The sequence below is a fragment of the Photobacterium proteolyticum genome (genome assembly GCF_001939735.1).
Classification (GTDB): domain Bacteria; phylum Pseudomonadota; class Gammaproteobacteria; order Enterobacterales; family Vibrionaceae; genus Photobacterium; species Photobacterium proteolyticum.
This window is the reverse complement of the sequence record NZ_MJIL01000096.1, coordinates 1-107,604: the sequence shown is the minus strand read 5'-3', so window position 1 is coordinate 107,604 and position 107,604 is coordinate 1. Positions and strand designations below refer to the sequence as shown.

Sequence of the window (107,604 nt, the reverse complement as noted above, 5' to 3'; positions counted from 1 at the left end):
CCCAGAGAAACCAGATATAAACGAGCAGTTGGAACAAGCTGCTTAAACATGATTAGGCGACAACTACCTTGAAAAACGCCGGAACCCATCAATGACGACATAACCTCCTTTACCACCAGCAGCTTCGAAGCACTTATCGTAGTTAGTTGTGAAAATCTTGGTTCTAACTTTACGATTTGCTCTTCTCGCAACTCTGCGTAGGAAGTCTGAGTGAACGTCGAGCATGATGTCTGGAGTGATGAAGTCAACCATTGAATGAATCGTCTTCTCAGCCTTGGCTACGAAACGTTCTACTTTATCTTTTTGGACTTCATCTGATAAGTAGTCAACTGCAAGCTTGCAATGAGAAAGAAGGGTTTCGATATTCTCTTTACCTGCTTCTGGGTGGTAATTGACAATATCAAGTATTTCGTGGATTACAGGGTCTTCTGGAGACTCACGTTTGACAGCCTCTTCCCATAGATTCCACATAGTCGGAGCCAGCCTATTGCCTTGGTCATCAAGAACATGAAGAGATGTACCTAGACCAGTTAAAATGATAAGGTTTTCGCAATTAACCAAGTCAATCAGTGCAGAATCAATCTTATGTTTAATTGCTACAACTGGTTTGTTGTCTCCATCCGTGTCTTTACACCACTCTCTATTATTGTATAAATACATGATAACCCCGCAATTTATAAGTTAATTCGAGATTATCCGAGCTAAATTTGGTACGCAATAGAGTGCTCAAAAAATTGTTACTTGATTGCTTAAAATGTCGCACTGAGCTGCTTAAAGACAACATCTAGGTAGCTGAGGCTAGATGAATCAAGGCTTGTAGGCTACTTACCCGGAGGACTATTGTAAACCTTCCCTAATCAGTTACACACATAATTAGAGTGTTCAGCCTGTGAATTTTTCGTCTGATACTTCCAGGAAGTTAGATCATTCAGTGAATCGTGTGGCCGTTCTTTGTTGTATTATAAAAAATAATGTCGCTTAACTCTCTGTTCAATCTTACTGGGGCAGTTAATTCAACTAGTTCAGTAATCTTATACTTATATAGTTGACAAGCATGCCATTCATCTCGATTCTGAATCAGAACTTCTTTAAAAATTGACGAAAAAATTTTATCACGGCAAGTCTAAAAATTTTACTTTTACTAGAGTTCTTTTCAATAGTTAAAATAGTAATATAATGTGTAATTGAATTATGCTCAGAAAAAAAAAGCTCTCTACTTTCTTCCAATGGAGTTCTAGATTTGGTTTGCATTAGATAGTTTTCTCCTGCTAAGGTACTTGTAAAAATGATTTTCAACACCAAGTAAGTAACGTAGAAAAGCACGTTTTGATTCTGAGTGATCATATATCCTAACAAAGTGTCGACACTCAAGTTTTACTGACTCTGAGAATATACCCTTAGTTTTTGACCACATACGATTATTTGTGTCGTACTTCCCTATTACGTTGAAAATATTTGGATTACTAACAGCTTGTGTGTTTCTCGAGTCAGGCCACCCTCTTAGAAACTCTACTGAGTCTTCATTAATAACGACATTAAATAAGTATTGTATCTTTCCTGTTTCTGAATCAGCCCAGCATGGTGGATGCTCGAGACCGTTACCTATCTTCTTAATCTTTTCTCTTAAGTTTATATTCTGACCTTTATAGTTTTCATTTTGTTGTATAACGGATGCAATCAGTTCACTTGGAGAGCCTTCCCAATTATTAATCTCTATTGCTTCTATTATTTCTTGATACTCTTCAACTAAAGCAATAAGTTCTTCTTGACGTAAATTATCAAGCTTAAGATCTTCTATTTTTTTTACCGTTTTCTCTAACTCAGCTTTTTCACGTAAAGCTGTCTCTAGTTGCTTCTTAGCATCTTCATTGGATGCTACTTTGTGTGTTAACTGTTTCAATTGTTCTTCAAGTTTAGTTTTTTCTTGGAGAGTGGATTCGAGTTGTTGAGTCGCTTTTCTAGCTTCTGCAAGCTCGATAAATAGTGATTCAGGATCATACTCATCAGATAATGCAGCAAACTCAGAAGCTACTTTTAGACTTTCGCTGAGCGACAATACTTCTTGCTTAAGGGTTTCTTGATTTTCATGAGATAATTCTAGCTCTTCGGAAACAGAGTTGATCTGCCAAGCTGATACCATTAGTAAAATAAAGAAAAAAATAAAAGATAACTCAGTCAAAGAAGTATCAATAATTGAATTTGAATTTTCCTCAACGAAAACATTCATTATGAAATCCCCTTCAAGCCTTTTATTTGTAACGCTAATTGCTGGTAAACGGTCGAAATATCTTTAGCAACTTGGCTGCTTGACTCTTCAGTAGCATTAGCAGCGGCACTCAGCCTATTCATAGATTCTTTACTTACAATACCCATTTCCTCGATATTTTGTTTGGCTTCGTTAATAGCTTTTGCCAGATCACTCAACTCATTTCTGGTATCAAGTACATTTGAAGAACTTTGTTTAGTAGCATCAATTAACAAGTTCATTTCACAGGTTAATTTGACAAGTTTGTCCATACCAGTAGAAATATCGGTTTGTTGCTTAGTCAAATTTTCAGTAGATTGTTTTACTGGATCAATAATTTTAGTTAGTTCATCAGCAACGGCATTAATCTGATTTTTGTATTCAGACAGGCTCGATTGAATGGCTTGTTCAGTATCCTGTTTGAGATCTTTGATATCTCCTAAGCTAGATAAAATTGACTTGCTAATCTCAGAAAGTGAGGTTTCATATTTTTGTGCCTGTGATTGGATTGTACCATTTAAAGCTCCTTCTAATTTATCCACATGATCGGATACTAACGTACCTGATTGATTAAATTGAATCGATAGTTGTTCATTAGCTAAAATCATCTGTGAATTGATATTCTCGTAAGCTTTTTGATGGTTTTCTAGTGTCTTAATTATATCTTTTAGAGAGTTTTGTAAAGGCTTCGATATCAAATCAGAAGATACATCAATATTATTGATGCGTTTTGATAAATCTATCATCGCTGAATGCACTACATCACTAGCACTTTCCATTGACTCTTTATAGTTTTCTGTAACTTCTGTTTGTGTTTTATTGTATATTTCTAATGTCTCTTTAAGTGAGACTTCTGTTTCAGCATGGACTTTGGTTACAGAAGCAACGACTTGGGTGGTCAAGCAATCAAGTTGGGCAGAGAACGTGTTTAAAGCTTTCTCAATTTCATTTTCTAGGCGTTCTCTTCTTTTTTGAGCTTGAACTGAAAATGATGTTACTACTAATCTTGCAACCAACCCTACAATAGTAGTAATCAAGGCAGCACCGAAGCTACCAACAACATTGTTCATGTTAACGTCATCATTAACGGATAAGAAAACTAATGATGAGACCAACGCTACGAGAGTAAGAATAAAACCAAGATAATAAAAGCTGTCTCCAACTATTGATATGGGAAGATCATTCTCTGCTCTTATCATGAAAAAGATATAAGAAAGCATTACTAATAATGGAGCACCAACTGAGAGTATAATGGAGTTAAAAGCTAAACCTAAAACAATAAAAATAGCCCCAGACAAGACTGAAATAAGAAACATCTTAGTAACTGATACTAATTCAATTTTGACCAGTTTTCTTCCAGAAATTAACTCATTTTTATCATCTGTCATTTTAATTTACCACCTTTACGTTTGAGATATACCCACCATTATCCATAACAAGTAATTCCCAAAAGTTAATATGACCTCTATTTTGTCTAGTTCTGTCTTTAGTTCTAACCAGATAAAACACCTTAACATCAACACCATCAAGATTAGGTTTTTGCTCTATCGAATATGGTAATCTTTTATATTCATCAAAGTTTGGCTTATTCTTATAATGTGAATATTTAGTAGTATGTTCAAGCATATCAGATATTATAATCATCTCTTTACTATCAGCGTTTGATGAGTAAAGAGTTTGCAATGATGCAAGCTTGATCATCTCTATTATTGGTGAAGTATTGGATGTATGTGTTCCAGCTAGCTCTTTCACAGAATTAATTACACGATCATAGAATGTTTTTTCCCAATTTTCTTTAAGCCTCCGTTTATTGGAGGTTAACTCACTCTTATTACTTCCATCACCAGGGTTACATACATAAAAGGCTTCTTTAAAATCATCAGTATTGTCATCAATAACGTAAAGCGAAAAGCGATCATCAATACTTGCGTTTAATAGGATTTTTTTAACTTCTTTTTCTATTTGAATAGATTGCGAAGAACTAAAACTATCCGTTGCATCGATTAGAAGCACTGTATCCTTACTAATATAGTCATCTGTTCGACACATTGTTTCGCTATCTCTAATGATACTATTTTTACTTATATCCCAATAAATATAACCAAAAGCAAGTATTATTACAAAAGCAAACATTGTAATCAACATACCTTTTTGTTTTGCTACTTTCTTTTTATTACGTCTACTTCTACTCATGACTTATAAATCTTATCAATTTTTGTTTGGTATTCTTCCTTCGATGAAAGCATAGCATTTCTTATACCAGGAAGAAGTACAGCCAATTGTTCTTTATCTTGCCTAATAGACTCTTGCTTATCGGTATATTTAATGTCTAAGTGAATATCTCCAATATGAGGTACCTCTCTAGAAATAAAATAATTAGGAGACGTGGTTTCTCTTTCTGATTCATTCGTATCTCGATAAAGATTTATGACATACTCAATATTATTATTAAGGTGAGATTTGTATCCTTTGAGAATTCTGTTTTGATGATCAAAAGCAGAGCATAGGTTACTTAACTGCTTCTCTTTTATTACAACATTGTCGTATATCTGATCGAGAGACTCAAGATAATCAGAATGAATATCATCAAGTTCATCAAGCATAGATTCTCGGTCATCTAATAGTTCCTCTTCCAGGTTATCTTTACGGCGAGATATTTTACCATAACCTGGATATGCATCATCAAAGCCATAGCCTTTGTAGATGGCAAGAAAGCAAAACATCATACCAATCGTGAACAACAACCACGAATTAATATCGCTTATAGAAAGCATACCTTGTTTAAAGGAAGTTATAGCAATATTATGAGCATTGTCAGGAGCTATTACTAATGCTTCTCTATAATGTCCAATAAGTAAATTAAATATAAATGGTATAATCATTAAGATAGTAAAAGATAATATAGAAGCAAGGGATATAAACTTTGAACAATGATTTTTGTATCTTAGTAACCACCAACCAAAAATGAATCCTATACCTATATTAATTATTGCAATCAATGTCGCATAAATTATACCTCCTACTAATCCTTCATCACTTCCTTTCGAAAAGAACATGCCATTCATGAAAGCTTCAAAGATAAGAGCCATTAGAAGAATTCCAACTGTTAACCAGTGACTTAATGGGTAATCGGCACTTCGTCTTAGTCCATGTTTCTTTTTAAACTGGTTTAGATCATCTTCAGCATAATTTAAATCTTCTTTCTTTTGCTCAAGTTCTTTAACTCTCGACATTAACTTGGATGAAATATCTCTCTCAAACTCTTTGCTCATCTCTTTTGCATGGGAAAGTTCTTTTGAGACACTTAAACTGTTTATTTCATCTTTAAGATTCGATGTAGATTGGTCTACAGAGTTTACAGCTTGTGTTAGCTTTGTTTTTATAATGTTTGTGAAATTGACCTCATTAGCATCTGGCAATGATGCATTAGAACTAGGCAATTCCTTCCGAGCTTGCTGTTTAGCTAGATTTATAACATCTAGGTTTAGAGCAAGATCTTCATGATCTTCAACAGGAAACTCTACAGGCTCATAAACAGATACAACAGTGTCGTTTTTGGGTGTCTTAAACATCTATCTTGCTCTAAAACAATAACAAAACACCAGAGTAGCAAATGAGTTGCTATAACACCATAAGCATATTCACGTGACGAATATTTTAACTGTTTTAGTCAGCTGCATTCCTTGACACGAATATCGACAGTCTTCGCTCTTTACTAGTGCAGCTGTTAAGGTGGACACTTTGCTAAAGCGTCTATCAAGATGAAAGTAGCTCTCCTAAAGTCTTGCTGCGAACGAAATGACAAATTGAAATTACTCTTGACCAAGAGCGCCATTGATATTGCTATATCAGTGTATTGAAAACCTCAACCTTGTCGTCCGAGGCTTAAGGATCCCCAACGCCCGAGGCTCAGGAATCCCCACAAAATCCCCATTTAGATCAATAAGTAGGAGCGTAATTTATCTGAAAATCTCTTGGTTTCATCACAAACATAGAAGATTGAAAACAAAATGCATGATACTCAATTGCAACACTAACCTTCAAACAATCAAAGCGATGGGCCAGAAAAACCAATAGATCTAGTAATCCTAATAGCACGAAAATACTCATGATTTTGTGGGGATTCTCCATCGCCCGAGGTAAACTGAACAGTTCCAGACTGTAAAGCTTCTTCATCCACATAACAGGTGAGTGAGTTTCGATCTCTGAGGGCTTGATTATATTCTTTCCGTCGTGAGTTCAGGAAGTTGCTTACTTCACCTATTCCAGTACTCCCTCCAAGTAGAGATACCTTGAGGCTAAACGAATTTATCATCTAACGCGGTAGAACTATTTTGTTCGAGCTATGGGCTTCAGTTGACTTCCATAGTTGATAGGGTGAGCAGCCTCCATTGGTCTTGATATGAGGGACATGTTCCGTCACTTTTTGTCGTCTAAAAAGCTTTAAAAACAAAAGGCTCTATGAAAATCTATTAGGACTTCGCAGGCACATGTCCCCTATCATTAAACTTGGTGTCTAAGACCTAGCATAGTCAATATACAGTACTTAATCAGTCAGATTAAGTGATACCTGATAGGCATACAAACCATCAAGTATGATTCAGTTCAGATTATCATTGCCCTATTCTTCAATATGCCTTCTGTCGTCACGCTGATGATTACTACAATTAAGTGAGTCTACGTAAACAGTGGTTTTGGGCTAATTTCCATTGATAAAATCAAAGAACTAATCTACGAGCTGAAGAATTTACCGTATTTTTACCGTATACAGAAAAGCCCACACCTAAGTGTGGGCTTTTCTTGAAGAATTCTTGGAGCGGGCAGCGGGAATCGAACCCGCATCATCAGCTTGGAAGGCTGAGGTAATAGCCATTATACGATGCCCGCTTTATTAATATCACTAAGTGTGTAGTGATGTTCTGCATCTAACATGTTCATAATGTCCAGAATGTGCTTTGAAATAAAGCATTGATTTTCAAAATATGACGCACATCACAAAACACCAAGCCAAACGCTTATTAAACAACCACATAGCTTCAATTTCATCTTAAACAAAACGAACAAAAGCTGGCACAGGGCCAGCTTTTGTAAAAGTTTCTCTATCACACTATTTGCTTGATGGGTATTCGCCTTCTTTACCTTTTTGTGCCTTGTTGCTTACTGTCCAGTGCTCATTAGGATCATAACTCTCGTCGCAGATATCCAGAGAGAACCCCATATCAACAATCTCTTTTAATGTCAGGTTATCAGCAAGCTTAGCAATATCTCCTGACTTGTTACGTAGCTCCATAGTCGCCTACCTTCATCAAATGTCCAACGCCCAAGTGACATCTTAAATATAGTGCTGCCTATTACATTTGTCCTGCCGCCAGTCATTCAGGCAAGGCAAATAGCCCTGCATTTGCAGGGCTATCATCGGTTAGTGACTATTTACTTTAGAGATTGGCTTCAGATTTGCTGCCAAACCATGCTTTGATCCGGGCGCTCACCTTTTGTCCACCACTTGGCTTTATATTTCACGCCATTGTAGGTAACAATATCGCCACCAACGTAGACGGCATTAGGATCCCAAGTCGTTGCTGCGTCTACCGTTACTGTCACAGCAATCGTTTTACTTGATTCTGCCTGGCCGTCCGACACAGTCACAACAAGATTAACCACGGTCTCTGCCGATACTGTTGGAGCAACGAAGGTAATATCAGCACCTGTCGCAGTCGTGGCCACTGTGCCACTAGATACCGTATACGACAACGCGTCACCTTCAGCATCATCTGCCGCAACAGAGATCACGACTTGTTGGCCGCTGGCTACTGTAGCCGTTGCTGGTGCCGTCAGTACAGGAGCAGTATTACCACCCACTCCGGTTCCTTTCACATTCACCGCCACATTCTTCGTTACACTCTTGCGGCCGTCTGTCACCTTGACGGCAACAACTTCTTGCAAATCAGTCGCTGTATTCGGAGCCTGATAGGTAACCGTTGCACTGCCATCGCCATTATCGACAACGGTGGCATTGGTTGCGCTGAAGGTCAGCTTGTCACCGACATCCGCATCGGTTGCAGAAACAACGAAGCTGATCACCTGACCGGAGTTAGCCGACTGGGCCGCAGGGACAGTTAGTACAGGCGCATTATTTGGTACCGTACCAGCGCTGAATACACGATCAACAGCCTCGGCAAGTGGCGAGCTTAGCTTGGTACACTCCTTAAGGTTAGCGCCATGGTTAATAAAGGTGCCCTCACACTTAATATCACCATGGACCTGCCAGACAATCACACCACCCAAGTTGTTATCGACAATGTACTGGGCCTTCTTCTCGATAGCAGGTACATCATCATAGCTAAGGAAGTATTTGCCTTTCACCGCATACGGTACTTCGGCATTGGCATCCCACTTATGCTCCCAGCCAGGCTTGTTCATGATGTAGTTATAGTTTGGCTGCCCTTCGAAAGCTTTCCAGTTATCCATGTCTGCCGCTGAATTTGTCGGACCATCGACACTGAAGTTGACGGTACGTTTCTCGGTCGGGGCACCGACATACGCCACTGGCTCGGTCGTTTGTACACCACGGCCATAAAACGCAGCACCAAAGTTAATTTTGTTTGAAGGAACGCCTTTGGCTGCCATCCAGTTTCGCAGATAATCGAGGTTGAATTCAGCGAATTCTTCCTCCGGATATCCGTATAGCGGCGAGTTATGTCCGGCTACATTTGACCATCCACCGTTAAGGTCGTAGGTCATCATGTTGAAATAATCCATGGAGGCAACAAGGCGGGGCCAGTTATAACCCTCAAGTTTATTCGGTGCAGCCGAGAAAGCAGCCGTTAGCAATTTGTTCGGGCCAATTCGCTCGCGAATATCTTCCATCAACTGTTCGAAATCAGCAAAATCTCGCGGACTACCCGGGAAATTCATACCGCCGCTTCCCGGGAATTCCCAGTCAATATCAATCCCGTCAAAGCCTAATGCCATCAGCTTATCGACATCAGCCAGGAAGCGTGCTTTCTTGACTGGGTCTTGCGCCGTTTCAGGGAAGTGTTTCGACATACTCCAGCCACCCAGAGATGCCATGACCTTCACACCTTTAGAATGGGCTAGATCGATAAGGCCTGGTGCACCGCCTGCTTTTTTCAGAGGGATTGGGAACTGTCCTGTGATGCCTGTCGGCTCATGTAACCAGCCATTTCCATGCTGTACAAAACCTTGGTTTTTAACCTTGAGGTATTGCTCCTGATTCCATGGTTCGTTGACCGGGAACTGGTGAACATACTCAAGCTCACCCCAAAGAATATGGAAATCCCAGCTAGAATAAACATCTGGGTGGAGCAGAGGTCCGGGTTCCTGAACAGCCGTCGGTTGATAGATGTTTTTATTTCGTAAATCACCACTATGCAGCGAACCGTCTTTAGCAACACCAAAGAATGAGAAGTTGAGGATAGAGTAAATATCCATATTTACGTTCAGGTGGGTGGCCTCACCTTTGACACTAAATCCTTCGTTCGGCCCCTTCCAGGCTTCCCACTGGGTGAGGTAACCGATCACATTCTTATCATGTGTCGGTGCCGCCTGAGCGGTACTGGCTACCCCTGTTAACAACATAGCGGCAACAGCGCCGGCAACTTTGCTCAGGTTCAATCCCTTTTTCATGTTTTACTCCACGTCATCATTACTAAAATCATCCGGGTACGACTTTTTGTTATCGAGACCCACAAGTGACTCTTTGTTAGCTGCATTCAGGCATGGTTTACGTTTACACAATCAGAAGCTATTTGCCCTACAACAAAGAAACCATCGTCCGAAAGCCTCTCTCCTAAGAGTTCGTAATCATTGTTAGTGAAGTTTTTTTGTTTCGCGAAAATTATTGAAAAATTTTAATAATACTTCTAGGAAATATGTGCAATTTTTGTAAACAAAATGGCATTCGTTCTAATTACATTCCAAGTAGCCAGATATTTAGCTCCATGATCAGACAAAACCAACAAGATGATTCATAAAACCAAATAAGATCCACAAAAAAGTATGACAAATGATAATAAAGTAATTTAAAACACGGCATTCTATAAAGGAATCACCGCTATTTGTTCTGTATTCACTATGCCTCACAGTTCTCATAAATTTACAACAAACTCAATAACATCAATTCCTATTAACGTCATAAAAAGCTACTATAGTGGATTATATATCTGAGTAATTTCTAACGCGCTTACAGGGATTGAAAATGATCAAAACCGCAACGAATCAATCTCAGGGAATGCTGCTTTTTCAATTAACATCGCTCCAGTCTTTTGCTATTGGAACGCTGAAGGTAAAAGAAATTGTCCCTTATACGCCTTTGACGGCTATTCCGCATTCACACCCGACAGTATTAGGGGCTGCCAATTTGCGTGGCGACACATTGCCAGTGATCGACATGGCTAAGGCCGTAGGTTACCCGCCGCTCAGCAAAGAGGAATTGAAAGACTGCTACATTATCATCACTGACTGTCGCCGTATGCTTGTCGGTTTTTTGGTACGCGGCATCAATAAAATTACAGAATGTAACTGGCACAACATTGATGCGCCACCAAGCGCGCTGGGAAGCAATGTATTTGTCACCGGCGTTATGAAAGTCGATAACAAGCTTATTCAGCTGCTTGATGTCGAGTTACTGCTCTCGAAAGTTTTTCCAGATACGCCAGACAGTCTGCATCCAGTACTCACCGATGTTCAGCGCGAGATCCTTCGCCCGCTCAAAATATTGCTGGTTGATGATTCCGCTGTGGCTCGGCGCCAGCTATCTCAGGCGCTTGATAGCATTAGTATTCCCTACTTCATTGCAACCAACGGCAGTGATGCACTTAGCATGCTTGAGCATGCGGCTGATGTTGGCAGTCCGTTCGACATTTTGGTCAGTGATATTGAAATGCCTGGGCTCGACGGCTATGAGCTTGCTTTCGAGGTCCAGAATAGCAGCAAACTCAACCATGCCTACATTATTCTGCATACTTCTCTATCGAGTGAAATCAGTGTTTCCCAGGCTCACCAGGTCGGTGCTCACGAAGCACTCACCAAGTTTGAAGCCAATGAGCTTATTCATGCCATGCTACGCGGGGCAGAAAAAGTCAGCGCGACTGCTTAGTATCGGTTTCACCGGCTCCCTCTTAATTACCAGGGCACACACCGTGCCCTCTTTATCCTTTTGAAATAATCTCTCCCCTGCCCGTTCTTTATACCAACAAACAAAATTCAACTAGGTTTAATGCAGCTATTGAATTTATAGCCAAATTGCATCTCGCTAACTTTAAGCGCGCTCAATCAGTGGATATCGAAAAGGAATACACGTGTACCTGAACCACAGCACTAACAGTAAAGAGGTAAGCTATGGGTGACTTTATTCTACTGAGTATCGATTTTCTCTCCGGCCTGTTCATCTTCACCCTTGGGCTGGGCGGGCTACTTGTTATTTACATGTACATTGTCGACATCCGGCAACACAAGCATGCCATACGACACAACTACCCTGTTATAGGCCGCTTTCGCTATCTGTTTGAAAAGCAAGGAGAGTTCTTCAGACAATATTTCTTTGCCATGGATCGTGAGGAAATGCCCTTCAACCGGGCTGAACGTAGCTGGGTCTATAAAGCCGCAAAGAATGTTGACCGCACCCTTGCTTTTGGCTCTACCCGTAGCCTGGACCCAACAGGTACCATCATGTTCATGAACTGTGCCTTTCCAACTCTGGAAGAAGATGCAGTCAAACCTGCCGCCGTGACAATTGGCGAGTCCTGTCGCATTCCCTATACCACCAGGTCAATCTTCAATATTTCCGGTATGAGCTACGGTGCCATATCCAAGCCAGCGGTCAGGGCGCTGTCAAACGGCGCTCGCCTTGCCGGTTGCTGGATGAACACCGGTGAAGGAGGCCTTAGCCCTTACCACCTAGAGGGTAAAGCCGACATTGTCTTTCAAATTGGTACGGCCAAATACGGTGTTCGAGACGAAAACGGCAACTTAAGCGCAGAGAAGCTTCAGGAAATAGCTTCGCACCCAGAAGTGAAAATGTTCGAAATCAAAATTAGCCAAGGAGCCAAGCCAGGAAAAGGCGGTATGCTACCTGGTAGGAAGGTAACAGCAGAAATCGCCCAAATTCGCGGTATTCCCGAAGGACAAGACTCTATTAGCCCCAATGGCCATAACGATATCCGATCTGTTGGTGAACTTCTGGACAGGATCAATCAGATCCGAGAAATAACCGGCAAGCCCGTCGGTTTCAAGGCTGTTTTCGGCTCACTGAAATGGTTCAACGATCTCCTCGATGAAATAGAGCGAAGGGGAGCGAAAAGTGCCCCTGACTTTATTACCATTGATAGTGCCGACGGTGGTACCGGTGCCGCCCCTCAGCCTTTGTTGGACTATGTCGGTCTGCCGCTCAAGGAAAGCCTCCCTCTTGTTGTCAGTTTACTAGAACAAAGACAGCTCAAAGGTCGGGTCAAAATCATCGCCTCCGGTAAGTTAATTACTCCATCGAAAGTCGCCTGGGCGATAGCACTCGGTGCCGACTTTGTAGTATCTGCCAGAGGCCATATGTTCGCATTGGGCTGTATTCAGGCTCTGCAATGTAATAAAGATACTTGTCCGACGGGGATCACAACCCATAACAAGCGGCTGCAGCAAGGCCTCAACGTCGAAGATAAAACACAGCGGGTGGCTAACTACAACAAATATATCCACTACGGCATCGGGCTAATCGCCCATTCATGTGGCGCTAGCAATGTCAGAAAACTGAATAAATCACATATCAGGATCGTTACGGAAAACGGCCTGTCGGTTGCCCTTGAAAAACTCTACGAAAATCACCGTTAAACATGGACTGTTTGACGGTTCTCTGACATTAAAAAAATCCTGATATGGCAAAGTTGTCCTACAGCCAAGCAACATTTGTAGGTCCAGCATGATAAAGCGCGCTCTCTTTACTCTTCTCCTTCTCGGAGCATCAGCCAGCTCACTGGCTTCCCCTGAGCTACTCTCTCCCTCTGAAGTTGAATTTGGTCAGTTTGAACTGATCGAGACAATAGAAATTCAAGGAGATATCGAAGACAGCTTGTTACGATTGGTGGATTCAAACCTGAAATACAAAGACTCAGATTTTTACGTCATCCAGGACATTTCGGAAGATGCACGCCAGGATACGCTTACTGTCGTCGTTAACTTGTATAACCATAGCGCTAACTATAGCCTTTCCCGGCAAGCAGCATAATATTGCCGGGAGCGATATCCGCTCCCGGCTTAATGCAATCGACTCACGCTGCTAGGTCAGGATGATGACCAGTACTTTTCTAACATTGCTGCCAACATCTGCTGGCTTACAGGCTTCGATACAAAATCATCCATACCCGCGTCATAGCACTTGTCTTTTTCTTCTTTCACCACATTGGCCGTCAGGGCAATAATCGGTATTCGCTTCCCCTCTGGTTCTAATTCACGAATTGTCGCTGTGGCTTTAAACCCGTCAAGTACCGGCATTTGGCAATCCATGAAAATAAGATCAAACTCTTCCTTACTGTATTTCGCAACGGCAATCTGGCCATTATCGGCAATATCAACCTTAGCGCCTAACTTCTCCAACATCATTTGGGCAACTTTCTGATTGACCACCGTATCTTCTACGACTAAGACCCTAACCTGCCTATTTTCATGTTTATCGTCCTGCTCCTGCAACATCATCAGTTCAGACGAGGTGCCGGATGAGACATCTGAATTTCCAGCGGTTTTATAACGAGAGGATTGTTTGCTAGCCCGTAAATAAGCCTCAGGCATTGTTTGCATTGGCTTAAGAAGCTGTTGGTTGTCAGACACAGTCAGCAAATCATTATCAAGTTCTGTCATATCAATGTCATTGCTTCGGACAACCTGCTGGACGGCCCATTTTAAATTGGCTTCTTTGTATGGCCTCGCCAAATATGAACGAATCCCGGATTTTCTGGCTTTTTCTTCGTCTCCGACTTCTGGTCCTGCCGAGATCATCATCATTTTCGGGCAACGAGCTGCAAATTGAATCCTAAGTTGCTTAGCCAATTCAAAACCATTAATTTCCGGCATGATTTTATCAATCACGATCAAGTCATAGGGCTTTTTAGTGCGAATCGCTTGCAACACAAAGTCCGCAGCCTCGGTGGCATTTTCGCAACAAGTCGATTTCGCCCCGAAATTACTCAATTGGGCAGAGGTGATCCTCATATTTAGCATACTGTCATCGACGAGGAGCACCGAAAGATCCGACAGCAACTTGACGTCAGCACTGGAGGCTGTCGGCAAGATATTTTTTTCCAACCTAAGTACGAATGAAAACTTACTGCCTTTACCGGGTTTACTGCTTAGCTCCAGCTCTCCGCCCATCAACCGAATGATCTCGCGACAGATAGCGAGCCCAAGCCCGGTACCACCATATTTTCTGGTAGTACTACCATCGGCTTGCTGGAATTTCTCGAAAATAGCCTCGTGCATCTCAGCCGGGACACCGATACCGCTGTCAGACACTTCAAACCTGACCGAGACGGACTTGTGATCTTCATCTTCACGGTGGATATAGAGGTTAACGAATCCTTTTTCAGTAAACTTGATGGCGTTGCTAACCAAATTATTTAGTACCTGACGAAGCTTGGTCGCATCACCCAGCAGCATCGGGCTGATATTTCGGTCAATCGAGCAGCGGAAAGCCAGACTTTTCTCGGCCGCCCTTACCAAAAAGACAGATTCCACCTCTTTATTCAGCTCGAACAGATTCAGTACATTATGTTCCAGCTCAAGTCGACCAGCTTCTATTTTCGAAAAATCCAAAATATCGTTAATAAGATCCAGCAGCGAGAGTGAAGAGGTATTGAGCATATTCACATACTCTTTTTGCTCCTGTGGCATATCCATTTCTTTCATCAGGCTGGATAGACCAATGATCCCGTTCATTGGTGTGCGAATTTCATGGCTCATATTGGCCAAAAACTCGCTTTTCTTACGGTTGGCTTGTTCCGCATATTCCCGCGCCTCTTCGAGCTGATAATAATGCTCGCGGATCCGTTCTACAGATTGGTTATAGCTGTTCGACAAGATGGACATTTCGTCTTCAAACCAGCGCTCACGCAGATGAATCGCCTTTGGCACCTTGTCAGCATCAAACTCACTCACAGTACGAGACATTTGAGTCAACGGTTGCACGACCAACCGGTACATGATCAGGATAATGAAGACGGCGATAACAAAGATTTGAACCGCCTGGCTTAACAACAGCAGAATAAACTTGTCTATCAATCCCTGATAGACAACATACAAGTCAGACTGAACAGTTAAAGTCGCCAGGTTATACTCTTTGTTACCAAGCTTGTAAACCATGTCCCAAGACTTCTGGTGCATGTATTTAGGCAACTCTGAGCCAATTCGAATAATAGCACCGTCACTGTCAGTGATTTCTAAATAATGCAGGCCGGGTAAATGCATAATGCCTTCAGCCTGGGTGGCCAACTGCTCGCGATCTTCCACCCATAAGCTAGATACCAGGCTTGAAAGGTAACTATCTTCAATTTGGACAAATCTTTCTTCGATAGCCGCCAAGTCCTGCTTGTAATCAATGTATAGATTCAAGCAAGTCGTAAACAAGGTAAAAAGTGAGCTAATTAACAAAATTGAAAAGAGAATTTGCCTAGCTATGCCCATTTTCCGCCTGGGCTTTATTTCCTGATACGTTTTATTCATCCTTAAACTCGCATCTTATCCTTCTTCTACTAACATAATAATAGCTTCTTCAACTGGATAGTTAAGGTAAGGACACAAAATGAATAAATTTTTCCCTATTGCAACCGCATTAACGTTATCTTGCTCAAGCTTTGCAATAAATGCGGAATCTATTAATTATTACGTCATCGCCAAGCAGGCCAGTCCGTTCCAAATTGAGAAAGGAAACGATAATCATAGCGGTATTGTGACGGATATCGTCAGGGCTATCTTTAAAGGCAGCCAATATGACATTAATTATCATACTTACCCTTTTAACCGAATGATTTCGCTACTCGAAGCAGGCGGAAAACCCAACTGGGTCACCTACGGCAGCCCTGGTTGGGGAGGCGTTCAGGCTGAAAACTTGTCCGACATTCCAATTTATAACGTCAAGCACGTACTGGTTAGCAGCAACAAGGATCCATTTGAATTCAACTCAATGCAAGACATGAGTGACAGGGTTGTCGTATTACTGCATGGCTTTGACTATCCACAACTGACGCCTTACTTCGAATCTGGAAACGTCGAAGAGCTAAGAGTTAAAGATTACAGCGCGGCATTTCGTGTGATCAAAAAGCTCCCGGGGGATACGGCGTTTGTCGAAATGGAATCACGAGTAAAATATAACCTGTCACAGCAAAACCAGAACTTATCTCAATATGAGATACAACCCTTCAGCTCTGTCATTCCTGACTATCCAATTTACCTCGCTTTTGATCCAAAAATGGACAAAAACATGCAGAGCTTTATAAATTCAAAACTAAAAGAATTAAAAACCTCAGGAGCTATTGATGATATTGTTAAAAGCTACTTCTGATGATTGGTAGTTAATTACCACGTTCATAATAAATTAAAAAACGCAGCGTACGCTGCGTTTTTATATTCTTTTGTTCGAATATATAACAACTACTTTATAAATTCCTCGTCAAACATATGCCCAAGTTTTGACGCCTTCGTTTTCAAGTAGTTTTCATTGTGAGGATTATTACCTTCCTGCAAAGGAACCCTTTTGTCTATATTAATTCCGGCGCTGGTCAATGCTTTTACTTTTATTGGGTTATTCGTCATCAACTTGACCGATTTAATATTTAGAAAACTCAACATTCCCCGGCAGAAAGAATAATCACGCATATCCGCAGCAAAGCCTAATCGCTCATTAGCTTCTACCGTATCTGCGCCGTCATCCTGGAGATGATAGGCGCGAATTTTATTAATTAAGCCTATACCACGCCCTTCCTGACGCAAATAAAACAAGACGCCACTGCCGGCTGTGACAATATTCTCCATTGCTCTGGATAACTGGAAGCCACAATCACACCGGGCACTAAACAGGGCATCACCGGTCAGGCATTCCGAGTGCAAACGGATCAAAGGCGGCGAATCCGGATCCAGTTCGCCATAGACTAGCGCCAAGTGTTCCTTACCGGTTGCCTGCTCAATAAAGCCGTACATCTGAAAGGTTCCCCACTGCGTTGGAAGCTTAGCACTATCAACAAAGTGGACAAGATTAAACGGCTCCTTCTTCGCAAAATAATCGCGCACATCCATCAGAATCTTACCAAGCTCATTGCGGCCGCTTCCGTCCCCGCCATCTCCCCAGAAGTCATCTTTATGCGAATGCTCTTTAATTACACTGTCGCCCGTACTGACAAGCAAATGCGCCAGACGAGGGTTTTGGCGGAACTTCTCAAATACAATGAACCGCATCACCGCCGTGCGAACGTCCATCCAGTCTTCTTTTACCTTGTCGGCATATTGGCGACTTAAGCTAAATGCCAAGTCTGGTGTTTCCGCCTTTAAAATCTGCTGCTGAATCTCAGGTTCAACAAACTTCTGCGCCTGATAGTAATGCTCACTTGTTGGCCATACAATATCACTTAATGTAATAGGACTAGACGCGAAGTTTGATAAGAATCCGTGGCTTTCATTTGGCTCATAGAACTGTATTTCATCAACCATTCAATGTTACTCCTTAGCATTAGATTAAAGAAACAATTGCAGATCAGCGGAGGCTCTCCTTGCCTTTATTTCCATACTCCCAAGTATAGTTAAATAATCAGGATAGCAAGCAAGACATTGTAATTAAGCGCATATAACCACTTATGGGTATATCCAAAAAGACAGGCAGATTAAGCCTACAGCTTCATATTCAACTAGCATTTATGCAATTAAGAGAGAAAATTGAGTATTAATTGCGGTATTATCTATCCACACCAACCTGATGCGAACCAAAGATCGGAAGAAAATAAATGAAATATAAGTGGATACTCTTTGATGCAGATGAAACCCTTTTTCACTTTGATGCATTTCAAGGACTGAAATTGATGTTTTCGCGTTTAGGTATCGAGTTTACCCAAGACGACTATGCAGAATACCAACGAATCAATAAGCCCCTCTGGGTTGATTACCAAGATGGTGTCATTACAGCTCAGCAACTACAAAACATCCGCTTTCAGACGTGGGCAGAGGAGCTCAAGGTTACAACACAATTTATCAACAGCGCTTTTCTGACCGCAATGGCCGACATTTGTGCCCCGCTGCCCGGCGCCAAAGAATTGCTGCACAGCCTTCAGGATCGGGCAGAGTTAGGGATTATCACCAACGGCTTTACAGAACTTCAGCAAGTTAGGCTCGAGCGCACCGGCTTCCAAGACTACTTCTCGACATTGGTCATCTCGGAACAAGTCGGCATCGCGAAGCCAGATCGCGGTATCTTTGATTTTGCCCTAGCCCAAATGGGGCATCCGGACAAAGATGAGGTCCTGATGGTGGGTGACAACCCGCACTCAGATATTCTGGGTGGAATAAATGCCGGTATCCATACTTGCTGGCTAAATACCCATGGTCATCAGGCTCCTGAAGGGATCAAGCCAAATTACCAAGTTTCCACACTGAACGAACTCAACAAGCTATTAAGCCACAAATCAGCCTAACGCCAGGCAGCAAGCGGCATATTATCCGGATGCCGCTCCCCACTTTCTAGTAATTACTTTAATATCAATCACTTAAATTCAGAACCAAAGCGGGCAGAATAATAGTCTGAGTTACCAGTACATATGCAGTACAAAATAAATCTTTACATCGATCAAAACCCACATTATGTTAATCCCACTTATTCAAACTCCAAGTGTGTAGTATGCGCAACTCAATGATTAATAATCAGTCCGATTGCCCGCAAGTTTTATCTTGTTCAGCTTCCTGCGCACTTGTCTCTGTCGTCGTCGTCATTTCCTGACGCTGACGGCTTTTGTTTTTCGTCAGCCTGGCTGGCGGAAACAGAGCACCTAACCACTCTTTTCTAACCACCCAGCTGACACAAGACTGAAGGTGGTTCCATTGAAAAAAAGAGATATCACGGCCATTGGCTTTACAACCTTTGCACTGTTTCTAGGTGCAGGTAACCTTATATTTCCCCCAATGATGGCCCAGCAAGCCGGCGAGAACTGGCTCAGTGCGATGCTAGGCTTTCTGATCTCGGCTGTCGGCCTGCCTGCACTGACTATTGTCGTTCTGGGGCGGCTCTCTTCTGCCAACAAACTCACCCAGGCTCTCCCACCGTGGTTGGATCGCACATTCTGGCTTATGGTTTTTATCACTTTAGGTCCGGCTTTCGTACTACCCCGCGCGGTTACTGTCGCCTATGAAATGGGACTCAAGCCATTTGTCAGTGAAAGTTACCTTCTGCCCTTCTCCGTCATCTTCTGTGCAATGTGCCTGATACTGGCACTTAAGCCGGGCAGGCTCGTAGACATCATCGGCAAGTTTATGACACCGGCTCTGATTGCCATGCTGGGCATACTGGTTATCACAGCCATTTATAACCCCCAGGGTTCGACGACCCAGGCGATTGCTGCCTATCAGCAGGCTCCGCTGGTCAATGGCCTGCTAGAAGGTTATATGACATTGGATGCGATAGCAGCCGTGGCTTTTGGCTGGGTGATCATCCAGGCTATCAAGGAAAAAGGGATCACAGACCAAGCGGGTATCCAGCGCTACAGTTTTTTCATCGCAGGTATCTATATCGTATTGATGAGTACTTGTTATCTGGCTATGGGCTACCTGGGAGCCAGCTCTTCATCGATTGCCGCCGAGGCCAGCAATGGTGGCGCAATTTTGACTCTCTACTCAGCGGCAATACTCGGCCCTGTCGGCCAGGTACTACTTGCTGTTATTACCCTGACTGCATGCCTGACAACCGTCATCGGGCTGACCAATGCCAATGCCGAGTACTTTAAGAAAACCTACCGGTTGCCATTTGCAAAAACGGCCACTGCCGTTATCGTACTGACCGCTCTTGTGGCCAATGTCGGACTTGAGCAGCTTATTTCGTTCAGTCTGCCTTTGATCCTCGTTCTCTGCCCTATCGCAATAACCCTTGTGCTCGCAGCATCTTTATCACACGCAGCGAACCATCACTTGAAGTACCTGGTGTTTACGGCCTTTCTATTTGGCAGTATCGACACTGCTGCCGTACTCGGTATGGTGAGTGGTTCGCTTGACCAAGCTCTGCTTCAATGGTTGCCTCTCTATAGCAGCCACCTAAGCTGGTTGTTACCTTGTACTTTGCTACTGGGCTACCAGTCTTTCAGTTTGAAATTGACAAAAAGCCAGCAGCCCGCTTTTTGATAGCTCGTCAACGCGACTATCCTTCGAAAATGAAGCATAAAAAACGGCCCCTCTTAACAGAGGGGCCGTCAGTCATTCAGAGTTCCAGTATCGATATTAGCTATCTTCGTCGATAACTCGCTTACCCGTCATGTACTCTTCAAGCAATTCGGGTGTTAGCTCACCGGCTTCTTCCAGGCGCTTCAACGTTTCGACGATGCGCTTTTGCTCTTCGATTGAAGGGATCGCCAATTCTGGCTCTTTTTCGATATCGGTCGGGATATTTAAGTTCTCTAGCATTGCACAGCTCTTTGATGATTCATATAACTGCCACCATTATACCGCAATCCGCTAGCAATAATTAATAGTTATAGTCGTCGTACTCTGTATACTCTTCACGCTGCCTTGCAATACGGCGCTTTTTCTTCTTTGACTGCTGGTTGAAATCTCGAAAATCATCATCCAGATCGAATTTATGTTTGGACTTAGATCCTTTGCTGAATTTTTGATCAAACTTTGCCATGCTCGTTTCCTGACACATATCCAGAGTATAAAAAGTTCGGGGTTGTCACTGGTAACAATCTGCATATCTGTTGCTATCGCCACCAAGATTTACCGAATAGTAATAGTCATTTATGACAGTAATGCTAAAATTTAGCGTCACAGAGAGAAATATTTATCAGCAGTCAACAGCTCGTGATCCGAGACACATTGAGTACTAGCTTCTCCCTGCGCGAAGAGTAGAGAGGATTCTGGCACCTGTACAACAAATAATATTGCACATCATAAACAGCAAAATCGATTAAACGCTTTCGCTCACCTGGTTAAACGGTACGCCAAGCATAGTTTGGAGCAAAGGCAATTTATCGTTATCATCGCGCCAGACCAGAAATAAAGACTGCTCCATTACCGGCGCCCCGGCAACAGGGTGTAGCTTACCCTCTTCAACACTCTGGGCGACGACAGGAGACGGCAAGAAACCAGCCGAACGGCTATTAAGCATATATTCCAATGCCATTCTGCTGGAATGAGTATGCATAACCGGTGTCTTTTGCAACTCGCTAATACGGCTATGTTCTACTGAGAAACGAGTTCCCCAGTCAAGAAACACCAAGGGAAGCGAATTCAGATCATCCATTGTGCAGTCAGGCACCCGAGTTACCAACTGCAGTTGAAAATCCCGCACTTTGGTCACCTGTAAATTATCAATTCTCGGCGGCTCACTGGTAATTGAAACATCAATACTCTTATCGAGCAGACGCTTTGCCATACTCTGACGAGGTACGGACTCCAGTCGCAACGACAAGCCTTCTTCAGCCTCATAAATCCGGTTGATCCAATCAGATATTCCATCAAACTCCCAAAACATCGGTGATGCGCCTATTGTCACCTGTTTCGTCAAGCTATCTGACAGCGCAACGTCCTGCTTTGCCCTACCCCAGGTTTGCAAAATAGCCTCGGCATAGGGCTGCAGGCGCTCGCCGGCTGCCGTTAGCTGAACATTGCCACGCTGCCTCGAAAACAGATCATTACCCAGCTGAGATTCCAGTTGTCGAATACGAAAACTCACCGCCGACTGGGTGAGAAATAAGTTATCTGCCGCCCTGCCGAAATGCCGTGTTTTCGTCACTTCAAGAAACGTCCGGAGTAATTCAGTATCCAAATGAGTTCTCAATCTTTAAAAAAGGAGGAAATGGCGATAGTACACCTTCGCTTCCTTTTATTTTAATCAATTATTTTTATCGTCACGACGAAAATACTTTGTTTTACAACTTTGACCTTGTGCATGACTATCTGCGCAAATCTCATCAGGAAGCAATTTAATGAGAAGTGAAGGCAAATTTTACGACGATAAAAATTTCCCACGCGGCTTCAACCGATCTGGTTTTTTCACTATCAGTGAAGCAACGTTGCTACATAATTATGGCCGCACCATGAAAGGGCTGTCAGAAGGCTCTCTCAAGGCAAGCAGTGAACCCGAACGTCAGTTTCTCGCAGAGATACGTGGCCAACTTGACGTCCGGTCCGACTTTGCCAAATGCTGGCTCAAATATATCCATAAAACGACCCAGAAAGTAAGAAGCTATACCTTGTGTGTTTCTCAACGAAATCGGTCCTATTGCTTCGATGACGATAACGAAAGCGACATCGAGAACGACCTCGATTACTAATGAACGCTTGAAACAACCGGACAACGGTTTCTCACCACTCTGAACGCTAAATACTGATTAGGCCATCCACAACTGTGTGATGGCTTAGTTCTTTATTGCCTGTCATTCGTGACAGCTCTTTTGGTAATACTTGTATGAAAATTTGTTTTGTTATGTATCCGTGGGACAAAGTTGAAGCTGAAACAGACTCAACTCTGCGCCTTATTCACGAAGCGGCTAGCCGTGGTCATACGGTTGCGATCACGACGCCCAATAACCTGACTATGCGCCACAGCACAGCGATTGCATTTTGCAAGGTCTTAAAAAAGGGCGACGTATCAAACAACATTCCGAGTTTTTACCGCCGGGCTGAATTTCGTAAAGCACAGCTGCCACTGGCAGGCTTTGACGTGATCTTCATGCGTGCCAACCCGCCGCTGGACACCATGGCGCTGAACTTTCTCGACTCGGTGCGCGATGACACATTCATCGTAAACGATATCGACGGATTGCGCGTCGCCAACAACAAGCTTTATACCACCTCGCTGCCGGATCCGAATAACGAGTTTATTCCAGTTACTCACGTTTCAAAGAACCGTGAGTACTTGGAACGGGTATTAGACGAAAGCCCTAACGCGCGAATGATCATGAAACCGCTTAACGGCTATGGCGGTAAAGGGGTCATCCTGGTTGAGAAAAGCGCGAAGTCCAGTGTGAAGTCACTGCTCGATTTCTACATCGGCGAAGACAAAAACTACGTCATTCTCCAGGACTATATCGAGGGCGCCGAAGAAGGTGATGTGCGCATCATGATGCTCAATGGCGAGCCAATCGGAGCAATGCGCCGGGTACCGGCAACGGGCGATGTACGCTCAAACATCCATGCTGGCGGCAAAGAGGTTAAGCACACCCTGACCAAGCAAGAGCTTCGACTCTGCAAACATATCGGCCCCAAACTGGTGCGTGACGGCCTGTATTTTGTTGGTCTTGATGTCATCAAGGGCAAGCTGGTCGAGGTGAATGTACTGAGTCCGGGCGGGATCACCCGTATCAACCGCCTGAACCGGACCAAGTTACAGCGCGAGGTGATCGACTTCGTTGAGAGTGTCGTTATCGCTAAAGAAATTGGCATTGCCCGAAAAAATGAATACCGTCAGGTGATTGCTGATGCTGCGACTTACTGAAACAGAAGTGCTGGAGAAAATCCGGCAGCGTGTTCCGTTCGAAGCACAGCTTAGCGACGGCAGCTTGGTTATCCGGATCAGTGAGTATCAGCCTTATGTAGCTACAGCCATTCATCACGGTCAACGCCTTCGCGGTGATCTGGCCGACAAGTGCTACCTGAGCGAAGTGGAGCGGTACTATGAAGAAGACCCCTATACCGGTGACTTTATCTCCTCACTGCCAATTGTCCTGCAGGGAGAAGATTCTCGATACGAGTATGATCTTAACCGCCCGATCGAGAGCTGCATCTATGAAACGGCCTGGGGAAAGTCAGTCTGGTCTGAGGATATAACCGACGATGAGCGTGCCGTGTCGATCAGCAAACACCAGTGCTATTACCGCATATTGGGGTGCTTGGTCGACTCACTCGAGAGTCAGTTTGGCCTGTGTCTACTGTATGACATTCATTCATACAACTACCAGCGCATTGAGCATGCAACACCAGTATTTAACCTTGGCACCAGCCAACTTAACAAGCGTAAGTGGCATAAGGAAATTGAACTCCTGCTTGGGTTTCTTAATGATGTCGAACTACCAAACATTGAAGTGAATGCCGAAGTGAATTCAGTATTCAAAGGCCAAGGCTATCAGGCAGCTTTTATAAAGGAGAATTTTGCCAACACGCTGATCTTGCCCATCGAAATCAAGAAAGTTTTCATGAATGAAATGAGCGGCGACGCTTTCCCGCTGGTTATCGAGAAGCTTAAAGAAGCCATGAAGACGGTGATCACCGAGCATGCGGCTGCAACCATACAGCGTCGTACCAAAGCGAAGCGCCTGACAGGCAGCCATATATTATCATCGCAGCTGCCACGCGAGGTGATCAAACTTGACAGGCAACTGTTTTCATTGGCCCGGGGCATCAATACGCTGAGCTATATCAACCCGACTAACCTTAAACAGGAAAAGCGACGGTTTCTTCATCGGCCGCATGACTACCTGCCAGGGTTTACCTATCGGCAGCTTGATATTGATCCCTATAAGTTCAGGGAGCAATTATATCGGTTGCCAGTTGATGAGATCCGCGATGCCGACATCCAAAAGATGTATCGCCGGGTTATTGACCAGCTGGCGGTCAGGATAGACCTGCTGACCAGCATCGGCCATGAGGAGTTCTTGTATAACTCACTGAAATATTACGGCCAGCCAGATCAGCAGGATATTGCCAATGCGAACTTTATTCTCCATGCCAGGGAGTATCAGGAGCAAGAGACTCCTAGCATCAGCGCGTCTGACGCGATTGGCATGTTCAAAACGGCTGCAGAAGAGTATGGGATCTCGTGCAAGATTGTCGGTTCAAAGCAGCTAATTGCACGAGCTATGGTGAGCGGGCGACACATCAAGGTCAATATGAGCTGCCAGTTCTCACCAACCGATCTCAATGCACTGATCCACCATGAACTCGGTGTGCATATGGTGACCAGCGTCAATGCCGACAAGCAACCGCTGAAGGTGCTCAAACTCGGGCTACCGGGTAACACCCATACGCAGGAGGGACTGGCTATCTTGTGCGAGCATCTGTCGGGCAGCTTCCCGTTGCACCGACTCAAAACACTCGCGTTACGGGTGATAGCCGTTGATAAGATGGTTCGAGGCGAGAGCTTTAACGAAACATACAACAGTCTGGTGACAGAGCACGGCTTAAGTTCGGATGATGCATTTACTATCACAGCAAGAGCCTATCGGGGAGGCGGCTTTACCAAAGATTACCTCTACCTGAAAGGGCTCAGAGATGCACTGATCTATTATCGGCAGGGAGACTTGGCCTCATTATTTGTCGGCAAAACAGGATTTGAGTTCAAGCCTCTGCTGGATGAGCTAATCACCCGGGAGATATTACATAGGCCGGATTATCTTCCCAAGGCACTGACACAGGTTGATAACAGCGATCCAGTCATCAACTTTATGCTCAACAGCATAAAGTGAGTACCCGCAAAATCATACGCAGCTGCGGTTTGGTAATCATTGCTGCGTATACCTGCCTCTCGACAACGACCTATTCAGTCCATACACACTGCACTATGGGTTTCTGCTCCCAACTTGCAGTCAGGCAGTAAAACAAAGAAAATGTGCCTGAATCGAAACTATGGCCAACTTGGACAGTCATAGCTTCATTGCAGCGCAGGGGATCTATATGGGTCGCAAGGTAAGTCGTCACCAAAGTGCTAAGTGGTCATTATGGTTAGTATTACTGGTTGTCTTTGTCTGTTCCGGACAAAACATCGGGATGGTTTCCTCGTGCCCGCTTTATACCCAGACAAGCCTGGACTCGCACCATGATCTGGAGACACCCTCCCACGCCGTAGAAAAGAAGTGTGATTTAACCGACCATCTGCTCCAGCTTCACCAGCAGTCGCTGGATCATGCCCTGATCAGCATCGGAATACTGTTGCTGCTGATAACAATGTCTATCGGTAATCCATTTCACGTTCCGCTGCTAACCGAACCTATAACGCCCTCCCGGCGACGGCACCTTACCCTGTGTGTATTCCGAGAATAACACCGATCACCCGTCGACATTCGTCGCTAAAAATTGGATATCAGGTTTATTTGGAGTACATACATTGAAAAAACAGCTTTCTTCTCTACTGGCGTCTATAGCACTGCTTGCCACGCTAATAGCATCATTACTGCCCCTTTCGGCACAGGCCATCGAATACAACACCGGCTGGCTTTCGAACCCGCAGCACCCGCCCGTAGAAGTCAGATACATGCTAACGGGACAAAGCGACCCACAGGCAAACACCGTCGAGGCCTTGCTTGAAGTCAGGCTCGACACCGGCTGGAAAACCTACTGGCGGAGCCCCGGCGAAGGCGGCGTCGCACCCAGCATCGACTGGGATCTGTCCAACAACCTCGAAAACATAGACTGGCACTGGCCGATGCCAAAACGTTACGAGTTTCTCGGTGTCGAAACGCTCGGTTACAAAGAGCACATCGTGTTTCCAATGACCCTTCATGTCGAGGATATGGGCAAACCTGTCTTTCTGTCAGGCAAGCTCACCATGTCATCATGTACCAACATCTGTGTGCTGACTGATTATGAGATAACGCTGGACTTCACCCCGTCCAAGCTAAGTGCCTCCCAGGAAGCTATGCACCTGTATAATCAGGGCATGAGCCAGGTACCTAAACAATCAAGCGTCATTTCACTGGATCAAATCTCCTGGGATGCAGGCAGCCGGACCCTGTCTGTTGTCGCCACCAACCCTCAGGGATGGCAACAGCCCGACGTATTTATCGACGGTAGCTCGCAGCAGGCCATCGACTCGTCGTTTCGTACCCCTTCAATCCGCATTGACGGCAATCAGCTCATTGCCCAGCTGGAAGTCACCAGCTGGTTTGGTACACCGGATCTGCTCAGTCAGACATTGAATGCGACCATCAGTGACAATGACATCGCCGTAGAGATCCCCGGCCTCGTCACAGATTTGCCGATCCCTGTAAACAGCAGCGCAAGCCTGCTCGAAGTTATTGCCATTGCATTGCTGGGCGGACTTATTCTCAATGTCATGCCTTGTGTACTTCCGGTACTCGGCATGAAACTCAGCACTGTGATTTCAGCCAAGACACTTCAACAGCGTCAAATCCGTACTCAGTTTCTTGCATCGGCAGCCGGTATTCTTGTCTCCTTCTGGCTGCTCGCTGGCTTTCTGATCGTATTAAAACTCTCGGGCCAGGCACTGGGCTGGGGAGTGCAATTCCAGAGTCCCTACTTCATTGCGGCAATGGTACTGATCACCGGCTTGTTTGCGGCCAACATGTTCGGCCTGTTCGAAATCCGCCTGTCCAGCAATACCAATACCTGGCTCGCCTCTCGCGGTGACAGCTCCTATGCCGGTCATTTTATACAAGGCATGTTTGCCACCTTGCTGGCCACGCCCTGCAGCGCCCCGTTCCTGGGTACTGCCGTGGCATTTGCGCTCGGCGCCGATATCATTACGCTGATCGCAATATTTACCGCACTAGCTATCGGTATGGCGGCTCCCTGGCTGATTATTGCCGCTTTCCCGACAGTTGCCAGACTACTGCCTAAACCCGGCCCGTGGATGAACAAACTGAAAACCCTGTTCGGCTTTATGATGCTGGCAACCAGCCTGTGGCTGCTTAGCCTGATGGCTAATTTCTTTAGTCTCTGGCTGGTCTCTGGTGTCGGTGTCGTACTCGTTATTGCTCTGCTATGGCGGCTGGGCAACGTCAAAGGTCGCAAGCCTGTTATTCTGACTCTGGCATTTCTGCTATTTGGTACTGCTGGCAGCTTGCTCCTGGGCAGTGTAACCGCCGACCAGTGGGCCAAGCCTCTTCCAGCAGATCATGCCTGGCAGCAATTAGACACCAAGCAGATTGCGCAGGCGGTCAGTCAGGGGAGAACAGTGTTTGTCGATGTGACCGCCGACTGGTGTATAACCTGTAAAGCCAACAAGATTGGTGTATTGCTGCAAGATCCTGTCTACTCTGAACTCGGAAGAAGTAACATTGTTCTGATGCGTGGTGACTGGACCAGGCCGTCTGAATACGTCACAGGCTACCTTCAGTCCAACGGACGTTTCGGTGTGCCGTTCAATATTGTCTATGGCCCGAATGCACCACAGGGGATCCCGCTACCGGTTATTTTAAGCAGCGAAGAAGTCATGCAGGCGATACAGACAGCTGGCGGGCAGGAATAATTAATGGACGAGCAGTCTACATCATCTCATAAAACAGCGAAGATAAGGCGGAGGACCAGGTACTGGCTAAAAGAAGCTGTGTTGGTCATTATTATGTTTGTCGCCTTCAGCACCTTGATGGACTACTGGCGAAGCCAGGATATGCCGGAAGGACACATTCCTCAGCTTGTTCTCCAAACAACTCAAGGCAAGCACATCGACCTGGTTACCCTAAGCCATGAGAAACCTGTGATGGTCTATTTTTGGGCAACATGGTGCCCGGCGTGTAAGTTTGTCACCCCGACCGTTGACTGGATGAACGATCACTTCGAGGTCGTCACCATTGCCCTGTCATCCGGTGACAACAGACGGCTCAATGCCTTCATTGAAAGTCATGACTATTCGTTCAGGGTAATCAATGACAACCGTAGCGAACTGGGGCGCGAATGGGGAATAGCTGCCACCCCGACAGTCGTCATCATCAAGGAAGGAAAAATAACCTCTGCCACCACCGGTTTCAGCACGCCACCGGGGCTATGGTTCAGAATGTTGCTTAACCAATAAGCTACACAATAAACACCCGCCAGATTGACCAATCTCGCGGGTGTTTTCCTCATCACAACACGTACATTATCTTGTCAGCCAGCTAACAGCTAAATGATTATTCCCAATCCCAGCCTCTTCGGCTCTCCTGCTCTTGAGAAAACATCATCCGATATCCACTGATATTTTCGTGTGGAATATCATGCATCACTTTATGGAACTGCTTGTTATCCAAGTGGATCAAGTTTTCGTGATCCCCTGACTCGATGTAGAGTTCATCTTGCTCAAGCAATAGGTCATCTACCAACATATTTACCTTGTAAGCTTGTCCTAATGAAGGGACAGCCCCAGGATCGCAATCCTGAAAGATCTCTGGTAGTTCGTGCTCGCCGATCAAGAAATACTGTTTACCCATCATCCGGCCAATCTTGTCAATCATCACCCGTCGGTTAGACGGAACAACTGCCATCAGGTATTCACCATTTTGGTCCTTGAGCATGACAGCTTTCGCCACCTGCGAAGTCGGGACATGCGCAGAGATAGCAGAACTGAAAGATGTGTCGGTATGACGGTGCTGGGTAAGGCTAAAGTCCACATTATGACTATTGAGGAATTGCCCTACTGTAATTGCCATGGCCATAATCACCTCCAGGAAATAATTCCTACAGCAAAAGTATGGGAGGCGTTGGCCATTTTTGCGAGAACACGAGCTCACTTTTACGTGTAAAGCCGCAAAAACATCTATTAGTTAGTAGATCGGAACTCTTAGTAGATCGGAACCCTTCGCACCTGCCAAAAAGCACGGCGCCAATAAGGATTAGCCAAACTTGAAATCATCACCCCCTGCGACGTGGAGGCATGAAGAAACTCGGCATTACCGAGATAAATCCCGACATGCCTCAGACGCCGACCTGTTTTAAAAAATACCAAATCGCCCTCTTTAGCGTCGGCTAGCGGGATCCACCGCCCCATTCTCGCCTGTTCCCCTGTCGTTCTCGGCAGTACCTTGTTAAACACATCATAATAACCCACTTGAACAAACGCCGAGCAGTCAATACCGCGCCTACTCTTTCCGCCCAAGCGATAAGGTGTTCCCTTCCAGCTTTCGTAAACCCGATTAAATGTCGGGGCTGGAGGCGCAACCATTACAGGTACTACACGCATCTGAGGGCGATTCAGCGTTTCGGCCTTGGCCGCCTCAGCGAGCTCCCCATCCAGCACAGAATTAGAGCTACAACCGGAGAACACGGCCAGTGACAAAATAACAATCAAAAATTTAGAATAAATATTCACAGCGCAATGTTGTTAGATACTGCCGGAATCTGACGGAAAGCCTGCGAAATATCCCGCAATTTTCCGTTGTAATCAGCATTTATTAGTTTCACTATAGGTTATACCATTCCACAGTTTTGAACAGAGGTACTACCGAATCCTGACATTAATTGTTATAAAAACCGACAACTTGACCTCCAGCCATAACAGGGAAGATGTAGTTCCATGAATATTTATCCACTCAGGGCATTTATCAGTGATGATATCCACGCGGTTGCCAAAATCTATCACCAGGCAGCATCTGTGCTTGGACAGCAACATTATTCCCCTGAACAAGTTTCAATCTGGGCCGACTACCCTCAAGCACACTTTGATGAATTTGAAGCGCTCGTCTCCCAAGGGCATACATTGGTTGCGGTTGACAGCCGCAACCAGCCGATTGCGTTTGGCCAGCTTCACCCTGAAAACCACCTTACATTACTCTATGTCTTGCCGGAGTATTCCCGCCAGGGGTTGGGGAAACAGCTATACACAGCTCTTGAGGCGATAGCCTCGGCAAATGAGCAAACCAGCCTGAGCGTAACAGCAAGCAAAGTATCGTTAGGCCTATTTGAACAACTCGGATTCGAGCTGATAGAAAAAGAAGTGTCACTCAGAAATAACGTGCCTTTCGAGCGCTATAACATGGTTAAAGTACTCAAGCCGTAAACGGCAGACAAAAAAAGAGGCGAAGCTCATGGCTCGCCTCAAAAACTCCACACAACAGAAGAGATTTCGCACAGCAGACCCAGCAATTTCAGACAGGACTGGTCATACCGTGCCAAAACCACGCTCTTTATCTCTTGAATTATAAAGACTTTCCAGCATTTTCTTGACTCATATTATCCCATGCGATTGACTTCACACCTTGTCTGTTTATTTACATCCATTTGTCTGCTTTTATGCGCTTTTAAGTGTTAATTAACGATAAAACTATCAACTGAAATTGCGAACTGAATGTACTTCAGCCAAAAAAATATTCGAAATAAAAATGTTCTCTAAGCATGCCTGAATCATTTATCTTTTGTCTGAATTCCTGTATTTTTTGTAGATCTGTTTCTAAAGCTCCTCTGACCTCTTCTGTGTAATCTCAACAGCGTCAGACAGAGTACTAACAATACAAAGGAGTGATTGTGCTTTCTGTTATCCGCCTGTTTTTAGGGGCGATCTTCATCATTTGTACCACGCTTTTTGCTTTGGTTTACTGCTTGCTGAGTCCACGTGATCCTAAACACGTACACTTTTTTTGCCGCGGGTTCGATCAACTCCATAAACTAGTTGGGGTTGAGCTGATTAAGCGAGGCAAAGAAAATGTCGCTCAAATTGGAAACAGTGTCTATATCTCTAACCACCAGAATATTTTCGACTTTGTTACTTCACCGGGAATGCTTGAGCCACGAACTGTCTCAATTGGCAAAAAAAGCCTGTTGTGGATCCCGTTCTTCGGGCAGCTCTACTGGATCACCGGTAACATACTGCTCGATCGAGAGAACAAATCGAAAGCACGTAGCACAATTCAACAGGTTGCCGAGGCTATCCACAGCCGTAACCTGTCTGTTTGGATGTACCCTGAAGGGACACGAAGCAAAGGTCGCGGACTTTTACCCTTTAAAACTGGTGCTTTCCGCATGGCCATCGAAGCCGGAGTACCTATTGTGCCGATGTGCGTCAGCTCAACCCACAACAAAATTTCACTGAACCGACGTGATAACGGTATCGTCATTACCGAAATGCTTGAGCCCATTGATGTCTCACAATATGAAATGAAAGATGCCCGTAAGCTGGCTGATCACTGTCATCAGATTATGGAGAAGAAGATTGCCGAGCTGGATGCCGAGGTGGCTCGTTTGGAACTCGCCCGCGAGCAGGTAGAAGTAAAACCAAGCTAGCTATCTGTCTATCTAAAAAGAATAAAAAAGAGCATCACAGGTGCTCTTTTTTTATAGGAAGCGAATTAACGCCTCTAGCTAGCCAGTGAGTCAAACGCCTGACGCAACGGATCACTGTTTAGGATCCGCCCATGCCCTAACCCCTCTGTTGCCAGCAACTTCACATGATCATACTGCTCCGCCTGCTTGGAGTGTGCAAACGAAGCAAAACGATCGGCCTTATCATGAACGATCACCGCTGAACCAAGGCGGGCCTTCAGTCTTTCTAGCGGATCTATCGAGTCCAGCGCATATTGGTATGTTTCGGCGATTTCACCGACAACCTCATCAAATAGCTTCATCGAATACCCAGAACGCCTGACGGTACTGACGAGGTTTTCTGTATAGTTGAGCACCGGTGCCACCAGCAGTACAGGCTTTCCCTCCAGCAATGCATGGCGGCTCTCCAGAACCATCGCCCCGCCCATGCTGTGTGCGATAACGCCAGCAATGCTGGCTTGCTGATCCAGCACACTATCAAACGCTTTCACAAAGCCAGGCAGATGCCCGTAACGGCCTTCACTCTCACCATGTGCCGGATTATCGAATGCCAGCGCGGTATACCCCGCCGCGGCAATATGCTCCATCAGAGAGAAAAACTGGCTTGATGAGCCTGACCAACCATGGCCTAGAATCCAGGTCGGCCCTTGCCCCAGTTGATAAGTCATGATCTTACCTTCAGAGGTTTCAATCTGACGTCGAACTAACCCTGCTGGTTCTTCAATCAAGCGCTTGCTCCGATCCGGTGTCAACAGCAAATTCTTCGCAACTTTTCTGGCGTGGCCCGGGGCAATAGTGTGATGCAGCCGTGTTGTCAGGTTAATCATGCCTCGGCGAAGATCAAAACCTTTGCCCTGCCTAAAATATATCTTGCTGCTCATTGAGCCTCCAAAAAGTACGGTCGTGCTTTTTTAATTCAAACAAAAACTAATCGTAACTGTGATTATTACACTCGCCACTCGTTCAGTAACTCTTCAATTCCAAGCCAGAACCGCTGGTGTTCATCGGTTTCCAACGACAAGGAACGAAACAAATGACTGCTTAAATAAACGCCATAGAGACGGTATACAAATTGCCAGGTATCAAGCTCCGGTTTCAGCTCACCGTTTTGCTTTGCTTTTTCAACCTGTTGGCATAAATAGTCCAGCCAACGACGAGTGATAATCGCCAAGGCCTGCCGAACAGGGCTGTCAGCATCACTACTGTCTCTCCAGGCATCCAGAAACATGCAACTGCCCTGAAAAGACTGATTCCATTCAAGCCAGTTTCGCAGCAATAGCCGCAGTTTCTTTTCGATGGTCTCAGGTTCAGCAACCCGTGCCGGCTGAATCACCCGCTCAGTAAAATACTCGCCGGTATATTCCAGTACCGCAATCTGTAGGTTCTCTTTAGAATTAAAATGAGAAAAAAGGCCGCTTTTCGACATCCCTGATGCTTTCGCCAACTGACCTATTGTCAAACTGTCCAGTCCGTCTTTACTGGCCAAGCTAAAAGCGGTTTGTAAAATGTGGTCTCGAGTTACGCGGCCTTTGCTCATTTTCTTCTCAATAACTAGGCGTTTTACCCTTTTTAGCACGATCGTACTTTTTAATGCAATGTATATTTTCTTCTATCCTCGTCCATTTACTGTGTCAGCAAACGTCTGCTGTTAACGTTCAGCAAACCTGAACAGACTGTCAATCATAATAGGGCAGTTCCCTACCTGATGAACGACATCTTCTGCCTGCTTCAATGAGTCATAGCTACACGGAATTCCATAAGTATCTGTTATAGGGTAATCATTCCCCTCAGAGTCTCTGAAGTTAATACTCCAGCCTGCACTTAGAAAATCATGCACTATACGAGCTTCAACGAGCGTATGCTCTGCCATCATTTGGCGACATTCAGAAAGCACCATAACAACACCCTCATGTTTGATGACTCTCTGTAAATATAGATGATATCTCTGCCAGTAAAAATCCCAATCTGTAACTAAATTGCGCTCGCGCAAATACAACAAAGCCGTATCAATAAGATACGGCTTATCAATTATGCGCAGTGTAGCGTAAAGCTACATCACAAATACATTACAGGTATAGCTTGGCTACATCTGAAGGCTCTTGTTCGGCACCTTCCAGCTCGGCATTCCAGTTCAACCCAACCAACACGCCATCTTCCGCCAAAGTGATCATCCAATCTTCGACAAAAACATCCAATGGGATCATTGTGGCAGTAAACTCTTCCCACTCGTCAGCACAATGAAGTTTGGCATCTTCTTCGTTTGACCAAAAAGGCATTACTTCAGAGTCTTCAAACTCACTAGATGCAACAGATAGCCAGTCACCTTCTTCGTTACAAAGCCCCCAAACTACCTGGGTCTCTTTCGTTTCGGTAACAAATAGCGCACAGTTCGCTTGAATATCTGCGGTTAGCTTAGTCATTCTATTCTCTCTTATCATTGGCCTAGTGGCTTACAGTCACGTCAAACGCATAATACAAGATATTATCAAGCGCCTGATGTCCACTAATAATACCAAACTTCTAACCACTCGCGTGATTAAAATCTTATCAATACAGGCATTACGGGCAGCTAGATCATATCCAGTCATCTATATTCTAATAATTGGGCGAATATCGATGCTCACAATCGTTATACTTTACTCGTCAGTGTAATCCGTAGTCGAAGAGGGTATGGGCATGGCAACTATTGATTGGCTGGATTACCTAAGTAACCAAAAGCTCTTACCCCCTCGCGCTCATCTTATCGAAGCTCACCAGTTTTTGGGCAATGCCACCAAAGACAGGATAGCTGTTGACTGCGGCTGCGGGACAGGGCGAGATACGCTTTATCTGCTGGAACAAGATTATCAGGTGTATGCTTTTGATATTAACATAAAGAGCCTTGAAACCCTGTCAGAGCACCCACTGGCCGCTTCGGCTCCTGCCCTGGATGTCCAACTAAGTAGTTTTTCGGACTATGAGTTTCCCCGCACCCACCTGATCAATGCCAGTGCCTGCCTGTTTTTTTGCTCACGTAACGAGTTTTTCCAATTGTGGCCGAACATACAGCAAAGCCTATACAGCGGCGGGGTATTCTGCGGCCATTTTCTCGGCGTTGACGATAACTGCAGCCATGAAGATCTACCGGTGCTGACACACAGCAAAAACGAGCTGGAGCAGCTATTCTCATCTTTCTACGTCGTTTCATGGAAAGAGAAGCAAGAATACTCAGCCCAACTCACCGGCGAGCGGCGAGCTTGGCTTGTCCATACCATTATTGCGATGAAGAAATAATATTACCGCAATCCATTTCATCAAGTTATTTGTCATATAAATTACTTTATTCAACGCAGTTTCGGTGACAAAATAGCCCCTGACTTCTTCTTTTCTCTGTCCTTGATACCGTTGGAACACCTGTATGCGATCTCACCGTGCCGGAAATGCGTTAGCTGCTTTCTCATTTGTGCTCTGGGGCATCTTGCCGCTGTATTACCAATTTCTTCCTCAGGCTAATATCAATGAACTACTTGCCATGAGGATCATTTTCTCGGTACCAGTTATGATGACTGTCATAGCCATTCTGAGACGCCCCTTTCCTTCCCTGCCTACTATATGGGCAGATAAGCGTTCGTTGGTTGCCACGACCATTGCCGCCGCAATCATGTGCATCTCATGGTATGCATTCACCTGGGCCATTACCCATGACCAAGTCCTTGCCGCGAGCCTGGGTTTCTTCATCAATCCTTTGTTTGCCATCGCACTCGGCGTCCTTTTTCTCAAAGAGCGATTGTCACATGCTCAATCGGCCGCCGTCGTCCTGGCTATCGCCGGAATTGGCTACCAAGTCTGGCACTACGGTGAGTTGCCGTGGATCTCATTAATCATGGGAAGCTTTTTTGCCCTTTACGGCTTATGTAAAAAATACATTCGCTATGATGCACTGACTTCCGTTACTCTTGAGGCGGCTATCCTCGCCCCATTCGCCTTGTGCTTCATCATCGCCCAGGGTATATCCGACAATAGCGTGGCCCTGTCATCAGGCTTACCGACACTGCTTCTATATATCGGCTCGGCACCTGTCACGCTGGCGCCACTGATTTTCTTTGCCTTAGCTATCAACCGCACCAGTCTCACGATGGTTGGTTTAATGCAGTATATAGAGCCAACGCTACAGTTTCTGCTTGCCGTGTTCCTGTTCGGAGAGGTTTTTGATGAGGTCAAAGCCATTAGCTTTAGCCTGATTTGGCTCGGTTTGTTTTTGTGCACACTAGAAGCTTTACAGGGAATATATAAAAAAAAGTATGTTCATGCCGAGCAAAGCGGCGTATAACGACTGCGCTAGCCTTATAACATTTGCAGAAGCACGTTAAGCATCAACTAAGGCTCGGTATCTCACCTGAAACCCAAAGAGAACACTATGACGTCAGAGATAAAACAGCTTCAGCAACAGCTGGCAAAGTTTGCGGCAGACCGAAACTGGGAGCAGTTTCACTCGCCCAAAAACCTGGCCATGGCGTTAAGCGGGGAAGTGGGCGAACTAACTGAAATTTTCCAGTGGTTAACCCCCGAGCAAAGCGAACTTCTACCAGAAGCCAAGAAAGCACACCTCGAGAAAGAGATGGCCGATGTAATGATGTATTTGCTTCGATTGGCAGACAAATGCGACATCGACCTTATGGCAGCATGTCAGAACAAGCTGATCAAGAACGAGCAAAAATACCCTGTCGATAAGTGTTTCGGCAGTGCAAAAAAATACAATGAACTCTAGGGCGTGTTGTTCTTTCGCGGTTAAGTTTTGTTCGAATAAATACGTTTGTTGGTCAATTCTACGTAAAATGAGTTGCTTACGTTATTTTAGGAACCATACTCATACTATAGGCTGACTTAAAATATCTATATCAAAGGAGATGGCATGGATATCCACGAAGTTTTTAACGACAGTTATGAAAGATGCAACCAACATCCTCACTTCTTTGATATCTTCTACAATCTCTTTTGCCAGAAAGACGACAGGTTCCGAGAGATGTTTGCCAATGTCGATATGCAAAAGCAGATATCAATGCTTAAAGCCTCGATCGCGATCATTCTACTGGCACCTGTGTCAGAGTCCGCCCGAGAATCCGTTCGTTTTTTTGGCAAACGTCACGGCCCTCAAGGAATAGGTGTTAGCCCGCTGGACTACGAAACCTGGCTTGATTGCCTAATGGAAACCGTTAATCAGTGCGATCCCAGCTATACTTCTGAAGTCGATCTGGCATGGCGAGAATGCTTCAGGCTAGGTCTTGAAATCATGAAGAAAGAGTGCGAAACATGACGGGCATCAGCTATGCCAACCGACTCCGGCTGCTCCTTATCATTGCCATAACACTTGCGATACTTGCCTTATATTTCTCACCCATTACCCAGAGCCGAAACTTTTACAATTATGCCGATCAGCGCACCTTCTTGGGAGTGCCCAATTTTTTCAATATCATTTCCAACCTACCTTTCCTGCTAGTCGGTATTCTTGGCCTCAAACGATTTCACCCTCATCACCTTAATGCAATTGAACCGAGAATCCGTTTGCTGTATCCAGGCTTCTTTGTCGGGTTAATCGCCGCTTTCTTCGGCTCCAGCTACTATCACCTCACCCCTAACGCGTTTACCCTGATGCTGGATCGCATTCCTATCACGATTGCCTTTATCACCCTTTATTGCATTGTTCTGAGTGAATTTATAAAGCCGGCTATCGGGCACCGCCTGATTATTCCAGCCGTACTATACGGATTGCTCTCCGTTGTGTATTGGTATGCGACAGATGTTATCGGTGGGCGGGGGGACTTATCCGCCTATGTACTGGTACAGGTGATCCCCATCATTCACTTACCGCTGATAATAGGCTTGTTTAAATCGCCTTTTAGTCACGGAAGATACTACCTATACGCGCTATTAGCTTATGTGCTTGCTAAGTGGGCGGAGTCAAATGACGAACAGCTGTATGCGCTGTTAGGCGGAGTCAGCGGTCATAGCGTCAAGCACCTGCTGGCCGCGCTCGGAGGATATATGATCTATCTGGGCTGGATTAAACGTATGAAGGGTACAGAATCAGGGAGCTAATGCCTGCTCCCTCAGACTTGCACAAGGTTAACACTGGCGGGACTATTTTTCGCCTATTCCCCGATGCTCTTTTTTAGCCAGGGTAATTTTACCAAAACCCAGCTTCTTAAAATGGTTGTCTCTAAAATCTCTGACCGCCTTCGAGCCAGAAGATACAGCTTCAACTTGCTGCTCCATTTTTAGAAACTCAGTCAGATCAATACCTTCCGCTGCCGCAACGGCCTCATGGATAGAACGGTATTGATCATAAGAGAATGCCAGCTGTTTCTCTTGTTTCTTGTAAGTGTAGATAATGGTGCGTGACATAACGCCTCCAGCAGCAAAAAAATAGGTTGGGAATTTACCTTAACTCACCCGATGATGGAAGAGGAACCGCGATATTCAGCCCGTTTTCAGTATGAATCAGCATCGCTATACCCAAGCCNTTGGGAATTTACCTTAACTCACCCGATGATGGAAGAGGAACCGCGATATTCAGCCCGTTTTCAGTATGAATCAGCATCGCTATACCCAAGCCACCTCAAGATGCAGGATTCAGAGTGAGACCAGCGAGCTCAGTTCAAGGAAAATGACGGTAGGAATGGTAGTCCCTTTCAACGTCATTTGACACAGAAATGGGTTCGCTGGCTCACTCCCAAAGGGCGAGTTCCAGTTCTTTTAAATAGATAGGGGCCACTATGCGTTGTTTCCGATTATTAATTTAGAACCACTAGATCTTCTAATCGGAGCCTAGCCTAGAGGCCAAGTAATTCTCGCTGAAACGAGCATCTTGAGGTAGCTTGGGTATATAACGCCATTATCAAAGATCCATGCACTCCCTTTTCCCAAAGTTATACACAGAAACAGTGGATAACTCACATAGTTCACACCAACTTGATCACAAAAAATTAACAACCAAGCTCATCTGATTGAAAATAGTGAATAACTTGATTAGCACTCCCCCGCCAAAGCAGTGACGGATCATGTTGTTCCTGGACAAACTTCCCGTCGACCAATGCGTCAATCAGAGTTACCACCTTGCGCTGCGCGTCCGTTAACTCATCGAGTACATAGCCAGTCCATAGCCAAATATCTTTGCCTGCACATTCTTGCCGAACGCGCTGAACAAGCTTTAACACCGCTTCAAGATTGGCCGGATGCAATGGATCACCACCGGACAATGACAGCCCGCGGCGCTTGATTCGGGTATCGTTCAAATCCGAGATGATCTGATCTTCCATCTCCTGGGTAAATGGGTGACCACAGTCCAGTCGCCAGGTGTTTTTGTTATAACACCCCCGACATTGATGCTCGCAGCCGGAGACAAACAACGTACAACGTGTCCCCGGACCATTAACAACATCAACAGGATAATAGTTAAGGTAATTCATTATCTTTCTCGCCAAAAAAAGAAGTGCCACTCATGGCACTTCTGCATTCGTCGTCTTGAAACGCTAACCCCGCTCTGTATGCGGTTACATGTGCTTGACGCGACGCTTCACTTCTTCCTGCTTGCCGAAGTTAAACGGACGTGCATCCGGACTTCCCAGGTAGCCACATACACGACGAGTTACGGAAACCTTCGACGGGTTGTGGTTGCCACACTTCGGACAGGTAAAGCCTTTGCTGGTACAGTCAAATTCACCCATAAAGCCACATTCGTAGCATTCATCGATCGGCGTATTGGTGCCATAGTATGGAACGCGGCTGTAGCTGTAATCCCATACGTCTTCCAATGCCTCGACATTGTGCTGAATATTCGGGTATTCGCCGTAGCAGATAAATCCACCGCTGGTGATTTCCGGATACGGCATTTCGAAATCAATCTTGTCGTACGGGTTCACTTTCTTCTCAACATCCAAGTGGAAGCTGTTCGTATAGTAGCCCTTGTCAGTGACGCCTTCTACAACACCAAATTCTTTGGTATCGATGGCACAGAAGCGGCTGCATAGGTTCTCGCTCGGAGTACTATAGAGGCTAAAGCCATAACCCGTTTCTTGTTTCCAGCGGTTCGTTGCCTGCTTCAGATGCTGAACAATTGCGATAGCTTTTTCGCGCAGCTCCTGGCTGTCAAATACGTGCGTTTCCGTTCCGTAAAGGGCATTGATCGCCTCATGAATACCGATGTAACCTAGAGAAATCGATGCACGGCCGTTCTTGAAAATTTCAGCAACATTATCATCTGGCTGCAGTCGTACGCCACATGCCCCTTCCATATATAGAATTGGCGCAACACGTGCCTTCACGCCTTCAAGACGGCTAATACGGGTTTCCAGAGCACGTCGTGCCAACGCCAGTCTGTCGTCTAGCAGGCTGTAGAAGCGCGCTTCGTCACCTTTGGCCATCAGGGCAATACGCGGTAGGTTCAAGCTAACAACCCCAAGATTGTTTCGGCCTTCATGAACAAGCTCACCGTTTTCCTCGTAGGCATCTAGGAAACTACGACAACCCATCGGTGTTTTGAATGACCCAGTGACTTCAACGACTTTGTCATAATTCAGAATATCCGGGTACATGCGTTTTGACGCACACTCAAGCGCTAGCTTCTTGATGTCATAGTTCGCATCACCCGTTTTGTGGTTCAGCCCGTCTTTGATAGCAAACACCAACTTAGGAAAGACCGCTGTTTTGCGGTTCTTGCCCAGACCCTCAATACGGTTTTTCAGAATAGACTGCTGAATCATGCGAGATTCCCATGACGTACCCAAGCCAAACCCAAAGGTCACAAACGGCGTCTGACCGTTAGCAGTATGCAGTGTATTTACTTCATATTCCAAAGACTGGAACGCATCGAAACACTCTTTCTCGGTACGGGCCTTGGCAAAAGCTTCTGGCTCGGCAATGCCCCACTCCTGAGCGATCTCAAGGTGCTTGTTAAAACTGACTGTCACATAAGGAGCAAGCACTTCGTCGATACGGTTGATGGTGGTACCGCCATAGATATGGCTGGCTACCTGGGCAATGATCTGCGCAGTAACCGCAGTGGCCGTCGAAATAGATTTCGGCGTATCAATCTCGGCATTCCCCATCTTGAAACCGTGCGTCAGCATACCGTTCAGATCAATAAGCATGCAGTTGAACATCGGAAAGAATGGCGAATAATCCAGATCATGGAAGTGGATATCACCCACTTCGTGCGCCTTAACAATATCACGAGGCAACAAATGCTGCTTCGCATAGTGCTTAGCCACAATCCCGGCCAGAAGATCGCGCTGAGTCGGGATCACCTTGCTGTCTTTATTTGCATTTTCGTTTAGCAGAGAAGCATTGCTTTGCTCAATCAAGCCTCGGATTTCGCCATTAAGCAGACTTTTTTTCTCACGGGCAATATCGCGATCATGACGATATTCAATATAAGCACGTGCGACCGCCTTGTGCGGACCTACCATCAGGTGATTTTCAACCGCATCCTGAATGACGTGAATGTCGACTTCTTCAACAGACATAAACTGAGAAAGCACACCGTCAGCCACCGACGCTGCATACGCCTCGTTCATCGCTTCTACTGATTCGGCTGCGCTTAGCACCGCTTCTTTAATACGCTTGGTATTAAACGGTACACGGCATCCATCACGCTTAATCACAACAGGGTTCACACGGGGCTCCTACGAAAATGACACTGTCACTTAAACACAAAATATAGGGTCTAGTGATTGGGCTAATACAAGATGTGGTGTATTAGGCGAGAAATCCGCAAAACAAACATTGATCTAAATCAGTTTTATTAAAGGACAGTACAGGGAACAACCGATGATTTTGAGCTAGTGCCAAAAAATGAATGTAAGCTTTTTTCTCAGCCTTTTTGTCAACAAATTTATTGCTTTCAATGCCTCTTTTTTTAAAAAATAGTCCTTGCAAATCGACAAATTTGGCGGGCTGATTTTCTGCCTAACTGGATTGTCTCGTTACCCATTTCTGATCACCGTGTAACTAACAAGTATGACAACGCCCTCTTCTTTATCGCTGCCTTCCAACATCACTAAAAATGCCAAAATATACCTCGCTTGTTACCACCGCTGCCCCTCTAATCTTCATATCCGATATTGACCCAGGTAAAACTCTTGCAGCGACGACTAATCAATACCGCCCTGACCGTGATCTTAATGCTGCCTTCAGTGGTCTACAGTGATGCACCCGATCACCAGGTCAACCCGTTTCCCCCTCTCAGTATCGTCAGCTGGAATATGCAGTGGCTAAGCACAGGTAGTAATAAAACGATAATCAACCGGACAGCTCCCGACTATCGTCAGCTTGCCGGAATTGTCAGAGCGCTTTCTCCCGATATCCTTGCCTTTCAGGAAGTGGACAGCGTTGATGCCATAGAAGCTATACTGCCTCCGTCCGGCTATAAGATCTTTCTCTCGGACAGACGTCACTCCCCGACGGAAATATTCCCCGATATCAATCAGTACACCGGATTTGCCATCAGAAGTACGATTCCAGTTGATAACCCACAGGACCTCAGCTCGCTCAATGTCGGGAGCTATATCAAGGGCAAGACGAAACACGGGCACAGGGCAACCACCGGGAAACTCAGATACGGTAGCTACATCGTTATCCACAAAGGAACCGATGCTGAACTGCACTTACTGAATATTCACCTGAAATCAGGTTGCTTTACAGGAAAGTCGAAGAAAACCAGCAAGGCATGTCGTACCTTAAGACGTCAAGCTTCTATCCTTGCTAGTTGGGTACAGCAACGTCAGGACAACAACGAACATTACATTGTGGTAGGGGATTTCAATCATCGACTAAACAGCCGGCATCAATGGCTGTTAACAGCATTGAATCAGGCACTATCATCCCCTGTCTATAATCTCACTAAACATGTCGATGCTGCGTGTTTAGTCTCGTACCGCAAGCGTAACGGAAGCCGAACAAAACGCCTGTACCGTTCTCTTGTTGATCATGCCATCAGCTCTAAAGCGATCGCCAGGGCTATCACCACCAACGGGGTGGTCTATCAGCACTACTTTACCGCAGCTGAGGTAGAAAAATACCAATTGTCTGATCACTGCCCATTAGTCATCTCGTTTTATAAAGCCGGGTGATTTTTGAACAATCTGATATCGTTCATGAGATCATGATCGCTCTTTCATAAGAATGTCATTTAATCTTTGTAACGTTAGCTCTATAGATAGAGACCAACGACACATAAAATGTGAGATAGATAATAGGACTAATATGGACGCGTTAAACCAGTATACGTTTGTTGCGCCAACCGAAGATGAGCTCATGGTTGAGCAACCTGATACGCTATATCTCTCAGTTGACTGCGATGACGAGCAGGCCAATGACATAATTGTACTAGGCGAGTAGCTTGATATAGTGCAATAGACTTGAACAAACCATAAAAAAAGCCCGATTTCTCGGGCTTTTTTTATGGTACTTACTCTCGCGCATAACCATTATTGTAGTGCCTGACATCCGGCACTATGTTGTGCTTATTGAGCAATCGATACATAGTTGCGCGTGACACGCCAAGGTCCTTCGCGGCTGATGCTACCTGCCCCCTGTGCGTTTCCAGCACAGCGACCAAAACATCCTTCTCCGCCTCATCCTTAATGTTTCTCAAGCTTTGCTTAAGGTTCGCCTTACTGGGCAAATCAAAGTGCTCAGCCCGAACTTCATTGCCTTCCGCCAACAAGGCAGCACGCTTGACCTGGTTAATAAGCTCACGTACGTTGCCAGGCCAGCTGTAACGTAACAGTAATTGCTTGGAATCTTCGGAAAACGATGCCGCCATCGTACTGTATTCCCTTGCAAACTTGGTCAAAAAGGTTTCAGCCAGCAGGAAGATATCCGAACCACGCTCTCTCAGGGTCGGCACTTTGATGTGAAAAACATTCAGGCGATAGAATAGTTCCTTACTAAAGTCTCCGTTAGCAACGGCAGCCTCTAAGTCCGCGCTAGAGGACGCAATGATGCGGGCATCGGAAGATGCGTCATCATCAAGCGACTCCCCTGCCGGGATCTGGAGGTACGTGAGGAGTTCATCTTGAAGCTCTTTGGACAGCTCTTCGACATTGTCCAACAAAATAGTACCGTTGAACTGGGAACCATCTTCGTTGGTATAGCTGCCGTCAAGAAAGGCCATCTTCTCGTCGTCTCTGGTTAGCGAACCGCAATTGACAATCACAAAAGGGGCATTTTTTCGCTTAGACAGATTATGGATTGATTTTGCTATCAGCTCTTTGCCGGTGCCGTTTTCGCCAGTCAAAAAAACGTTAACTTCTGTTAAAGCCACACGGCGCACCATATCCCTTAACTGCTTGATAGACTTAGAATCACCAAATAGTCCCATATCATGTTGAGACGTTATCTCGACCCACGAACTTGATTCAATTTCGAGCATACCCAGTTGATGGCCAACGGTATCAAGTAAGTGGCTGCCCGGAATAGGTACTGAGAAATAGTCGACACAAAAATTATTAATAAACTGACAAATCGCATCAGTTTTTAATTGCTCTTTTTTGATAATCGCAATCCATTTCACTTGCTTGGTTTTATTTGCCCTCAAAGAAATGCTGTTTAAGCTAAAGTCATTATTGCTTAAGTCAACAATACAAATGCATGGGCTGAACTCATCCAGGATTGAGTCAGCCGTACGTAGGTCATAGCAGCAATGGGTTTTCCAACCAGATTGTTCAAGAAGCGCAATCCAAGGTTCATAGTTACATCCAATTGCAACCAGTCGACCATTAATTGATTTATTTTGACATTGAGCCACCATCGAAGTCACCTTCTATCAATGTGCATATTATTATTGATGTCTTAAAAATATAGGCAATAAACGACAGTTTTGCAGGGTATCAGTTGTAAGAAATGTATTGAAAAGTTATTACTTCATAGTATTGCGAAAAAGAGTCAATATTAATCAACAAGTTATTAATAATAAAAACGGCACTTAAGTATAAGTTTCCGTATTCATATCAACAAATGAACAACAAAAAAGGTACAGCTTTTATACTGTACCTTCCTAAATGACAAATTATTACTATGAAATTGGTTTAATAACCATTATGGAGAATAGAGTTTTCAAGCCTATTCCTATAAATGGATTGCTGAATAAACCCGTTAACATCTGCTTCGACATCCATAATCATTTGAGTGTTTATTCTCGTCCCGTCATCTGAGTTCTGAATAATAAAACCTGTACTAGAAGGGTTTGGATTAGCCGTATTAATATTATTATCACCTATGTCAATTACATGTAGGGGATCTTGAAAATCTATAGGCTCCCCACCAGACGGGTTAACTAACTTGCCATTGTTAATGGTAAAGTCTGCAATACGTGTCGTCAGCACTTCTTCCCCATTAATTGCCGTACTCATCGTTAAACCAATATTTATAATATTGTCATTTATAGAGACAAAACCACCTCGTATAGATGACATATCACTATCAGATAATGATGTTAGCCCTAGTTCATCAATAGAAGGAAAGCTGATAGAAGCATTAGCCATAATAGCTGCACCTCCTATCGTCGATGCGACGAATATACGAGTGAATTTATTCATACTAGCCTCTAATAATCGTTTGCACCAGGTAGTGTAATACTAAACGTTGCAAGTGAGTCTCTAGCAATCGCCTCTGAAGACGGCGACGGCGTATAGACGTTATAGTTTTCAGCAGTTATAAAGCTCTCTCGGCCCTTTACTGCTTGGTTTTTAACCAGCAAGACTGACCCTTTATAATAGGTCTTAAAGTCATCGATTGGCATTACAACAGTACCCCGTGATGGATCGCCAAGGATAACTTGACTGCTATTCATTCCTTTAATAACGACAAAGTGCATATAGCCATCGAAGTTAACGATAGTAATTGCAGGAATCCTTATTTTACTGAACTTATCGAGGGGAATATTATAGCCATTAGCATCTAGCCCTATCGAAATAAGATAATTTTTCATATCTAACATAGAAAAGCCCTGCTTCTCTATTTTTTCTTTATTTCCATGTTTAAACATATACTTGAAAACATCATTTTCTGATGTTTCAAGATCATAGTGGTAAGTAACCAAAGATGCGACAGCAGCAGATCCACAACTAAAATCATATTGCTGCCTGAAAACATCACCAAATAACTGCTCTTGGTAGCTTTTCACCTCAACATTATACGCCCCCCGATTAGGGAAGTAATCCAGCGCATAAATACTACTACTCGCAAGTAGGCCAGTGGTAAACAATATTGATCTAATCATAAGCTATACCGTTTTGGTTTCTTAGCCTTGATATCGCTGCGTCTATATTCTGACATGAATAAAAGATAGTACTTTTGACAAACCAACAATTATCAAAACTAATAATTGCTGGTTAACAAGCAATATTAAAGAAAGGGCCCAAAAGGCCCTTTATCCAGCCTAGTAATCACCACCAGGGCTTACTATGCCTCCACCTGTGCCAACAAGCGCTGCATTTGTAGCTGTTGTTTGCTGTACCATAGAGTTGTTGCCGACGTTCTGACCAGCAATACTAATACCCGAGGCATCACCAAACGCTCTGTTCATGTTGTTAGTCTGCATCACCGTCACGTCAGATGAATTAGACTTACCCTTACAACATGCACCACCATAGGTCACTTCCGCATCCATAATGTGGCCATATAACTTAGAATCCGCCAGATAGGTATTGATTTCAACATCAAGATCTTTCTCTAACGAGTTGTCAACATCTTGGTTTATTTCAGTAATATTCTTATAAACATTACCAACACCTTTAAGCTCGAGAACATCTTTGTCCTTATTGCCGACATTGCTAATGTAAATATCTTTTTCTAAAGTAAACTCTTTATTCTTTAGCACATCTACATTACCACTATCTTCAATGGTGATATCACCATCATGATTGTAGTATCCGTAACCATAATCATGGTCATCAGCAAGGGCCATAGGTGAAGCCACAAGTGCCGCAATCAGCATAATATTATTTTTACGCATGATATTACTCCAAAAATTATCAGTTCTTATTTTAATATCCGTGCATTTTGGTTATACCATCGCCTCTATTATAATCCTAGTATTAAGCGATGGCACAATCATATAACAAAAGAAGTATTGTTCTTTATCCTGCGAAACTAAACATTATTCCATTTTAGTTTTATGGGTCGCTGACATATTTTCAATATGTCAGCATAGATAGACTAACAATTTACTTCAATGTCAGGTTAACCACGGTCGCATTCTGAATTAACACATTGTTACCAGAGTTCTGGACTACATTCAATACACCTGATGCATTACTAAATGATCCTGAGTCAATAATATTGTCACCCGTTGTATTATTGTAAGCCCCATTACCTGCAACATCGCCATACATATCTGAACTTGCGTGAATATTATCAATCTTCAGCTCGTATTGACCGCCGCGAGACTGCGTCATCATATCCTCACTCAATATTTCAGAGTTTGCTAGAATATCCAACTCATCTGCAATACCCCCACTAGAAAAAAGAGCAACTGCTATCAGTGTTAAATATCTCATGACTTCCTCCTGAGGGTTGATACACAACCCTCAGTTATGTGTTATTGACTGGTTAACATTGCATTTGTGCTAGCACTTTGCTGAACCAACGAGTTATTACCCGCATTCTGACCAGCGATATTGATACCGGATGCGCCTGTAAATGCATCCTGCATGGTATTACTTTGAGTGACATTCAATGTATGCTGAGCTGGGTCACCATAACCGTCACCGTAGTAACCATGGCCATCACAACAAGCACCACCGTAAGTAACTTCACTATATGTTACTGCACCATCTAGGTATGATGTTGCCATATAGTAGTTTTCTTCAATATCGATTGTGATATCTTTGCTATTATCATAATCACTATTATCAGTGAACTTATAAATATCTTTATTATTCACATCATACAGTAACATGTAATCACTGTCGTCGTTGTAACTGTCTTTAATAGAGACATCTTTCTCAAGAGTAACCGTTAGGTTCTTTTCAACATCAGTATTGAATGAGTCTGTAATGGTTTTATCATTACCATCATGGTCTGAATCGTATCCAGAATCATAGCTGGAACCACCGTAAGGATCATGACCGTAATCATATGGGTCATGGTCATTTGCTAATGCTAAAGGCGAGCTAACAACTGCTACTAATAGTGCGATATTTGTTTTACGCATGATCCTACTCCAAATATAATGAGTTGTTATTTTTTATAATCACTCGCGTTAGTTCGCGAGATAACTTAATCATAGTTTTCGCCACTCGTACTTTTGTATTATTTTTAATAAACACACTGCCATTTAAATATAAATCTTTTGCTTTAATCACCTTACTTTATAACGCCTTAAAGATAATAAATCGTCTCAACTTTAGAATGACACGTTTGATTTTTTGAGAAATTTTCTTATCTTTAATGAAAATAATATAGTCACGTGAATATCTCAGTGATAAGACACTTATTTAAGATTCTCAGGTGACAACTTTTTCTCACTTATACTACCCTTTTCTTATTAGCTTGTATGAGTATAAACATACAACTTCATATGATTTTTAGGGGCATACACTTGTTATATAAGTGAGGGAATCGTGAGTATTTTCAATAAAATAAGCTATATTGCGCTTCTTGCTTTATTTCCAATATCCGCTTCGGCGGAAGAATCAAAGGCGTCCAAGGAAAGTGAAAAGCCCAAGCGAGTACAAACCGTTGCCGATATTCTCGAGCAACCTGGTGTTTTGACACCTAAAGGCTCTTTTGTTCTTGATACTTCTTTGTCATATACCCAGAACTCATCTAACTCGGTATCTGTTGTCGGCTATACCGTTCTTCCTTCACTTATTGTCGGGCTAATACGAGCCAGTGATATTGATCGGACGACATTGACCTTCGGGCTAACCGGACGTTACGGCATCACTAACCGGCTAGAGGTTGAGGCGCGTATCCCCTGGGTCTACCGTACAGATTCCATTTCTGAGCGGGACCTGAACAGCGGTTCTAATGCAGCAACCCTGCGTACTGTAGATGGCAACGATATTGGCGATATCGAAGCTGCCTTCAAATACCAGATAAACATGAAAGAGGCCCCCTACTGGATAGGTAGCCTCCGCTTCAAGAGCACCACGGGCAAGTCACCCTATGATGTGCCTATTAATAGCCTGAATGACTTTGAAGAGCTGCCTACAGGTTCCGGCTTCCCCAGCATCGAGCCCGGTATCACCATGATAATGCCTATCGATCCAGCCGTTATTTTCATGAACTTCAGCTATATCTGGAATATCAAAGATGATGTAGAAGTCGATATCAATATAACGGACGATGATGACAACACTGAAAACATCCGTGTAGATACCATCGACTTAGGCGATACCATTGCATTTAGTGCAGGAATGGGGTTTGCCGTGAATCCCAAATTCTCGTTCAGTCTCGGCCTAAGCCACAAAACTATCCTAAAATCAAAAATCAATGGAACAACAGCCAGTGATGCCAAGTTGTTGCAACTTGACTCACTCTCGTTTGGTGCAAACTATGCCATCGACAGAGATACAACCATCAACGTCGGCGCGACAGCCGGTATCACCGCAGATGCCCCAGACTTCCAACTGTCCGTTCGTATCCCATATACCCTGAAATAACGCCCTCTCCTATTCACCCCGGCTTATAAAGCCGGGGGACCACTTTCAATGACTAAAGTCTAATTTTCCTCTATGCTATAACGCTTAAAATAAGCAGTAACAGGAATGAATACATGTCCAACCCATTAGACTCATCCCAGATCACGGCCATCCAGGCCTACGATGCGGAGAAGCGTTATAAGTACCTGGTGAAAGAAGTAGTTTCTAACCGCCAGATCTGGATTCTGACTGATGAACATGGCTGTGTCATGTTAAATACGGACGACGAAGATTGTGTACCCGTATGGCCGAACAAGGAATTTGCTGAGTCATGGGCAACTGGAGAGTGGGAGTATTGTAAGGCCGAAGCTATTTCTCTGAACAAATGGCACAGTCGCTGGACTCACGGCCTGGAAGATGACGAGCTGGCTGTGGTGATATTCCCGAATCAGGATGAAGATGGATTAGTTGTTTATCCTGATGAGCTTGATTACGAGTTAAAGCAGCAAGCACGAAAACATAATCAGCGCTAGTCGACTGACAGTTCGTCTTGATTGCCTAGTGAACGGCGAATAGAGAAAGGGCTGTGACAGCCCTTTTATTAGCGAGCGTTCCTGCAGTGTAGTCCGTACTCGTCTATTATCAATTTCTGACTTTACCAACTGATGGAGATGTACCGCCATGGAAGCGCTACTCAACAAGATCAAACAGTCCCCTGAGCAGATTGGCTTTGACACTGTCATCGACCTTATCCAGCGACACTACCTATACACACCTACAGCTTTCTCCAATGGACTTGGCAATGAAACGCTGGTCAACACGGCTGGCAGCAACGAGGGATCATGCCGTATCTTTGCCTTTGCTCAACTGCACCAACTCTCAGAAGCTGAAACATTAGCGTGTTTCGGAGATTTCTACCGTGAAGACGTCCTTCAGAACCCTGATGGGGACGATCACAAGAACATCCGAAATTTCATGAAGTACGGTTGGCAGGGTATCCAATTCTCTGGCCGGGCTTTGTCAGAGAAGTAGCATGGGATCTTATCTCTATATACTGTCAGGTGAGGGGCAAACGCCCCTCGGCATCATCTGGGCTAGTCGCTAAGCGGTTTCTGGCAGTGTGAGCATTTCTCGGCCGGTTTCATGAAAAACGGGACGCGAGTCGCTCTTCCACATGCTGTGCAAAACTTGGTTGCGCGGATAGTTAGCCATGTTAACGGCACCATAAAGGCCAACAGCCCCAGCATCATCTGCATTGGCGGCTGTGCATACACGATAACCGCCCCAATAACGACATTACTAAAGATGGTATACACAGGCCATAATCTTCGTTTGCGCTCGACGTCAGATCCTCGTTGGAACAGCATATAGCTGCCAACAGACAACCCCAGCCATACAATGGCAAATGTCACTAATAGTTCTTGCTGCACAATCAACACTCACTCAATAAAACTTAACGCCGTCAGTCTACCACTCCTGATGTCCTATCAACCAACTTCTCCACCTTTTGTTACAAATCGAATGAATTTCATCCTAGCTCAAAAACGGATTTTGCTCAGTTTGGGAAGCCAATCACAACCTGAAAAAACGAAGCCTTATTTTTGCGGCCAGCGTCCTTGAAAACCGGGCCTCCGGACAGATATCTTAACTGAGCGGATAAAAAGACGATCCGTAACCACTTTCGTTTAGTGGTGATACAAGGAGTTTTAATGGTTGCAAAATCTTTATTGAGAACATGTTTTGTTCTGATGTTTGTTCTTGGCCGAAGCCCGGTTGCTTCAGCCGCGTTACCTGAATATAACAATGCTGATATTGAAAACCCCTCCCCTGTCCAAGGCTCCAAAGAAACATTCCAACGCTCTCTTAGTGGCCTTTACTCAATCCCTAGTTACCGTTCTCCAACCCTGATTCAGCCTCATTCTGACTTCGATGCTCTGTATCAACAAGCAGCCTCTGCCCAAAGCGAGCTTGAAAATGTACTCAGTCAAGTCAGCCTACTAACAGCCGCCCAACCGGTATTACCCGGCCTGAAATCAGAAGCAAGGGCGCAACAAAAAATCGCAACGGAACTAGAAGGCCAAACTGAGCTGCTGACCGATTTAGCACGAGGCTCACTGGTAACCAACAACATTGGTAGCCTTGTTCAGTCGTTTGAACTATTGAACAAGGAAGTCACCGTCGTCGAGGTCAAGAACCGCTTCAAGACCCCTGCGCCGTCAGGCTACCGCGATCTGAAGCTACTCGTGCGTCTACCTAAAACCCAGCACATTGCTGAAATTCAACTTCACCTTGAGGAAATTTCTGTAATCAAAAATGGTGCCGAGCACGAGATATATGAACAAATTCAGACCATCGAGCGCAAGGCCACGACAGAGCAGCGAGACCTAAACGATATCGAATTAGCCAAACTCGCGTCACTGCGACAGCAGTCCCGGGCGATGTACCAGACTGCATGGCATCAATACCTACAACCAGAGGCTATTGCCAGCTAATTAAACCTCATCATTCAGCCCGAACAGCATTTATGTCGGGCTGAAATATCTAAAGCTCACCCCTTCAGCAAATTCATCTTCCGTTCAGATTACTTTGTTATTCTACAGACCAACAAAGAGAAGCTCTTAACAGCCTGATACGTCACTTTTACCAAACCTTCGGTTTGAAGGTCACCGTTTAACGTATATTGCTGAAGCCGAAAGGCAGTACTCAGCATACCAGGAGTTGCTTGATGGATATGAAATCTGTACTTCGTACCTGCTTTATTCTTCTATTTGTTCTTGGTCGTGGCCCGGCAATGGCTGCACCGATGACAAGCTATTCTGAATCAGACCATGAGCTGCCTTCCAATCGCTCAGAAGCCAGTAAGAAATCATTCCAGCGCAGCCTAAGTGGCCTCTACAGCATTGATAGCTGGAAAGATGAGGGGATCGCTCAACCTTACTCAGATTTCGACCAGCTATACCTTGCTGCGGCTCATGCCCAACAAGAACTTGATACTGTTATTCGTGAGATAAGCCTTGTTACCAGCACGCAGGCTATTTTACCGGGTGTTAAGTCCCAGCATCGTGCCAAAACCAAAGTAGATACTGAACTTCAAGGAAATACAAACCAGATCACCGACCTGGCCCGAGGTTCACTGGTTGCAGAAGATATCCCTAGTCTGGTTCAGGCATTCGAACTGCTTAACAAGGAAGTGACTGTTGTTGCGGTCAAGAACCGCTTTAAATCGCCGACAGATTCAGGTTATCGCGACCTTAAATTGCTGGTTCAGTTACCTGAAAGCCAGATTATCGCCGAAGTTCAACTACACCTCGATGCGATATCGACAGTAAAAAACGGTGCTGAGCATGAAATCTATGAACAGATCCAAAAAATTGAACGGGTAGGATTACAGCAGAAACGCCCTCTTTCTGAATTCGAACTGGCACAAATTGCTCAGTTGCGAACTGTCTCGAGTAATCTTTACCAGGAAGCCTGGCAGCAGTACCTTCAGCCTGAGGTGTTAGCAAGTTAACAATAACGATGCACTATATTCAGGGCCGCCTGGCGGCCTCTCCTTCAACATACTATACTGCGGCGTTGCTCAATACTAAGACAACAGTGTTAATGTTGACTATCCTTTATCAAACTACGTTCAATGTGCACGGCTTAGCGTAAACCTGCACCTTCTTGTAGCTTGGGTATAGTATGAACACGTCGCTAGGAGGATCCACGATGACCCATCGTTATCAACCTATCGACTGTACCCTTCACGACTATTTCGAAATGGCTTGTGTTTACCACTATCAGGTAAAGCTTGATTTACGTGACGAGAGTTCAGTCGAAGGAAAGTGTATAACCACGGAAACCCACCCAGACAAATCTGAATGGCTAGTTTTCAAAACTGAATATCAGTATACGAAGATTCGTATGGATTGTATTAAGCGGATGTCTGCCCTTTCACCAGACGCGCAATTCTCGGTCATTAACTGCTGACGAGTAAAAACACAAAGAGCGCCTAAAGGCGCTCTTTGAACCAAGATAGCTTGTAATCAAGAAACAATGGCTTACTTATGAACCATGATATCCAGGATCTGGACATCAGTCTGAGTCATCGCACCATTGGCAAGGGCCGACATATTGCGGATAGACGCATCAACATCATCAGCGACGATACCTTCATTACCCGTTACCCGGATACCATCCAGTGCCATTAACGCAGCCTTTACAGCAGCACTGGCCGATGATGAGACTTTCATCGCACAGCTTGTTTTGGCTCCATCACAAATGATCCCGGTAATATCGCCAATCATGCTGTTAATCGCTGCACTGATTTGCTCAAAACGTCCGCCAAGCAACCAGGTCATTCCCGCAACAGCTCCCATAGAAGCCGTTGTCGCACCACAAAGCGCAGACAGTTTATTCTGATAGCTCTTGATATAAATCGCCATCAAATGAGACATCATCAATGCTCGGGCCATGGTTTCCTGATCAGCGTTCACATGCTCGGCAACAACAGCTACCGGCATCGTCGCAGCAATACCCTGGTTGCCAGAACCAGAATTGCTCATCGCAGGCTTCATTGCACCATCCATCCGGGCATCTGAAGCGGCGGAAGTACGGCAGAGTACATTCGTCAGCAGCCCGCCAGAAAGCAGCCCTCGCTCAACATTTCGCTGGAACGTTGCACCTATCTGCAAGCCATAGTTACCGGTCAACCCTTCTTTGGACAGGGCATCATTGAGCTCCAGTGATTCAGTAATAAACTGGATATCTTCAACGGGAACATTGAGTGCAAACTCATAGATATCGTGTGCATTCGCGTGGGCAAAAATGTTCTCGGACTGAGTATCAGCCGTTGTAGCCGGCTGCGGGTCAATAATAAAGACCGCATCGCCGTTAACATCAATCGAAACAACGTTAGTATGACCGTCAGCAATAATCACAGTCGCCTGATCGGTACCATCACTAACTGTCACTTTGGCAAACAAGATATTAGACACTTGGGCGACACCCACACTAACCTGCTGTTCCAGCATCAGTTTGGCTGCCTCGACATCACCCTTGGTGATATTTTTTAAAACTTCCAGCCCTGCATCAGGTTCACCCGCCAATGCGCCCACAGCTGCCGCTATCGGCAGACCAACCATTCCGGTTCCAGGTACACCAACGCCCATGCCATTCTTCATTAGGTTGGGAGAGACATATGCTTCAACCTGGGTTGGCTTTCCCTTAAGGTGACGAGCGGCAATCGCAGCGGCCAACGCAACTGAAACCGGTTCAGTACAGCCTAATGCAGGAACCACTTCTTTCTTAACTGTTTCAATAAAACCGTTCCAGAGGTGCTTTTTCATTGTTATTACCTTCAGATAAACAGGTGGATGGTAGGGTACTGTTTTATCCCCCTTGTCTTAATATGGTTAATTTACACCTACCTGAAGGGAATTGTTTTGCCAAAAATCCTCTAAAATCAAAATCCGGGAGAAAGTTTTTCTATAGCGGCCAACTCCAGGAAACTAGCAACCTCCGCAACTGCCACAACGCCAGTCTTCCGCATTCACAGCCTGATAAAAATACCGGAAATTGTCCTCATCAATCGGAATATTCTGGGTATCAAAAAGATCCGCCAGCCAATCTATATTGGAAACAATCCATTGATCTTCTTCCTCCCCTTCGGCGTAGAGGGGATCATCCGGATCCATGAAGTTATAAATGCCAAAGGTACCCATATCCTTTTCAAGCTTTTCTTCCGGAATCTCTAAAAGGCTTCCCTGATATGTAATTTCCCAATGGCCCAGACACAAGGTGTTCCCTACCGATGTCCAGCGTGCTTTGAACGGATTGCCCATAGTGCTTGCTCAGGTATTAACGAAGTGGCACATAATAACCACCGCGTTAATATGGTCAATACCTCCAGAGGCTTAAACAGCCAGCACTGTGACTAGGCGTAGCGACAAGGCGCAATAACTAGGCGTAGTAACTAGGCATAGTAGTTAGCACCAACGGCGTACTTGCTCGCAGTATTGTCGATACTCTTCACCAAAAATGGCTTCCAACACATCTTCTTCCGGGCCGATTTGGAAGTTATTCATATAGAAGATAAACAGCGGGATCATCACTAAAGCAGAGAGTGCGGATAAATAAAAAAAGGCAGCGATAAGAAACAATACTAACCCGAGGTACATCGGATTACGTGAAAATCGATAGATACCCGAAGTGACCAGACTTGATGCCTTATGCGGATTACGCGGATCGACGGTTGTTCGCTCTTTAGCAAATGACATAACTCCAGCCAAGCCAACCAAGGTCCCAGCAAGGCAAAACATCAGCACCAGCATAAACTGGCCCCAAAACGAAAATATCCATAACGGCCAATACTGTGAAAGCAAATACATACCACCAAGCGTTATCAGCAATAACACTGGTGGAGGCAATTTCAAATCCATATCCCCATTTCCTCCATAAAAGCGCAAGAGCAATGTAACCACTTCACTGTCGTCATCTCCTTTAATAATCAGTTTAATATATACCTATGTTACAGATGGACTGAATTGAATCACTGAATGGACAATAATAGGTGATTGCTAAGCTGTCATCGGCTCTATAAGATTACCCGACCAATAACTTCTCTCAATAAATTGCCAACAACCTCTACTATGCAAAAGCTCAAGTACCTGCAAGGCTATCCCTCTTCAATTACCGATCAGGTGGCCAACCTGATTGATTCCAACCAGCTTGAAGCTTTCTTGCTAAAGAAATATCCCCGTTGCCATGAGCTAACAACAGAGAAAGCCTTGTATGACTATGTACAAGAGATCAAGTCGCAATACCTGAAGAAATCGCCACCGGTGAGTAAAGTGGTCTATGACAAGAAAATACATGTCATCAACCATGCGCTAGGGCTCCACTCGTTTGTCTCTCGCGTGCAGGGCAACAAGCTCAAGGCAAAGCATGAAATTCGTATCTCATCGATTTTCAAACATGCGCCGCTGCCTTTTTTACGTATGATTATTGTCCACGAGCTTGCCCACCTGAGAGAAAAAGAGCACAACAAAGCATTCTATCAACTTTGTTGCCATATGGAGCCTGACTACCACCAGCTCGAATTCGACATGCGGTTATTTCTCACTCAGCAGGAACTGAGCGGCCCGATCTACTCCTAGTAACGTTTTGACGTTACCAGCTATAAAGATCTGACATCAGCCAAACTTTTGCCTACAATATAGCGCTAATTAGAAATTTAGGTGTTTACATGAAAATTTGTGCTGTTGAGTTAAAAAGCAACGAGGCGATTGTTTGCCTGCTTTCACAAGACAATGGATTATTTGACATCCCTCAATGCCGAACTCAAAAGTTCATTATGAAAGACTCTCTCGACAATACTGAAATGAGAGACTTCCAGTTCGCATTCAAAAAGCTACTAGAAGACTACCAAGTTGACGCTGTTGTGATCCGTACCCGCGAGACACGCGGTAAATTTGCCGGCAGTGCAGTAGGCTTCAAGCTAGAAGCAGCAATCCAGCTTCTCGACGGTGTTCAGGTTGATTTCATGTCAAACAACGACATCAAGCAAAAGCTGAAACGCAATCCGCTGGCTATCGATTTCCGCGATACAGGTCTGCGCCAGTTCCAGGAAGCTGCGTTCACCACAGGCTACGCTTATCTGAGTAAGTAAGCGCCTGCTGATCATTGAAAATGGGGCTATCAGCCCCATTTTTCTATCTGAGATCCACCAATGGTGTATTACTACCTAGAGCAAATCAGCGGTAAATCGTGCCAGTCTGGCCTCAGCAATAGAGCAGTTAGTCATCGCCATAAGCTCCGCCAACGTAATGTTAGGATTCTCGAACACCAGTTTCTTTAGCTGCTCTTCCCGTGATTCACTGTTTTCATTAATGATCACAAGCCGCTCATCAATCTTACGTATCAAATATTGAAAAGCCTCAGGCTCTGAGAAGTTCAGGCTATCAGAGAGCTTGCGCTGCGCACAGGGTTCTCCGCTCACCTGCCAGTTTCTGGAACGGCGAACTCTTTTTAGCTCGCACCCATTTTCCTTGGCAATTAGCTTGGCCTTTTTGACATTATCACCACCTATACGGTGAATTAGTGACGGTAAGTGGATGATATGTTTATCTTCACTCTGGCCTTTCATTAGTCGCGCTTCAGCGGCCTGATCACCGACTCCAGCCCTTCAATTTTAAACTCAAGCGTCAAAGCCATCAGCGTGCCCAACTCTCCTTCCGGGAAGCCTTTTTTCTGGAACCACAGTAAATATTCTTCTGGCAAATCGATAAGTGCCCTGCCACTGTACTTTCCAAACGGCATTTTGACATTGGCAACCTTGATTAAGTGTTCTTTTTGAAACATAGCAATCTCCTTGTCCTTAAGCTTCGTTGATTGCATTGTCATATTCAAGCATTTACCAACACGCTATTTTACCAACCATTGCTGACTGACTACTTCCTGACCATTGCATACCAAAGCACCGATAAACTCGGCTCCCTGGCGTATTTTTCCGACCCCCGCAGGTGTGCCAGTCATTACAATGTCACCATCTTCCAGCTGCATAAAAGTCTGTACTTCCTCAAGGATCTGCGCTGGTTTGTACATCATCAACGATGTATCGCCCTGCTGGATCAGCTCTCCGTCAATATGCAGGCTCAACCCAAGCGCGGCATCACTACCTGAAATGGGAACAAACGCGCTGAATACAGCCGAACCATCGAACGCTTTACTTCTCTCCCAGGGCAGCGACTTGGCCTTCAACTCGCTCTGGACACGCCGTTTGGTCAAATCCATTCCGAGCGCTGCCGCGACAAAGCGTCCATCCTGGTATAAATAAGCAATCTCACTTTCATAATGCAACTCATCGCCACGGTGCGTAGCAGATAAAACAGTACCAATCGCTGAGTTGGGCTTTATAAATATCACCATTTCATCCGGGATTTCGTTTCCTAGCTCATGAACATGATCAACGTAGTTTCGACCGATGCAGACGACTTTGCTGGGAGAAATCAAGGAATTGTTGAAGCTTACAGTGTTCATACTTAGTCCTTTAAGCAGTATTAAGTGATAACCCAAGATACACCCAAACTACCTCAAGATGCTCGATTCGGCGAGAATTACTTACGACTATGGCTTGGCTATACCACATTGAGAGAGGAACGATAAAACTGGCTGTTGCCAGCTTTACCGTTTATGGAACCTTACTGAATAAAAACAAGCTGCGCCGTGACAGGCACGCTAAGTAAAATGGAGTTTAACTTGGCAATATTCCTTAAGATCTCAATCCCTTTGTCCAAGCCAAAAAGTGCAGATTTAACTTCAATCGGCCACGTGGTTGAAACGAGCACTCCACCGTTTTCCAACCCTGTTACCTGAAGTTTCGCCGCCAGTGTTTGCTTTAATCCATGAAGATCTAGCGAAAACTCAATATCCGCAGGCTGAGTTTTGCCGGGGATCAATTCACTCAGCATCACAGGATCAACCTTGGCCGTCAGTGTTGCGAGTGGAAACCCCTCGACTTCAAACAGCTCCTTCTTCATGCGCTCATCCCGAATCGAGATCTGGGTGTCAACACTCGCAAGATCAATAACCACCTTAACCTCGCCTTCTTTTGACACCGAGCCGCTGATATTTCGAAAATGGTGCTGCTCTATTACCGAGTCATTCTTCACAGAAATAAAGTTTACATTGGAGCTATTGCTATCCAACTTCCAGTCAGCCAACACATTGGCATTGAGCCCCAGCAGCAATAATCCGGCTAACAACACTTTCAAACACACGCGCATTATGATGTCCTATTGTTGATGTTCTTATCACATCACTATAGGCCACTGATTCCTATCAACCGTATTATTATTGAGCTAGCCTATCTTAAAGCGGTTAATCATCCTCATAAGATCCACTGAGACCTGGCTCAACTCTTCACTGGCGCTAGCCATCTGTGTTGATTCCTGGGAAACAGACATCGACATATCTTTCAGGCTGACGACATTACGATTGATGTCGTTCACCGTCAGGTTTTGCTCTTCTGTCGCCGTCGCGATGTGCTGACTCATATCCTGAATAACCTGCACCTCATCATTAATGGTATTAAGCGCTTCACCGGCAGATGCAGAAATCTTTGAGGCGTTCTCCGCTTTTTCGGCCCCTTTGCTCATTACTTTGACCGCATTTTCCGCCCCACTCTGAAGCTTTTCGACGATATTCTGAATTTCCAGTGTCGACTCCTGAGTCCGCTGGGATAAGGTTCGGACTTCATCGGCAACAACCGCAAAACCCCGACCGGCTTCACCCGCACGGGCAGCCTCAATCGCAGCATTCAATGCTAATAAGTTAGTTTGCTCGGCAATACCGCGAATCACTTCTAGAACAGTATCGACATTTCGACTATCAGCAGCCAACTGATCAACCACTTCACTGGCTCTGCCGATATCTTCAGCCAACAAGTTAGCCTCGGAAATATTATTATTAATGATTTCCATACTACCCTGAGTCTCTTTAGCCGCCGAAATACTCGAATCATTGGCCTCAACTGTTCTCCGGCTTACCTCCTCGACGGTAGCCAGCATTTCTGTCATTGCCGCAGCAAGTTGCTCCACATCGTTCTGCTGCTGATTCAAATTATCATCGACGGTATTAATCGACGAAGACATCTGGTGTGCCGACGCTGAGACCTGCTCACCGACTACACTAATATTTTGCATAATGCTCTGAATGGAGCAGACAAACTGGTTAAAGTGACGAGCGAGATCGATCAGTTCTCGGGTCCCCTCTTCTTCCAGCCTCTGCGTTAAGTCCCCTTCACCCTTCGAGAGTGCCTCCATTGCATTTACGGTTCGCTTAAGCGGAGAAGTAATAGAGCGAATAAAGAAAGTCACGATCAACGACAACACAGCAAGAATAATCGCAGCATTGATCATAGAAACAACTTCAGAGCGATGAATATCGGCCTGCAATGCTTCCATGTTCATTCCGCTACCAACTAACCATTGCCAAGGGCCAAACTCTACAGCGTAACTGGTTTTCGGCTCCAACACCTCTTTGTCATGGCTATTCGTCCAGACATAATCAACAAAACCGCCACCATTTCGTCCCTGAACATAGAGCTCCCGGACAAAACTGAACCCATTCGGGTCCTTGAGCCCCAAAGTATTCTTGCCTACTAGTGAAGGAACACCACTGGTCAGTTGGACACCCTGGTTATCACCGACAAAAATATAATTCCCGTTATCGAAGCGCATCGCTGCTATCGCTTCCAATGCGGCTTCTTTGGCCTGCGGCTCCGTAAGCGCTCCAGATACACTAAGCCCATGATAGTGCTCTACTATACCCACGGCACTTTCTACCAGCGTTGCAACGCCTCGCTCATAGTTCTCTCGCATATGCTCACGCGTCTTCGCTGCATTGATCAATGTGCTGGTCACCAGACCGATGGCAAATAATGCGAGGATCACCCAAACACGCGTTGCGATAGTCACACTTGATAACTTGTTCTTCATAACACTATTCCTTATGGTCATCCCTAACGCTCATTAGGACCGGACACATGCTTATCACCGAAACATCGGTGATGATGGCGATGCAATTCCTGCAGTTTCCTCTTACACGCATCGACATCCTCTTCCTCGGATAAATGGTTGATAACCTCATCAAACCTAAGCATTAATTGCTCCGAATGCTGGCGAGACTTCTCACAAATGACATCCTCGGTCGAATTCTGCTTATGCTTCAGCCGTTTGTGTTGTGCACGCTTAAATACATTACTCATCCTGATACCTCTGCCAATTTCTTGCTCTTATCAAAGTGGTAAACATTGATTCGGTTCAAGGCGCAGTCCGGTAGGTACACCTTGCTGTTATTAACATGCAGCAGATACGGCATCCACAGTTGGCCTTTGCCCGGATCGGCACCAAACCCACTGAAGCTATCGACAAAATTTCCCTCAAGATCAAACACCTTTATCGAGCGATTCACCAAATCGGAGATAAACAAATGACCCGAGTCATAGTCGATACTGGTCGGCAGCAAGAAATTGTCGTTGCTGGCACCGTATCCTTCCTGACCAAAACTCCATTTCCACTGGTTATCAGCGTCATACACTTCGATGCGGTTATTGAATTGATCAGTGATGTAGATAAGGCCATTTGGAGTAGCGGCAATATCAGACGGAGTATGAAACTCACCATGTTCGGCCCCGAGCTTACCGAATACGCCGACTAAACCCGGCTCACCCTCACTGTCGATTCGCCAGCGAGAAATTCGGTGGTTACCCGAATCGGCAATGAGAATGTCATTCGTTGACGGATCTATCGTAATTCCCTGTGGTTTATTGAGCTGCCAGGGCTCGGCCCCCAACCCGCCAAAAAAGGTGTATGGCACCAGCTCGCCGATGCGGCTGTCATATTGAAGTAGAGAGACAATGCCGCTTAAATAGTTGCCCACAACTATCATCGGGACCTCATGGTCGACCTGTCCCGGTAAGGGCACCTTAGGCTTATAGGCAGCAATTCCCAGCGAGCCGGGTAACATAGGGAGGCTGACTGGCGATGCCGAGTCGGCATGGCCGTTATCACTGGCCTGAAGCTGATAATTTCCGGCATCGACCATCCAAAGCAATGTCTTCGGGTCTTCGAACCTGTCATTCATAATCACCCTTAGCCACGTCTGCTGCCAGCGCTGAACCCACTCTGACTGGGCGGTCACCGCCAGGTTCAACCACGACGGCATACCGGCAGGCTGCATCGCTTTAAAAAACTGCTCCTGTAGGGAAAACTGGTGGGAAAGCCAATTCTCAATCAACGGATACTTTTGTCGGTAGTGCTTATGATTAGACTGAGTGATCCCCCCAGCCACTGCAGTAACAAAATGAAACTGACCGGGACTTCCCCTATCATCACCAACCGTTTTAACAACCTTGCTTTCACCGATATAGCTCTTACCGGCGAACTGCTCACTGAAAGAAGGCAAGCTAACGTGATGGAGCTGAAGCGAGGCCAAAATGGGCTCGGTAATTAACAGCTGGTCCCTGTTGTTCATTTGAGTGATCTGAATAGGCGCAAAGAAGCCATCAAGCATACCTTGCAACTCACCGTCTATATCGTATATCGATATGGCATTAGCCTTAGCCCCCGGTATCAAAATCCGGTTTTGAATCACTGAAACATCTCGCGCCAGCTCAAGACCGTCGAGATAGCATTTACCATTGCCAGCAAAAGGTCGCCCTTTACCATGCCAATCACAACGGACGACCGTATCAAATCCGGTATTGGCGACATATAGGAATCCGTCATCATCCATACTCAGCCCCTGTGGCCACAGAAGATGAATAGGCTCCTTACCGCCTTCAATCTCATGAATGGATCTTAAGTACTGACCCGCTTCAGAGAAAATAGCCAACCGACTGGCACCACCAGCCCCCTCATAAAACTCATCTGCCACACAGAGCTCGCCCTGATAGAACGCCAGACCATTGGGGCCTTTTAAGCCGACTTCCACTTCATTGCCAAATTGATGAATAGACTGAACAGAGAGATTGGCATCGTAGTGTAAGATGTGGATCCGCTGATTACCTATATCACTGACATAGATCCAATTTTTAGCCGGGTGAGCAAGCAAGCGAAATGGCATGTTGAACTGCTGAGGCCCCTCACCCGTCGAACCAAACTGGGCCAGGACATGGTTCAGCTCGCTATCAAAAACAAGAATACGATTATGGGCAGTATCGGCAAGCCAGACATTACCAAAGTGATCCAGACAACTTCCTACTGGAGTATTTAGCGATACATTGCCTTCTACCGGGCAAGGAAGTTTTGGCAGCTGTGCACCCACACTGCCAATATATGACTGAAATTCTATTCCCATCTTCTAACCTACTGACTCTTTTATTAAAAGAATACTTCTTATGTGTTTAGTTACATAATAGGTAGCAATGGGTAGGCAGACCCTTATTTGAAATAACAATATTTATAAAGTTTGAACCAGCTCAACAATTGAACAGCTTTGACTGAAAAGGAGATCATCCATTTCACACCATGCCCTATGCGAATACAGGGAGTTTGCTGAACGGTTTAACAATAGGAGAGAAGCAGCGTAGGCAAGCGCCAGACATGACGAGGAAAAATAAAGAGATAGGAAGAATAAAAGAGGCTCCTATACCCTTTATGCGCTACACCAACATAACCACTCAAACCTGTTACTAGACAGGTACTGACTATGTCAGTGTAACGGTGAAGAAACGTAAGGCAAACGCTCTTCGTTAGGCAATTTGACGCTGTGGTTCAGGGAGCAATTCCGCAGCAATACGCTTGAGCAAGAATGTCTCTCGCTCTATCGACATCCCTTTCTTATCACTGTTGGCAATGGTCTCTTCATTATGAGCTATCGCATCAAAGATATTCAGCCACACTGGTTTCATACCGTTGTTAACTTCATAGTCTTCCAACTGAGTATCACCCAGCTCAGCATCTATTGTACAAACGAAGCAATATGATTCCATGTGCATTATGTCATGCTCTGGCTTGTACCATGGTCGGTATTCTTCATACATACCAAATGCCGAGATATTGCGGATATTGCGAGCCCCCGTCTCTTCCTCAAGTTCACGGATCAAGCCTTGAATGGCGTCCTCACCTTCGTCGATACCACCGCCAGGCAACGTATAGTCATGATAACGCGCGGTGTAGAGCATAAGGATATTCTCACCATCGAGAATGATGCCTCGGGCCGCCTTACGGTGGAAAATACGGCCTTCAAGCTTCTCAATTTCAGGATGAACGGTTGACTTCAATAATCGCATAGCTCTGTCTATCTACTTCTGTACAATAACAAGCCGTGCATTCTAGCCCAATACCTAACCCCAAGCTACTTATACCAATCTGCTTGTCACCAGTTAAAGACACGTTTAAAGAAGGTTTCGACATTCTTTATACAGCTTCTTTTCAACGTACCATTCGGATCCCACACCGGCAGCTTTGTCGAGCCGATGCAGCTTTGCTCCAACCTCCCCGTTTTCGCCTGGTGATAGGTAAAGTCGGACACCTGCGGCGGAACTCGAAGCACCAGCGGCTCTGGATCGCGCCGCTGAATATAATCGGCGTAAAGTCGAAGCGGCCCTGAAGAACCTGTCAGCTTGGCGCTTTTATTATCGTCACGCCCCATCCAGATAGTAACCACTTCTCTGCCGTCTACCCCTACATACCAGCTGTCTCGGCCCTTATCTGAGGTGCCGGTTTTCCCGGCTAGGCGTGATGAAGGCAAAATGGAGTTCAGGTAACGCCCGGTCCCAACTGTCACCACCTTCTGCATCCCGTACAGGGTCAACCAGGACGCCTGCTCGGAGACAACCTGCTCCCCGGATGCGCGCTTTTGATACAACACATTACCGCTGGCATCAACAACTGCACTCAATGCGGTCAGTTCGCTTTTTCGACCACCACTGGCAATGGTCTGATACATCTGGGTGACATCGACCGGCGTCAGGGTAAAGGCTCCCAGCAACATCGATGGCAGCTTAGGTATTTCATTGCGATCAATCCCTAACCTTTCCATGGTATCGATAACTTCATCCAGGCCCACGGCCATTCCGAGATTCACTGTCGGAATATTGTATGACTTCGCCAGCGAAAGATATAAAGGCACCGATCCCCGGTATTGACGGTCATAGTTACGTGGTGACCACTTTTCACCATTCTGCCCTCTTAGCGTCAAGGCACGATCATCAAGATTGGTGGCAAGCGAAAAACGCCCCGGCTGCTCGAGGGCTGCCAGGTAAATTGCCGGTTTGACGACCGAGCCAATAGGGCGCTTGGCATCAATAGCCCGGTTAAAGCCGTCGTAACCCGGACGACTTCCGCCAACCATAGCGCGGATTTCACCGTTCATGCGATCGGCAATAACCACCGCGGTTTCAAGCTCGTTGCCAGCACGCTTTTCCAACTGGGGAATCGTATGACGGACAGCCTGCTCAGCCTTGGCCTGAGAGTCCGGATCCAGGGTCGTAAATAACCGCAGCCCCTGACCGGGTTGGTAATCATCGACATACTTTTTCAGCTCACGCTGCAACTGACCAAAATAGGCTGGCTGCCGGTTGGCGATCTGTCCCTTCTCTTGCAAATCCAATGGTTTGTCAGCGGCCAGCTTATAGTCCTCTTCTTCGAGAACGCCATTTTCGACCATTAAACGCAATACCAGATCCCGTCGGCGCTTTGCACGCTCCGGATATCGCCATGGATTATAGTAAGAAGGGCCTTTCACCAACCCGACAAGTAACGCCTGCTGATCGAGGCGTAGTTCTGATAATGGCAAGCCAAAATAGAATCGCGAACCAAGCGCAAACCCGTGAACCGCATCAGCCCCATTTTGAGCCAGATAAACCTGATTCAGATAGGCATCAAGGATCTGGTCTTTGCTATATCGATAATCGATGATCAAGGCCATATAGGCTTCTTTGAATTTACGCCACAGGCTACGCTCGCTGCTAAGAAACAGATTCTTGGCCAACTGCTGAGTAAGCGTACTGCCGCCCTGCACAGTTCGCCCTGCTTTGAGGTTTGCTACAAATGCCCGGGCAATCGCTGTGGGAGATACTCCGTCATGCTGGTAAAACTCCTTGTCTTCGGTTGCTATCAGCGCCTCAATCAAAGGCTGTGGCATTTCGGCTTTTGGCCGATAGATCCGTTGCTCGTCTGTCTTAGCCTCCAACATACCAAGTAGTTTTGGCTCTACACTAAAAGTTCCCAGCTCACGTCCGGATTCGACCTCTGAAATCCGTCTGACCTTCGAGTAGTCAAATTCAACAACCACATGCCGCGGCGGCTGCTCCCCGTCTCTAAATTCAAACGGGCGCCGAATAAACTCTACCTTGAGTCGGCTGGTTGAATACTCACCGCTTTTCGTCGGGGTCGTAACTTTACGATACTTCAGCACTTCCAACTCGTTGACCAAGTCTTCATACCGGATCACAGCTCCTGGCTGAAGGGTTAACTCACGAGCGTAAACGACAGAGGGCAACTGCCATAGCTGCCCTTCGAACTTATCCGTTACCCTATAGTTAAGGGTATTACCCATCCACACCATGCCAGCAACAATCAACACCATGCCAACCAGACAGCCATGTTTGAGCCGTTTGCTTCTTGTAGAAGCACGATGTGTAAACCTTTCTGAAGACGGGGAAAAAGAAGAAGTGGTCGATTGTGCCTGTTGATTTGATTTCTTGGATGACAGGTGTTGTTCTGTCTCTTGTCGCGGTTGTTTGTCTGATGTAGCCATTACGTTCTGTACAGTCAATTACTGAGTAATTGGTTGTCCTAGGAGGTGAGTTCGGTGCCGACAATACCCGAAGCTGATGGCAAGGATGTCATCCGACTGTCAAAGAAGCATCTCCGATCCATCCCCAGAAATGGAAATGATCTGGAGTTTCGCGGCAAAATCGCTCAGAATACGTGCCCTGTTTTAGCTTACTGCCGAGAAAGAAAATGGAACGCGATTACAAACTTGATTGCCTGCTGACAATGCCACGCCACGAGCTGGAAGAGTTCAGCGTAAGAGTAATTGGCCGTATGGTTCCTGAAGAGATGATGCAGGAGCTATTTACCTTCGACCAGGAAGAGGTTGATAGCGAAGACCGCCTGAAGTCGGCACAGTTTGATGCCATGCTTCGAATGACTGCGATTGCCCTCGGTGAAGTCAAGATGGCTTTCTCCGAGTCTGACAACGCGCAGCAAAATTCCGAACGCATGATCCGCCTGATCTTGTGGCATTTCTATGCTATGTCCTTCAATCTTGAAGAAGCAGTTACTCTTGAACAACACTGCGAGCAGGTGGAGAAAATTCTAAGTAAAGCTCCTGAGGATGCCTTCGGCTGGGTCAAGGTACTTACCGAGCTCCTGCACACATATGCCGAGCTGAGCGAAAAGTAAGCATTAAAGCCGCCGAACACTGTCCTGCCCGGCGGCTTGAGTCTTAAACTGTCAGCAATCACGCTGTCAGCGAAGCTTGATGTTGACTGATTAACTCAGCCATTGTGGCCTCTGCACGCTGCTGTGCATGCTCAAGCGTATCTTCATGGCTCATCGCCTCAACCACTTCATAGTAGCATTTCAGCTTAGGCTCTGTTCCTGAAGGGCGGACCACGACTCTCGAATCATCATCGAGGTAATAGATCAGCACATCACTGGACGGCAGATCAATCGGTTCAATCTTGCCATCAGTATAAATGGTCTGTGATTTTTTCAAATCATCCGTCTTCACAATGTGGCGGCCTGAAATGGTCTCCGGCGGATTGGCTCTCAGGCTATCACCAATTGGCGGCGACCCCGGCTGTAGCGCAATACTCTTCTGGACATTCAGATACAGGCCATGTTCACGGTAGATAGCTTCCAATTGATCCCAGACAGTCTTGCCATTAACAGCCAATTCAGCCGTCAGCTGAGCAAAGGCAACCAATGCAGATAACCCATCCTTATCCCATACCTCGCTACCGACGGTATAACCAAGAGCTTCTTCGTAAGCGAACAAGAATCGGCTCTCATCCGTCTGCTGCTGCATAGCAACATTCGTTAGCCACTTGAAACCTGTCAGGGTCTTGTAGTAATTGGCTTCGACCGACTTGGCAACCTGCTTTAACAGACTTGAGGAAACGATTGTTGCACCTACTAGGTTTTGTCCCGGCTCGGCATGTGTCAGCAGGTAATGCCCAAGCAGCACACCAACCTGATCGCCCGTCAGCATCTGGTATTCGCCCTCTTCTGTTCTGGCTGCAACCGCAAACCGGTCGGCATCAGGATCGTTGGCACACGCCAGGGTGGCACCATGCTTCTTGGCTTCGGCGATTACCATGTCCATCGCTCCCGGCTCTTCGGGGTTCGGGAAATTCACGGTAGGAAAACGGCCGTCTGGCTCACGCTGCTCGGCTACGCTGTAGACTTGAGTAAAGCCAGCATCAGCCAGTAATGCTTCGGCCATGTTGGCACCTACACCATGCATGGCGGTGTAGGCCAGGCTGATCCCGGCTGGCTGAGTGTGGTTCGACAGCAACTTGCTCTTATTCACCGTCTGACGGTACGTATCGTAAAATGACTCACTCAGCCAGAACAACAAACCTTGCTGTTTAGCCAGCTCCAAATCAAGCAACTCAATCTCTTGCTGGGTTGCAATATCAATCTGTTCGGCAATGCCCGAATCATGAGGCGGAATAATCTGGGCACCGTTCCCCCAGTAAACCTTAAAACCGTTATATTCCGGCGGATTATGGCTGGCCGTCACTACAACACCGGCAGCAGTTTCAAAGTGTTTCACTCCAAAAGCCACCATTGGTGTAGGTGCTTCATGGGTGGTCATATACACTTTTATCCCTTGAGCGGTCAGTGCCGAGGCAGTCTCGTGAGCAAAGCGCTTTGAATCAGGGCGACCATCAAAGCCGATAATTACGCCACGCTCGGCCGCATCTTGCTCTGTTGCCAGCAGATATTTGCCAAGCCCCATCGCCGTTTCTTGAATTACCAGGCGGTTCATTCGGTTTGATCCGGCGCCGACAATCCCCCTTAGCCCGGCAGTACCAAATACCAACCGTCCGGAGAATCGATCTGCCAGCTCGGCTTCTGCGTTTGAGTCAATAAGCTGTTGTAGCTCATCACGTGTTTTAGGGTCAGGGTCTCGCGCTATCCAACGAGAAATTTCAGTCTTCATTATTGATGTTCCTACGACGCTGATTACATTCACAACCTACTACAAATGATATTCATTCGCATTAACTTATTCGTATATCCTATATCTGAAAGTACCAAACGCTCAAACTATCGCCTGTTTTAGCCTCACAGGTCATAATTCATGCTTGGTAAAAAGCAAAATCAATGAATGAAGTATAGAGGGAATAGCGTTCTCTACCATTTTGTCGCTGAGACAGAAACATTAACTGCTTACAAACCATTGGCTAACGCTAGTGCGCTGGTAAACAGAACTGTTTTGTTATGCAGAAGGGGAATTAGGGAGGTGTAACAAGAAAGGTAAGACGGGGTACCAGGCGGTACCCCGAATGAATCTGTGCAATTACCACATTAAATCATCAGGGATCTTGAAGTCCGCGTACGGATCATCCTCATCCATTTCCTGCTCATCGGCAGTATTATTAACGATGATTGACTCTTCATCACGCTGGCTAATTTTGTCCGCAACCACACCCGGTACAATCGCGTAAGTATCAAGGTAGCGGGCAATTGCCAATCGGCCGCTTACCAACTGGTCCTGAATTGATTTATCGACATAGATTTTCTTGACCAGGGTACCATCAGTAAAGTTATAACCGATTTCGCCGTCTTTACAGTCGATCCTGTTCATCTCAATCAGCTGTTTCACCTGCGAGGCAATCGCCTTCTTCTCGGCTTCCGCCTGCTTCTGGCGGTTTAGCTCTTGGTCCTGAGCAAGCTGAGCAACTCGGTTAGCTTCAACGGCCGCTTTGGCTTCTTTCGCCTGAGTTCTCGATTTCTTGGATGATTTTCCGGCTTTTTTTAGTTTCTTCTTATCAATAAGACCAGCTTTCAGCATCTGCTCTTGTAACGTTAGCTTTGCCATTTTGACTCCGTCGCGGGCACAGTTTCATTAAACAGTGATAACAACCGGCGTTAACGATGAAAGCTTCGCCGATTGCTTAATTTCATCGTTATATTATCACTGGGCAGGGAGAAACAGGTCAAGCCTAGGTGCCCTTAACAGGCAACAAAACGACCTCGATAGGTCGCTAAGTTGCCTTAATATCAGTCCCACTTCCAAAAACCTTTACCGATCCCTTTAATTTTGGATTCCGAAGGCAGGGTATACCAAGAGGTATTTTGTGTACCCGAGCTAGAGACATACCCTAAAAATGAACTGTATGCTTCGCCTAGGTCGACATGCTCGAGTGGTGGTTCCCAGTCTTCGGGAATAATCACCGCAAAAGGGTAGCCCTGTTCATTTTTAAAACCACCGACACCTTCTGCACTGTTTACCGAGTTCCCTAACCTCGAGGCGAACTGCGGCAAATGAATTTCATAGCCGGTATTGGTCACATACAAATAAGGATCATAGGGAGGGAGCGCAACATCCTCAAGGTTCAGTGGCGTATCAAAGTCAAACGAGACACTGAATTTTTGCCCCTGAATAAGTGAGATCTGAGCCTCTGTATTGGCAAATTCAAGGCCCGGTATCTGCATCAGGGACTTCGTTCCCTGAAGCAAGCGCTGATCAAAGCTGCCGGACTGCGAAATGGATTTCGGATACCCGCTCTCCTGCTCGCTCGAACCGGCCTTGAACAAGTTTACCGTGCCACTTCCCGAGGCTTCATCAGGCAAACCAATATGCAGATACCAATCGTGAGTGAAACCTGAGCCACGGGCAATAATGTAACCATATACAATCAAGGAGCTGACTTTGTCATCTGCCATACCAAGGCCGACTCGGTAACCAACAACAAGATCGTTGAAATCATAGTCACTTTTTGCCGGATAGTTATCCTCATAAGCGGCAATGTAATACTCAACAGCAGATGGATAATAGACCCATGAATCAATCGGGTTGAGCACTTGCCCCTGAGTGATCACCAATGGCGCCTCGCTTTGACCCGGTGCCAGACCAGCCAAAAACGTAGAGTCTTCCACGCTAACAAGAGCAAGATCCTCAAAGCCTGCCGTGTAATCATAAAACGCCTCGGGATCCCCCAAGGAGGTATTCGTCTCCAACAAGGTGATATCTAGCGTTGCCGAAGTCGCACTATCAAGGGCCATGTTTACCGGCATAGTGATCAGCGCATCATACGAACTTCCGTTTAATTCACTGTTACTGCTGGGTGTGATCAATGATGAGCCGGTCTGGCCTATCAAGGTATAGTAAAGCTTTCGCTCGCTAGAGCCGACTTTAGCCAACATCGATTCGGTTGGTGTCGAAAAGCTGCTAAATGAAGAGCTATTACCGCCAACAACAACAGTGAGTACCGCAGATTCAATCGCCACACCTTGACTGGATGCTTTCTCCGATCCGTTGGCAGCTTCATTGACATCAACAGCAAAAATCAATGAGCCGCCGTGCTCGGTTCTCATGGCCTCCAAATCTGCAGCAGAAAGATTATTCTTTTGCTGTTTGGCACGAAATAGATCGATACTCCCGCTTCCTTGCTTTATCGTATCTTTCAACTGAACAGATACTGTTGCTGCTTGTGCCTGTGGCATTGCCAACATTGCGGCCAACAAGAATCCCCAGAAATATCGGCTCATAGCTGCTTCTCCCTTGAAATACTATTGTCGCCATCTAAGTCGCTAAACAGATCAAACTTTATGCCCCCCTCACTATTTGGCAGTGAAAGCGGGAGCGAAACAGGTTTCTGCTTATCTATCTGGCCTAAAAAAAGTACATTGCCTGTAGATGAATAGACTTTAAGAAACACCCTATTTCCCGCTAGCGCGAATTGGCTAGGATCCAGCTCAAACGCACTGATCCGATATTGCTCAAACCGAGCATTAGGCGGTGCAATATTATCACTAAGACGGGTACTTTCTGTTGAGCCAGATATGGACGGTGAAGATTCCGAACCACAGCCAGCCAATATGATACCGAGAGTTGCCACAAGTGCTTTTTTCATTCCCTACCTCCAAATTCACAATCAGGAACAGGAAATCAGAACTCGTGCCAACCTATATTTTTAATAAAATCAAAAGTTTAAGATTGGTATTATATCAGGATTGCAATACACGATTGATTTTGCAATAAAAATAGCAACCTGGCAGATCTCTTAATTGAGATATTGCTTTTTTTATCAGATAGTAAGACATCAGTGTATTGGCAATAAAGACACCGATATTGGTTAAGTCTAAGCGGTACATGTGTACCGCTTATTTGGGATAGGTTATCGCTGAAATGGATAAACGGCACCAAGCGAGAGGATTTGCGTTAGTTCGTCTAGTGCGGTACGGGATTCATCAAGTAGTTGCGGATCAGCGAGATCTGCTTCAACCAGGCTATCGCGGTAATGTGTCTCTACCCACTGGTTGAGGCGGTTGAACAAGGTCTCATTCATCAAGGTAGACGGATTCACTGCCTGTAGTTCTTGCTCGTTCAGCACGACACGCAAACGCAAGCATGCCGGACCGCCGCCGTTGGCCATACTTTGTTTCAAATCGAAAATCTGAACCCTGTCGATACCACGTTTTTGCGCCAACATCTGCTCAATGTACGCCCAGACATTGGGGTTATTGCGACACTCTTCAGGGAGTACCAGCAGGGTTTCGCCTGATGGCAAGGCAAGTAACTGCGAATTAAACAGATAGCTGGTTACGGCATCATCTACTGACACGGCACTGGTCGGCACTTCAATGATATTAAAGTTGCCTGACATTTTCTGGGTAAGCTCGTCATATACCGCTTGCTGATTCAAAAAAGCCTGCTCATGACAAAACAAAATATCCTTGTTGCCTACCGCAATAACATCGTTATGAAAAACGCCCTGATCAATCACAGCCGGATTTTGCTGGGCAATCACCACGTCATCACCCTCAAGCTGGTGCAGTCGTGCTACTGCCTCGCAGGCTTCAAAAGTGTGTCGTGCCGGGAACTTCACCGGTGCTGGGTGGCGGCTGTCAAAGGCGTGGCGGCCATATACAAAAAACTCAACACCCCGCTCGTTGTACTGATGACAAAAGCGAGTATGGTTCGCTGCACCTTCATCGCCAAAATGCTCGACTGCAGGCAAGGCAGAATGGTGGACAAAATGCTCAGGCGAGGAAAATGTTGCTTTCAAGATCCGTCCAGTCACTTCATGTTCAATAGAACGGTGAAACTTATTGGTTAAGTTGGCTGGCGTAAAATGAATCTTGCCGTCTGCCGTATCCGCCGAGGGCGATACCGTTGCCGCATTGGCCGTCCACATACTTGAAGCCGAACAACAGGCAGCAAGCACCTTCGGTGCCTGTTTCGCCGCCTGCTCAATCACCGCTTTATCACTACCGGTAAAGCCAAGCTGACGTAGAGTCTTTACGTCCGGGCGTTCCTGTGGTGCCAGCACCCCTTGAATCATCCCCATGTCAGACAGGGCTTTCATTTTTTCCAGCCCCTGTTTAGCGGCCTGTTTGGGGTTCGACGGTGCAGCCTGGTTTTTAGCCGAAGCGACATTACCAAACGACAACCCGCTGTAGTTATGGGTTGGCCCTACCAACCCATCGAAATTTGCTTCAAGTGCTTTCATAGACATTCCATGTTTGTGTACCACCCCTTAAAGATAACAAAGCATTTACAATCACAACAAGTGTGGTACAAACCGCCAGCTATAATAGAATCATTAGATATAAACACCAAAACTGAGCATGACTATTCAATTCGCTTGATTCCACGGCTTCAGCGTCAATATCCAGGCCACGACTACAAGTACCAGCACTCAGGCGGTTTAATCCTATTTGCCACTTATTCTGGCCCTGTTAAGCCTCGGTAATCCAAACTCAAACTACATAATTACTCAGGCCATAAACTGAAAAAGTCAGCCAATAAATAGCTGACTTTTTTTCATTCTGTGTGCCAGATCAGGCTTCTTGCCTATGATTCACTCTTTTCGCGATTGAGAAAAGCTACATATCCCACTCAACAATGTGCCCTTCATCATAAACCCCATCGCTATAGGCTGGTGTAAAGTTAATGAAAATGTTGTTTTTAGCGATTGGAACCTGCTCGGCTATGGTATGTGCGATCAGTTCAAGCATCGATGCTATCTGCTTTTCGGTGTTAAAATTAGGCGCAATCAAATCAATCAGCAAAGGGTGTGTATTAATCGGCTGGTTGGCTGCAACTTGCCCATGGTGGGAATAATGTGATTGGGCAAGGTACTCCCAAGTCACCATGATATGCTGCTGCTCAATGTTGGCTGCATCAGAAATTGCCTGGGACAGCGCACTAATAACCTGTGGCACAGGAACTTCATGATCAAACGGCAATGATTTGATTCTTACTAATGGCATAACCTACCCTCATCGAAACCGACATCCTCCCCCGAAACTCTCAGGTGAGAAATTGATAAGTAACTAAGTTAAAAGCCTAGTGAAGGTCAGCGTTAGGACGCTATCTCAAAGTTGAGACAATCATAAAAAAATACTATTGGCCCAATAAAAAAACACCTGCTGGTTGCAGGTGTTTATCTCTGTACGTATCTTCGCTCCTCGAGACGGGAGCTGCCGGTTTAATCACATTGCTTGTCTTCACAGCAGGGATTAATCACCCGCTCAGCACAGGTATAAGGCTCGATATGAATAATCACATCAACAACCTCATCGATTTGCTTGAGGATATGTGACTTGAAGTTCTCGCTAATCGTATGAGCATGATCAACACTCATGGATGGATCCACCAACAGGTGAAAATCCAGCAAAATCGTACTTCCCGTACGACGGCTTCGAATCGCATGCACTTCACGAATATCGGGATCAGACTCGGCATAACTCTGAATCTTATCTTCTAGCTCGTTATCGGCTTCAGCCTCAGTCAGTTCCAGCAATGCCGGCCAAAGTATCTCAAAGGCTGCTTTCAAGATCATCGCTGTCACAATCAGTGCCGCCACCTGATCCAGATAATGCAGATCCGGGAAAAAAAGATTAGCAATTACAGCCACAGCAACCGGCAGCGAACTAAGTGCATCGGAGCGATGGTGCCATGCATTGGCGTGCAAGGCCCGGCTATTAATTCTTTTGGCTTGGATGAGCGTCCAGCGATACAGAACTTCTTTGACCAAGATGGAAGTCAACGCGGCAACAAATGCCAGCATTCCCGGCTTGGTGGTTGAATCATGGCCCAATGAGCTAATCGAATCCCAGCCTATTCCCAGGCCGACAAAAGCCAGTAGAACACCAATAAAAATATTTGTTAACGTTTCAAAGCGGCCATGTCCATACGGATGGCCTTTATCCGCCGGAGCCGTCCAGTATCGGGAACCGATAAGGATAGCGGTGTCGGTAACCAGATCCGAAAAACTATGGACACCATCCGCCACCAGCGCCTGACTACCTGTTAACTTACCCACCGTTATTTTCAATACGGCCAAGCCAACGTTAGCAATCGAGCCAACCCATGTGGCCTTCTGAATAACTTTTACCGGAGTCTCTGACATGACTTTATCTCGTTTTGAAACAGCCAATTATGATACCTGAATTTTGATCGAATCATGAACAATATTGGCAGCTGGCATCAAGGCATTGGCTTTGGGTACGCAACCCAGTCCTTATCAGCATTTTATTCTGTCAGTTACACTTAACTTAACGTAACTGGCACTACCTGCATCTAAGTCCTTCCAGCCGTTCCGGCTAATCTGGCGATTTTCTTGTCTGATAGCGCTAATTCAATGAGTTTCAGCTATGTGTAAATCATTGGTCACTGTAATTATGGTTTTATATCTAACTGGTTGCACAACCACATCAACTATCCCCGCTTACGACGACGATTCAGCCCGACAATTTCGTCAACAGCATATGGAGTTATATCGGACGATGGATATGATGCCTAGTCCTCAGCCAATTATTATTTTAAGACCGAATAAAGCATAAAAATAGTCGAATAATTGACGCAATTATATTCAGCGTCAAATTTCCCACCAATTATTGTTAATTCACTTTTATATTTCATTAATGACAAATTATCTCCTAATATAACTGGCAACAAATTGCATACCAAACTAATAAGCACTTAGTTTAATAGCGCAAAAGATTAATATCTAAAAGCGATCTTTTGATATTAATAAATATATTTAAATGATAGATCTTAATACTTAATCACAATTTATCTATATTGCTATTTGGTATATTTGTGTATTGTTTTATTTGTGGTTCGTCACTGAAGGTAGGAAATGGAATATTTGTGCTTAGTCGTTTTCATTTAAAACACTACAAAGATCACATTACTCGAATAAAGCTACTGAATTCAAATTGAAAAATCCTGTCTTCCTCCCATAATAGACACATCAATACAAAGATATTGATATTGACAAAAAGGACTTTTATGAGACATATCGCCGATTTTATCGAGCAACTTGAAAGGGGCGATGACCCTTTCAATATCTGGGTATATTCCAGTAAAGGTCATTATAGTCAGTTTGGCAATCAAGGTAATAAGCAACATAAACCAAACCTCTACAAAGCACTGGATCAGCATCTTCAAATCGTTGTTAAAATGAATAATGATGCAAATGATGATGCATACTTGCTGCTTCCAGAGGTTCATGCGGTTGTTCCTGTCGCATTCCGTGAAGGCCAAGTACACTCACTGACAAGACCTACTGCTGCGCAAGCATCAGTTGCATAATATAAATATCGGTATCAACAATGATTAAGAAAAAAATCAGGCTAGGTTTATTTCTTCATTTCCGATAGTAATATTGAGCAGAATAAAAACAGACCTTAGGGTCTGTTTTTTTCTTTATTCTCAGCTAAGAATAGCGCCGCCCAAAATTAGTAAGTAATCTCTGCCGGTACCCCTGAGAGCTTCGACGTTGGCATTATTCTTCGGACACCATCCTTACAAGCCGCGTTACCATCATCCCAACCTTCGTTAAACCGCGTATCGCTGTTACCTAGCGTAATGTCTTTCAGGTAATCCATGTCAGGCTGACCTTTTAAATTCAATGCACTCTCGCAGCCTTGGTTATAACCGTAATGATAAATACTGTCATACTCGACATTACTGACATACTCATCAGGAAACAGCTGGTAATTCTCAACCTCCGAACTGCTACACCCCATTACGCCAAGTGCCACTATTGCGATTACCGTCAGTTTATAGTTCATGGTGATTCTGGCTCCTTACATCCGCCTAATACAAAAGCAACCCCAAGATGCTGGTCTCACTCTGAATCTGCATGTTGAAGTAGTTTGGGTATAACATTAGTCTAGACAAAGACTTGAGCTCGTATTGAATCATTTAAGGTTATCGCTGTGACTGAACTACAACTCGAACAATTCGAACACCAACTAAGAGACTTTGTTGTACAACAAATGACCACTGATCCGGCCCATGATCTCAGCCATATTGAACGTGTTGTAGCGGCAGCAAAGTCTTTCGCCATCGCCGAAAATGCCAAACCAGAAGTGGTTATCCCGGCAGCCTGGCTTCATGATTGCATATCTCTGCCCAAAAACCACCCTGAGCGCCACAACAGCTCTAAACTTGCCGGCATTGGAGCAATCCGAGTCTTGGCGGAGATAAACTATCCGGATATCTTCTTTGATGAAATCACACATGCCATTGAAGCCCATAGCTACAGCGCCAATATCGTCCCCCGAACAATAGAAGCAGCGATCGTTCAGGATGCCGATCGCATTGATGCCCTCGGTGCCATTGGCATCGCACGCTGTATCCAGGTTAGCAACACATTCAATGCCCGCCTTTACTCCGATGACGACCCGTTTTGTCAGCAGCGCGAGTACAATGACCGGGCATTCTGTGTCGACCATTTCTATAACAAGCTATTCAAGCTGGAAAATACAATGAACACGGAAGCAGGAAGAAAAGAAGCGCACAAACGAACGGCTTACATGAAAGGGTTTTTAGCCCAGCTTCAAAATGAAATCGAACAATAAAACGCCCCTTTTCTAAACACAAACAGGCCGCAAAAACGGCCTGTCTGATATACCTTAGTTACCCGAACAGCATTAGCTGTTCAGCACGGCATTGAAGCGCTCAAACCCTTTTTCCAAGTCACGAATTAGATCGCCACAGTCTTCCAGGCCGATATGCAGGCGTAACATTGGACCGGCAAAGTCTTTTTTCTTGGCGGTACGGATCGTGTTGATATTCTCATTGGCTAAAATCAGACTTTCAAATCCGCCCCAGGAGTACCCCATGCTAAAGTGCTCCATCCCGTCCAGAAGTGCTGTTAGCGCCTCGGTATTTCCGCGGTTCAGCACCAACGAAAAGAGCCCGTTACAACCTTTGAAGTCACGTTGGTAGAATTCGTGACCTTCACAGCTTTCCAAGGCAGGGTGGCGGACATGATCGACTTCTTCACGCTCTGCCAGCCATTTGGCAATTTTCAGGCTATTCTGCTCATGCTGTTTCAGGCGGACACCTAGCGTACGCAATCCGCGCATTGCAAGGTAGACATCATCAGGAGACGTACACTGGCCCATCAGGTAGCTACTCTCGCGTAGCTGATCCCAGCAGCGTTCATTAGCCGTAGCCGTACCGAGCATAACATCAGAGTGGCCGACAATGTACTTAGTTGCGGCCTGAATCGAAATATCAACACCGTGCTCAAAAGGCTGGAAGTTAATGGGAGAGGCCCAGGTGTTATCCAGCATCACGACAAGATCATGCTCATGGGCAATGCGTGCCAAGGTCGGCACATCCTGTACTTCCATGGTGATTGAGCACGGAGACTCAAGAAATAGTACAGTGGTGTTTGGGCGGATCAAATCCCGGATTCCCTCACCAATCATAGGATCATAATAGGTTGTCTCAACACCCATTTTATCCAGCATCTTATCGCAGAAATCTCGAGTTGGCTCATACACCCCATCAACCATCAAGATATGGTCGCCCGCTTTAACAAAGGACAGGATTGCATTTGATATTGCTGCAGTACCACATGGATACAGTGCACAACCTACTCCACCCTCCAACTCAACCATGGCTTCTTGAAAGGCAAAGTGGGTATTGGTTCCACGGCGGCCGTAAAACAGTTCTTTATTGGCCCGGTTTGCCGTCGCATGCTTCATCTCTGCAACAGAATCGAAAACAATGGTCGAAGCTCGGCTCACTGGCGGATTAACCAAATGCTGAGTCCACTTCTTGGCGCGCCCAGCCGTTACGATTTTTGTATCTAACTCTTTCTTTCCCATGATCTACCCAAATTTCCTTTTCAAAAGCATTCTATACCCAAACTACCTCAAGATAGCCGTTTCAGCGAGAAATACTTGGGTATATGAAATTAACACAATTGATGAAGGCTTGGGTAGCCGTCGGGTTTCTTTACCTTGCCGCCGCATAACGGGGAACGACGCCCATTTCACGCGTGTGATTCTGTGGGGAGTCTGCTGCAATAAACTCAACAGTGCGGGGATCAATCATTTCCAGGTGAGCACGATAGTTCAGGCATGCGCGCATGATTTCTACGTTACTGGAAACTTTGGCCGTCAATACCGTTAGCAAAATCGCCTTATAGGCAAAGTGACGGTGCAGATCGATGGCAACATCCACTGAGCAGGGCTTACCGCCAGTGGGACGCAGCACCTGTAGGGCCTGCTTTTTCGGATAAAGCTGGAAAACATTGTGGTTGATGTTTTTAGCTCGCTTGATCATATTGCGAATTTCACAGCGTGAGACGGGGCTATAACAGCCATGGCACTCATCACCCGCAGCACTCTTCAGGTACTCATGATGCAAAGGTGAAACTTCACCATCCTGGCTTGGCAGGCTGAGGAAAATGATATCTTCATAATCATCACCCAAGGTATGGAAAATACCCCGAGTCTGGGCGACGAAACCTTTGCCCAACAGACAGTTGATGGCTTTGAGCCCGGACAGGTACTGGGCCAGTATAGATAGCATTACGGCCTGCATATTCTCGTGATTCTGTACTGCTGGTACCTGGTCTGCTTCAGGTGACAACAACTCATGCAATTGCGTTTCTACAAATTGAACAATCTGATGGTTTAGCTTCATTTCTGTATCATACATAATGTCGCCCTTGTCATTTATCAGTGTATTAAGTAGGACTCTTCATGCTCACTATTGATAAATGCAATATTAATACCGGTTAATATCTACCTTTATCACTGCCATTTTGAGGATATCTGTGACAGGAACCTCACTTTGCAAACAAATATTAAAATTATTATCGACAAGTTATTCGCATTTTGCCTGCATAAAAATGAAAAAAAGACAAATTTATTCAAAGCGTCTCTACTTTAAAACACTTTCATGACCAGAAAACTAGACAAGGCCGCGAGCTGCGGCCTTGATGTATCGTGAGCCATAAAGGCTATTATCAGGCCTGTTACGGCTCATCCGTCAACGGTTTAGGCATGTAGTGCTCAGCACGCAAACCACACAGTTCTGGCAGTGAGGTACCGACCGAGATCGACGACCAGGTACCTGTAATAATTCCGATAAACAATGCGACTGCAAACCCTTCCAGCGGCCCGCCACCCAGCAACCACAGGGCACCGACAGTCATCAAGGTGGTACCGGATGTCACAAGGGTGCGCGAGAATGTCGCAGCAATCGCTTCGTTGTTAATCGCCTGTATCGGCTTGTCCGGTTCTGCGATAAGCAACTCACGGATCCGGTCTGCAATGATGATCGAGTCATTGAGTGAGTAGCCTAAAATGGCCATAACAGCTGCAAGAACAGTCAGGTTGAACTCCATCTGTGTCGCGGCAAAAAAGCCAAGCACGAAAATCACATCATGGGCTAACGCAAACAGCGAGCCCGAGGCCAGTCGCCATTCAAAGCGGTAGCTGAGATAGCCCAGGATACACAATACCGCCACCAACAGCGCCAACCCTCCTTGCTCAGCCAGTTCCTGACCCACTTGCGGTCCAACAATACTGGTATTCAATACACTGACCTCTGTCGCCAGCGGTGCAAGAAGCTGATCGATGGATGGCGCTTGTTCATAGGCTTCCGGAACGGCGTAGCGCAGCACCCAACGCCCCTGCTCGCCGGCAGACACAACACTCACCTCCTGGTTCAGGCCAGCTTGCAGCAATGGCTCAATTTCACTGCTGGTGATTGCCGGATCAAGCTGGATCTCGCTAACAACACCACCGGTAAAATCCAACCCCCAATTTAATCCCCGGCTTGCAACCATAAATATCGAAATAACCATCAGCAGAACAGACACGATGCTGGTGAAATGTCGCCACTTGGTTGCATTTTTTATCATAAGACTCATCACTTAAACCCTCACTTCGCGGCTAGCATCACGTCCCCACACCAAGTTGATAATGGCGCGGGAAGCAAAAATTCCAGTAAACATACTGGTCAACAGTCCTAGCCCCAGTGTCAGGGCAAAACCCTGAATCGGGCCGTTTCCGATGGCATACAGCACGACGGCTGTGATCATCGTGGTAAAGTTGGCATCAAATATCGTGCTAAATGCACTACTAAAGCCACGATCTATCGCCTGGGCAAAACTGCGCCCTTCCTTCAGTTTGTCCTTGATCCGCTCAAAAATAAGCACGTTGGTATCAACAGCCATACCGACAGTAAGCACCAAGCCCGCAATCCCCGGCAATGTCAGCACTGCCCCCGGGATCAACGCCATCAACCCAAACAGCATCACCATGTTTGCCACCAGGGCGACGTTGGCCACCCAGCCAAGTCGACGGTACCAAACCGCCATAAACAGCAGGGTCATCCCTAGCCCCAGAGCAAGTGCCGCAAACCCATTTTCGATGTTTTCCGCCCCCAGCGTCGGACCAATTGTCCGCTCTTCGACAATCGTCACCGGGGCTGTCAGCGAGCCGGCTCGCAACAGCAGGGCCAATTCCTGGGCATCCTGAATAGACCCCGCCCCAGTGATCCGGAAGCGATTTCCGAGCTGACTCTGAATGGTCGCCACACTAATAATGCTGCTGGTTTGTTTGGCATTCCCCTCACTATCTCGACTGTATTCACTGAATGCCGTTGCCATCGGCTTACCGATGTTGTCGCGTGAAAAATCAGACATCATTTTCCCGCCGGCATGGTCAAGAGTAATGTTCACCTCTGCCGTCCCCATCTCACCAAAGCTGGCACGGGCATCGACTATATGATCTCCGCCCAGCACAGGTTTGCGTGCAACTCTCACCGGCCTGCCGTCTTTATCCTTCATTTCCATAGTGCTACCGGTTCCCGGTTCTTTGACCGCATAGAAAGCCAGGCTAGCCGTTGCCCCAATGACACTTTTGGCTGCCGCGGGATCCTGTACGCCAGGCAGTTCAATTCGAATGCGGTTCTCTCCCTGCCGTTGCACCAAGGCTTCAGTTATACCGAGCTCCTCTATACGGCTTCGCATGGTTTGCAGGTTTTGCTGAACCGTGAGATTTCGCAGTGCGGTTTTCTCATCGTCTTTCAGAACCAGCTTTACGCCCGCTCCGCTGGCATTGGTGAGCTGCCAGTGCGGATAGCTTTGGCGAATAAACTGGCGTACCGCACTATTTGCTTTGGCATCTGGCAGTCGGACTATCAACGTATCCATGCCTGAAGCCTCGACGCGTGCGCCTCGGATCCCGTCCTGACGAAATAGCTGACGAAGCTCCTCACTTAGCTGTTCACCCTGGGCCTTGAAGACTTGATCAACATCTACATCCAGTAAAAACTGGACGCCACCACGTAAGTCCAATCCCAGTTTAATCGGGGCAAATCCCATACTCTGCAGCCACTGCGGGGCAGCAGGTTCCAATGCCAATGTCAGAACTGACTTGTCGTTGGCCTTATCATTGATCAGATCAGCCAGCACCGTTCTTGCCGCAGTCTGCTGACTGTCATTGTCTAGAACAACAGTAGTTTTGCCATCTCGCTGTTCAATACGTTTGACAGCTATTCCTTCATTAGTAAGCTGTTGCTGAAGTACCAGAACCGACGGGAGCTTTGAATTTGACGCGGCAATCTGCACGGCTGCATCCTCCCCATACCAGGTTGGAATTGCGCTGAGCAGCATGATCATAACGGTAACGACCAGCACCACGTATTTCCAAGCCGGATAGTGGTTAAGCAGCCGCTGTTGATTGGTTTTTCTCATTAGTAATGCACCATCTTTTTCACCAGCGATAGAACTAGTGAAATAACAATCTGTCCTGAGTACACGACAATAGATTGCGGCAAGGCATAAGCTCGCAGCAACTTACTCGACGTAAACTCAGTAGGAGCCAGTCATTCTTGACATCAAACGGCCTTGGCCGACAGTGCCGAACGCTGGTTTAGGATCAGACAAGTCAGGTTTCTTGCTATAGCCAGCAAGACCCATCAGCAACTTGCGCTGATCAATATTTCTCAGGTGCGGAGAAAAGGAGGTTGGTAGATGGTGTAGGTGAGATTAGTCTCTTTCCAGCCCGATATTCGGCATGAGGGCGGATTAGTATTCAACATCCAATTAAGGCTTTCACTGAAGTTAACACAATAACCCACAACCAGAGACGGTGCCGGTTCGACCGGTAATTCTATCGCCAGTTGATAAAAGGGCTGCACTTCTTCCGGGTCATGGTGTACCAAACTGGCCATACGTGAAGAGTTGACCAATGCCGGGTCATAGTCGCGATGTTCAGTGGAGTGTTGTTTGTGAGGCTGCGAACTGCCCTGCTGGGACTTGGACTCGGACTTAGAACTATGGTGCTGGGAAAAATCCCAGACAAGCGAACCTTGTTCCGTCACCGCCTGACGGCTGTCGGTATCCGAGTGAGCATCGGCATCTATCAGAACAAGCTTGGAAGATTCGGTAACATGCTGACTGACACTGGCAGGCAATGCCAAGCGAATAGCCGCTTGATTGGTTTCAGCATGAGCAAACGAAGCAACGCCCAGACAGAACACCAACATTATTGCTCTAAAAAAAGTCGTCAGCATATATTCAACATCATAAATAAGAACCGAAACATCATAGGATGCCAACCGTAATTGCACAAGGAATTATTTGCCCGTGATCACACTTTCTATTTCTAGCCGCCGCTAAATAGCCATTGAATGTTAATAGTTTGATCGTTATATTTCATCAACATACTGCATCACAGGGAAGCTAACACATGACAACCAAACACATCGCATTTATCGGGCTCGGCACTATGGGCTTCCCAATGGCCGGGCATCTGGCTAATGCCGGCCACCAGGTCACTGTCTATAACCGTACAACATCCACAGCAGAAAAATGGGCAGCGCAATATGGCGGTAACATCGCCCTAACGCCGGCGGAAGCGGCGAAAGATGCCGAGTTTATTTTCACCTGCGTGGGTAATGATGAAGACGTCCGCCAGGTCTATAAGGCAGCCGATGGGATTCTGTCCACTGCCAAACAAGGAGCAATCCTTATCGACAACACAACAGCATCGGCCGAAGTTGCGCGCGAAATTGCCCAGGCAGCCTCGGAAATCAATACCGCTTTTCTTGATGCCCCGGTATCGGGTGGCGAGGCCGGTGCGGTCAATGGCTGTCTGACAGTTATGGTCGGTGGTAACGAGGAAGTTTTTGCAGAGGCAAAACCAATCATTGACTGCTTTGCAAAAGCGACCACTTTGATGGGAGATGTCGGCTACGGCCAAATCACCAAAATGGCCAACCAAATTTGTATCGCCGGAGTGCTACAAGGGCTGTCAGAGGCCATTACGCTTGCCAAGTCAGCAGGCCTCGATATCGAGAAGATGACAGATGTGCTCAAGCATGGCGCTGCCGGATCCTGGCAGCTGGAAAACCGCGCTGTCACCATGGCCGAGGACAAGTTTGACTTTGGGTTCGCGATTGACTGGATGCGCAAAGATCTTGGCATTTGCTTTGAGGCTGCAGAAAAGCTGGGCGTCGACCTCCCCCTCGCCAAACAGGTAGATGAGAAATACGGCAAACTTCAAGAACGAGGGTTTAACCGTGCAGATACCTCGGTCTTAATTAAGCAGTTCGATGAATAATCGTCACTAAGCGACAGTCATGCAGGCTGGTTTCTGCAACTATTAGGAAGCAGATACCAGCCTTAACTCAAATCAATGTGTACTTGGCAGCCTCTTTCCTGACCTTCACCGGGGCGGGTTGCATGGTTAGCTCCATAGTCAGAACAAGCTAAAAATCGCTTCCCATAGACGATCATTCGCTTCACGTTTCTCCTCGACATCACGCATCACTTCATGAGTCGGTGTAAATTCTTGATATCGTGGTATCTGGTTATCCTTTGCTGAAGAAAGCTCTGTCTGAAAACTGAAAGCAGCATCTTCTTGCTTCTCTCGCGTTTTCGTCGCGGTATCAGGCGCGAGCCCCTCACTGAACTCTGGTTGCTGGCTAAGCAATGCAGCGTCATTCAAAAAGGTTTCTGCATAGCTCTGGGTTGATAATAACCAGAGGCTAGCTGCTAGTAGGATGACAATATACCCAAGCTACCTCAAGATGCTCGTTTCAGCGAGAATTACTTGGCTTGTAGGCTAGGCACCGATTAGAAAATCTAGTGGCTCTAAATTAATAATCGGTAACAACGCATAGAAGCCAAGTAAACTCGCCCTTCGGGAGTGAGCCAGCAAACACATTTCTGTGTCAAATAACGTTGAAAGGGAAAAGCCATTCCTACCGTCATTTTCCTTGAACTGAGCTCGCTGGTCTCACTCTGAACCCTGCATCTTGAGGTAGCTTGGGTATAAACCGCATTGAAATAACCTGCCTATTATATATCTCTGTCAATGACACCACAATAAAACATTGTATTATATTTTTCCAAGATATAAAAAAACCGCCATCTGTATGGCGGTTTTCCAAGAAAATGATTTGTTACAGGCTAACAAAAATTCCAGCCAGCGCCGCACTCATCAGGTTTGCCAGTGTAGCAGCAAGCACAGCCTTAAAGCCCAGGCTCGCTACATCCCCGCGACGCTCTGGCGCCATTACACCGATAGAGCCAATCTGAATGGCAATCGAACCGATGTTTGCAAAACCACACAGGGCAAAGGTAATGATGACCTGGCTCTGAGAAGACAGCGTTTCTTTAACATTAACGAAATCAAGGAAAGCAACAAATTCATTCAGGATCATCTTCTGGCCAATGAATGCACCAGCCTGAAGCATTTCGCTCGCAGGTACACCAATGATGAATGCCAGCGGCGAGAAGATATAACCCAGGATGGCCTGCATCGTCAGGTTCTGGACACCGACCCATTCACCCACCATCTCAAGACCGGCATTGGCCATGGCGATAACACTCACAAAAGCAATCAGCATCGTACCGATAGCCACTGCGACCTTCATACCGTTCATCGCACCAGCTGCCAGTGCATCGATCGCGTTGCTGTGATCGCTTTTAGCCATTTCAATGTCAGCTTGCTCCAGTGCCTTGCCCTGCTCCGGAACAAGAATCTTAGCCATCAGCAAACTACCCGGAGCCGCCATAAAACTAGCTGCAATCAAGTATTTCAGATCGACACCCAACCCAGCATATCCGCCTAAAACACTACCTGCGACAGATGCCATACCACCGGTCATCACGGCAAATAGCTCAGAACGTGACATTTTTGGAAGGAAAGGCTTAACCAGTAACGGTGATTCACCCTGAGAAAGAAAAATATTACCCGTTGCAACCAGAGACTCTGCACGGCTTGTACCCAGCGCCTTTTGAATACCACCACCGATCACTTTAATGACCCATTGCATGGCACCAAGATAATAAAGAAGGGAAATCAGAGCACTGATGAAAATAACGAGAGGAAGGACACGGACTGCAAATATAAAACCGGAAGTAGCTAGGTCACCAAACAGGAATTTAATTCCTTCATCGGCAAAGCCCAATACGCTGGCGATGCCACTGCTCATGGCTCCCAACATCATTTGCCCTACCGGTACATACAATACCAAAGCGGCAAAACTTGCCTGTAAAAACAACGCTCCACCGACGGTACGCCAGTTGATTGCCTTACGGTTTTCAGATAACGCCCAAGCGCATACTACCAGCACAAAAATACCGGCCAAACTAATTAACAACTGCATTATTTCGTCCTGTTGCTTCTAATAAATGGGATGCCGAAATATGAAGGTGTTACTGCCTGCTGCAATAGAGGAGCCACTGCTTTCAGGGAGAAAGCAAAATAGGAGGGTTCTGAACAAGAATGTTCAGAAAATGGTGTGTCCGCCCATATATACAACATACAAGTCACCTTGATAACAAGCTAAAATAACGCCGGTCCAACTCCGTGGGTCGTTCACATATCCATGGTGACAGCTTGTAACTAAGGTGGCTGAACTCGATGGTTCTGGCCGGAAGCGGAGTATATAGAGATACAGATCACATTAACAACCCAAAAGCGGCTTTTTTTTGTGATCTAGATTTGATTGCGCATGAAATAGGCAATTGTTGCGGAATATGGTCTTATTTCTGCCAGGCAGGGAGCCGCGTGATTCTGTATACGCAAAAACAACAAAAGGGGTATTACTCCCCTCTTGCTGCTTTAATCATCTGTACAAGAAATTAGAACTTGTAATCGACAGAAAGGACAACTTGTTGAGAGTAATCAATCTTGGTGTTGTTCTCGCTGTAGTCCTGATCAAGGTAGCGATAAGTCAGGTCAGTTGACCAGTTATCATTGATTTCGTACATCGCACCCAATTGTCCACCCCAAACAAAATCCGACGAGCTTTCACCGGCAATCTTGCTGTCCGCAACACCTGCCGATACACCCGCAAATAAGTTAATCTGCTGGGCAACAGGAACCAGGTAATCATAAGATGCCAGGAACATATTCTGTGACGACTTATCCATATAACTGTAAGTACCCATCACACGGTGATGATCATTTATGATAGCACCACCACGTAGCTGATAAGTCGCATCTTCACCGTTTTGGGCAGATTCGCCTTTGATATTATCTTCCTGATAACCAACACCCGCACCTACGAACCAGTCAGTGTCGGCAGCGAAAGCCGGCATTGCCACAACAGAAGCCAAAGTAATGGTTGAGATAACGGCTAATTTTTTCATCAGTAATACTCCTAAATGTCTTTATGCAAGGGCGAAACTTTTTCTCATGGCCCTTCGTTTTGTTGATGCCTAATCTACACCGCTTTACTGAACCCAACCTTAAAATAGAAAACAATGTTTTATTTCTGAACTATTGCTGAATGCCGACTGTTTCTTGAGGTTAATTATTGTTACTTCAAGTTTCATACAGCATTGAAGGAGCAGTTATATTGCAGGATGTCTTTAGGAAAACTGTGGTTTGAATCCAATGCCTAGAATTGACTATCTGTTCGAGCAAGGCATAATTCGCTAATAAGAAATAGCAGGCGGCTCTCGATGGCAAACGCACGAATTCAGACGTTAGTAACTTCCCCTTGTCAGGCTTGGATAGCCACGATTGCCATTGTCTTTTTCGCGGTACTCTTTTCTGGCCAGTCACAGGCCAATCAGTATGTCTCCGAGCTAAAGCTTCTAAACTACACAGACAGTTACGGTAATGTATCTCTGCGAAAAGCAAAAAAGCTGACCTTGCCAGATCCCATGACAGTCAATGGTAATCTAAACCTTGAATACAGCGACATAGAGCAACTGCCGCGGAAACTGAAAGTAAAAGGAAATCTGAATCTCGCGTATAGTGCCGTCAAACAACTACCAAGGCAGTTAGTGGTATTTGGTTATATTAATCTTGCCCATTCTCAGGTCACATATCTAAATACAGGTCTTCAGGTAAGAGGGGATCTAAGTTTGATGGGCACAAAAATAGAACAGCTTCCTCCATACCTTTACGTTGGTGGAGATCTTTATCTTGCCAACTCGGCAATTACAGCCCTGCCAAAGTTCCTGGTTGTGAAAGGTGATATTTATCTCGGTGGTGTTCAACTTAGCGAAATACCTGATGATATAACCGTTGAAGGGAAAATCTATCAGTAGCGAGTTTTGATTTCTTACATCGATTTGCTATATAGAATCAACGCACTGTCATCCCCTGCAAATAGCAAACGATTGCTTTAATAAAGCAACGAACTATATTTCAGCTAAATCGAAATAAAAGCTAGGAAATAAAACTTTATAGGGGGGATATTGCCAGAAACACGCTTACAACTTCTTGTGCTTCTGGCGCGCTTTAAAACAAAGGTGTTAAGAATCAAAGCATTAGTGCTAATGCACTCAAACGATTACTTCGACTTTCCTTTTACATTTGTTGTTTGCGATTGATGATAGAACCATTGTCTGCGGTTTCTATTAGTCATAATTTACCTCTCATTTTTTCCAAAAACGAGTAAGGTTGATATCTCTCTTATTTAATACCGTCTTACTCATCTAATCAGCTTTACTATACCCAACGATACATTACATCCTTATGACAGTTAGGTTAGCATTTAGCTTCACTACACCCTGGCAAATCAACTTTTTAAAATAGAAAAGCTAGCTATAGCTAGATTCAATAAAAAGCTCAGGGAGTTAAAGAACTGCGTGATATCATGTAGGTGTGATTCCAGAAGCGACCTTATTTAACGGATTAAGGCTTTCCATAGTCTTCAGTAAAATTTCACCATCTAATTCATATCAACTTTTCCAATATAAGAGCCAATGAGTTGTTTTGCAACTATTATCGTGCACTATTTTTGTGACTGTTGTCTTTTTTCTTTAACAGACTCGCTTCAATACCGTCCTAACTAATTAAATATCAAGCTGTTAATTATCATACTGCCGCATATTGAATACCAAGCCTGCCAGTGGCTTTTTCATCGTCAAGACCGTTTAATTGATCGATCCAATAAGCATTGACACAAAGATACTTTTTGTTAACATCGATATTACATCTTGACAAGAGGTCAAAAACATGGGTATACACACCATCACTTTAGAGCAAACTGCTGATGTGCCCAAGAAAGTGCTCTTTCAGTTACTTTCTGACCATGAAAACCTTGGACGCTTCTTTGACGCCAAGTATTCACTCGTTAAGCATGGAAAGCCTGAAATCAACGGAATTGGTGCCATCAGGAAAGTGATTGCCGGGCCGTTCACCTTTCGGGAGCAAATCATCGACTACAAAGAAAATGAACACCTCCACTACAAGATCATCGAAGGCGGTCCTGTCGATGAGCACGGTGGCTGGATCCGTTTTCAAAGTATCAATGCCAACCAAAGCCTAATCCATTACCGGATCAAGTTTTCCCCTCGTATTCGGGGGACAGGGTGGCTCATCAAACTGTTGCTGGAAAAAGACATTAAAAGAGCACTGTCCAATATCGCCGAATACGGCAAGTTAGAATGGAAAAAGCATTAACTAAGTCTTCGAAATGAATCAAGCCTCCCTAGGCCCAGGCAGTACCTACGGCAGTTATCTGCAGTCATGATACCTGCCTCGTCTGCTGTTATAAAAGCCGAAGCATTCAGTGCACCTGTTAGTCCCCTCGTTACTGCCACCTCTTCATGACATCAGTATGTCAATACTCCCGGTTACCCTCTCATGCGTAATCATAATTTCAATGTCTTGGCATAGATTCCATTCTTTGATCTAATCGATTGCATATAGTGTATGAACACGATTTAATAATTCCATTTTAACATGCTGTACTTTGCGTTAGGACGGAACGATGAGACACCAACCTCTATTAACAACAGAAAGGCTCATACTCAGACCTTTCCAGCTTTCTGATGCAACCAAGGTACAAAAGCTTGCTGGTGATGAGCTTGTTGCAAACGGGGCAATTAACATCCCGCACCCCTACTCCGATGGTTTTGCGGGTCAGTGGATCGGCAAAGTACTCGCCGGATGGCAAAGTCAGCTATCAGCCATTTATGCCATAACGTTAAAATCAAACTATCAGCTTGTAGGGTGCGTCGGATTACACAACATCGATAGCGGGAAAGCCCAGCTAGGTTACTGGATCGGTGTGCCTTATTGGGGCCAAGGGTATTGCACGGAAGCTGCGAAACGGGTGACTGAATTTGGATTTAAACGCCTGGAGCTAGACATAATTTATGGTCAACACCTAAGCCGGGATCCGTCTCCGGGCAAAATCATGCAAAAAATTGGTATGGAACATGTTATGACAAAAAGTGACGCGGCCAGAGTCAATATGATCACTGAGGATCTTGAATATTATGAGATCAAAGCAATGGCAGAGGCTTGATCCTCTGCCTATCCCCTACCCGTCGTCATGAATTGCCATCCCAAACTGTGCCACATGCTTGCGCCTTGGCCATGTACTCACTTCCATTCCAGCTTGCACAAAAATCTGACCATTGCTGTCATCCAGTAAACATGCAAAGAATTGTTATATTGTGTCCCCAAAAAACCACTCAGAAAAATACCCTCTAGGGTGAGTCCATATTGAAACCTGACTCGATAAGAAAAGACTACAATTTCCTTAGCATTATTACTGCAAGCATGAATAAGCGTCCAAACCCTTGAGCTATATATAAACAGAACATTAACAGAATATAGCAGTAAAGCAGCAACATAGACTTATAATATGGGCAATTTAACAAACAGTACTAAATTTAATTTATAAAATAACAGCAGAAAGCATCCTATTTATAACTCGCAAAAAAGATATTGATATAAATACATTTTTTATCATTAATAAAACACCAGGAATACACAGATCATATATAACAAATGTCTATAACAAATTACATTCAAAGAAACAAAGTGTTGAACACTCTGCTATTCAAAATTCCAATGTGATTTTTTTTGTTAGGGCTATACTAAAACTGATAAGCAATAAAGAGGTAGTTTGCTTTATCGAACTGCAAGTTGTGACTTATTTTACAGCACAGCTTCAATCAGACTAAAAATTTAAGCCGTAACCTACTGTAATAAAAATAAAAATAACTTTTTAGAATTTTATTGAAATATAGTTGTTGGTGGCAGGTCTTATATTTTGAATGTGGACACTATGCACATATAACAAAAGGCTGATGCCACAGACTAATGAGGTGAAGATTATGTCTAGCTTGAAAGTACTAACTGTTACAGCTGTAATCGCAATGTCAACTTCAGCATTTGCAGATATCCGCGTTGCTGATACTCACAATGGCGCATGGGTTACAGTTACGGAAAACGGACAACCTGCAGCGAATGCTTCAGTGTCAGTCGCGAATGTTCCACAGCAGAAAAAGTCTTATACAACAGACGATAAAGGTCGGGTTTTCATTCCACTAACTCTGGAAAATTCTCGCTCTATCAAATACAAAGCGAAAACTGAAAGCGGCCGTGAATCATCACGCTTTGCTTTCCACTCTACTAACAAGTAGTCACTATACCAAAGGCCCTGACCCTACATCAGGGCCTTTAACTTTCACACTTCTAATATTCACGCCGATTCAAATCTCGCGCCAATACCAACGCCAGCCCTATAACTTGCAGAAATAAAGCCAAATTTCGTAGTCGTGATATTGATTTCATTTTATCATCATGTATTTCAAGCAACTCTAAATTTTCCAAATATAATTGATTGATTTTTTCCCTCTGGTTATGTTGAATGCCATCTATTGCAATCATCAGTGCCGGAATATCTTCAAGCACCAAACGTTCTATTTTTTTATCCAGCCAATAGTTCAGTTCACTTATTACTTGATCCGTGACTTCTTTAGCAACAGGTTGCTTATGAAGTTGACTAGCTGATAATAACTGCAAAACAAACTCTCTTTTTCTTTCAACGGTTTCAACTTGCTGCCAAGTAAGGCTTATAAGCTCTTCATTATTTTGCTGTCTTTGAATGATTTCATTGGTCTGACGGGTTATATCATCAATAAAAAAATTGGTCATAAGAGCAGATATCACATTAAGCAGCAACCCTGTGGCCACTAATATCCAAGTTGGCACTGTCCACTTTCTCATATAACCCTATGTCCTCGTGAAGTTATCCGCAATAACGCCTCTAACCAGTATGGCAAAAATCTTATCGATGTTTTGGTGAACCATTTCCTCACTGACTACGTTTAAAGATACTGTTTAAGAAGGGAAATGCTAAATGGATAACAAACTGACTACAGCCACGCGTACCCTGTTACTGTCTGGTGACGACGAAAACTCAAAGCGTCAGGAACTAAAACAAGCGTTCAATCAAACATGGGCTTTGTACGAATCTCTCTTCGAAGTGATCAATAACGACAGTGCCTACTTCAGCAAGCCTGAGCCGCTGCGCCACCCTCTGATCTTCTACTTCGGCCACACTGCCGTCTTTTACATCAACAAACTAAAGCTCGGTAAGTACATTGATCATCGTGTAAACAAACACTTTGAGTCGATGTTTGCCATCGGTGTCGACGAAATGTCATGGGATGATCTCGATGAAAACCATTACGACTGGCCCTCTGTCAGTGAAGTCAGAGCCTACCGAAGCCAAGTCTGCCAACAGGTAAACGCAGTTATCGACGAGATGCCGATCGGCCTGCCGATAGCCCAGAACGATCCCGCCTGGGTGATCCTGATGGGAATCGAACATGAGCGCATCCACCTTGAAACCTCATCCGTTATCATTCGCCAGCTACCACTTTGTGATGTGACACCACACCACAACTGGCCAGCCTGCCGGGACACAGGTACAGCGCCTTCCAATCAGCTGCTCTCTGTCGGCGGCAACACGATTACACTAGGAAAGCATGATAACGACAATACCTACGGCTGGGACAACGAATACGGCCAGCAGACATTCAAGGTCGATGATTTTAAGGCATCCAAATACCTGGTATCCAATCAGGAGTTTATGGCTTTTGTTAATGATGATGGCTACCGCAAACAGCGTTACTGGAACGACGAGGGAAAGGCATGGCTTTCGTATACCCAGGCCACCATGCCACGCTTCTGGCGCAAGCAGGGCGACCGATGGCTGCAGCGCAACCTAACCGAAGAAGTTCCGTTGCCACTGAACTGGCCAGTGGAAGTTAACCAGCTGGAAGCCAAAGCATTTTGTAACTGGAAGGCTGAACAGCTTCAGGCCAACATCCGGCTGCTGACAGAAGCAGAATGGTATCTGCTGCGCAGTAACATCGAAGAGGATTCACCGACCTGGCATGAAGCCCCCGGCAATATCGAATTGGCCTACTTCGCGTCCTCTTGTCCGGTAGACCGATTTGACCATGAGGGGTTTTGCGATATTTTAGGCAATGCCTGGCAGTGGACGGAAACCAGCATCGACGGCTTCCAGGGATTTCAAGTTCACCCGCTGTATGATGACTTTTCGACCCCGACCTTTGACGGCAAGCACAACTTGATCAAAGGCGGCTCTTGGATTTCAACCGGAAACGAGTCAATCAGCTCTTCACGCTATGCATTCCGCAGGCACTTCTACCAGCACGCCGGGTTCCGCTACGTCGAATCGAACCAGGATCCGGCCAGTATGACCTCGTTGAATGTCTATGAAACGAATGAGCTTATCTCCCAATACCTGGAATTTCACTACGGTGACGAGTACTTCTCGGTACCTAATTTCTGCGTCAACGGCGTCAGGCAGTGCCTGAGCGAAATTCAGCTTAGCCACACGGCCAAGGCATTAGACATCGGCTGCTCTGTTGGACGCGCCTCTTTTGAGCTCGCTAAGACATTCGATCATGTCGACGGTATTGATTTCTCTGCCCGCTTCATCCAGCAGGCCTATAACCTGAGCGAGCAGGGCGAGAAACGCTATACCATTCGCACAGAAGGAGACTTGGTAGAGTTCAAGAGCACTACATTGGCCCAATTAAATTACAGTGAAGAGGTCAAAAAAGTGAATTTTGTCCAGGGTGATGCCTGCAACCTCAAGCCGCAGTTCAGCGGTTATGACCTCGTCTATGCCTCAAACCTTATAGACCGGCTCGGCGATCCCAAGGCCTTTCTGACAACCATCCACCAGCGGATCAATGAAGGCGGTTATCTGGTGATAGCCTCTCCCTATACCTGGCTGGAAGAGTACACGACGAAGGCAAACTGGTTGGGTGGCATCAAAGTGCATGGCGAGAACTTCACGACGCTCGACGGGCTGACCGAAACTCTCATCCCCCATTTCGAGCTTATTGCAGTCAAGGAGATCCCCTTCGTGATCCGCGAAACTAAGAGAAAGTTCCAGCATAGCCTGTCAGAAATGACCATCTGGCGAAAACGCTAGATTGTCTCGCGGGCTTGGTGTTACTGTACTGCTCCCGAAACGAGCAGTACAGAGCATAACGCGTGAAAACACCCTGTGTCGCAAAATGTAAGAACCACGAAGGGATCTGTAGCGGTTGCTTTCGCACCATGACAGAAATTACCGGATGGCGCCTGATGAATGATGAAAAACAAACCAAGACCATAGATGAAATAAAAGGCAAACGTTCAACGCATACCTGCAGCTCGTGCGGTAAACCAGCCTACTGTGATATCAGTGCCGGCAAATCATCCTGCTGGTGTTTCGAGCTGGCCAAGAGAGACACTTCGGGAATAGAGTCGCCAGACTGCCTGTGCCGAGAGTGCCTGACAAAACTCCCTTTGCGCGAGGTATGACACCCATTCCATATCTGTATGATATTTAAGTCATCTATTCGTTCTTTTGTAGTTGAAAGTTGAGTATTTATACTAAGCACATATAATCACCGACTCCTATCCACTGAAAGAAATGTCTGATGCCAAATTTTCGCTGTACTATTCCTCTTCTTCTCGCGCTATCAGGCTTTACTCAGGCGCAAGTTACTCACGCTCTGCCCGAGAACGAGGAAATCTGCAGGGAAAGCGTCGGTAAACTGCTTATCGAGCAGCACGCTATTTTCAGCAACAATCAAATCGCCCCAGATATCCGTCGTGCTGCCGAACGGGCTATCGATACCACCCGCGAAGCATACAGCAAAAACGAAAGTTACTGTCAGGCACAAGAGGCCCTTCAGGCTTACAAGACAAAAAACAAAGAAGATTTTCATTATCGCGATGGTGAAGTGAACTATTTCGGCCGAGGAAATATCTAACTATTTCTTTATTCCCCGAAACGAGTTACCCCAGTCAAATGGGTATACTATTATTAGCAAACGGGGCCATTATCGTGGTAATGAGGTAATTTTTATGAAAAAGTTGCTGAAGGCAGGGATACTGAGCGCTTTTTTCCTGGTTGGCTGTGAGCAAGCAGTACAGACGGGTTTCTCAAAAGACAACCTGAAAGATAACTGGGTTCTGACAAAAATTGATGGCAAAGATGTCAATATATCGGAACCGAGAACCCCTCCCGGCATGGCAATTGGTACGGACTGGAAAGTTGCCGGATTCAGTGGTTGTAACCGCTTTTTTGGCCAGGTCGAAGTAACAGAAGAGAGCAAACTCCGAATCACAGCCATGGGGTCGACCAAAATGGCGTGCATTCAGGATGATCAGGCGACGGTAGAGTCCATCATGACCAAGTCGCTACAGAAGTGGAACAGCATCGCGCTAGAAAACAACATTCTGACTCTGACCTCAGAGCAACATATTCTGACATTCATGCCGGAAGCCATCTCGGGATCGGAACCTCCCCAGTAAATCGGGACGGTATTATTAAAAAAGGCGCTAATTAGCGCCTTTTTGATTAACGGAAAGTGCCAAGCCAAGTATGAAAGTAAGCAAACAAAAAGCAAAAGTGCTCAACTCAGCCATCACCCACTGGGAGCAGGAGCAACTGATTTCTGACGAACAAGCCAGACAGCTTCGAGGCAGCTATCAAGTGGTTGGCTTTGACTGGAAACTATTAGCTGTTTACTCATTCTGGATAGCCATCACCTGCTTCATCATTTCCATTGGCGTCTTGTTGGCCGATGACTACCTCATGGAGCTACTGGCAACGATTATCGACACCCCGGCCAGCATCCTTTCGGTTATCAGCGGCGGCATTGCCGTGCTCTTTTATCGCTCAGGCGTACAGCGTCGCAAAAAGCACCCGCAGAAGAATATCAGCAATGAGGCAACCTTCTTCTTTGGCGTATTGATGACGGCGGTCTCCATCGGCTTTCTCAGCGAAACGGCACTCTTCGATACCACCCATGACGCTATTATGCTCTTGGTACTGACTGGTATCTATGCCGTACTGGGCATTCGCTTGTCATCGGTACTGATCTGGCTTTTTGCACTATTCGGCTTCGGGGCCTGGGTGCTTTCACAAACCAGTTATCTGGCGGGCTCAAGCGGCTACTTCCTGGGTATGAACCTGCCGCTGCGGTTTGTCTTTGTCGGACTGTTCGTGATCGCCCTGAGCTTACTCACAGGCAGACAAGAGCGATATCACCATTTACAGGAGCCCACCCTGTTTATCGGTTTGCTCTATTTCCTGACAGCGTTATGGCTGCTCTCTATTTTCGGTAACTACGAAGATGTCGCCAGTTGGAGCAAGGTCAAGCAAATTGAGCTACTGCATTGGTCGTTCATTGCCGGTGGCAGCTGTCTCGCTATTCTCTACCTGGGTATAAAATCAGACAACACCTTATGCCGCAGCTTTGGTATCACCTTCTTGCTGCTCAACCTCTACACCCGCTATTTCGAGTACTTCTGGGAGTCTTTCCATAAGACGGTATTCTTTGCCATTCTGGCCCTGACTTTCTGGCTTATCGGCTCACATGCCGAAAAACTGTGGCAGATAGGGAACCGAACATCGAGATAGTTGGGTGTTTTCATTGGTAAATCTGATGAAATTGGTATCATTGGCTAATATCCGGCAGCACTGACCCCCGGCCCAAATACTTCGCATGGAGAAGAAGAATGAAAAAAATGCCGTTAATTGCAGGTTTACTTGCAGCAACAACCTTGTTAGCAGGCTGCTCTGACAATGAGGTTGGTGATGTTAGCCTTGGTGTTTTCACCATGAAAGACATCAAAATTGAAAATCTGAAAGACGATGAGGTTACTGGTGTGACGTGTCACATTGCCTCTATCGAAGCCGATTTTAGCCTGGCCGATCCGAGTGACAGTTCGATTTCTTGCCGCCAGACAGGCGAAATTACACCGGAGATGATCGCTAACATCGACAAGAGCAAATCAGGCGAAGTGGTATTTAAAAAGTCGAAAAGCATCTTTTTCAAATCGATGAAGGTAAGACGCATCTATGATGCTGATAACCAAACCCTGCTCTACTTGTCTTACACAACCAAAGAAACTGACGGAAGTTTCAAGCATAGCCTTTCTACGGTTCCACTTTGGGGAACCAAAGCTTATGTCGAGCCTAGCGCAGATATAAAGCAATAAGTTGTTAAGAAAAAAGGGAAGTCTAACTTCCCTTTTTTAATCAAGTTTATTGTGTGCCGCGATTACGATGCATCAACAACAGGGCAATTCCGCCGTAAGCCGCCACCAGCAGCCACAGCTGGCCCCACAAATGAACGATCTGCTCAAAGTCTGCCCCCATCTGATTCAACCTCAAGAAAGCATGTATTGCCGGTGTGGCCGGTACCAGTTGAACCAATGCAGTAATAGGGGCCGGGATCGCTGACACCGGCCAGATGAATCCTGCCGAAAAGATCAGTGGTATCGAGCTAAGCAATACCACCACTGTCGCCAGTTCCCGCCTTGGGATCAGCTGTCCGATGATCATCCCCATGAAAATCACCGCCAGCAAAAATGGCACCGTGACGGCCAGCAAATCCGGGATCGTCGCCAACTGGTTGATCTGATAGAAAGAAAAACTAAAACCAAAATAGTACATAACCAGCGGCAGATAAATCAGCACAAACAGGCAGGCTCTAACCAGTGCCACCTTCAAGACCGGATACTGCCGCCAGTAACCGTTCTTTCCCTGTCTGGCATACTCATTTTGGCCGCCGCCCAGCAGAGCTACCGCAATAAGTAGTGTCTGGTGCAGGATCAGGACAAAAACAGCCGGAACGACATAATTGATATAACCCATCGTCGGGTTAAACACCGGCTGCATAGATAGCTTGATTGGCGAATACTGCTCTGAAGCCAGCGCAATATTCTCTCCCGACATCACCATCCTCGATACTTTGGCCTTGGCACCCAGCGTTCCCCCCGCCGTTGCCAGCCCTTCAACAACCGAGCCGTAAACGAGGAAGTAGGCCGCATCACCGGCATAGGCCAGAGTCGGACTCTTGCCGAGCAACAGATCACGCGAAAAGTGCTCTGGGATCACTAACAGCCCCTCTACCGTACCGGCATTGAGCATGTCTTTGGCCTGTTCAATACCTTGGGCACGCGCTGCAAGCTGTATCTGCGGTGTCGCATCCACCATACGCTCCAGCTCACGGCTAACCTGACTGTTGTCCAAGTTGACCACAACAACCTGTTGCTCACGCGGAAGCTGCTGAGAATATGGCAACGGGTACAAAAAAGAGTAAATCAGCACGCCGCCAAATACCGTAAAGAGGATCGACGGGTTGGTAAAAATGGCGTTTAGCTCAAACTTACACAAGGCTCGCCAGCTCATGATGTCACTCCTTTCAGACTGTCTCTGTCATTGCCTTGATTAGCCAATCCCCTCACCCTCAACAGTGCAACGACAAGCGCCAGGGCAAAGACCGACAATGCCCCGAGAGCAGGTAGCGCCTCGATAATATTCTGGCCATGGTTGACCTGATGTACCTGAACTTCGAGATAGTGAGTCACAGGCAGCATTGCCCGCCAGACCTGAGCAAACATGGGCATGTCCGTGGCCGGAAAAGTCACCCCGACAAACGCAAAAGCCGGAGCAGTAAAGCCTGCAGCCAGGCTCATGGCCTTGGTGGCATCAAGCGGTAACAGAAAGAACAATGCCGCTACGCCCTGGCAGGCAATCACCATAAGCAGTTGTGCCAGCAGGAGAATGCTCCAGCTACCGTGCATTGGCCAGCCAAGCAACACATACAGCGCCCAGAGGAACAATATTCCATGCAGCCAGAACAAGAAGGTATAGGGAAGTAATTTGGCGAACAGGTTGCAAGCAGGTGCTGGTTGCAACCACGACTTGATACCCTGCTGGCGGCACTCAGCAGCAAGGGCCAATATTGTTGTCACGACTATCATCACCTGCCACAGGGCCGGAATTGTCGCGGACACTAAAAAATGGCCGTAGTGGTTGTTACTGTTGTACAGCGGTGTCACCTGCGAACGAATTGGTACGGCCTGTCCCAGCGCCCTGACCGGAACCGCTTCGCCACCCGCCATATTACGTAACGTATCCACCTGGGCATTCAGTGTCCCCTGGGCCTGAACGATAGCCGAGTTCACCAGCTTGGCGATCAGAATAAACTGGCTGTTATAAAAGGTCGTAATATCGGGTGCCTGCCCCAGCAATGTTTTCTTTTCCAGTTCATAGGGAATAATCACCAAGGCATATATTTCACCCGCCCTAAGCGCGGTACTCCCCTGCTCGACAGTCATGAAATGCCGAGATACGGCGATAGCCGGACTGGCATCATAGTGACGTACCACTTGGCGGGAGAGTCGGCTATGGTCGAGATCGACCACCCCAACCGGCAGATCCCTTGCTATACCTGCCGAGAAAATAGCCCAGAGGGTGACAAAAAGCAGCACGGGAAGCCACAAACTCATTGCCCTGAGCCAACCGTCAGCTTTCAGCAACCGCCACTCGCGGCATAATTGTGAAGTAAACATCATGGTGCTCACTCAACAATGACGCTCATGCCCACACGCAATCCGTCAATCGGCTGAGTCGGACGCGCTTCCACCTCGAAAGTTCGCATATCAAAGCCCTGCGCCGGATCAGTCGTGCGCCAGGTAGCAAAATCTCCCATCACAGCAACATGGCTGACCTTGAAGCTGTACTTCAGCTCGCCAAGCGCCGGGATCCTCACCTTGAACTCGGCACCCTGGTTATACTTTTTAAGCTTGTCTTCGCGAACATGAAAAACAGCCCAGGCATCGTTCATATCGACAACGCTAACAACAGGAAAGCCCTGCGGCGCAAGCTCGCCCTCGTGCAACAAAATCTGGGTCACTTCACCATCATGCCAACTCTCGATTTGCGTATCCGCGGCATAGGCTTCTACTTCGGCCACGGCACCGGCCGCCATCCGGGCTTTCTCGATCGCCGCACGTTTGGTTTCGTCACGTGCCCCTTCTTTGGCCATTTCAAACATTTGATAGGCAGCCCGCTCGGTATAGCGCGCCGCCTGCCACTGCGTATAGGCTTCATCGCGTTTTTGCTCGGCAACCACGCCGTCTTTATACAGGTTATCGACCCGCTGATAAGTTTTGCCCATCAGCGCCGACGCCGCCTTGGCCTTCTGCCACTGATCCCGGGCAGCGGCAATTTCCTGGCTTCGGGCCCCTTTCTCGGCTTGGGCCGCCATCGCACCGGCAGCTTCCTGACCGGCCTTGGCCTGCTCAAGCTTGGCATCAAGCTCCGGACTCAGGAGGGTAAAAATCAGATCGCCACGTTCAACTTTATCTCCCTTGCGAACCAGAACTTGTTCGATACGGCCAGGCACCTTTGACGACACATTGTACTGCTGCGCCTCAATCTGCCCCTGCATACGCTCCGGCTGTGGCTGATAAGCCTCCCAGAAGGTATAGCCAATCCAGCCTACCAATGCCGCTGCCGGAACGACTGCCGCCAAAGCCTTAAACTTACTCATGACTGAACCTCTACACCTTGATATTGCTGATACTGGTAAAAACTACTGATCTCGCCGCTGACGGCCAGAAGGCGTGACAATGAAATCACATACTGAAACGCCGCCGCAGAACGCTGCGTACGGACGCTGGCCTGATAGAGCTCGGCGTCAACCACATCCAGGGACGTCGACAGCCCCTGACTAAAAGCCTTCTCGCGCAATCGTACGTTTTCGCGGGCAAGCTGAAGGCTGGATGACAGGCCGTTGTACTCTTCCAGTGCCTGCAGGGCCTCGCGGTAGGTTTTCTCTACCAATACAGACAAATCCCGCTCCGCCTGTGCTCGCAGATAATTGACCTGGGTTACCGCGCTGTGAGCGGCCTTGACCTTTCCTGAACGGCCGGAATTATCCATAAGAGGAATATTCACCCCGACACCGACAGCCCAGTCCGGCGCCGTCTTTGCCGCCAGGGTGTCATCTTCATGCAGGCTGTAATTACCGTAAAGATACACTTCCGGGTAATACTTGCCTTTCTCGGCATCAATCAGGCCGCTAGCCTGCTTCTTCTTGGCATCCAGCATCTTCAACCCTGGGTACGCATCAAGTGTCTTGTCGATGAATGCGCTCATTGGTGGCAATGATGTATTGGTAAATAAAGGCGTCGACGGAGTAGCAGGCACATCCAGTTTCAGCAACTTGGTAAGTGCTACCTGTGCAATTTCCATATCCCGGGCTGCTTTTTGGCGCTCAACCCGCGCCTTGTCGTAAGACGCTTCTGCCTGCAGCCGTTCTACCTTGGCAATTTGGCCTTGCTGCTCAAGCTTTAAGGCGTGCTCAAAATGCTTTTTCAGTCCCTGCTCAACATCAATACGGGTCTGCAGCACATGTTGGGTCATGGCGACACCAAAATAAAACTTGGCCAGATCTTCAAACTTGGCCTGCTGCTTCATGGCCAGCAAATAACGGGCTTCTTCCGTTCGGCCTCTGGCAATATCCTGCGCAGCAGTAATCCGGCCGCCGGTGAAAATTGGCCAGACAGCCCGAATAGAAGAGGTAAAGACATCGCGCTCTGTGAGCTGTGAGGTAAACAGCTGATCCAGCATCGCAGGATTGATGTGAAACTGTTGCCCCAGGGCAGCGACAATCCCGCCAGCCTCATCGGACATACTCTCAATTAAGTCCGATGGCTTAACCTCAACAGGCTTATCCAGTCGAGTATATTTAGCTGTCGCTGAAATTTGGGGAAAATACAAATCGCTCGCCGCATCCTGGAGATGTCTGGCACGATCGACATTCGCCCTTTCAGCAGCCAGACCATCATTAGTGGTAACCACAGCTTGCCAGGCGTCGGTAAAGCTCACCGCCTGCTGGTCGGCCCGGGCAACACTGTCAGTCATCGGTACTGATACATAACTACCGGCAAAAACACGACCAAAAGGCATCGTCAACAAAGCGGCGCAACACGTCATCGCCACAATAGGCTTTATTCTCATTATTTTTTCCATTAAGCCTTGGTACTTATCAGGGGTGACAATTCTAGAGCAATAACTCTAAAACTCAACCTAAGGGTAGACGCTAACTTTCCACTTCACAAAATGTAAAAGCTCGGGGCTAAGTGATAGGCTGCATTTTCTTCTGACGACATAATATTTCGCAGTTGTTTTAACCCTCTGTTTTAACTTGCTGTTTTGGCTATTTTTGAAAACAATAGATAGAAGAGAATAATTGTTAACGAATACTGGCAGGGAAATAAGAAGGGCTGAAAAAAAGAGAGAAAAAAGCCCGGATGCATGCATCACGGGCCAGAGGGTCATAACGTTGTTTAGTGCTTCAACACCAACCTTAGTTCCAAGCCTGTGACAGAGGGGCAAACGCAGTTGGTATGACGTTGTTAGTATTTCGCTTTCTACTGACGCTGCAAAAATGGCTCTAGAGCCGTAAATAGCTGGTCAATTTCTTCCTCGGTATTGTAATGCATCAATCCGATGCGAATTACACCACCATCATCCAGAATTCCAAGTTGCTTACACAACCCAAGCGCATAAAAGTGCCCGTTCCAGACGCACATATGTTGCTTACCCAGATGAACGGCAACATCACCCGGTGTCACGCCGTCAATGCGAATAGCAAATGTTGGTGTTCGCTCTCTAAGTCGCTGTTGATCATTAATACCGTATAACGTGATATTGCTGTACTGCGATAGACGCTGCAAGAAGTGCTCACTTAGGGATACTTCGTACTGCTGATATAACGCATAACTTTGTTGCAAACGCTGGCGCAGACTTGCTCCCACATCTCCCCACTGAGCCAGATAATCAACGGCAGCCACTAAACCAGCCAACGCTTCAAAGCTCTGGGTCCCGGTTTCAAACCGTCCGGGTCCCTCATCAGTCGCAGGTTCGACCTTGTAAGGACGAAGTGTCTGTAACCATTGCGGGGCGATATAGGCAATGCCCACATGTGGGCCGAAAAACTTATAGGCCGAGCAAGCCAGGAAGTCACAACCTAACGACTGGACATCCACCAAAGCATGTGGCGCATAATGAACCGCATCGACATAAACCTGTGCCCCAACCTGATGTGCCGCCTCAACAATACGTTTTACATCCACCAGCGATCCGGTGGTGTTCGAAGCGTAAGTCACTGCGACCAGACGCGTTTTAGCATTAAGCAATGACAGGAGGTGATCAATATCAAGGGTACAATCTGCCTCATTCACCTTTACCTGATGAACAATAGCCCCTTTGTCTTCGGCTGCCTGCTGCCAGCTAGATACATTCGAGTAATGATCCAATGCCGTAACGATGATTTCATCGCCTTCCTGCCAGTCCCGGCTAATTGCCCGGCTGAGCTGAAAAGTCAACGAGGTCATATTGGCCCCGAAGACAATGTTGCTTGCAGAAGGAGCGCCCAGCAATGCCTGCGCTGATGCCCGTGCTTTTTCAACTACAGAAACTGTTTCGGCACTGGAGAAAAACGCGCCGCCCAAATTCGAGTTGAAGCGTCCCAGGTAGTCAGTCATTGCGTCTAGTACCGTCGAGGGCACCTGCGATCCACCCGGGCCGTCAAAAAAGAACACCGGCTGGTTTTCAACGGTTTGGTTCAAGGCCGGAAAACTCCGGCGAATGGCTTCAGGCGTGAACGACATGCGTTGGCTCCTTTGCGGTCAGAACAAATAGATCCAGGAATCCCTGCTCATCTTTCTTAACTGCCTTAATCGGACGCGCATTGTGCCAGAGCTGACTATCGGCCAGGATGGCAACCTCACCCTGCTTCAGTGCCATACTCAAAAATGGCAGCTCATGTTGCTCCCTGTACACCAGAAACTCTCCACCTTCGATATTATGGCGACCAATCCCAATCACGGCCAGGTGATCAAAGCCGTCCTGATGAACCCCTTCAGGTGCCACAAGGGTTTCTTCCTCAATCGCTGAAATACGGATCTGATGGATTTCAATTTCCTGCTCGTCATCCAGGGCATTGGCTTGCTTGAAGACTTCGCACATTTCACGCAAACCATCACTACGCAGAATAGATTCTTCCAGTGTCTCGAAGCTACGGCTGACATTCCCCTGAAACGTATTGATATCCCCGGACTGAACAAAATGCCGCGCAGCCAGATGCTCAACGTTACCCTGCTTTAGCTTTACCACCGAATAGCGTCGTAGGCGGTATTGACCATCAGCGTGATCGGTTTGCGGCAAGAAATCAAATGAAGGCGAAAGATCGTTAACAGCCTGTCCGCTTAGTTGAGTCAGCTGAAGTGTACGCTCTAACGAAGTGTGCATCGGTTTGCTCCTAATCCCTGTTTCTGAGTTCCTGTTTCCAGCTCCTGTCCAGAACCTTATCCAAAGTCCAGTCCAGCGCCATGCTCAGTGTGGTTGTTCAAAATCACTGGTCGAAGCCTTGCAGCACCCTATGGCGCATCACAACAGGCCCCCAACACTGTTAACAATTAAATTACATTTAGGATTAAACAAAAATCTGGCATTGCCAATAGCTATCAATTTAAATTTCGCAAAAGGCAACAAATACAAAACATATAACCACATACAACAAAATAACCAGTTCATAGCACCAAGCTAGAAAGATGGAGATGCAAAAAAGCAGTCAAGTCTTCTAGTGATGAAATTAAGTTATTGATATTTTTATATTTATTATCCTTTTTTATCACTTTTGTCGCGCTTCAATAGCAGCATAAAATGCTGTTTGTGATTCGAAGCTCAAATTTGAAAATTGTATTTATAATCTCAAGCGGATAAAAATACCAAGGCAGGCAACAGCATTTCTCGCCATTTCCTGTATAGGGCTTTATCGATATGCGGGCGGCTCAACCGAACGATACTCATGGCCGAATTTCTTGTAGAACGTATTGTTAATGATGGCGTATGAAACCCCGGCGATCACAGCAAAAGTCGCAATTTCCGGCAGTCGGGACTCATGGTACGAGTGGTGGTGTTCGTTGACGACGATAACATCACGATGGTGACCATGGTGATGATGCCCACCATGATGGCAGTGTTTGCGGTGTTTGTGATGATGCTTATGGTGATGTTTATGATGGTGCTTTTTGGCCAAAGCTGCTGAAGGAAGTAATGCTACACAAAGCGCAAGAAAGCATGGAGTTAGGTGTTTCATATATTCACTGTAATTATAAATTTATTTCTCCCCAGCATACGTTTATCATCTACCGAAATGTCAGCGCAGAGTTAGCCTTCTGTAAAAAACACACTGTTTTATAGAACACCCTAAATGCCAGAATCTGTCGGATTAGGCTGCCCGCAATTTGCTATCGCAGCTTATATAGAAAATCATCCAAACATGTTGAACTACCAATCACTGGATCAGCTAACAACTGCCGGAGCCGGCGAGATCCATGCCATCGGCCAAGCTTGTGGCAATGGCTGGCGCAAGGTTTTCAACGTGTATGCCAAGCTCATCTTCGAACTGGATACCACCTACTTCCCGTATGCCAAGTCAGCCTCCACCTGGCAGGCTTATCGCGACCATTACCTTCTGCAATCCGATAGCCACACCTCGCTAATGTTTAGCCCGCCAATACTGTCGGCACAAAGAGACCTTCAGCACCAACCACATGCCACCATCCATATCATTATGGGAAGAACCTATGCCAAGCAGTTAATCAAGGAAGGTAAACTTAACTGCCCGATGCAATGGCTCGATAACGAGTTTGCGATTAATACAGAGCATAGGGTGATAGTGTGCCCTTACTTTGACTATCGTCAATTATCCAATATCAAGATTCAATATCTCGCCAAGCTGATGAAATCTCTTGTCGCTTAACGCACCCTTTGAGCCTGCTAGCCAGAAAGAACCCAATGCATAGCTACTGGTTGCTAATGAGGATCAAGCCAGATGTATTATCCTTATTACAATTCCATTGATTGCTATAAATGCTAACGGAATAATATACCCAAGCTACCTCAAGATGCAGGATTCAGAGTGAGACCAGCGTGCTCAGTTCAAGGAAAATGACGGTAGGAATGGTA

107 protein-coding genes and 1 tRNA gene are annotated in these 107,604 nt (G+C 45.9%); 44 read left to right on the top strand and 64 right to left on the bottom strand.

Features of this window, described 5'->3' with window-relative positions; genetic code table 11:
* Positions 1–63 precede the first annotated feature (63 nt).
* The 8 genes from BIT28_RS25380 to BIT28_RS25345 all read right to left on the bottom strand — a co-directional run bounded on the left by BIT28_RS25380 (position 64) and on the right by BIT28_RS25345 (position 9,892).
* Entirely contained in the window at positions 64–660 is a 597-nt protein-coding gene (locus tag BIT28_RS25380) for a hypothetical protein (protein ID WP_075767748.1), read from the bottom strand.
* Between the two features lie 574 nt (positions 661–1,234).
* The gene (locus BIT28_RS25375; protein ID WP_075767747.1) at positions 1,235–2,227 is read right to left on the bottom strand and encodes a hypothetical protein; all 993 of its coding nucleotides are present in this window, start codon (positions 2,225–2,227) and stop codon (positions 1,235–1,237) included.
* Entirely contained in the window at positions 2,227–3,633 is a 1,407-nt protein-coding gene (locus BIT28_RS25370) for a hypothetical protein (RefSeq protein WP_075767746.1), read from the bottom strand. The genes BIT28_RS25375 and BIT28_RS25370 overlap by 1 nt, the downstream gene beginning before the upstream one ends.
* Before the next feature lies 1 nt (position 3,634).
* Positions 3,635–4,438: a hypothetical protein gene (locus BIT28_RS25365; RefSeq protein WP_075767745.1), complete on the bottom strand. Its 804-nt coding sequence runs from the start codon at positions 4,436–4,438 to the stop codon at positions 3,635–3,637.
* A complete protein-coding gene (locus tag BIT28_RS25360; RefSeq protein ID WP_075767744.1) occupies positions 4,435–5,817 on the bottom strand; it encodes a hypothetical protein in 1,383 nt (460 codons plus the stop codon). Before BIT28_RS25360 ends, BIT28_RS25365 begins: the two co-directional genes overlap by 4 nt.
* 1,240 nt (positions 5,818–7,057) lie before the next feature.
* A tRNA-Gly gene (locus BIT28_RS25355) sits at positions 7,058–7,132 on the bottom strand.
* A 220-nt stretch (positions 7,133–7,352) separates the two neighbouring features.
* Positions 7,353–7,535, bottom strand: a complete 183-nt coding sequence (locus tag BIT28_RS25350) for a hypothetical protein (protein WP_075767743.1) — start codon at positions 7,533–7,535, stop codon at positions 7,353–7,355.
* 158 nt (positions 7,536–7,693) lie between these two features.
* Positions 7,694–9,892 carry a glycosyl hydrolase family 18 protein gene (locus BIT28_RS25345; RefSeq protein ID WP_083652153.1) on the bottom strand — a complete coding sequence of 733 codons (2,199 nt, stop codon included), beginning with the start codon at positions 9,890–9,892 and terminating at the stop codon, positions 7,694–7,696.
* Positions 9,893–10,463: 571 nt separating this feature from the next.
* On the opposite strand from BIT28_RS25345, the gene BIT28_RS25340 reads away from it, so the two are divergent.
* The 3 genes from BIT28_RS25340 to BIT28_RS25330 all read left to right on the top strand — a co-directional run bounded on the left by BIT28_RS25340 (position 10,464) and on the right by BIT28_RS25330 (position 13,481).
* Positions 10,464–11,363: a chemotaxis protein gene (locus BIT28_RS25340; RefSeq protein ID WP_089153720.1), complete on the top strand. Its 900-nt coding sequence runs from the start codon at positions 10,464–10,466 to the stop codon at positions 11,361–11,363.
* A 242-nt stretch (positions 11,364–11,605) separates the two neighbouring features.
* On the top strand, positions 11,606–13,087 hold the full coding sequence (locus tag BIT28_RS25335; RefSeq protein ID WP_075767742.1) for an FMN-binding glutamate synthase family protein: 1,482 nt from the start codon (positions 11,606–11,608) through the stop codon (positions 13,085–13,087).
* A gap of 88 nt (positions 13,088–13,175) precedes the next feature.
* Entirely contained in the window at positions 13,176–13,481 is a 306-nt protein-coding gene (locus BIT28_RS25330; RefSeq protein WP_075767741.1) for a hypothetical protein, read from the top strand.
* A gap of 56 nt (positions 13,482–13,537) precedes the next feature.
* Here BIT28_RS25330 and BIT28_RS25325 read toward each other — a convergent pair whose 3' ends face one another.
* On the bottom strand, positions 13,538–15,967 hold the full coding sequence (locus BIT28_RS25325) for a response regulator (RefSeq protein ID WP_075767740.1): 2,430 nt from the start codon (positions 15,965–15,967) through the stop codon (positions 13,538–13,540).
* A gap of 79 nt (positions 15,968–16,046) precedes the next feature.
* Between BIT28_RS25325 and BIT28_RS25320 the strand changes: the two genes are divergently transcribed.
* Complete coding sequence (locus BIT28_RS25320) at positions 16,047–16,805, top strand: substrate-binding periplasmic protein (RefSeq protein ID WP_075767739.1); 759 nt, start codon at positions 16,047–16,049, stop codon at positions 16,803–16,805.
* An 89-nt stretch (positions 16,806–16,894) separates the two neighbouring features.
* On the opposite strand, the gene ribA is transcribed toward BIT28_RS25320, so the two are convergent.
* A complete protein-coding gene (ribA, locus tag BIT28_RS25315) occupies positions 16,895–17,947 on the bottom strand; it encodes a GTP cyclohydrolase II (RefSeq protein WP_075767738.1) in 1,053 nt (350 codons plus the stop codon).
* Positions 17,948–18,237: 290 nt separating this feature from the next.
* Here ribA and yjjG point away from each other — a divergent pair, with 290 nt between their 5' ends.
* Positions 18,238–18,921, top strand: a complete 684-nt coding sequence (yjjG, locus tag BIT28_RS25310; protein ID WP_075767737.1) for a pyrimidine 5'-nucleotidase — start codon at positions 18,238–18,240, stop codon at positions 18,919–18,921.
* Positions 18,922–19,324: 403 nt separating this feature from the next.
* Positions 19,325–20,614, top strand: coding sequence for a branched-chain amino acid transport system II carrier protein (gene brnQ / locus BIT28_RS25305; RefSeq protein ID WP_075767736.1), 1,290 nt, complete (start codon positions 19,325–19,327; stop codon positions 20,612–20,614).
* 96 nt (positions 20,615–20,710) lie between these two features.
* On the opposite strand, the gene BIT28_RS25300 is transcribed toward brnQ, so the two are convergent.
* The 3 genes from BIT28_RS25300 to hdfR form a co-directional block, all read right to left on the bottom strand.
* Positions 20,711–20,893 (bottom strand): restriction endonuclease subunit S domain-containing protein, encoded by a 183-nt coding sequence (locus tag BIT28_RS25300; protein WP_075767735.1) that lies wholly within the window; start codon positions 20,891–20,893, stop codon positions 20,711–20,713.
* Between the two features lie 61 nt (positions 20,894–20,954).
* Positions 20,955–21,116 (bottom strand): hypothetical protein, encoded by a 162-nt coding sequence (locus tag BIT28_RS29740; protein ID WP_175577612.1) that lies wholly within the window; start codon positions 21,114–21,116, stop codon positions 20,955–20,957.
* Positions 21,117–21,395: 279 nt separating this feature from the next.
* A complete protein-coding gene (gene hdfR / locus BIT28_RS25295) occupies positions 21,396–22,256 on the bottom strand; it encodes an HTH-type transcriptional regulator HdfR (protein ID WP_075767734.1) in 861 nt (286 codons plus the stop codon).
* Positions 22,257–22,416: 160 nt separating this feature from the next.
* Between hdfR and BIT28_RS25290 the strand changes: the two genes are divergently transcribed.
* The 6 genes from BIT28_RS25290 to BIT28_RS25265 all read left to right on the top strand — a co-directional run bounded on the left by BIT28_RS25290 (position 22,417) and on the right by BIT28_RS25265 (position 29,177).
* The gene (locus BIT28_RS25290) at positions 22,417–22,764 is read left to right on the top strand and encodes a MaoP family protein (protein WP_075767733.1); all 348 of its coding nucleotides are present in this window, start codon (positions 22,417–22,419) and stop codon (positions 22,762–22,764) included.
* 134 nt (positions 22,765–22,898) lie between these two features.
* A complete protein-coding gene (gene gshB, locus BIT28_RS25285) occupies positions 22,899–23,927 on the top strand; it encodes a glutathione synthase (RefSeq protein ID WP_075767732.1) in 1,029 nt (342 codons plus the stop codon).
* On the top strand, positions 23,911–25,893 hold the full coding sequence (locus BIT28_RS25280) for a flavohemoglobin expression-modulating QEGLA motif protein (protein ID WP_075767731.1): 1,983 nt from the start codon (positions 23,911–23,913) through the stop codon (positions 25,891–25,893). The genes gshB and BIT28_RS25280 overlap by 17 nt, the downstream gene beginning before the upstream one ends.
* Before the next feature lie 160 nt (positions 25,894–26,053).
* Positions 26,054–26,467, top strand: a complete 414-nt coding sequence (locus BIT28_RS25275; protein ID WP_083652151.1) for a hypothetical protein — start codon at positions 26,054–26,056, stop codon at positions 26,465–26,467.
* 64 nt (positions 26,468–26,531) lie between these two features.
* On the top strand, positions 26,532–28,634 hold the full coding sequence (locus tag BIT28_RS25270) for a protein-disulfide reductase DsbD family protein (RefSeq protein ID WP_075767730.1): 2,103 nt from the start codon (positions 26,532–26,534) through the stop codon (positions 28,632–28,634).
* 3 nt (positions 28,635–28,637) lie between these two features.
* Positions 28,638–29,177 carry a protein disulfide oxidoreductase gene (locus BIT28_RS25265; RefSeq protein ID WP_075767729.1) on the top strand — a complete coding sequence of 180 codons (540 nt, stop codon included), beginning with the start codon at positions 28,638–28,640 and terminating at the stop codon, positions 29,175–29,177.
* 97 nt (positions 29,178–29,274) lie between these two features.
* On the opposite strand, the gene BIT28_RS25260 is transcribed toward BIT28_RS25265, so the two are convergent.
* Together BIT28_RS25260 and BIT28_RS25255 are read right to left on the bottom strand one after the other, a co-directional pair.
* Positions 29,275–29,790, bottom strand: coding sequence for an aminoacyl-tRNA deacylase (locus tag BIT28_RS25260; protein WP_245823880.1), 516 nt, complete (start codon positions 29,788–29,790; stop codon positions 29,275–29,277).
* A gap of 131 nt (positions 29,791–29,921) precedes the next feature.
* A complete protein-coding gene (locus BIT28_RS25255) occupies positions 29,922–30,320 on the bottom strand; it encodes an NlpC/P60 family protein (RefSeq protein ID WP_083652158.1) in 399 nt (132 codons plus the stop codon).
* Positions 30,321–30,653: 333 nt separating this feature from the next.
* Here BIT28_RS25255 and BIT28_RS25250 point away from each other — a divergent pair, with 333 nt between their 5' ends.
* On the top strand, positions 30,654–31,136 hold the full coding sequence (locus BIT28_RS25250) for a GNAT family N-acetyltransferase (protein WP_075767726.1): 483 nt from the start codon (positions 30,654–30,656) through the stop codon (positions 31,134–31,136).
* A gap of 464 nt (positions 31,137–31,600) precedes the next feature.
* The gene (locus tag BIT28_RS25245) at positions 31,601–32,356 is read left to right on the top strand and encodes a 1-acylglycerol-3-phosphate O-acyltransferase (RefSeq protein ID WP_075767725.1); all 756 of its coding nucleotides are present in this window, start codon (positions 31,601–31,603) and stop codon (positions 32,354–32,356) included.
* 74 nt (positions 32,357–32,430) lie between these two features.
* On the opposite strand, the gene BIT28_RS25240 is transcribed toward BIT28_RS25245, so the two are convergent.
* The 3 genes from BIT28_RS25240 to BIT28_RS25225 all read right to left on the bottom strand — a co-directional run bounded on the left by BIT28_RS25240 (position 32,431) and on the right by BIT28_RS25225 (position 34,815).
* Positions 32,431–33,276, bottom strand: coding sequence for an alpha/beta hydrolase (locus BIT28_RS25240; RefSeq protein WP_075767724.1), 846 nt, complete (start codon positions 33,274–33,276; stop codon positions 32,431–32,433).
* Between the two features lie 65 nt (positions 33,277–33,341).
* Positions 33,342–33,932: a TetR/AcrR family transcriptional regulator gene (locus BIT28_RS25235; RefSeq protein WP_075767723.1), complete on the bottom strand. Its 591-nt coding sequence runs from the start codon at positions 33,930–33,932 to the stop codon at positions 33,342–33,344.
* 529 nt (positions 33,933–34,461) lie between these two features.
* Positions 34,462–34,815 carry a DUF2750 domain-containing protein gene (locus tag BIT28_RS25225; RefSeq protein ID WP_075767721.1) on the bottom strand — a complete coding sequence of 118 codons (354 nt, stop codon included), beginning with the start codon at positions 34,813–34,815 and terminating at the stop codon, positions 34,462–34,464.
* 256 nt (positions 34,816–35,071) lie between these two features.
* Between BIT28_RS25225 and BIT28_RS25220 the strand changes: the two genes are divergently transcribed.
* The 5 genes from BIT28_RS25220 (at position 35,072) to BIT28_RS25200 (ending at position 38,470) form a co-directional block, all read left to right on the top strand.
* Complete coding sequence (locus BIT28_RS25220; protein ID WP_075767720.1) at positions 35,072–35,668, top strand: class I SAM-dependent methyltransferase; 597 nt, start codon at positions 35,072–35,074, stop codon at positions 35,666–35,668.
* Between the two features lie 124 nt (positions 35,669–35,792).
* Positions 35,793–36,704 carry an EamA family transporter RarD gene (gene rarD / locus BIT28_RS25215; protein WP_075767719.1) on the top strand — a complete coding sequence of 304 codons (912 nt, stop codon included), beginning with the start codon at positions 35,793–35,795 and terminating at the stop codon, positions 36,702–36,704.
* 87 nt (positions 36,705–36,791) lie between these two features.
* The gene (locus BIT28_RS25210; protein WP_075767718.1) at positions 36,792–37,142 is read left to right on the top strand and encodes a nucleotide pyrophosphohydrolase; all 351 of its coding nucleotides are present in this window, start codon (positions 36,792–36,794) and stop codon (positions 37,140–37,142) included.
* Between the two features lie 144 nt (positions 37,143–37,286).
* A complete protein-coding gene (locus tag BIT28_RS25205; protein ID WP_075767717.1) occupies positions 37,287–37,688 on the top strand; it encodes a globin in 402 nt (133 codons plus the stop codon).
* Positions 37,685–38,470, top strand: a complete 786-nt coding sequence (locus tag BIT28_RS25200) for a ceramidase domain-containing protein (protein ID WP_075767716.1) — start codon at positions 37,685–37,687, stop codon at positions 38,468–38,470. The genes BIT28_RS25205 and BIT28_RS25200 overlap by 4 nt, the downstream gene beginning before the upstream one ends.
* 42 nt (positions 38,471–38,512) lie before the next feature.
* Here BIT28_RS25200 and BIT28_RS25195 read toward each other — a convergent pair whose 3' ends face one another.
* From BIT28_RS25195 to nrdD, 3 genes are all read right to left on the bottom strand, one after another.
* Positions 38,513–38,776 carry a DUF2960 domain-containing protein gene (locus BIT28_RS25195; protein ID WP_075767715.1) on the bottom strand — a complete coding sequence of 88 codons (264 nt, stop codon included), beginning with the start codon at positions 38,774–38,776 and terminating at the stop codon, positions 38,513–38,515.
* Between the two features lie 581 nt (positions 38,777–39,357).
* Positions 39,358–39,840 carry an anaerobic ribonucleoside-triphosphate reductase-activating protein gene (nrdG, locus tag BIT28_RS25190; protein WP_075767714.1) on the bottom strand — a complete coding sequence of 161 codons (483 nt, stop codon included), beginning with the start codon at positions 39,838–39,840 and terminating at the stop codon, positions 39,358–39,360.
* Positions 39,841–39,924: 84 nt separating this feature from the next.
* The gene (gene nrdD, locus BIT28_RS25185) at positions 39,925–42,045 is read right to left on the bottom strand and encodes an anaerobic ribonucleoside-triphosphate reductase (RefSeq protein WP_075767713.1); all 2,121 of its coding nucleotides are present in this window, start codon (positions 42,043–42,045) and stop codon (positions 39,925–39,927) included.
* Positions 42,046–42,510: 465 nt separating this feature from the next.
* Here nrdD and BIT28_RS25180 point away from each other — a divergent pair, with 465 nt between their 5' ends.
* Complete coding sequence (locus tag BIT28_RS25180; RefSeq protein ID WP_075767712.1) at positions 42,511–43,500, top strand: endonuclease/exonuclease/phosphatase family protein; 990 nt, start codon at positions 42,511–42,513, stop codon at positions 43,498–43,500.
* A gap of 133 nt (positions 43,501–43,633) precedes the next feature.
* Complete coding sequence (locus tag BIT28_RS30240; protein WP_275690375.1) at positions 43,634–43,768, top strand: hypothetical protein; 135 nt, start codon at positions 43,634–43,636, stop codon at positions 43,766–43,768.
* Between the two features lie 70 nt (positions 43,769–43,838).
* On the opposite strand, the gene BIT28_RS25175 is transcribed toward BIT28_RS30240, so the two are convergent.
* The 6 genes from BIT28_RS25175 to BIT28_RS25150 all read right to left on the bottom strand — a co-directional run bounded on the left by BIT28_RS25175 (position 43,839) and on the right by BIT28_RS25150 (position 48,587).
* Positions 43,839–45,182: a sigma-54-dependent transcriptional regulator gene (locus BIT28_RS25175; RefSeq protein ID WP_075767711.1), complete on the bottom strand. Its 1,344-nt coding sequence runs from the start codon at positions 45,180–45,182 to the stop codon at positions 43,839–43,841.
* 277 nt (positions 45,183–45,459) lie between these two features.
* A complete protein-coding gene (locus BIT28_RS25170) occupies positions 45,460–45,915 on the bottom strand; it encodes a hypothetical protein (RefSeq protein WP_245823878.1) in 456 nt (151 codons plus the stop codon).
* A gap of 62 nt (positions 45,916–45,977) precedes the next feature.
* Positions 45,978–46,652: a C39 family peptidase gene (locus BIT28_RS25165; protein ID WP_075767709.1), complete on the bottom strand. Its 675-nt coding sequence runs from the start codon at positions 46,650–46,652 to the stop codon at positions 45,978–45,980.
* A gap of 159 nt (positions 46,653–46,811) precedes the next feature.
* A complete protein-coding gene (locus BIT28_RS25160; RefSeq protein ID WP_075767708.1) occupies positions 46,812–47,387 on the bottom strand; it encodes a hypothetical protein in 576 nt (191 codons plus the stop codon).
* A gap of 211 nt (positions 47,388–47,598) precedes the next feature.
* Positions 47,599–47,931, bottom strand: coding sequence for a carbon storage regulator (locus tag BIT28_RS25155; RefSeq protein WP_075767707.1), 333 nt, complete (start codon positions 47,929–47,931; stop codon positions 47,599–47,601).
* 41 nt (positions 47,932–47,972) lie between these two features.
* Positions 47,973–48,587, bottom strand: coding sequence for a hypothetical protein (locus BIT28_RS25150; RefSeq protein WP_075767706.1), 615 nt, complete (start codon positions 48,585–48,587; stop codon positions 47,973–47,975).
* Between the two features lie 415 nt (positions 48,588–49,002).
* On the opposite strand from BIT28_RS25150, the gene BIT28_RS25145 reads away from it, so the two are divergent.
* The 3 genes from BIT28_RS25145 to BIT28_RS25135 all read left to right on the top strand — a co-directional run bounded on the left by BIT28_RS25145 (position 49,003) and on the right by BIT28_RS25135 (position 51,051).
* Positions 49,003–50,040: a transporter gene (locus BIT28_RS25145; RefSeq protein WP_089153724.1), complete on the top strand. Its 1,038-nt coding sequence runs from the start codon at positions 49,003–49,005 to the stop codon at positions 50,038–50,040.
* 113 nt (positions 50,041–50,153) lie between these two features.
* Positions 50,154–50,552: a DUF2750 domain-containing protein gene (locus BIT28_RS25140; RefSeq protein ID WP_075767705.1), complete on the top strand. Its 399-nt coding sequence runs from the start codon at positions 50,154–50,156 to the stop codon at positions 50,550–50,552.
* Positions 50,553–50,700: 148 nt separating this feature from the next.
* Positions 50,701–51,051: a HopJ type III effector protein gene (locus BIT28_RS25135; protein WP_075767704.1), complete on the top strand. Its 351-nt coding sequence runs from the start codon at positions 50,701–50,703 to the stop codon at positions 51,049–51,051.
* Positions 51,052–51,113: 62 nt separating this feature from the next.
* Here BIT28_RS25135 and BIT28_RS25130 read toward each other — a convergent pair whose 3' ends face one another.
* Complete coding sequence (locus tag BIT28_RS25130; RefSeq protein WP_075767753.1) at positions 51,114–51,449, bottom strand: C1 domain-containing protein; 336 nt, start codon at positions 51,447–51,449, stop codon at positions 51,114–51,116.
* A 279-nt stretch (positions 51,450–51,728) separates the two neighbouring features.
* On the opposite strand from BIT28_RS25130, the gene BIT28_RS25125 reads away from it, so the two are divergent.
* The 3 genes from BIT28_RS25125 (at position 51,729) to BIT28_RS25115 (ending at position 53,991) form a co-directional block, all read left to right on the top strand.
* Complete coding sequence (locus BIT28_RS25125) at positions 51,729–52,511, top strand: RelA/SpoT domain-containing protein (protein WP_075767703.1); 783 nt, start codon at positions 51,729–51,731, stop codon at positions 52,509–52,511.
* Between the two features lie 239 nt (positions 52,512–52,750).
* Positions 52,751–53,530, top strand: a complete 780-nt coding sequence (locus BIT28_RS25120; protein ID WP_075767752.1) for a nucleotidyltransferase family protein — start codon at positions 52,751–52,753, stop codon at positions 53,528–53,530.
* A 200-nt stretch (positions 53,531–53,730) separates the two neighbouring features.
* Positions 53,731–53,991 carry a Rho-binding antiterminator gene (locus BIT28_RS25115; RefSeq protein ID WP_160653549.1) on the top strand — a complete coding sequence of 87 codons (261 nt, stop codon included), beginning with the start codon at positions 53,731–53,733 and terminating at the stop codon, positions 53,989–53,991.
* A gap of 71 nt (positions 53,992–54,062) precedes the next feature.
* Here BIT28_RS25115 and BIT28_RS25110 read toward each other — a convergent pair whose 3' ends face one another.
* The 3 genes from BIT28_RS25110 to BIT28_RS25100 all read right to left on the bottom strand — a co-directional run bounded on the left by BIT28_RS25110 (position 54,063) and on the right by BIT28_RS25100 (position 56,441).
* Complete coding sequence (locus BIT28_RS25110; RefSeq protein ID WP_075767701.1) at positions 54,063–55,349, bottom strand: L-cysteine desulfidase family protein; 1,287 nt, start codon at positions 55,347–55,349, stop codon at positions 54,063–54,065.
* Between the two features lie 162 nt (positions 55,350–55,511).
* On the bottom strand, positions 55,512–55,844 hold the full coding sequence (locus tag BIT28_RS25105) for a hypothetical protein (protein WP_075767700.1): 333 nt from the start codon (positions 55,842–55,844) through the stop codon (positions 55,512–55,514).
* A 144-nt stretch (positions 55,845–55,988) separates the two neighbouring features.
* Positions 55,989–56,441, bottom strand: a complete 453-nt coding sequence (locus BIT28_RS25100; RefSeq protein ID WP_075767699.1) for a methyltransferase family protein — start codon at positions 56,439–56,441, stop codon at positions 55,989–55,991.
* Positions 56,442–56,651: 210 nt separating this feature from the next.
* Between BIT28_RS25100 and BIT28_RS25095 the strand changes: the two genes are divergently transcribed.
* Both BIT28_RS25095 and BIT28_RS25090 read left to right on the top strand, forming a co-directional pair.
* Positions 56,652–57,158, top strand: a complete 507-nt coding sequence (locus tag BIT28_RS25095; RefSeq protein ID WP_075767698.1) for a M48 family metallopeptidase — start codon at positions 56,652–56,654, stop codon at positions 57,156–57,158.
* An 89-nt stretch (positions 57,159–57,247) separates the two neighbouring features.
* Positions 57,248–57,670 carry a DUF3010 family protein gene (locus tag BIT28_RS25090; protein ID WP_075767697.1) on the top strand — a complete coding sequence of 141 codons (423 nt, stop codon included), beginning with the start codon at positions 57,248–57,250 and terminating at the stop codon, positions 57,668–57,670.
* Between the two features lie 75 nt (positions 57,671–57,745).
* On the opposite strand, the gene BIT28_RS25085 is transcribed toward BIT28_RS25090, so the two are convergent.
* The 9 genes from BIT28_RS25085 to mrcB form a co-directional block, all read right to left on the bottom strand.
* The gene (locus BIT28_RS25085) at positions 57,746–58,147 is read right to left on the bottom strand and encodes a ribosome recycling factor family protein (protein ID WP_075767696.1); all 402 of its coding nucleotides are present in this window, start codon (positions 58,145–58,147) and stop codon (positions 57,746–57,748) included.
* Positions 58,147–58,362 (bottom strand): DUF3820 family protein, encoded by a 216-nt coding sequence (locus BIT28_RS25080; protein ID WP_075767695.1) that lies wholly within the window; start codon positions 58,360–58,362, stop codon positions 58,147–58,149. Before BIT28_RS25080 ends, BIT28_RS25085 begins: the two co-directional genes overlap by 1 nt.
* Positions 58,363–58,425: 63 nt before the next feature.
* Positions 58,426–59,040 carry a fumarylacetoacetate hydrolase family protein gene (locus BIT28_RS25075; RefSeq protein WP_075767694.1) on the bottom strand — a complete coding sequence of 205 codons (615 nt, stop codon included), beginning with the start codon at positions 59,038–59,040 and terminating at the stop codon, positions 58,426–58,428.
* A 161-nt stretch (positions 59,041–59,201) separates the two neighbouring features.
* Positions 59,202–59,786 (bottom strand): YceI family protein, encoded by a 585-nt coding sequence (locus BIT28_RS25070; RefSeq protein ID WP_075767693.1) that lies wholly within the window; start codon positions 59,784–59,786, stop codon positions 59,202–59,204.
* Positions 59,787–59,861: 75 nt separating this feature from the next.
* A complete protein-coding gene (locus BIT28_RS25065) occupies positions 59,862–61,499 on the bottom strand; it encodes a methyl-accepting chemotaxis protein (protein WP_083652147.1) in 1,638 nt (545 codons plus the stop codon).
* A gap of 23 nt (positions 61,500–61,522) precedes the next feature.
* On the bottom strand, positions 61,523–61,768 hold the full coding sequence (locus tag BIT28_RS25060; RefSeq protein WP_075767691.1) for a hypothetical protein: 246 nt from the start codon (positions 61,766–61,768) through the stop codon (positions 61,523–61,525).
* Positions 61,765–63,861, bottom strand: a complete 2,097-nt coding sequence (locus tag BIT28_RS25055; RefSeq protein ID WP_075767690.1) for an NHL repeat-containing protein — start codon at positions 63,859–63,861, stop codon at positions 61,765–61,767. Before BIT28_RS25055 ends, BIT28_RS25060 begins: the two co-directional genes overlap by 4 nt.
* Positions 63,862–64,255: 394 nt before the next feature.
* Positions 64,256–64,795: an NUDIX hydrolase gene (locus BIT28_RS25050; protein ID WP_075767689.1), complete on the bottom strand. Its 540-nt coding sequence runs from the start codon at positions 64,793–64,795 to the stop codon at positions 64,256–64,258.
* A gap of 86 nt (positions 64,796–64,881) precedes the next feature.
* Positions 64,882–67,266, bottom strand: coding sequence for a penicillin-binding protein 1B (gene mrcB / locus BIT28_RS25045; RefSeq protein WP_075767688.1), 2,385 nt, complete (start codon positions 67,264–67,266; stop codon positions 64,882–64,884).
* Between the two features lie 206 nt (positions 67,267–67,472).
* Between mrcB and BIT28_RS25040 the strand changes: the two genes are divergently transcribed.
* Entirely contained in the window at positions 67,473–67,916 is a 444-nt protein-coding gene (locus BIT28_RS25040; protein ID WP_075767687.1) for an exoribonuclease R, read from the top strand.
* 58 nt (positions 67,917–67,974) lie between these two features.
* Here BIT28_RS25040 and BIT28_RS25035 read toward each other — a convergent pair whose 3' ends face one another.
* The 7 genes from BIT28_RS25035 to BIT28_RS25005 all read right to left on the bottom strand — a co-directional run bounded on the left by BIT28_RS25035 (position 67,975) and on the right by BIT28_RS25005 (position 76,108).
* Positions 67,975–69,684, bottom strand: a complete 1,710-nt coding sequence (locus BIT28_RS25035) for a phospho-sugar mutase (RefSeq protein WP_075767686.1) — start codon at positions 69,682–69,684, stop codon at positions 67,975–67,977.
* 360 nt (positions 69,685–70,044) lie between these two features.
* A complete protein-coding gene (locus BIT28_RS25030) occupies positions 70,045–70,566 on the bottom strand; it encodes a DUF2058 domain-containing protein (RefSeq protein ID WP_075767685.1) in 522 nt (173 codons plus the stop codon).
* A 182-nt stretch (positions 70,567–70,748) separates the two neighbouring features.
* Positions 70,749–72,239, bottom strand: a complete 1,491-nt coding sequence (locus BIT28_RS25025; RefSeq protein ID WP_175577611.1) for an LruC domain-containing protein — start codon at positions 72,237–72,239, stop codon at positions 70,749–70,751.
* Entirely contained in the window at positions 72,236–72,604 is a 369-nt protein-coding gene (locus BIT28_RS25020; protein ID WP_075767684.1) for a hypothetical protein, read from the bottom strand. Before BIT28_RS25020 ends, BIT28_RS25025 begins: the two co-directional genes overlap by 4 nt.
* Before the next feature lie 264 nt (positions 72,605–72,868).
* The gene (gene astB / locus BIT28_RS25015) at positions 72,869–74,203 is read right to left on the bottom strand and encodes an N-succinylarginine dihydrolase (RefSeq protein WP_075767683.1); all 1,335 of its coding nucleotides are present in this window, start codon (positions 74,201–74,203) and stop codon (positions 72,869–72,871) included.
* A gap of 376 nt (positions 74,204–74,579) precedes the next feature.
* On the bottom strand, positions 74,580–74,966 hold the full coding sequence (locus BIT28_RS25010) for a hypothetical protein (protein ID WP_075767682.1): 387 nt from the start codon (positions 74,964–74,966) through the stop codon (positions 74,580–74,582).
* A 218-nt stretch (positions 74,967–75,184) separates the two neighbouring features.
* Positions 75,185–76,108 carry a cation diffusion facilitator family transporter gene (locus BIT28_RS25005; protein WP_083652146.1) on the bottom strand — a complete coding sequence of 308 codons (924 nt, stop codon included), beginning with the start codon at positions 76,106–76,108 and terminating at the stop codon, positions 75,185–75,187.
* A gap of 884 nt (positions 76,109–76,992) precedes the next feature.
* Here BIT28_RS25005 and BIT28_RS25000 point away from each other — a divergent pair.
* Complete coding sequence (locus BIT28_RS25000) at positions 76,993–77,295, top strand: hypothetical protein (RefSeq protein WP_075767681.1); 303 nt, start codon at positions 76,993–76,995, stop codon at positions 77,293–77,295.
* A gap of 146 nt (positions 77,296–77,441) precedes the next feature.
* On the opposite strand, the gene BIT28_RS24995 is transcribed toward BIT28_RS25000, so the two are convergent.
* Positions 77,442–77,777, bottom strand: coding sequence for a hypothetical protein (locus BIT28_RS24995; protein WP_075767680.1), 336 nt, complete (start codon positions 77,775–77,777; stop codon positions 77,442–77,444).
* A 207-nt stretch (positions 77,778–77,984) separates the two neighbouring features.
* Between BIT28_RS24995 and BIT28_RS24990 the strand changes: the two genes are divergently transcribed.
* A complete protein-coding gene (locus BIT28_RS24990) occupies positions 77,985–78,569 on the top strand; it encodes an HD domain-containing protein (protein WP_075767679.1) in 585 nt (194 codons plus the stop codon).
* A 72-nt stretch (positions 78,570–78,641) separates the two neighbouring features.
* Here BIT28_RS24990 and BIT28_RS24985 read toward each other — a convergent pair whose 3' ends face one another.
* From BIT28_RS24985 to BIT28_RS24965, 5 genes are all read right to left on the bottom strand, one after another.
* Entirely contained in the window at positions 78,642–79,829 is a 1,188-nt protein-coding gene (locus tag BIT28_RS24985) for a cystathionine beta-lyase (protein WP_075767678.1), read from the bottom strand.
* Between the two features lie 130 nt (positions 79,830–79,959).
* Complete coding sequence (locus BIT28_RS24980) at positions 79,960–80,667, bottom strand: hypothetical protein (protein ID WP_075767677.1); 708 nt, start codon at positions 80,665–80,667, stop codon at positions 79,960–79,962.
* A gap of 319 nt (positions 80,668–80,986) precedes the next feature.
* Positions 80,987–81,886, bottom strand: a complete 900-nt coding sequence (gene secF / locus BIT28_RS24975; RefSeq protein ID WP_075767676.1) for a protein translocase subunit SecF — start codon at positions 81,884–81,886, stop codon at positions 80,987–80,989.
* Positions 81,887–81,889: 3 nt separating this feature from the next.
* Positions 81,890–83,716, bottom strand: a complete 1,827-nt coding sequence (secD, locus tag BIT28_RS24970; protein WP_075767675.1) for a protein translocase subunit SecD — start codon at positions 83,714–83,716, stop codon at positions 81,890–81,892.
* A 251-nt stretch (positions 83,717–83,967) separates the two neighbouring features.
* On the bottom strand, positions 83,968–84,510 hold the full coding sequence (locus tag BIT28_RS24965) for a hypothetical protein (RefSeq protein ID WP_245823876.1): 543 nt from the start codon (positions 84,508–84,510) through the stop codon (positions 83,968–83,970).
* 203 nt (positions 84,511–84,713) lie between these two features.
* Here BIT28_RS24965 and BIT28_RS24960 point away from each other — a divergent pair, with 203 nt between their 5' ends.
* The gene (locus BIT28_RS24960; RefSeq protein WP_075767674.1) at positions 84,714–85,586 is read left to right on the top strand and encodes an NAD(P)-dependent oxidoreductase; all 873 of its coding nucleotides are present in this window, start codon (positions 84,714–84,716) and stop codon (positions 85,584–85,586) included.
* 138 nt (positions 85,587–85,724) lie between these two features.
* Here BIT28_RS24960 and BIT28_RS24955 read toward each other — a convergent pair whose 3' ends face one another.
* From BIT28_RS24955 to BIT28_RS24940, 3 genes are all read right to left on the bottom strand, one after another.
* Positions 85,725–85,973: a hypothetical protein gene (locus tag BIT28_RS24955; RefSeq protein ID WP_075767673.1), complete on the bottom strand. Its 249-nt coding sequence runs from the start codon at positions 85,971–85,973 to the stop codon at positions 85,725–85,727.
* 457 nt (positions 85,974–86,430) lie between these two features.
* Positions 86,431–87,639, bottom strand: coding sequence for a NupC/NupG family nucleoside CNT transporter (locus BIT28_RS24950; protein ID WP_075767672.1), 1,209 nt, complete (start codon positions 87,637–87,639; stop codon positions 86,431–86,433).
* 478 nt (positions 87,640–88,117) lie between these two features.
* Positions 88,118–88,627: a porin family protein gene (locus tag BIT28_RS24940; RefSeq protein ID WP_075767670.1), complete on the bottom strand. Its 510-nt coding sequence runs from the start codon at positions 88,625–88,627 to the stop codon at positions 88,118–88,120.
* Positions 88,628–88,942: 315 nt separating this feature from the next.
* Between BIT28_RS24940 and BIT28_RS24935 the strand changes: the two genes are divergently transcribed.
* The 4 genes from BIT28_RS24935 to BIT28_RS24920 all read left to right on the top strand — a co-directional run bounded on the left by BIT28_RS24935 (position 88,943) and on the right by BIT28_RS24920 (position 92,872).
* Positions 88,943–89,536: a hypothetical protein gene (locus BIT28_RS24935; RefSeq protein ID WP_075767669.1), complete on the top strand. Its 594-nt coding sequence runs from the start codon at positions 88,943–88,945 to the stop codon at positions 89,534–89,536.
* Between the two features lie 913 nt (positions 89,537–90,449).
* Positions 90,450–90,896, top strand: a complete 447-nt coding sequence (locus BIT28_RS24930; RefSeq protein WP_075767668.1) for an SRPBCC family protein — start codon at positions 90,450–90,452, stop codon at positions 90,894–90,896.
* Positions 90,897–91,206: 310 nt separating this feature from the next.
* Positions 91,207–91,746 (top strand): GNAT family N-acetyltransferase, encoded by a 540-nt coding sequence (locus tag BIT28_RS24925; protein WP_075767667.1) that lies wholly within the window; start codon positions 91,207–91,209, stop codon positions 91,744–91,746.
* An 817-nt stretch (positions 91,747–92,563) separates the two neighbouring features.
* Entirely contained in the window at positions 92,564–92,872 is a 309-nt protein-coding gene (locus tag BIT28_RS24920) for a hypothetical protein (protein WP_075767666.1), read from the top strand.
* A 52-nt stretch (positions 92,873–92,924) separates the two neighbouring features.
* On the opposite strand, the gene BIT28_RS24915 is transcribed toward BIT28_RS24920, so the two are convergent.
* The gene (locus BIT28_RS24915; protein ID WP_075767665.1) at positions 92,925–93,458 is read right to left on the bottom strand and encodes a hypothetical protein; all 534 of its coding nucleotides are present in this window, start codon (positions 93,456–93,458) and stop codon (positions 92,925–92,927) included.
* Positions 93,459–93,591: 133 nt separating this feature from the next.
* On the opposite strand from BIT28_RS24915, the gene ovoA reads away from it, so the two are divergent.
* From ovoA to BIT28_RS24885, 6 genes are all read left to right on the top strand, one after another.
* Complete coding sequence (gene ovoA / locus BIT28_RS24910) at positions 93,592–95,706, top strand: 5-histidylcysteine sulfoxide synthase (protein WP_075767664.1); 2,115 nt, start codon at positions 93,592–93,594, stop codon at positions 95,704–95,706.
* 62 nt (positions 95,707–95,768) lie between these two features.
* Positions 95,769–96,080, top strand: a complete 312-nt coding sequence (locus BIT28_RS24905) for a cysteine-rich CWC family protein (protein WP_075767663.1) — start codon at positions 95,769–95,771, stop codon at positions 96,078–96,080.
* 119 nt (positions 96,081–96,199) lie between these two features.
* Complete coding sequence (locus BIT28_RS24900; RefSeq protein ID WP_075767662.1) at positions 96,200–96,535, top strand: hypothetical protein; 336 nt, start codon at positions 96,200–96,202, stop codon at positions 96,533–96,535.
* 94 nt (positions 96,536–96,629) lie between these two features.
* The gene (locus BIT28_RS24895) at positions 96,630–97,079 is read left to right on the top strand and encodes an META domain-containing protein (RefSeq protein ID WP_075767661.1); all 450 of its coding nucleotides are present in this window, start codon (positions 96,630–96,632) and stop codon (positions 97,077–97,079) included.
* Between the two features lie 70 nt (positions 97,080–97,149).
* Complete coding sequence (locus BIT28_RS24890) at positions 97,150–98,190, top strand: hypothetical protein (protein WP_075767660.1); 1,041 nt, start codon at positions 97,150–97,152, stop codon at positions 98,188–98,190.
* A gap of 98 nt (positions 98,191–98,288) precedes the next feature.
* Complete coding sequence (locus BIT28_RS24885) at positions 98,289–98,771, top strand: CreA family protein (protein ID WP_075767659.1); 483 nt, start codon at positions 98,289–98,291, stop codon at positions 98,769–98,771.
* Positions 98,772–98,817: 46 nt separating this feature from the next.
* Here BIT28_RS24885 and BIT28_RS24880 read toward each other — a convergent pair whose 3' ends face one another.
* From BIT28_RS24880 to BIT28_RS24850, 7 genes are all read right to left on the bottom strand, one after another.
* A complete protein-coding gene (locus BIT28_RS24880; protein WP_075767658.1) occupies positions 98,818–99,966 on the bottom strand; it encodes an ABC transporter permease in 1,149 nt (382 codons plus the stop codon).
* A complete protein-coding gene (locus BIT28_RS24875) occupies positions 99,963–101,135 on the bottom strand; it encodes an ABC transporter permease (RefSeq protein ID WP_075767657.1) in 1,173 nt (390 codons plus the stop codon). Before BIT28_RS24875 ends, BIT28_RS24880 begins: the two co-directional genes overlap by 4 nt.
* A 5-nt stretch (positions 101,136–101,140) precedes the next feature.
* On the bottom strand, positions 101,141–102,115 hold the full coding sequence (locus BIT28_RS24870; protein ID WP_075767656.1) for an HlyD family secretion protein: 975 nt from the start codon (positions 102,113–102,115) through the stop codon (positions 101,141–101,143).
* Entirely contained in the window at positions 102,112–103,587 is a 1,476-nt protein-coding gene (locus BIT28_RS24865) for a TolC family protein (RefSeq protein WP_083652144.1), read from the bottom strand. The genes BIT28_RS24870 and BIT28_RS24865 overlap by 4 nt, the downstream gene beginning before the upstream one ends.
* Before the next feature lie 413 nt (positions 103,588–104,000).
* Positions 104,001–105,242, bottom strand: a complete 1,242-nt coding sequence (locus BIT28_RS24860; RefSeq protein WP_075767655.1) for a cysteine desulfurase-like protein — start codon at positions 105,240–105,242, stop codon at positions 104,001–104,003.
* Positions 105,226–105,882, bottom strand: coding sequence for a 2OG-Fe dioxygenase family protein (locus BIT28_RS24855; RefSeq protein ID WP_075767654.1), 657 nt, complete (start codon positions 105,880–105,882; stop codon positions 105,226–105,228). The genes BIT28_RS24860 and BIT28_RS24855 overlap by 17 nt, the downstream gene beginning before the upstream one ends.
* Before the next feature lie 523 nt (positions 105,883–106,405).
* Entirely contained in the window at positions 106,406–106,732 is a 327-nt protein-coding gene (locus BIT28_RS24850; protein ID WP_075767653.1) for a hypothetical protein, read from the bottom strand.
* Between the two features lie 114 nt (positions 106,733–106,846).
* Here BIT28_RS24850 and BIT28_RS24845 point away from each other — a divergent pair, with 114 nt between their 5' ends.
* The gene (locus BIT28_RS24845; protein ID WP_075767652.1) at positions 106,847–107,398 is read left to right on the top strand and encodes a DUF6942 family protein; all 552 of its coding nucleotides are present in this window, start codon (positions 106,847–106,849) and stop codon (positions 107,396–107,398) included.
* The last annotated feature ends 206 nt before the right edge of the window (positions 107,399–107,604 follow it).

Bases quoted from the DNA above. Each gene is read 5' to 3' on its own strand.
- BIT28_RS25380 (WP_075767748.1), bottom strand. From the start codon at position 660: ATGTATTTATACAATAATAGAGAGTGGTGTAAAGACACGGATGGAGAC.
- BIT28_RS25375 (WP_075767747.1), bottom strand. From the start codon at position 2,227: ATGAATGTTTTCGTTGAGGAAAATTCAAATTCAATTATTGATACTTCT.
- BIT28_RS25370 (WP_075767746.1), bottom strand. From the start codon at position 3,633: ATGACAGATGATAAAAATGAGTTAATTTCTGGAAGAAAACTGGTCAAA.
- BIT28_RS25365 (WP_075767745.1), bottom strand. From the start codon at position 4,438: ATGAGTAGAAGTAGACGTAATAAAAAGAAAGTAGCAAAACAAAAAGGT.
- BIT28_RS25360 (WP_075767744.1), bottom strand. From the start codon at position 5,817: ATGTTTAAGACACCCAAAAACGACACTGTTGTATCTGTTTATGAGCCT.
- BIT28_RS25350 (WP_075767743.1), bottom strand. From the start codon at position 7,535: ATGGAGCTACGTAACAAGTCAGGAGATATTGCTAAGCTTGCTGATAAC.
- BIT28_RS25345 (WP_083652153.1), bottom strand. From the start codon at position 9,892: ATGAAAAAGGGATTGAACCTGAGCAAAGTTGCCGGCGCTGTTGCCGCT.
- BIT28_RS25340 (WP_089153720.1), top strand. From the start codon at position 10,464: ATGATCAAAACCGCAACGAATCAATCTCAGGGAATGCTGCTTTTTCAA.
- BIT28_RS25335 (WP_075767742.1), top strand. From the start codon at position 11,606: ATGGGTGACTTTATTCTACTGAGTATCGATTTTCTCTCCGGCCTGTTC.
- BIT28_RS25330 (WP_075767741.1), top strand. From the start codon at position 13,176: ATGATAAAGCGCGCTCTCTTTACTCTTCTCCTTCTCGGAGCATCAGCC.
- BIT28_RS25325 (WP_075767740.1), bottom strand. From the start codon at position 15,967: ATGAATAAAACGTATCAGGAAATAAAGCCCAGGCGGAAAATGGGCATA.
- BIT28_RS25320 (WP_075767739.1), top strand. From the start codon at position 16,047: ATGAATAAATTTTTCCCTATTGCAACCGCATTAACGTTATCTTGCTCA.
- ribA (WP_075767738.1), bottom strand. From the start codon at position 17,947: ATGGTTGATGAAATACAGTTCTATGAGCCAAATGAAAGCCACGGATTC.
- yjjG (WP_075767737.1), top strand. From the start codon at position 18,238: ATGAAATATAAGTGGATACTCTTTGATGCAGATGAAACCCTTTTTCAC.
- BIT28_RS25300 (WP_075767735.1), bottom strand. From the start codon at position 20,893: ATGCTAGAGAACTTAAATATCCCGACCGATATCGAAAAAGAGCCAGAA.
- BIT28_RS29740 (WP_175577612.1), bottom strand. From the start codon at position 21,116: ATGGCAAAGTTTGATCAAAAATTCAGCAAAGGATCTAAGTCCAAACAT.
- BIT28_RS25290 (WP_075767733.1), top strand. From the start codon at position 22,417: ATGAGAAGTGAAGGCAAATTTTACGACGATAAAAATTTCCCACGCGGC.
- gshB (WP_075767732.1), top strand. From the start codon at position 22,899: ATGAAAATTTGTTTTGTTATGTATCCGTGGGACAAAGTTGAAGCTGAA.
- BIT28_RS25280 (WP_075767731.1), top strand. From the start codon at position 23,911: ATGCTGCGACTTACTGAAACAGAAGTGCTGGAGAAAATCCGGCAGCGT.
- BIT28_RS25275 (WP_083652151.1), top strand. From the start codon at position 26,054: ATGGCCAACTTGGACAGTCATAGCTTCATTGCAGCGCAGGGGATCTAT.
- BIT28_RS25265 (WP_075767729.1), top strand. From the start codon at position 28,638: ATGGACGAGCAGTCTACATCATCTCATAAAACAGCGAAGATAAGGCGG.
- BIT28_RS25260 (WP_245823880.1), bottom strand. From the start codon at position 29,790: ATGGCAATTACAGTAGGGCAATTCCTCAATAGTCATAATGTGGACTTT.
- BIT28_RS25255 (WP_083652158.1), bottom strand. From the start codon at position 30,320: ATGCGTGTAGTACCTGTAATGGTTGCGCCTCCAGCCCCGACATTTAAT.
- BIT28_RS25250 (WP_075767726.1), top strand. From the start codon at position 30,654: ATGAATATTTATCCACTCAGGGCATTTATCAGTGATGATATCCACGCG.
- BIT28_RS25240 (WP_075767724.1), bottom strand. From the start codon at position 33,276: ATGAGCAGCAAGATATATTTTAGGCAGGGCAAAGGTTTTGATCTTCGC.
- BIT28_RS25235 (WP_075767723.1), bottom strand. From the start codon at position 33,932: ATGAGCAAAGGCCGCGTAACTCGAGACCACATTTTACAAACCGCTTTT.
- BIT28_RS25225 (WP_075767721.1), bottom strand. From the start codon at position 34,815: ATGACTAAGCTAACCGCAGATATTCAAGCGAACTGTGCGCTATTTGTT.
- BIT28_RS25220 (WP_075767720.1), top strand. From the start codon at position 35,072: ATGGCAACTATTGATTGGCTGGATTACCTAAGTAACCAAAAGCTCTTA.
- rarD (WP_075767719.1), top strand. From the start codon at position 35,793: ATGCGATCTCACCGTGCCGGAAATGCGTTAGCTGCTTTCTCATTTGTG.
- BIT28_RS25210 (WP_075767718.1), top strand. From the start codon at position 36,792: ATGACGTCAGAGATAAAACAGCTTCAGCAACAGCTGGCAAAGTTTGCG.
- BIT28_RS25205 (WP_075767717.1), top strand. From the start codon at position 37,287: ATGGATATCCACGAAGTTTTTAACGACAGTTATGAAAGATGCAACCAA.
- BIT28_RS25200 (WP_075767716.1), top strand. From the start codon at position 37,685: ATGACGGGCATCAGCTATGCCAACCGACTCCGGCTGCTCCTTATCATT.
- BIT28_RS25195 (WP_075767715.1), bottom strand. From the start codon at position 38,776: ATGTCACGCACCATTATCTACACTTACAAGAAACAAGAGAAACAGCTG.
- nrdG (WP_075767714.1), bottom strand. From the start codon at position 39,840: ATGAATTACCTTAACTATTATCCTGTTGATGTTGTTAATGGTCCGGGG.
- BIT28_RS30240 (WP_275690375.1), top strand. From the start codon at position 43,634: ATGGACGCGTTAAACCAGTATACGTTTGTTGCGCCAACCGAAGATGAG.
- BIT28_RS25175 (WP_075767711.1), bottom strand. From the start codon at position 45,182: ATGGTGGCTCAATGTCAAAATAAATCAATTAATGGTCGACTGGTTGCA.
- BIT28_RS25170 (WP_245823878.1), bottom strand. From the start codon at position 45,915: ATGGCTAATGCTTCTATCAGCTTTCCTTCTATTGATGAACTAGGGCTA.
- BIT28_RS25165 (WP_075767709.1), bottom strand. From the start codon at position 46,652: ATGATTAGATCAATATTGTTTACCACTGGCCTACTTGCGAGTAGTAGT.
- BIT28_RS25160 (WP_075767708.1), bottom strand. From the start codon at position 47,387: ATGCGTAAAAATAATATTATGCTGATTGCGGCACTTGTGGCTTCACCT.
- BIT28_RS25155 (WP_075767707.1), bottom strand. From the start codon at position 47,931: ATGAGATATTTAACACTGATAGCAGTTGCTCTTTTTTCTAGTGGGGGT.
- BIT28_RS25150 (WP_075767706.1), bottom strand. From the start codon at position 48,587: ATGCGTAAAACAAATATCGCACTATTAGTAGCAGTTGTTAGCTCGCCT.
- BIT28_RS25140 (WP_075767705.1), top strand. From the start codon at position 50,154: ATGTCCAACCCATTAGACTCATCCCAGATCACGGCCATCCAGGCCTAC.
- BIT28_RS25135 (WP_075767704.1), top strand. From the start codon at position 50,701: ATGGAAGCGCTACTCAACAAGATCAAACAGTCCCCTGAGCAGATTGGC.
- BIT28_RS25125 (WP_075767703.1), top strand. From the start codon at position 51,729: ATGGTTGCAAAATCTTTATTGAGAACATGTTTTGTTCTGATGTTTGTT.
- BIT28_RS25120 (WP_075767752.1), top strand. From the start codon at position 52,751: ATGAAATCTGTACTTCGTACCTGCTTTATTCTTCTATTTGTTCTTGGT.
- BIT28_RS25115 (WP_160653549.1), top strand. From the start codon at position 53,731: ATGACCCATCGTTATCAACCTATCGACTGTACCCTTCACGACTATTTC.
- BIT28_RS25110 (WP_075767701.1), bottom strand. From the start codon at position 55,349: ATGAAAAAGCACCTCTGGAACGGTTTTATTGAAACAGTTAAGAAAGAA.
- BIT28_RS25105 (WP_075767700.1), bottom strand. From the start codon at position 55,844: ATGGGCAATCCGTTCAAAGCACGCTGGACATCGGTAGGGAACACCTTG.
- BIT28_RS25100 (WP_075767699.1), bottom strand. From the start codon at position 56,441: ATGGATTTGAAATTGCCTCCACCAGTGTTATTGCTGATAACGCTTGGT.
- BIT28_RS25095 (WP_075767698.1), top strand. From the start codon at position 56,652: ATGCAAAAGCTCAAGTACCTGCAAGGCTATCCCTCTTCAATTACCGAT.
- BIT28_RS25090 (WP_075767697.1), top strand. From the start codon at position 57,248: ATGAAAATTTGTGCTGTTGAGTTAAAAAGCAACGAGGCGATTGTTTGC.
- BIT28_RS25085 (WP_075767696.1), bottom strand. From the start codon at position 58,147: ATGAAAGGCCAGAGTGAAGATAAACATATCATCCACTTACCGTCACTA.
- BIT28_RS25080 (WP_075767695.1), bottom strand. From the start codon at position 58,362: ATGTTTCAAAAAGAACACTTAATCAAGGTTGCCAATGTCAAAATGCCG.
- BIT28_RS25075 (WP_075767694.1), bottom strand. From the start codon at position 59,040: ATGAACACTGTAAGCTTCAACAATTCCTTGATTTCTCCCAGCAAAGTC.
- BIT28_RS25070 (WP_075767693.1), bottom strand. From the start codon at position 59,786: ATGCGCGTGTGTTTGAAAGTGTTGTTAGCCGGATTATTGCTGCTGGGG.
- BIT28_RS25065 (WP_083652147.1), bottom strand. From the start codon at position 61,499: ATGAAGAACAAGTTATCAAGTGTGACTATCGCAACGCGTGTTTGGGTG.
- BIT28_RS25060 (WP_075767691.1), bottom strand. From the start codon at position 61,768: ATGAGTAATGTATTTAAGCGTGCACAACACAAACGGCTGAAGCATAAG.
- BIT28_RS25055 (WP_075767690.1), bottom strand. From the start codon at position 63,861: ATGGGAATAGAATTTCAGTCATATATTGGCAGTGTGGGTGCACAGCTG.
- BIT28_RS25050 (WP_075767689.1), bottom strand. From the start codon at position 64,795: ATGCGATTATTGAAGTCAACCGTTCATCCTGAAATTGAGAAGCTTGAA.
- mrcB (WP_075767688.1), bottom strand. From the start codon at position 67,266: ATGGCTACATCAGACAAACAACCGCGACAAGAGACAGAACAACACCTG.
- BIT28_RS25040 (WP_075767687.1), top strand. From the start codon at position 67,473: ATGGAACGCGATTACAAACTTGATTGCCTGCTGACAATGCCACGCCAC.
- BIT28_RS25035 (WP_075767686.1), bottom strand. From the start codon at position 69,684: ATGAAGACTGAAATTTCTCGTTGGATAGCGCGAGACCCTGACCCTAAA.
- BIT28_RS25030 (WP_075767685.1), bottom strand. From the start codon at position 70,566: ATGGCAAAGCTAACGTTACAAGAGCAGATGCTGAAAGCTGGTCTTATT.
- BIT28_RS25025 (WP_175577611.1), bottom strand. From the start codon at position 72,239: ATGAGCCGATATTTCTGGGGATTCTTGTTGGCCGCAATGTTGGCAATG.
- BIT28_RS25020 (WP_075767684.1), bottom strand. From the start codon at position 72,604: ATGAAAAAAGCACTTGTGGCAACTCTCGGTATCATATTGGCTGGCTGT.
- astB (WP_075767683.1), bottom strand. From the start codon at position 74,203: ATGAAAGCACTTGAAGCAAATTTCGATGGGTTGGTAGGGCCAACCCAT.
- BIT28_RS25010 (WP_075767682.1), bottom strand. From the start codon at position 74,966: ATGCCATTAGTAAGAATCAAATCATTGCCGTTTGATCATGAAGTTCCT.
- BIT28_RS25005 (WP_083652146.1), bottom strand. From the start codon at position 76,108: ATGTCAGAGACTCCGGTAAAAGTTATTCAGAAGGCCACATGGGTTGGC.
- BIT28_RS25000 (WP_075767681.1), top strand. From the start codon at position 76,993: ATGAGACATATCGCCGATTTTATCGAGCAACTTGAAAGGGGCGATGAC.
- BIT28_RS24995 (WP_075767680.1), bottom strand. From the start codon at position 77,777: ATGAACTATAAACTGACGGTAATCGCAATAGTGGCACTTGGCGTAATG.
- BIT28_RS24990 (WP_075767679.1), top strand. From the start codon at position 77,985: ATGACCACTGATCCGGCCCATGATCTCAGCCATATTGAACGTGTTGTA.
- BIT28_RS24985 (WP_075767678.1), bottom strand. From the start codon at position 79,829: ATGGGAAAGAAAGAGTTAGATACAAAAATCGTAACGGCTGGGCGCGCC.
- BIT28_RS24980 (WP_075767677.1), bottom strand. From the start codon at position 80,667: ATGTATGATACAGAAATGAAGCTAAACCATCAGATTGTTCAATTTGTA.
- secF (WP_075767676.1), bottom strand. From the start codon at position 81,886: ATGAGTCTTATGATAAAAAATGCAACCAAGTGGCGACATTTCACCAGC.
- secD (WP_075767675.1), bottom strand. From the start codon at position 83,716: ATGAGAAAAACCAATCAACAGCGGCTGCTTAACCACTATCCGGCTTGG.
- BIT28_RS24965 (WP_245823876.1), bottom strand. From the start codon at position 84,510: ATGTTGGTGTTCTGTCTGGGCGTTGCTTCGTTTGCTCATGCTGAAACC.
- BIT28_RS24960 (WP_075767674.1), top strand. From the start codon at position 84,714: ATGACAACCAAACACATCGCATTTATCGGGCTCGGCACTATGGGCTTC.
- BIT28_RS24950 (WP_075767672.1), bottom strand. From the start codon at position 87,639: ATGCAGTTGTTAATTAGTTTGGCCGGTATTTTTGTGCTGGTAGTATGC.
- BIT28_RS24940 (WP_075767670.1), bottom strand. From the start codon at position 88,627: ATGAAAAAATTAGCCGTTATCTCAACCATTACTTTGGCTTCTGTTGTG.
- BIT28_RS24935 (WP_075767669.1), top strand. From the start codon at position 88,943: ATGGCAAACGCACGAATTCAGACGTTAGTAACTTCCCCTTGTCAGGCT.
- BIT28_RS24930 (WP_075767668.1), top strand. From the start codon at position 90,450: ATGGGTATACACACCATCACTTTAGAGCAAACTGCTGATGTGCCCAAG.
- BIT28_RS24925 (WP_075767667.1), top strand. From the start codon at position 91,207: ATGAGACACCAACCTCTATTAACAACAGAAAGGCTCATACTCAGACCT.
- BIT28_RS24920 (WP_075767666.1), top strand. From the start codon at position 92,564: ATGTCTAGCTTGAAAGTACTAACTGTTACAGCTGTAATCGCAATGTCA.
- BIT28_RS24915 (WP_075767665.1), bottom strand. From the start codon at position 93,458: ATGAGAAAGTGGACAGTGCCAACTTGGATATTAGTGGCCACAGGGTTG.
- ovoA (WP_075767664.1), top strand. From the start codon at position 93,592: ATGGATAACAAACTGACTACAGCCACGCGTACCCTGTTACTGTCTGGT.
- BIT28_RS24900 (WP_075767662.1), top strand. From the start codon at position 96,200: ATGCCAAATTTTCGCTGTACTATTCCTCTTCTTCTCGCGCTATCAGGC.
- BIT28_RS24895 (WP_075767661.1), top strand. From the start codon at position 96,630: ATGAAAAAGTTGCTGAAGGCAGGGATACTGAGCGCTTTTTTCCTGGTT.
- BIT28_RS24890 (WP_075767660.1), top strand. From the start codon at position 97,150: ATGAAAGTAAGCAAACAAAAAGCAAAAGTGCTCAACTCAGCCATCACC.
- BIT28_RS24885 (WP_075767659.1), top strand. From the start codon at position 98,289: ATGAAAAAAATGCCGTTAATTGCAGGTTTACTTGCAGCAACAACCTTG.
- BIT28_RS24880 (WP_075767658.1), bottom strand. From the start codon at position 99,966: ATGAGCTGGCGAGCCTTGTGTAAGTTTGAGCTAAACGCCATTTTTACC.
- BIT28_RS24875 (WP_075767657.1), bottom strand. From the start codon at position 101,135: ATGATGTTTACTTCACAATTATGCCGCGAGTGGCGGTTGCTGAAAGCT.
- BIT28_RS24870 (WP_075767656.1), bottom strand. From the start codon at position 102,115: ATGAGTAAGTTTAAGGCTTTGGCGGCAGTCGTTCCGGCAGCGGCATTG.
- BIT28_RS24865 (WP_083652144.1), bottom strand. From the start codon at position 103,587: ATGAGAATAAAGCCTATTGTGGCGATGACGTGTTGCGCCGCTTTGTTG.
- BIT28_RS24860 (WP_075767655.1), bottom strand. From the start codon at position 105,242: ATGTCGTTCACGCCTGAAGCCATTCGCCGGAGTTTTCCGGCCTTGAAC.
- BIT28_RS24855 (WP_075767654.1), bottom strand. From the start codon at position 105,882: ATGCACACTTCGTTAGAGCGTACACTTCAGCTGACTCAACTAAGCGGA.
- BIT28_RS24850 (WP_075767653.1), bottom strand. From the start codon at position 106,732: ATGAAACACCTAACTCCATGCTTTCTTGCGCTTTGTGTAGCATTACTT.
- BIT28_RS24845 (WP_075767652.1), top strand. From the start codon at position 106,847: ATGCCAGAATCTGTCGGATTAGGCTGCCCGCAATTTGCTATCGCAGCT.